The sequence below is a fragment of the Flavobacterium nitrogenifigens genome (assembly GCF_003254565.1).
Taxonomy (GTDB): domain Bacteria; phylum Bacteroidota; class Bacteroidia; order Flavobacteriales; family Flavobacteriaceae; genus Flavobacterium; species Flavobacterium nitrogenifigens.
This window is the reverse complement of sequence record NZ_QJRI01000179.1, coordinates 1-115,343: the sequence shown is the minus strand read 5'-3', so window position 1 is coordinate 115,343 and position 115,343 is coordinate 1. Positions and strand designations below refer to the sequence as shown.

113 protein-coding genes and 1 tRNA gene (1 of these 114 running past the window's edge) are annotated in these 115,343 nt (G+C 32.2%); 63 read left to right on the top strand and 51 right to left on the bottom strand.

Annotated elements, in window-relative coordinates; genetic code table 11:
• From DM397_RS17740 to DM397_RS17720, 5 genes are all read left to right on the top strand, one after another.
• On the top strand, positions 1-88 hold the final stretch of the coding sequence (locus DM397_RS17740; RefSeq protein ID WP_111378969.1) for a UxaA family hydrolase. Its footprint begins 1,568 nt before the window's first position; only the last 88 of its 1,656 coding nucleotides appear in the window; its start codon lies beyond the left edge, outside the window; it ends in the stop codon at positions 86-88.
• 40 nt (positions 89-128) lie between these two features.
• Complete coding sequence (locus tag DM397_RS17735; protein ID WP_111378815.1) at positions 129-893, top strand: SDR family NAD(P)-dependent oxidoreductase; 765 nt, start codon at positions 129-131, stop codon at positions 891-893.
• Between the two features lie 343 nt (positions 894-1,236).
• Positions 1,237-2,091: a fumarylacetoacetate hydrolase family protein gene (locus DM397_RS17730; protein WP_111378814.1), complete on the top strand. Its 855-nt coding sequence runs from the start codon at positions 1,237-1,239 to the stop codon at positions 2,089-2,091.
• Positions 2,092-2,101: 10 nt separating this feature from the next.
• On the top strand, positions 2,102-2,437 hold the full coding sequence (locus DM397_RS17725) for an L-rhamnose mutarotase (RefSeq protein WP_111378813.1): 336 nt from the start codon (positions 2,102-2,104) through the stop codon (positions 2,435-2,437).
• A gap of 163 nt (positions 2,438-2,600) precedes the next feature.
• A complete protein-coding gene (locus tag DM397_RS17720; RefSeq protein WP_111378812.1) occupies positions 2,601-3,206 on the top strand; it encodes a hypothetical protein in 606 nt (201 codons plus the stop codon).
• 217 nt (positions 3,207-3,423) lie between these two features.
• Here DM397_RS17720 and DM397_RS17715 read toward each other — a convergent pair whose 3' ends face one another.
• Positions 3,424-4,674 (bottom strand): NAD(P)/FAD-dependent oxidoreductase, encoded by a 1,251-nt coding sequence (locus DM397_RS17715; RefSeq protein ID WP_095930654.1) that lies wholly within the window; start codon positions 4,672-4,674, stop codon positions 3,424-3,426.
• Positions 4,675-4,775: 101 nt separating this feature from the next.
• On the opposite strand from DM397_RS17715, the gene DM397_RS17710 reads away from it, so the two are divergent.
• The 34 genes from DM397_RS17710 to dusB all read left to right on the top strand — a co-directional run bounded on the left by DM397_RS17710 (position 4,776) and on the right by dusB (position 38,547).
• Positions 4,776-6,296 (top strand): HAL/PAL/TAL family ammonia-lyase, encoded by a 1,521-nt coding sequence (locus DM397_RS17710; protein ID WP_111378811.1) that lies wholly within the window; start codon positions 4,776-4,778, stop codon positions 6,294-6,296.
• 72 nt (positions 6,297-6,368) lie between these two features.
• On the top strand, positions 6,369-7,595 hold the full coding sequence (locus DM397_RS17705; protein ID WP_111378810.1) for a WG repeat-containing protein: 1,227 nt from the start codon (positions 6,369-6,371) through the stop codon (positions 7,593-7,595).
• Positions 7,596-7,691: 96 nt separating this feature from the next.
• The gene (fabG, locus tag DM397_RS17700; protein WP_111378968.1) at positions 7,692-8,423 is read left to right on the top strand and encodes a 3-oxoacyl-ACP reductase FabG; all 732 of its coding nucleotides are present in this window, start codon (positions 7,692-7,694) and stop codon (positions 8,421-8,423) included.
• A 199-nt stretch (positions 8,424-8,622) separates the two neighbouring features.
• Complete coding sequence (locus DM397_RS17695) at positions 8,623-9,858, top strand: beta-ketoacyl-[acyl-carrier-protein] synthase family protein (RefSeq protein WP_111378809.1); 1,236 nt, start codon at positions 8,623-8,625, stop codon at positions 9,856-9,858.
• Positions 9,851-10,105 (top strand): acyl carrier protein, encoded by a 255-nt coding sequence (locus DM397_RS17690; protein WP_008465907.1) that lies wholly within the window; start codon positions 9,851-9,853, stop codon positions 10,103-10,105. Before DM397_RS17695 ends, DM397_RS17690 begins: the two co-directional genes overlap by 8 nt.
• Positions 10,106-10,987, top strand: a complete 882-nt coding sequence (locus tag DM397_RS17685; protein WP_111378808.1) for an LpxL/LpxP family acyltransferase — start codon at positions 10,106-10,108, stop codon at positions 10,985-10,987. It abuts the gene before it with no gap.
• 435 nt (positions 10,988-11,422) lie between these two features.
• Complete coding sequence (locus DM397_RS17680) at positions 11,423-12,325, top strand: NADPH-dependent FMN reductase family protein (protein ID WP_111378807.1); 903 nt, start codon at positions 11,423-11,425, stop codon at positions 12,323-12,325.
• A gap of 17 nt (positions 12,326-12,342) precedes the next feature.
• A complete protein-coding gene (locus DM397_RS17675; RefSeq protein WP_111378806.1) occupies positions 12,343-13,476 on the top strand; it encodes a beta-ketoacyl-ACP synthase III in 1,134 nt (377 codons plus the stop codon).
• A complete protein-coding gene (locus DM397_RS17670) occupies positions 13,476-13,907 on the top strand; it encodes a hypothetical protein (protein WP_111378805.1) in 432 nt (143 codons plus the stop codon). Before DM397_RS17675 ends, DM397_RS17670 begins: the two co-directional genes overlap by 1 nt.
• 8 nt (positions 13,908-13,915) lie before the next feature.
• Positions 13,916-14,380: an ABC transporter permease gene (locus tag DM397_RS17665; RefSeq protein ID WP_111378804.1), complete on the top strand. Its 465-nt coding sequence runs from the start codon at positions 13,916-13,918 to the stop codon at positions 14,378-14,380.
• A gap of 322 nt (positions 14,381-14,702) precedes the next feature.
• Positions 14,703-15,107: a hypothetical protein gene (locus DM397_RS17655; RefSeq protein WP_111378802.1), complete on the top strand. Its 405-nt coding sequence runs from the start codon at positions 14,703-14,705 to the stop codon at positions 15,105-15,107.
• Positions 15,108-16,106, top strand: a complete 999-nt coding sequence (locus tag DM397_RS17650) for a BtrH N-terminal domain-containing protein (protein ID WP_111378801.1) — start codon at positions 15,108-15,110, stop codon at positions 16,104-16,106.
• 63 nt (positions 16,107-16,169) lie between these two features.
• Positions 16,170-16,868 carry an ABC transporter ATP-binding protein gene (locus DM397_RS17645; RefSeq protein WP_008465897.1) on the top strand — a complete coding sequence of 233 codons (699 nt, stop codon included), beginning with the start codon at positions 16,170-16,172 and terminating at the stop codon, positions 16,866-16,868.
• A complete protein-coding gene (locus tag DM397_RS17640) occupies positions 16,858-18,141 on the top strand; it encodes an ABC transporter permease (RefSeq protein ID WP_162615498.1) in 1,284 nt (427 codons plus the stop codon). The genes DM397_RS17645 and DM397_RS17640 overlap by 11 nt, the downstream gene beginning before the upstream one ends.
• A complete protein-coding gene (locus DM397_RS17635; RefSeq protein WP_111378800.1) occupies positions 18,116-18,565 on the top strand; it encodes an acyl-CoA thioesterase in 450 nt (149 codons plus the stop codon). Before DM397_RS17640 ends, DM397_RS17635 begins: the two co-directional genes overlap by 26 nt.
• A 100-nt stretch (positions 18,566-18,665) precedes the next feature.
• Entirely contained in the window at positions 18,666-19,817 is a 1,152-nt protein-coding gene (locus DM397_RS17630) for a beta-ketoacyl-[acyl-carrier-protein] synthase family protein (protein WP_111378799.1), read from the top strand.
• 30 nt (positions 19,818-19,847) lie between these two features.
• The gene (locus tag DM397_RS17625; protein WP_111378798.1) at positions 19,848-20,459 is read left to right on the top strand and encodes a hypothetical protein; all 612 of its coding nucleotides are present in this window, start codon (positions 19,848-19,850) and stop codon (positions 20,457-20,459) included.
• Positions 20,460-20,479: 20 nt separating this feature from the next.
• Positions 20,480-21,097, top strand: a complete 618-nt coding sequence (locus DM397_RS17620) for a beta-ketoacyl-[acyl-carrier-protein] synthase family protein (protein ID WP_111378797.1) — start codon at positions 20,480-20,482, stop codon at positions 21,095-21,097.
• 2 nt (positions 21,098-21,099) lie between these two features.
• A complete protein-coding gene (locus DM397_RS17615) occupies positions 21,100-21,357 on the top strand; it encodes a phosphopantetheine-binding protein (protein ID WP_111378796.1) in 258 nt (85 codons plus the stop codon).
• A 165-nt stretch (positions 21,358-21,522) separates the two neighbouring features.
• A complete protein-coding gene (locus DM397_RS17610; protein ID WP_111378795.1) occupies positions 21,523-22,722 on the top strand; it encodes a beta-ketoacyl-[acyl-carrier-protein] synthase family protein in 1,200 nt (399 codons plus the stop codon).
• Complete coding sequence (locus tag DM397_RS17605) at positions 22,722-23,783, top strand: beta-ketoacyl synthase N-terminal-like domain-containing protein (RefSeq protein ID WP_111378794.1); 1,062 nt, start codon at positions 22,722-22,724, stop codon at positions 23,781-23,783. Before DM397_RS17610 ends, DM397_RS17605 begins: the two co-directional genes overlap by 1 nt.
• A complete protein-coding gene (locus DM397_RS17600) occupies positions 23,780-24,565 on the top strand; it encodes a polysaccharide deacetylase family protein (RefSeq protein ID WP_111378793.1) in 786 nt (261 codons plus the stop codon). Before DM397_RS17605 ends, DM397_RS17600 begins: the two co-directional genes overlap by 4 nt.
• A 73-nt stretch (positions 24,566-24,638) precedes the next feature.
• Positions 24,639-25,265, top strand: coding sequence for an outer membrane lipoprotein carrier protein LolA (locus tag DM397_RS17595; RefSeq protein WP_111378792.1), 627 nt, complete (start codon positions 24,639-24,641; stop codon positions 25,263-25,265).
• Positions 25,231-25,866: a hypothetical protein gene (locus DM397_RS17590; protein ID WP_111378791.1), complete on the top strand. Its 636-nt coding sequence runs from the start codon at positions 25,231-25,233 to the stop codon at positions 25,864-25,866. Before DM397_RS17595 ends, DM397_RS17590 begins: the two co-directional genes overlap by 35 nt.
• Positions 25,867-25,903: 37 nt before the next feature.
• Positions 25,904-26,491: a porin family protein gene (locus DM397_RS17585; protein WP_111378790.1), complete on the top strand. Its 588-nt coding sequence runs from the start codon at positions 25,904-25,906 to the stop codon at positions 26,489-26,491.
• Positions 26,492-26,497: 6 nt separating this feature from the next.
• Entirely contained in the window at positions 26,498-27,109 is a 612-nt protein-coding gene (locus tag DM397_RS17580; protein WP_111378789.1) for an outer membrane beta-barrel protein, read from the top strand.
• A gap of 4 nt (positions 27,110-27,113) precedes the next feature.
• Positions 27,114-27,485, top strand: coding sequence for a hotdog family protein (locus tag DM397_RS17575; RefSeq protein WP_111378966.1), 372 nt, complete (start codon positions 27,114-27,116; stop codon positions 27,483-27,485).
• A gap of 2 nt (positions 27,486-27,487) precedes the next feature.
• Positions 27,488-27,973, top strand: coding sequence for a hypothetical protein (locus DM397_RS17570; RefSeq protein WP_111378788.1), 486 nt, complete (start codon positions 27,488-27,490; stop codon positions 27,971-27,973).
• A gap of 16 nt (positions 27,974-27,989) precedes the next feature.
• Positions 27,990-29,159, top strand: a complete 1,170-nt coding sequence (locus DM397_RS17565; RefSeq protein ID WP_111378787.1) for a DUF2062 domain-containing protein — start codon at positions 27,990-27,992, stop codon at positions 29,157-29,159.
• Positions 29,160-29,254: 95 nt separating this feature from the next.
• The gene (locus tag DM397_RS17560; protein ID WP_111378965.1) at positions 29,255-32,932 is read left to right on the top strand and encodes a 1-acyl-sn-glycerol-3-phosphate acyltransferase; all 3,678 of its coding nucleotides are present in this window, start codon (positions 29,255-29,257) and stop codon (positions 32,930-32,932) included.
• Positions 32,929-34,446: a phytoene desaturase family protein gene (locus DM397_RS17555; protein ID WP_111378786.1), complete on the top strand. Its 1,518-nt coding sequence runs from the start codon at positions 32,929-32,931 to the stop codon at positions 34,444-34,446. Before DM397_RS17560 ends, DM397_RS17555 begins: the two co-directional genes overlap by 4 nt.
• A 7-nt stretch (positions 34,447-34,453) precedes the next feature.
• Positions 34,454-36,118: a C45 family autoproteolytic acyltransferase/hydolase gene (locus tag DM397_RS17550; RefSeq protein WP_111378785.1), complete on the top strand. Its 1,665-nt coding sequence runs from the start codon at positions 34,454-34,456 to the stop codon at positions 36,116-36,118.
• Complete coding sequence (locus DM397_RS17545) at positions 36,115-37,404, top strand: phenylacetate--CoA ligase family protein (RefSeq protein WP_111378784.1); 1,290 nt, start codon at positions 36,115-36,117, stop codon at positions 37,402-37,404. Before DM397_RS17550 ends, DM397_RS17545 begins: the two co-directional genes overlap by 4 nt.
• 150 nt (positions 37,405-37,554) lie before the next feature.
• Positions 37,555-38,547, top strand: a complete 993-nt coding sequence (gene dusB, locus DM397_RS17540; RefSeq protein ID WP_111378964.1) for a tRNA dihydrouridine synthase DusB — start codon at positions 37,555-37,557, stop codon at positions 38,545-38,547.
• Between the two features lie 102 nt (positions 38,548-38,649).
• On the opposite strand, the gene DM397_RS17535 is transcribed toward dusB, so the two are convergent.
• From DM397_RS17535 to rbfA, 5 genes are all read right to left on the bottom strand, one after another.
• Positions 38,650-38,868: a hypothetical protein gene (locus DM397_RS17535; RefSeq protein WP_111378783.1), complete on the bottom strand. Its 219-nt coding sequence runs from the start codon at positions 38,866-38,868 to the stop codon at positions 38,650-38,652.
• Positions 38,869-38,884: 16 nt separating this feature from the next.
• Positions 38,885-39,427 (bottom strand): DUF6934 family protein, encoded by a 543-nt coding sequence (locus DM397_RS17530; protein ID WP_111378782.1) that lies wholly within the window; start codon positions 39,425-39,427, stop codon positions 38,885-38,887.
• An 89-nt stretch (positions 39,428-39,516) separates the two neighbouring features.
• A complete protein-coding gene (locus tag DM397_RS17525) occupies positions 39,517-40,944 on the bottom strand; it encodes an MATE family efflux transporter (protein WP_111378781.1) in 1,428 nt (475 codons plus the stop codon).
• A 171-nt stretch (positions 40,945-41,115) separates the two neighbouring features.
• On the bottom strand, positions 41,116-42,315 hold the full coding sequence (locus DM397_RS17520) for an ABC transporter permease (RefSeq protein WP_111378780.1): 1,200 nt from the start codon (positions 42,313-42,315) through the stop codon (positions 41,116-41,118).
• Position 42,316: 1 nt separating this feature from the next.
• Complete coding sequence (rbfA, locus tag DM397_RS17515; protein WP_111378779.1) at positions 42,317-42,709, bottom strand: 30S ribosome-binding factor RbfA; 393 nt, start codon at positions 42,707-42,709, stop codon at positions 42,317-42,319.
• A 231-nt stretch (positions 42,710-42,940) separates the two neighbouring features.
• Here rbfA and DM397_RS17510 point away from each other — a divergent pair, with 231 nt between their 5' ends.
• The 3 genes from DM397_RS17510 to DM397_RS17500 all read left to right on the top strand — a co-directional run bounded on the left by DM397_RS17510 (position 42,941) and on the right by DM397_RS17500 (position 48,308).
• Entirely contained in the window at positions 42,941-43,360 is a 420-nt protein-coding gene (locus DM397_RS17510; RefSeq protein ID WP_111378778.1) for a CBS domain-containing protein, read from the top strand.
• A gap of 359 nt (positions 43,361-43,719) precedes the next feature.
• The gene (locus DM397_RS17505) at positions 43,720-46,710 is read left to right on the top strand and encodes a SusC/RagA family TonB-linked outer membrane protein (RefSeq protein WP_111378777.1); all 2,991 of its coding nucleotides are present in this window, start codon (positions 43,720-43,722) and stop codon (positions 46,708-46,710) included.
• A 17-nt stretch (positions 46,711-46,727) separates the two neighbouring features.
• Entirely contained in the window at positions 46,728-48,308 is a 1,581-nt protein-coding gene (locus tag DM397_RS17500; RefSeq protein ID WP_111378776.1) for a RagB/SusD family nutrient uptake outer membrane protein, read from the top strand.
• Positions 48,309-48,374: 66 nt separating this feature from the next.
• Here DM397_RS17500 and DM397_RS17495 read toward each other — a convergent pair whose 3' ends face one another.
• The 19 genes from DM397_RS17495 to DM397_RS17405 form a co-directional block, all read right to left on the bottom strand.
• Positions 48,375-49,628, bottom strand: coding sequence for a murein hydrolase activator EnvC family protein (locus DM397_RS17495; protein WP_111378775.1), 1,254 nt, complete (start codon positions 49,626-49,628; stop codon positions 48,375-48,377).
• Positions 49,629-49,652: 24 nt separating this feature from the next.
• Positions 49,653-50,432 carry a DUF4292 domain-containing protein gene (locus DM397_RS17490; RefSeq protein WP_111378774.1) on the bottom strand — a complete coding sequence of 260 codons (780 nt, stop codon included), beginning with the start codon at positions 50,430-50,432 and terminating at the stop codon, positions 49,653-49,655.
• A gap of 7 nt (positions 50,433-50,439) precedes the next feature.
• Complete coding sequence (locus DM397_RS17485; RefSeq protein WP_111378773.1) at positions 50,440-51,792, bottom strand: tetratricopeptide repeat protein; 1,353 nt, start codon at positions 51,790-51,792, stop codon at positions 50,440-50,442.
• A 47-nt stretch (positions 51,793-51,839) separates the two neighbouring features.
• Complete coding sequence (locus tag DM397_RS17480; RefSeq protein WP_111378772.1) at positions 51,840-52,856, bottom strand: sugar phosphate nucleotidyltransferase; 1,017 nt, start codon at positions 52,854-52,856, stop codon at positions 51,840-51,842.
• A 64-nt stretch (positions 52,857-52,920) separates the two neighbouring features.
• A complete protein-coding gene (gene dut / locus DM397_RS17475) occupies positions 52,921-53,355 on the bottom strand; it encodes a dUTP diphosphatase (RefSeq protein WP_008465845.1) in 435 nt (144 codons plus the stop codon).
• A gap of 27 nt (positions 53,356-53,382) precedes the next feature.
• Positions 53,383-54,840 (bottom strand): lipopolysaccharide biosynthesis protein, encoded by a 1,458-nt coding sequence (locus tag DM397_RS17470; protein ID WP_111378771.1) that lies wholly within the window; start codon positions 54,838-54,840, stop codon positions 53,383-53,385.
• Between the two features lie 95 nt (positions 54,841-54,935).
• Positions 54,936-55,382, bottom strand: a complete 447-nt coding sequence (locus tag DM397_RS17465; RefSeq protein ID WP_111378770.1) for a GNAT family N-acetyltransferase — start codon at positions 55,380-55,382, stop codon at positions 54,936-54,938.
• Positions 55,383-56,042: 660 nt separating this feature from the next.
• On the bottom strand, positions 56,043-56,903 hold the full coding sequence (gene atpG / locus DM397_RS17460) for an ATP synthase F1 subunit gamma (RefSeq protein ID WP_111378769.1): 861 nt from the start codon (positions 56,901-56,903) through the stop codon (positions 56,043-56,045).
• An 89-nt stretch (positions 56,904-56,992) separates the two neighbouring features.
• The gene (gene atpA / locus DM397_RS17455) at positions 56,993-58,570 is read right to left on the bottom strand and encodes a F0F1 ATP synthase subunit alpha (protein ID WP_111378768.1); all 1,578 of its coding nucleotides are present in this window, start codon (positions 58,568-58,570) and stop codon (positions 56,993-56,995) included.
• Between the two features lie 37 nt (positions 58,571-58,607).
• Entirely contained in the window at positions 58,608-59,141 is a 534-nt protein-coding gene (gene atpH / locus DM397_RS17450) for an ATP synthase F1 subunit delta (protein ID WP_111378767.1), read from the bottom strand.
• 4 nt (positions 59,142-59,145) lie between these two features.
• Positions 59,146-59,646: a F0F1 ATP synthase subunit B gene (locus tag DM397_RS17445; RefSeq protein WP_095930604.1), complete on the bottom strand. Its 501-nt coding sequence runs from the start codon at positions 59,644-59,646 to the stop codon at positions 59,146-59,148.
• Between the two features lie 90 nt (positions 59,647-59,736).
• Entirely contained in the window at positions 59,737-59,934 is a 198-nt protein-coding gene (gene atpE / locus DM397_RS17440) for an ATP synthase F0 subunit C (RefSeq protein ID WP_008465835.1), read from the bottom strand.
• A gap of 34 nt (positions 59,935-59,968) precedes the next feature.
• A complete protein-coding gene (atpB, locus tag DM397_RS17435; protein WP_111378766.1) occupies positions 59,969-61,144 on the bottom strand; it encodes a F0F1 ATP synthase subunit A in 1,176 nt (391 codons plus the stop codon).
• A gap of 118 nt (positions 61,145-61,262) precedes the next feature.
• Positions 61,263-61,655, bottom strand: a complete 393-nt coding sequence (locus DM397_RS17430) for a hypothetical protein (RefSeq protein WP_111378765.1) — start codon at positions 61,653-61,655, stop codon at positions 61,263-61,265.
• Positions 61,656-61,712: 57 nt separating this feature from the next.
• Positions 61,713-61,940: an AtpZ/AtpI family protein gene (locus tag DM397_RS17425; protein WP_111378764.1), complete on the bottom strand. Its 228-nt coding sequence runs from the start codon at positions 61,938-61,940 to the stop codon at positions 61,713-61,715.
• Positions 61,921-62,319, bottom strand: coding sequence for a bactofilin family protein (locus tag DM397_RS17420; RefSeq protein WP_111368379.1), 399 nt, complete (start codon positions 62,317-62,319; stop codon positions 61,921-61,923). The genes DM397_RS17425 and DM397_RS17420 overlap by 20 nt, the downstream gene beginning before the upstream one ends.
• A gap of 12 nt (positions 62,320-62,331) precedes the next feature.
• Positions 62,332-64,893 carry a type IX secretion system periplasmic lipoprotein PorW/SprE gene (gene porW, locus DM397_RS17415; protein ID WP_455550117.1) on the bottom strand — a complete coding sequence of 854 codons (2,562 nt, stop codon included), beginning with the start codon at positions 64,891-64,893 and terminating at the stop codon, positions 62,332-62,334.
• A 141-nt stretch (positions 64,894-65,034) separates the two neighbouring features.
• Complete coding sequence (locus DM397_RS17410) at positions 65,035-65,730, bottom strand: ABC transporter ATP-binding protein (RefSeq protein ID WP_111378762.1); 696 nt, start codon at positions 65,728-65,730, stop codon at positions 65,035-65,037.
• A gap of 82 nt (positions 65,731-65,812) precedes the next feature.
• Entirely contained in the window at positions 65,813-67,273 is a 1,461-nt protein-coding gene (locus DM397_RS17405) for a DUF5687 family protein (RefSeq protein WP_111378761.1), read from the bottom strand.
• A 127-nt stretch (positions 67,274-67,400) separates the two neighbouring features.
• On the opposite strand from DM397_RS17405, the gene DM397_RS17400 reads away from it, so the two are divergent.
• From DM397_RS17400 to DM397_RS17390, 3 genes are all read left to right on the top strand, one after another.
• Entirely contained in the window at positions 67,401-68,453 is a 1,053-nt protein-coding gene (locus DM397_RS17400; RefSeq protein ID WP_111378760.1) for a 2Fe-2S iron-sulfur cluster-binding protein, read from the top strand.
• Positions 68,454-68,635: 182 nt separating this feature from the next.
• Positions 68,636-68,944: a hypothetical protein gene (locus DM397_RS17395; RefSeq protein ID WP_111378759.1), complete on the top strand. Its 309-nt coding sequence runs from the start codon at positions 68,636-68,638 to the stop codon at positions 68,942-68,944.
• Positions 68,945-69,175: 231 nt separating this feature from the next.
• A complete protein-coding gene (locus tag DM397_RS17390) occupies positions 69,176-69,520 on the top strand; it encodes a hypothetical protein (RefSeq protein ID WP_239457875.1) in 345 nt (114 codons plus the stop codon).
• Between the two features lie 206 nt (positions 69,521-69,726).
• On the opposite strand, the gene DM397_RS17385 is transcribed toward DM397_RS17390, so the two are convergent.
• Complete coding sequence (locus DM397_RS17385; RefSeq protein WP_111378757.1) at positions 69,727-70,734, bottom strand: glycosyltransferase family 9 protein; 1,008 nt, start codon at positions 70,732-70,734, stop codon at positions 69,727-69,729.
• Positions 70,735-70,777: 43 nt separating this feature from the next.
• Positions 70,778-71,383: a DUF4254 domain-containing protein gene (locus DM397_RS17380; protein WP_095930592.1), complete on the bottom strand. Its 606-nt coding sequence runs from the start codon at positions 71,381-71,383 to the stop codon at positions 70,778-70,780.
• A 110-nt stretch (positions 71,384-71,493) separates the two neighbouring features.
• On the opposite strand from DM397_RS17380, the gene upp reads away from it, so the two are divergent.
• Positions 71,494-72,147, top strand: a complete 654-nt coding sequence (gene upp / locus DM397_RS17375; protein ID WP_111378756.1) for a uracil phosphoribosyltransferase — start codon at positions 71,494-71,496, stop codon at positions 72,145-72,147.
• Here the strand turns inward: upp and DM397_RS17370 are convergent.
• Positions 72,142-73,071, bottom strand: coding sequence for a DUF6427 family protein (locus DM397_RS17370; RefSeq protein WP_111378755.1), 930 nt, complete (start codon positions 73,069-73,071; stop codon positions 72,142-72,144). The genes upp and DM397_RS17370 overlap by 6 nt on opposite strands.
• A 141-nt stretch (positions 73,072-73,212) precedes the next feature.
• Between DM397_RS17370 and DM397_RS17365 the strand changes: the two genes are divergently transcribed.
• Positions 73,213-73,443 carry a DUF6341 family protein gene (locus DM397_RS17365; RefSeq protein ID WP_029271378.1) on the top strand — a complete coding sequence of 77 codons (231 nt, stop codon included), beginning with the start codon at positions 73,213-73,215 and terminating at the stop codon, positions 73,441-73,443.
• Positions 73,444-73,486: 43 nt separating this feature from the next.
• Here the strand turns inward: DM397_RS17365 and purD are convergent, their stop codons facing one another.
• Positions 73,487-74,761, bottom strand: a complete 1,275-nt coding sequence (gene purD, locus DM397_RS17360; RefSeq protein ID WP_111378754.1) for a phosphoribosylamine--glycine ligase — start codon at positions 74,759-74,761, stop codon at positions 73,487-73,489.
• Between the two features lie 130 nt (positions 74,762-74,891).
• Between purD and DM397_RS17355 the strand changes: the two genes are divergently transcribed.
• From DM397_RS17355 to DM397_RS17345, 3 genes are read left to right on the top strand one after another with little or no spacing between them, the layout of a single operon-like run.
• Positions 74,892-75,758 (top strand): hypothetical protein, encoded by an 867-nt coding sequence (locus DM397_RS17355; protein ID WP_111378753.1) that lies wholly within the window; start codon positions 74,892-74,894, stop codon positions 75,756-75,758.
• Positions 75,758-77,068 (top strand): phenylacetate--CoA ligase family protein, encoded by a 1,311-nt coding sequence (locus tag DM397_RS17350; RefSeq protein ID WP_111378752.1) that lies wholly within the window; start codon positions 75,758-75,760, stop codon positions 77,066-77,068. Before DM397_RS17355 ends, DM397_RS17350 begins: the two co-directional genes overlap by 1 nt.
• Before the next feature lie 44 nt (positions 77,069-77,112).
• Positions 77,113-77,634, top strand: a complete 522-nt coding sequence (locus DM397_RS17345) for an ORF6N domain-containing protein (protein ID WP_111378751.1) — start codon at positions 77,113-77,115, stop codon at positions 77,632-77,634.
• Positions 77,635-77,669: 35 nt separating this feature from the next.
• Here DM397_RS17345 and DM397_RS17340 read toward each other — a convergent pair whose 3' ends face one another.
• The 12 genes from DM397_RS17340 to DM397_RS17285 form a co-directional block, all read right to left on the bottom strand.
• Positions 77,670-78,437 carry a glycosyltransferase family 2 protein gene (locus DM397_RS17340; protein WP_111378750.1) on the bottom strand — a complete coding sequence of 256 codons (768 nt, stop codon included), beginning with the start codon at positions 78,435-78,437 and terminating at the stop codon, positions 77,670-77,672.
• A gap of 75 nt (positions 78,438-78,512) precedes the next feature.
• Positions 78,513-79,496: a UDP-glucuronic acid decarboxylase family protein gene (locus tag DM397_RS17335; RefSeq protein ID WP_066033174.1), complete on the bottom strand. Its 984-nt coding sequence runs from the start codon at positions 79,494-79,496 to the stop codon at positions 78,513-78,515.
• A gap of 1 nt (position 79,497) precedes the next feature.
• Positions 79,498-80,622, bottom strand: a complete 1,125-nt coding sequence (locus DM397_RS17330) for a glycosyltransferase (protein WP_111378749.1) — start codon at positions 80,620-80,622, stop codon at positions 79,498-79,500.
• Positions 80,609-81,805, bottom strand: coding sequence for an O-antigen ligase family protein (locus tag DM397_RS17325; protein WP_111378748.1), 1,197 nt, complete (start codon positions 81,803-81,805; stop codon positions 80,609-80,611). Before DM397_RS17325 ends, DM397_RS17330 begins: the two co-directional genes overlap by 14 nt.
• A complete protein-coding gene (locus DM397_RS17320) occupies positions 81,798-82,595 on the bottom strand; it encodes a glycosyltransferase (RefSeq protein WP_111378747.1) in 798 nt (265 codons plus the stop codon). Before DM397_RS17320 ends, DM397_RS17325 begins: the two co-directional genes overlap by 8 nt.
• Entirely contained in the window at positions 82,588-83,595 is a 1,008-nt protein-coding gene (locus tag DM397_RS17315) for an O-antigen ligase family protein (RefSeq protein WP_162615497.1), read from the bottom strand. Before DM397_RS17315 ends, DM397_RS17320 begins: the two co-directional genes overlap by 8 nt.
• Positions 83,596-83,979: 384 nt before the next feature.
• On the bottom strand, positions 83,980-85,146 hold the full coding sequence (locus DM397_RS17310) for a polysaccharide biosynthesis protein (RefSeq protein ID WP_111378745.1): 1,167 nt from the start codon (positions 85,144-85,146) through the stop codon (positions 83,980-83,982).
• Positions 85,147-85,281: 135 nt separating this feature from the next.
• Positions 85,282-85,818: a hypothetical protein gene (locus DM397_RS17305; RefSeq protein WP_111378744.1), complete on the bottom strand. Its 537-nt coding sequence runs from the start codon at positions 85,816-85,818 to the stop codon at positions 85,282-85,284.
• Positions 85,819-85,872: 54 nt separating this feature from the next.
• The gene (locus DM397_RS17300) at positions 85,873-86,856 is read right to left on the bottom strand and encodes a hypothetical protein (protein ID WP_111378743.1); all 984 of its coding nucleotides are present in this window, start codon (positions 86,854-86,856) and stop codon (positions 85,873-85,875) included.
• Positions 86,857-86,864: 8 nt separating this feature from the next.
• A complete protein-coding gene (locus tag DM397_RS17295) occupies positions 86,865-88,544 on the bottom strand; it encodes a DUF6909 family protein (RefSeq protein WP_111378742.1) in 1,680 nt (559 codons plus the stop codon).
• A gap of 137 nt (positions 88,545-88,681) precedes the next feature.
• A complete protein-coding gene (locus tag DM397_RS17290) occupies positions 88,682-90,166 on the bottom strand; it encodes a GH3 auxin-responsive promoter family protein (RefSeq protein WP_111378741.1) in 1,485 nt (494 codons plus the stop codon).
• 11 nt (positions 90,167-90,177) lie between these two features.
• A complete protein-coding gene (locus DM397_RS17285) occupies positions 90,178-90,684 on the bottom strand; it encodes a peptidase (protein ID WP_111378740.1) in 507 nt (168 codons plus the stop codon).
• A 214-nt stretch (positions 90,685-90,898) separates the two neighbouring features.
• On the opposite strand from DM397_RS17285, the gene DM397_RS17280 reads away from it, so the two are divergent.
• Positions 90,899-91,081: a Sec-independent protein translocase subunit TatA/TatB gene (locus DM397_RS17280; RefSeq protein ID WP_111378739.1), complete on the top strand. Its 183-nt coding sequence runs from the start codon at positions 90,899-90,901 to the stop codon at positions 91,079-91,081.
• Positions 91,082-91,240: 159 nt separating this feature from the next.
• Here DM397_RS17280 and DM397_RS17275 read toward each other — a convergent pair whose 3' ends face one another.
• Complete coding sequence (locus tag DM397_RS17275) at positions 91,241-93,364, bottom strand: Tex family protein (protein ID WP_111378738.1); 2,124 nt, start codon at positions 93,362-93,364, stop codon at positions 91,241-91,243.
• Between the two features lie 116 nt (positions 93,365-93,480).
• Here DM397_RS17275 and DM397_RS17270 point away from each other — a divergent pair, with 116 nt between their 5' ends.
• Complete coding sequence (locus tag DM397_RS17270; RefSeq protein ID WP_111378737.1) at positions 93,481-93,750, top strand: DUF1294 domain-containing protein; 270 nt, start codon at positions 93,481-93,483, stop codon at positions 93,748-93,750.
• Here DM397_RS17270 and DM397_RS17265 read toward each other — a convergent pair.
• The 3 genes from DM397_RS17265 to DM397_RS17255 form a co-directional block, all read right to left on the bottom strand.
• The gene (locus DM397_RS17265) at positions 93,733-94,875 is read right to left on the bottom strand and encodes an ATP-binding protein (protein ID WP_111378736.1); all 1,143 of its coding nucleotides are present in this window, start codon (positions 94,873-94,875) and stop codon (positions 93,733-93,735) included. The two genes, DM397_RS17270 and DM397_RS17265, sit on opposite strands and share 18 nt — an antisense overlap.
• 225 nt (positions 94,876-95,100) lie before the next feature.
• Positions 95,101-95,532: a ribose 5-phosphate isomerase B gene (gene rpiB, locus DM397_RS17260; protein WP_008465784.1), complete on the bottom strand. Its 432-nt coding sequence runs from the start codon at positions 95,530-95,532 to the stop codon at positions 95,101-95,103.
• A gap of 791 nt (positions 95,533-96,323) precedes the next feature.
• Entirely contained in the window at positions 96,324-96,557 is a 234-nt protein-coding gene (locus DM397_RS17255; RefSeq protein ID WP_111378735.1) for a putative signal transducing protein, read from the bottom strand.
• Positions 96,558-96,667: 110 nt separating this feature from the next.
• Between DM397_RS17255 and rnr the strand changes: the two genes are divergently transcribed.
• Genes rnr through DM397_RS17240 form a run of 3 tightly spaced genes read left to right on the top strand, consistent with a single transcriptional unit; the run spans position 96,668 to position 100,236 of the window.
• Entirely contained in the window at positions 96,668-98,851 is a 2,184-nt protein-coding gene (gene rnr / locus DM397_RS17250; RefSeq protein ID WP_111378734.1) for a ribonuclease R, read from the top strand.
• Positions 98,852-98,873: 22 nt separating this feature from the next.
• Entirely contained in the window at positions 98,874-99,542 is a 669-nt protein-coding gene (locus tag DM397_RS17245; protein ID WP_111378733.1) for a head GIN domain-containing protein, read from the top strand.
• A 13-nt stretch (positions 99,543-99,555) separates the two neighbouring features.
• Positions 99,556-100,236 carry a LysE family translocator gene (locus DM397_RS17240; protein WP_111378732.1) on the top strand — a complete coding sequence of 227 codons (681 nt, stop codon included), beginning with the start codon at positions 99,556-99,558 and terminating at the stop codon, positions 100,234-100,236.
• A gap of 416 nt (positions 100,237-100,652) precedes the next feature.
• On the opposite strand, the gene DM397_RS23825 is transcribed toward DM397_RS17240, so the two are convergent.
• The 4 genes from DM397_RS23825 to DM397_RS17225 form a co-directional block, all read right to left on the bottom strand.
• Positions 100,653-100,723, bottom strand: a tRNA-Cys gene (locus tag DM397_RS23825).
• 94 nt (positions 100,724-100,817) lie between these two features.
• Positions 100,818-101,177, bottom strand: coding sequence for a dihydroneopterin aldolase (gene folB / locus DM397_RS17235; RefSeq protein WP_111378731.1), 360 nt, complete (start codon positions 101,175-101,177; stop codon positions 100,818-100,820).
• Positions 101,178-101,179: 2 nt separating this feature from the next.
• Positions 101,180-101,491 carry a hypothetical protein gene (locus tag DM397_RS17230; protein WP_111378730.1) on the bottom strand — a complete coding sequence of 104 codons (312 nt, stop codon included), beginning with the start codon at positions 101,489-101,491 and terminating at the stop codon, positions 101,180-101,182.
• The gene (locus DM397_RS17225) at positions 101,482-101,697 is read right to left on the bottom strand and encodes a hypothetical protein (RefSeq protein ID WP_111378729.1); all 216 of its coding nucleotides are present in this window, start codon (positions 101,695-101,697) and stop codon (positions 101,482-101,484) included. The genes DM397_RS17230 and DM397_RS17225 overlap by 10 nt, the downstream gene beginning before the upstream one ends.
• 151 nt (positions 101,698-101,848) lie before the next feature.
• Between DM397_RS17225 and DM397_RS17220 the strand changes: the two genes are divergently transcribed.
• The 5 genes from DM397_RS17220 (at position 101,849) to DM397_RS17200 (ending at position 106,764) form a co-directional block, all read left to right on the top strand.
• A complete protein-coding gene (locus DM397_RS17220) occupies positions 101,849-103,966 on the top strand; it encodes a glutamine--tRNA ligase/YqeY domain fusion protein (protein ID WP_111378728.1) in 2,118 nt (705 codons plus the stop codon).
• A 1,215-nt stretch (positions 103,967-105,181) separates the two neighbouring features.
• Positions 105,182-105,661, top strand: a complete 480-nt coding sequence (locus tag DM397_RS17215) for a hypothetical protein (protein ID WP_111378727.1) — start codon at positions 105,182-105,184, stop codon at positions 105,659-105,661.
• A gap of 93 nt (positions 105,662-105,754) precedes the next feature.
• On the top strand, positions 105,755-106,081 hold the full coding sequence (locus DM397_RS17210) for a YtxH domain-containing protein (protein WP_111378726.1): 327 nt from the start codon (positions 105,755-105,757) through the stop codon (positions 106,079-106,081).
• A 75-nt stretch (positions 106,082-106,156) separates the two neighbouring features.
• Complete coding sequence (locus DM397_RS17205) at positions 106,157-106,507, top strand: competence protein (RefSeq protein WP_111378725.1); 351 nt, start codon at positions 106,157-106,159, stop codon at positions 106,505-106,507.
• Positions 106,508-106,509: 2 nt separating this feature from the next.
• Positions 106,510-106,764: a DUF6327 family protein gene (locus DM397_RS17200; RefSeq protein ID WP_111378724.1), complete on the top strand. Its 255-nt coding sequence runs from the start codon at positions 106,510-106,512 to the stop codon at positions 106,762-106,764.
• Positions 106,765-106,794: 30 nt separating this feature from the next.
• Here the strand turns inward: DM397_RS17200 and DM397_RS17195 are convergent, their stop codons facing one another.
• Positions 106,795-107,778, bottom strand: a complete 984-nt coding sequence (locus DM397_RS17195; RefSeq protein ID WP_111378723.1) for an SPFH domain-containing protein — start codon at positions 107,776-107,778, stop codon at positions 106,795-106,797.
• 140 nt (positions 107,779-107,918) lie between these two features.
• On the opposite strand from DM397_RS17195, the gene DM397_RS17190 reads away from it, so the two are divergent.
• The gene (locus DM397_RS17190; RefSeq protein WP_142479080.1) at positions 107,919-109,388 is read left to right on the top strand and encodes a hypothetical protein; all 1,470 of its coding nucleotides are present in this window, start codon (positions 107,919-107,921) and stop codon (positions 109,386-109,388) included.
• Positions 109,389-109,419: 31 nt separating this feature from the next.
• Here the strand turns inward: DM397_RS17190 and gltX are convergent, their stop codons facing one another.
• The gene (gltX, locus tag DM397_RS17185) at positions 109,420-110,925 is read right to left on the bottom strand and encodes a glutamate--tRNA ligase (RefSeq protein WP_111378721.1); all 1,506 of its coding nucleotides are present in this window, start codon (positions 110,923-110,925) and stop codon (positions 109,420-109,422) included.
• 163 nt (positions 110,926-111,088) lie between these two features.
• Between gltX and DM397_RS17180 the strand changes: the two genes are divergently transcribed.
• Both DM397_RS17180 and ybeY read left to right on the top strand, forming a co-directional pair.
• On the top strand, positions 111,089-114,466 hold the full coding sequence (locus tag DM397_RS17180) for a hypothetical protein (RefSeq protein WP_111378720.1): 3,378 nt from the start codon (positions 111,089-111,091) through the stop codon (positions 114,464-114,466).
• On the top strand, positions 114,463-114,882 hold the full coding sequence (gene ybeY, locus DM397_RS17175; RefSeq protein ID WP_111378719.1) for an rRNA maturation RNase YbeY: 420 nt from the start codon (positions 114,463-114,465) through the stop codon (positions 114,880-114,882). Before DM397_RS17180 ends, ybeY begins: the two co-directional genes overlap by 4 nt.
• Positions 114,883-115,343: the final 461 nt, after the last annotated feature.

The following is a 115,343-nucleotide window of genomic DNA, read 5'->3' as shown; positions in this document are numbered from 1 at the left end:
CAAAGCGGCAAGCGGCGAAATTATTCCGAAAGCGGTTCAATTGAATCAAGACGATTTTATTCCGTGGAAACGCGGCGTATCTTTATAATCAAATTTCAATTAAAAATAAATTATTAAACACATATAGTATGTTTTCATTACAAAATAAAAAAGCAATTATCACGGGCGGAGGAAGCGGAATTGGAAGAGCGATTTCGGTTTTATTTGCGAAACAAGGAGCTGAAGTTCACATTTTAGAATTGACAGAAGAAAGTGCAAAAGAAACAGTAGAAGAAATTAAATCAAATGGAGGAAATGTTTTTGCTCACGCTTGCGACGTTTCAAACCACGAACAAGTAAATTCAACTTTCCAAAAAATCGGAAATATCAATATTCTGGTAAACAACGCTGGTATTGCTCACGTTGGAAAAGTAGACACCACTTCAGAATCTGATTTTGACAGAATCATGAATGTAAACGTAAAAGGGGTTTACAACTGTCTTCACGCTTCTATTCCAGCGCTAAGAAACTCTGGCGGAGGTGTAATTTTGAACTTAGCTTCAATTGCTTGCTGGGTTGGAATTCCGGATCGTTTTGCTTATTCTACAGCAAAAGGAGCTGTTATGGCCATGACTTTATCGGTTGCTAAAGATTATTTGAATGATAAAATCAGATGTAATTCTATTTCTCCAGCGAGAGTTCACACGCCTTTCGTAGACGGATTTATTGCTAAAAATTATCCTGGAAAAGAAGAAGAAATTTTCGAAAAACTATCTCAATCACAACCAATTGGTCGTATGGGAAAACCAGACGAAATCGCAACTTTAGCCTTATTTTTATGCAGCGACGAATCGTCTTTCATCACAGGTTCAGATTACCCAATTGATGGTGGATTTATCAAATTGAACAACTAAAAAAAGGAAATAGCCACGAATTCACGAATTTTTTCAGTCATAATTCGTGGCTATTTTTATTTAATACAGATTTCACAGATTTTTAAAATCATTTTAATTCGTGAATTCGTGGCTAAAAAATTTAAACACATAGAAACATAGATTTTTAAATCCATAAAAAGAGTAAAAAACAAATCTAGATTTGAACACATAGAACTATGTGAATTTAGATAAATGAAATGCCTTTTTTAGATAAAGTAAAACTATGATTCTATATGTTGAAAAAAATAAAGCCACCGTATATATATAAATTCGTGAATTCGTGGCAAAAAAAAACAATACACATTACTAAAAAAATTAAAATATGAAACTTATTAGATTCGGAGAAGAAGGAAAGGAAAGACCAGGTGTTTTACTAAATGATAAAAGATACGATGTTTCGTCTATTGTAACAGATTACAACGAAGCTTTTTTTGAAAATGACGGTTTAGCGAAATTAGAAGAAGCCTTAAAAAATAATCCTGCATTACCAGAAGTTAGCGATTCAGTACGTTTAGGTTCGCCAGTGGCGCGTCCTTCAAAAATTATCTGCATCGGATTAAATTATGTAGATCACTGTGAAGAAACTGGCGCTGCAATTCCAGAAGAACCAATTATTTTCTTCAAATCTACGACTTCTTTATGCGGACCAAATGATAATTTGATTATCCCAAAAAACAGCGAAAAAACAGACTGGGAAGTAGAATTAGCATTTGTTGTAGGTAAAAAAGCAAGCTACGTTTCTGAAGAAGATGCACCAAACTACATCGCTGGATATTGCCTTTTAAATGACTACAGCGAAAGAGCCTTCCAAATCGAGCGCGGCGGACAATGGGCAAAAGGAAAAGGTTCTGACACTTTCGCTCCTCTTGGACCAATTATGGCAACTCCAGACGAAATTGGCGATGTAAACAACCTAAAAATGTGGTTGACTGTAAACGGAAAAACATTCCAAAACAGTAATACTTCAAACTTGATTTTCAAAATTCCATTTTTAGTACATTATTTAAGTCAGTTTATGACATTGCTTCCTGGTGACGTTATCAGTACAGGAACACCTCCGGGAGTAGGATTAGGAATTAAACCAGATCCAATTTACATTAAAGCTGGCGACGTAATCGAATTAGGAATTGAAGGCTTAGGTACAAGCAAACAAACTGCTGTAGCTTACCAAGGATAAATTTTAGATTATGGCAACACAAAAATTCTATCTGGCTTTAGACTTAAAAGACGACACCAATTTAATTGCAGAATATAAAGAACTGCATGAAAATGTTTGGCCAGAAATCAAGAAAAGCATTCAAGATTCTGGAATTGAAGTGCTGGATATTTATTGCACAGGAAACCGATTATTCATGATCATCGAAGCTGATGCCGATTTTACTTTCGAAAAGAAAGATCAGGCCGATGCGGCAAACGAAAAAGTTCAGGAATGGGAAACTTTAATGTGGAAGTTCCAGCAAGCTTTGCCGTGGGCAAAACCAGGACAAAAATGGATTTTAATGGATAAGATTTTTGGATTGTAAAATTTATATATTCAATAAAGTATAAAAGACTGTCAATTATGGCAGTCTTTTTTTTAGAGCAAAGTCAATAAAAAAAGAAAGAAAAATATTACTTATTAATGATTATGATTTAAATCCTTTTAATTATTTTAGCCAGCAAAAAAATAATCAATTAACTAAAAAAATGAAAAAACTAATTATCGTATTCTCCTTTATTTCAGGAGCTGTATTTGCTCAAGACATTAATATTGTTCAAGGCAATTTTAACTTTTTAAAGGATCAAAAAGAAATCAATACCGTATTTGATTATAGTAATTTTACTATGATGAAAGAAAATAAGCCTGAAGCACAATATGTTGAAGAACACAAAGCTGATTTAGACAAAAAAGCAAAAGGAAACGGAAATCTTTGGGAAAAAAGATGGATTGTGGCAAAAGACCAAATATGGACTCCAAAATTCTTAGAAATTGCAAACATTGTTTTGACTAAGGAAAAGAAAGAATTAAACTTTCAGGAAGGATTAAATACTCCTTATACTTTAATTGTACAGACAGTTTGGATTTACCCAGGCTGGGATGCTGGAATCATGAAACAGCCAGCAAAAGTAACAACCAATTTAAAGTTTGTTGAAACAGCCAACAAATCAAATGTTTTGTTAGAAATTACAAGTGAAGAGGCTCCTGGAGACCAGTGGGGAAGCAATTTTAATAATGAAACCCGAATTGGAGAAGGATTTGCAAAAACTGCAAAAACAATGTCTAAACTTATTGCAAAAAAAGCATATAAATAAAAAGGAAATAATATTCCGTTAGGAATATCTGATTGGTAGAAAAAATATTGTCGTTTTACATTATGTCCTGTAGGGACATCTGATTTATCGAAATAAAATATCAATCAAACGTTCCTACGGAACGTATATAATCATAATTACAATTTAATTCTACCAACGAAACATTCCTACGGAATGAATCTACAAAATGAATTGTTTTTTATAAAAAAAGCCCTGATTATTCAGGGCTTTGTTCTTTTTGCATATTCAATAAATACGCCATATTCGCAATTACGTGATCATGTTTCTTGACAAACGAATTTTCTTCGTTCCAAACATAACCAGCTAAAACCGCGCATATTTTTTCTTTTACTTCTGGATTTTCAGGCTGATGGAAAAACAGCGTCTGTAAATTTCCCGTATACCATTCTTGAACATAAGTCGTGAAAACGGCAATTCCGCGTTTCATGTATTGGGTGAATTCCACTTCCCAATCTACCGGAATTCCTTGTGATTCTTTCAAATATAATTTTGCTGCCAGCATTCCAGATTCGGTTGCAAAAGCGACTCCAGAAGAGAAAACTGGATCTAAGAATTCAGAACTGTTTCCTGTTAAAGCAAAACCGTCGCCATACATTCTTTTTACGGCTCTTGAATAATTTTCTAATTTAACTGGCTCAAACAAAAACTCTGTTCCAGCAAATCTTTTAATATAATAATCCGATTTCTGAATGGCATTTCGCAAAGCCTCAGCATTATCTTTATTTTCAGAAAGTGAATTAATAAAATCAGTCGGACCAACAACACCCAAACTTGTGTTTCCGTTAGAAAACGGAATTACCCAAAGCCAAACCTGAGTTTCTAAAATGTCAAACGAAATTTGAGTTCCCTCTACGCCTTCTTCTCTATTAATATCTTTAACATGCGTAAAAATCGAAGAATGCGGATCTAATTTTGAAGGCGTATCCAAATCTAAAAGTCTTGGTAAAACACGTCCGTATCCGCTGGAGTCGATGATAAATTTAGCGTGAATTTCTTTTAGATTTCCGTCTTTATCTTTTACGATAGTTTTTGAATTTTTCCCTTCAAAAGAAACTTCCAAAACTTCGGTTTCAAATTCTAAATCAATCCCTTTTCTTATGACTTCTTGAGCCATTGTATTGTCAAAATCAGCTCTCGGAACTTGCCAAGTCCAGTCCCATCCTTCTCCAAATTTTACGCTGAAATCAAAATTGCAGATTTCTTCTCCTCTGATAAAACGAGCTCCTAATTTCTTTTCGAAGTTCATCGCATCAAGGGCGTCAAACAATTCTGCTTCAGCAAAATGATCCATTACACGCGGAATAAGACTTTCGCCTACTACAAGTCTCGGGAACTTCGTTTTTTCTACAACTTTTACCTTTACATTGTTTTTAAAAAGATACGATGCTGAAACACATCCAGACGGTCCTGCACCAATCACTAAAACATCAACAAACTCCTTTGTCATATTAGAATTATTATCATTAATTAACCTACATTTGCCATCATCAAAATAACTACATTTATTTTGATAAATAAAATTAAATTAGCGCAACCAAAATCGATTTGATGAATACAATAAATGAATATCTAAGTTTAGCAGAATTTGAAGCCATAATCTTTGGAAAAAACAAAGTTTCCATAAGCGATGTGGTTCAAAATCGAGTAAACGAAAGTTTTAATTTCTTAAAAGAATTCTCAGGAAACAAAGTAATATACGGCGTAAATACAGGATTTGGTCCAATGGCTCAATATAGAATTAAGGAGTCAGACCAAATTCAATTGCAATATAATTTAATCAGAAGCCATTCTTCTGGAACTGGAAAACCTTTAAACGCTGAGTGCGTAAAAGCAGCGATTTTGGCAAGATTAAATACACTTTCTTTAGGAAATTCAGGAGTTCATTCTTCTGTTATTCATTTAATGGCAGAATTAATCAATCGAGATATTACGCCTTTAATTTTTGAACATGGTGGCGTAGGTGCCAGCGGAGACTTAGTGCAGCTATCACATTTAGCTTTAGTGTTAATTGGCGAGGGCGAAGTTTTTTATAAAGGTGTAAGACGTTCAACTGCAGAAGTTTTCGAAATTGAAGGTTTAAAACCGATTCAAGTAGAAATTAGAGAAGGTTTGGCGTTAATCAACGGAACTTCTGTAATGACAGGAATTGGAGTTGTAAATGTTCATTATGCTAAAAAATTATTAGACTGGTCATTAAAAGCTTCTTGTGCAATTAACGAATTGGTTCAAGCTTACGACGATCACTTCTCTGAAGAATTAAACCAAACAAAACGTCATAAAGGACAACAAGAGGTTGCTGAAAGAATGAGACAAAATCTTTCTGACAGTACTTTGATCCGTAAAAGAGAAGACCACTTATATTCTGGAGAAAATACAGAAGAAATCTTCAAAGAAAAAGTTCAGGAATATTATTCATTACGTTGTGTTCCTCAAATTTTGGGACCCGTTTTAGAAACTATAAATAATGTCGCTTCTATTCTAGAAGACGAATTTAACTCGGCAAACGACAACCCCATTATAGACGTAAAAAACAAACACGTTTATCACGGCGGAAATTTCCACGGAGATTATATTTCGCTTGAAATGGACAAACTGAAAATCGTTATTACCAAATTAACGATGCTGGCAGAACGTCAATTGAATTATTTATTGAATTCTAAAATCAATGAAATTCTTCCTCCATTTGTAAACTTAGGAACATTAGGATTTAATTTCGGAATGCAGGGCGTTCAGTTCGTAGCAACTTCAACAACTGCCGAAAACCAAATGTTATCTAACCCAATGTATGTGCACAGTATTCCAAACAACAATGACAATCAAGACATTGTAAGTATGGGAACAAATGCGGCGGTTATTACATCAAAAGTAATTGAGAATTCTTTTGAAGTTTTAGCGATCGAATTAATCACAATTGTTCAGGCAATTGATTATTTGAAACAAAAAGATCAAATTTCGTCTACGACTAAAAAATGGTACGACGATATTAGAAATATAATTCCGGAATTTAAGGAAGATCAAGTAATGTATCCTTTTGTTCAAAAAGTAAAAGATTATTTGATCAACAGTTAGAGATTGACATACCACATATGCCCCCCAAAGAGTTTTAGTTTTTTAATCATTAAACATTGAATTTTTAAAATCATGAAAAAGACACTTATTTTTTTGCTGCTGGCAAGTATTCAATCTGTTAATAGTCAAGAACTGGCATTAGTTAAGAAGAGCTCTAAAATTGGATATCTTTCTAAAGACGGATCCTTTAAAATCGAACCTCAATATAAATCTGCCAGAAGTTTTTCTGAAGGATTAGCTGCTGTAGAAAATGGCGGAAAATGGGGATTTATCGATGCAAAAGGAACTTGGGTAATTCCTGCTGATTTTAAAGATGCTAAAGATTTTAACAGCGGAATTGCAATTGTACAAAAAGACAAAGACTGGGTTTATATTAATACAAAAGGAGAAATTCAACAAGCTCCAGCTTCAGAAAAATTATTTGATTTTAATGATGGCGTTGCTTTTATCAGACAAAACAATAAAGTGGGTTTGATTAACAACAAAATGACTGTTGTTTTAGAACCAAAATACGATCAGATCAAACCTTTTGAAAATGGTTATGCCAGAGTGGAACTGAACAAAAACTGGGGAATTATTGACACTAACGGAAAAGAATTGGTTGAACCAGTGTATGCCGAAGTTGGTAATTATTTTAAAGGCACAACTTGGGCAAGAAAAGACAAAACTTTCGGATTGGTAAGCGGCGGAAAATTTATTCCAGTTGACGGAGCCGAAAAAATCTGGGATTTTGAAACTCAAGATTTGACTTTTGCTAAGAAAAACGGAAAAATTGGATACATCGATTTAAAAGGAAACTGGGCCATTCTTCCTATTTATGATAAAGGAAAAGCGTTCTCAAAAAACCTTGCTCCTGTTCTTGTCGGAAAAAAATGGGGATTCATTAATCCAGAGGGAAAATTTGTGATTGAACCAACTTACAGCGATGCAGAAGTTTTCAGCACAAACGGTTTAGCTCCAGTAAAAGAAAGTAACTGGGGATTCATTAATGAATCTGGAAAACTAGTAATCCCAACTCAATATGGTATCACAACAAATGCTATTATTGCGATGTTTACGCAACAAGACAAAGGATTTATTGGTGGTGTTGCTAGAGTAAAAAACGAAGGAAAATGGGGATTTCTTAAACCTGACGGAACAGTTTTAGCCAACCAATGGTTTGAAAATGCAGAACTATTCTCTAAAAGTGCAGAAAAACCTCAGCCTGCAGCAGCTTCTGCCGAAAAACCAAAAGAGGAAACTAAAGCGCCAACTGCAAAAAAACCAGCTGCGAAACCAGCACCAAAGAAAAAGAAATAATATTTATTCCCAAATAAATTAGAAATTTGCATAAATGAAATCGCAGTTTATAAAGCGGTTTCATTGATGACGAATAAAAATAAAACCTATATTTTAATGAAATGTGTATTAGTAACAGGCGGTTCAAGAGGAATTGGAAGTGCGATTTGTAAAAAACTGGCCGTAGAATCCGATTATCATATTCTGATTAATTATCATTCGAATAAAACAGCTGCCGAAGAAACATTACAAGAAGTACAAAAATTAGGCGCAACAGGCGAAATCTTAGGTTTTGATGTTTCTAATTTTGAAAATGTACAAAATGTTTTAACTGCTTGGCAGGAAGCAAATCCTGAAAAATTGGTTGAAGCAATTGTAAACAATGCCGGAATCACAAAAGATGGTCTTTTTATGTGGATGACACCAGAAGACTGGAACGGCGTTATGAATACGAGTGTAAACGGTTTCTTTAATGTTACTCAGTTTTTTATTCAAAAAATGTTGCGCAATAAATATGGTAGAATTGTAAATATGGTTTCGGTTTCTGGAGTAAAAGGAACTGCAGGACAAACCAATTATTCGGCTGCAAAAGGCGCCATTGTAGCAGCGACTAAAGCTCTCGCACAAGAAGTTGCCAAAAGAAACATTACTGTAAATGCTGTTGCTCCAGGTTTTATCAGAACCGATATGACGAGTCAATTAGATGAAAAAGAATTATTAAAGCTAATTCCGGTAAACCGTTTTGGCGAAGCAGAAGAGGTTGCAGATTTGGTAAGCTTTTTGATTTCTAAAAAAGCAAGCTATATTACAGGAGAAATTATCAATATTAACGGCGGAATATATTCTTAAAGAATACTATGTTTGCGAAGTTTATTTTTAAGTTTTTTACTTAACAAAAAATTGCTCGCAAAGTCGCAAAGTTTTATTAAAAAAGACTTTAAAAAAGAAACTTTGCGACTCTGCGACTTTGCGAGATTAAAAAATAAAAACTTTGTGCCTTTGTTTTAAAAATTACACTTTAAGGATAAAAAATTACTTTTGAAAGACGATGAATAGACGAGTTGTAATTACTGGAATGGGAATTTATTCTTGTATCGGAACTTCTTTAGACGAAGTAAAAAATTCGTTATACGAAGGAAAATCTGGTATTCAGTTTGATTCTGAACGTAAAGAATTTGGTTTCCAGTCGGCCTTGACAGGAATGGTTCCGAAAGCCGATCTTAAAAATTTATTGACTAGAAGACAACGCATGAGCATCGGTGAAGAAACCGAGTATGCTTATATGGCTACTATAGAAGCATTAAAAAATGCCAACATTGATGATGCCTTTTTTGACGAACACGAAGTTGGCATTATGTACGGAAACGACAGCGTTTCTAAAGCCATCATTGACGCAACAGATATTGTACGCGAGAAAAAAGACACCGCCCTTATTGGTTCTGGGGCTATTTTTAAGTCGATGAATTCTACAGTAACGATGAATCTTTCTACGATTTTTAAACTGCGTGGCATCAATCTTACCGTTAGTGCGGCTTGCGCCAGCGGTTCTCACTCAATTGGTTTGGCTTATTTTTTAATTAAAAGTGGTTTTCAAGACATTGTTATAACTGGCGGAGCGCAGGAAATCAACAAATATGCGATGAGCAGTTTTGATGGATTAGGAGTTTTTTCTAACCGAGAAGGAGATCCGACAAAAGCTTCAAGACCTTTTGATATTGGTCGCGACGGATTAATTCCGAGTGGCGGTGGTGCAACTTTAATTTTAGAAAGTTACGAATCTGCCATTGCTCGCGGTGCCAATATAATTGCAGAAATTGGCGGTTACGGATTTTCATCAAATGGTGGGCATATCTCAACTCCAAACGTTGAAGGGCCAGCAACTGCAATGAAACGTGCACTTGACGATGCAAAATTAGAAGCTTCAGATATTGAATATATAAATGCTCACGCGACCTCAACACCAGTTGGAGACGCTAATGAAGCCAAAGCCATTTTTGAAGTTTTTGGAGAAAAAAATCCTCCAGTAAGTTCTACAAAATCAATGACTGGCCACGAATGCTGGATGGCAGGAGCCAGTGAAATCATTTATTCGATCTTAATGATGCAGCACGATTTTATCGCGCCAAACATCAATTTGGAAAACCCAGATGAAGATGCGTCAAAATTAAATTTAGTTAAAACTACGTTAAACAAAAAATTTGACATATTTTTGTCCAATTCTTTCGGTTTCGGAGGAACCAACTCTGCGTTGGTGGTTAAAAAGTTTAAATTGAACAATGAATAAAGAAGAGATTATAGCAAAAATTAATGGTTTTTTAGTTGATGAATTTGAAGTTGATAATGACGACATTGAACCAAATGCTAATTTAAAAGATACACTTGGGTTAGACAGTCTGGATTATGTTGACTTAGTCGTTTCAATAGAGGCAAACTTTGGTGTAAAACTAGTTGAGGCAGATTTTGTTGGAATTTCTGATTTTCAAAGTTTTTATGACTTAATCGAAACTAAAATCAAAGCCAAATCAGCTTAAATGAGTCAATGGGATGGTAAATCCAAAGGAACTGTATTAGGTTATAAAATATTCGTTTTTTTAATTCAAAAAGCGGGTGTCAAAGCTGCTTATGCCTTACTTTATTTTGTTGCGTCTTATTATTTTTTATTTCTAAGAAAAAGCAACAGAGCCATTTTCTATTATTTTAAAGAAAGACTTCAATACTCCTATTTCAAATCCAAAAAAATGGTTTTCAAAAGCTATTATACTTTTGGACAGACCATTATTGATAAAGTTTCTATTTCGGCAGGAATGCGAAACAAATTTACTTATGAATTTGACGGAATAGAAACGCTTAAAAAATTACTTGCCGAGAAAAAAGGTGGTGTCCTTATTAGTGCGCACGTTGGTAATTTTGAAATTGCAGAACATTTTTTAGGAGATATTGATCTTAATTTCCAAATCAATCTTGTTACGACAGATTTAGAACATTCTGCCATTAAGAATTATCTAGAAAGTGTTTCTCAAAAACCAACCGTAAAATTTATCATCATCAAAGAAGATCTCTCTCATATTTTTGAGATCAATGCTGCTTTGGCCAATAACGAATTAATCTGCTTTACAGGTGATCGTTATTTTGAAGGAACCAAATCGCTTTCTGAAACACTTTTGGGCAAAGAAGCCAATTTCCCTGCTGGTCCATTTTTAATTGCTTCACGATTAAAAGTTCCTGTAGTTTTTGTTTATGTAATGAAAGAGCCAAACTTGCATTACCATTTATACGCAAGAGAAGCCGAAGTAAAACACCGAGACGAAAAAGCACTTTTGAAAGAATATGTAAAAAGCGTAGAAAGCATTCTTCATCAATACCCTTTACAATGGTTCAATTATTTTGATTTTTGGAACGATATAAAATCTTAGTTTTTTTGCCACGAATTCACGAATTTTCTCTAATTATTTTAGCTCGAATACTTTTGTCGCTAATTTCACTAATTTTTTCTTAAAATAGTATCCTTTACTTAAGCCATAATTCGTGAAATTAAGTACCGTTATAATTTCAGCAGAATCATCTTCAATACAGTATTTTAAATAATTCGTGAATTCGTGGCTAATAAAAAATTACAATAGTTAGTTTTCCAAAAATCATATCCTTTACACGAATAATAATTCGTATAACGAATTGTGGTTAATTTAAATAAAATCATTAATATCAGCAGTATTTAAACAATTCGTGAATTGCTTCGCCAGTTCGCTATTGCTCGGGTCGTGGCTAATAAAAAAACCTTGGTCAAAATAAGAAAATTCGTTTAAATAAATTTACTTATTTTTGCTGACCACCAAAGCCAAAAAACCTAAATGAAAAATGTTCTCGTAATTTATTACACGCAATCTGGACAGCTGGAATCTATTGCAAAAAATATTGCAAAACCATTTCTAAATTCAGACGAAATAAATCTCACATTTCACGAAATACAATTAGAAAAACCGTTTCCGTTTCCTTGGAACAAAGAATCATTTTTTGATGCGTTTCCAGAATCATTTTTACAGATTCCGACCGCATTAAATCCTGTTCCCGAAGAAATTTTAAACACAAAATTTGATCTAGTTTTATTTCATTATCAGGTTTGGTATTTATCGCCTTCTATTCCGATTAACTCGTTCTTGAAAAGCGAAGATGCCAAGAAAATTTTGAACAACACACCTGTTATCACCATAAGCGGCTCAAGAAATATGTGGATTATGGCTCAGGAAAAAATCAAAGTTCTGCTGAGAAAAACCAATGCCAATTTGGTTGGAAATGTAGCTTTGGTAGACCGCGTTGGAAATTTAATCAGTGTAATTACAATTGTAGAATGGATGTTTTCTGGGGTTAAGAAAAAATATTTAGGTATTTTTCCGCTTCCGGGAGTTTCAGAAAAAGATATAGAAGAATCGAGTCAGTTTGGAGAAATCATGCTGGATTCTTTACAGCAAAATAATTTAGCACAATTACAACCAAAATTGGTCGATGCCGGCGCTGTAAAAATAAGTTCGTATTTGGTGACTGTTGACAAAACGGCCAACAAAATTTTCAACAAATGGTCAAATATCATTTATAAAAATCAAAAAAAACGAAAACAGCTGCTTAAAGTATTTAATGTTTATTTATTCCTTGCGATATGGTTAATCTCACCAATAGTGTATATATTGCACCTTATTACCTATCCGCTTAAGTTAAAATCTATAAAAAAGGAAACTCAATATTATCAGGGAGTTTAGAAGACGAAATTTAAATTATGTTTGAAGTATATATTACAAAAGCTGCAAAATATTTGCCAAACGAAGCCGTTTCAAATGACGAAATGGAAGCCTATTTAGGCCTTATCAATGATACTGCTTCTAAAGCAAGACGCATTATTTTGCGCAACAATAAAATTACAAGCCGATATTACGCAGTTGATAAAGAAGGAAAAAGCACTCACAGTAATGCCGAATTAACCAAAAATGCCATTTTACCATTATTCGACGAAAATTTTACGCCTCAAGATGTAGAAGTGCTTTCATGCGGAACTTCGACTCCAGACATATTTCTACCTTCGCATGCTGCGATGGTTCACGGTCTTTTAAAAAATAAATCGGTAGAATTAAACTCTTCAACAGGAGTTTGCTGTGCCGGAATGAACTCACTTAAATTTGGTTTTCTTTCTATAAAATCTGGAAATTCAAAAAATGCAATCTGCACAGGATCAGAAAAAGTTTCTACTTGGCTGAATGCTCAAAAATACAATCACGAGGCCGATAATTTAAAAAGCCTTGAAGAACAACCAATTATTGCTTTCAAAAAAGATTTCTTACGTTGGATGTTATCTGATGGTGCTGGAGCTTTTCTTTTGGAAAACAAACCAAGAGGACCGATTTCGCTAAAAATCGAATGGATGGAAGCTTTTTCGTATGCATACGAATTAGAAACCTGCATGTATGCTGGAGGTGATAAATTGGAAAACGGAGAAATTAAAGGCTGGAGCGATTATTCACCAGAACAATGGCTAAACGAATCTGTTTTCTCAATAAAACAAGACGTTAAATTATTAGATGAATTTATCCTGTCAAAAGGTGCTCAGAGCATGAAAGACGCCATGGATAAAAACAATATTAAATCGGAAGATATTACGTATTTCATTCCTCACGTTTCTTCTAACTTTTTTGTTGAAGGACTGAAAAAAGGATTAAATGAAAAAGGTATCGGAATGAGCGATGACAAATGGTTCATGAATCTTTCTCGAGTTGGAAATGTTGGCTCTGCTTCTATTTACCTAGCTCTTGAAGAATTATTGAATTCAGGGAATTTGAAAAAAGGAGATAAAATTTTATTATCTGTTCCAGAAAGCGGAAGGTTTTCTTTCGCATATGCGTATTTAACAGTTTGCTAATGGAAACAATGGCACTTCTAGAAAAAGAAATGGTAGAAAATTTATTACCGCAAAAGTTTCCTTTTGTGATGGTAGATGCTATGCATTCTTATTCTGAAACTTCTTTGGTTGCTAGTTTAGAAATTCAAAGTAATAATATTTTTGTTGCTGAAAATACTTTTCTGGAAGCGGGATTAATAGAACATATGGCACAATCTGTGGCATTACATACAGGATATCAATATTTTTTAAGAAACGAAATTGCACCAACTGGCTACATTGGTTCTATTAAAGAAATTGAGATTAAAAAGCTTCCGAACGTAAACGACAACATTCAGTCTGAAGTTACTATTCTGCAGGAATTTGCTGGAATTACTTTAGTAGATATTGTGACGACTTTAAACAATGAAGAAATTGCCAGAGGACAAATGAAAACGGTTTTGGCAAAATAAAAGCAATAATGAAAGCTACTGCTGTTGACATACAAAATTACTTACCGCACCGAGCACCAATGCTTATGGTGGATTTGATTTTGAATATTGATTCAAGTTCAGTAGAAACTGTTTTTCTTGTTGAAGAAGACAATATTTTCGTTCAAAACAATATTTTTATTGAAGCAGGTTTAATCGAAAACACTGCTCAAACTTGTTCAGCAATTGTTGGAAAAAAATACTTTTTTGATGACAACGGACTGGAAAATGAAAACGTTAATGTAATCGGATTTATCAGTGCTTTGAAAAATGTAAAAATTCATGCACTACCCAAAGTCGGTGATAGCATTATAACCAAAGCCGATTTGGTTTCTAAATTCACTGGAGACGATTATACTTTATGTACGATGAGCTGTAAAAGCTTACTTGGAGAGCAGATACTCTTAGAATGCGAAATTAATTTGTTTATTCAGAAAACAGTTTCGGTTGAATAATACAAAGAAAATTATTTTACATCTAGTAATTCGAATCGGAATTCTGATTCTTTTACTTGCTTTGGTTTTCGCATTTTGGTCTTTTACTTACGACCCACATAAATATTGCGACGAAACTGAACATAGGCATGTTGACGGAGGATTGGGATTATTCGTTATGGCATTTCTAATAACACAAATGTTTTATCTAGGATTATTAATAGAAATGATTTATTTATTCGTGAAGAAAAACCGAATTTTAGCTTTCGCAAATCTTGGATTTTTAATAATTAGTTTATGTATAGTTTCAATCTGTATGTTTCTAATAAATTAATTTAGCAAAATGGAAAAAGATAAAGTCCCTCAGGATCAAAGCAACTTAACAAAAAACAACGTAAAAGAGCTTTTGTACGCAACAGATGAAAACGGCAATTATACCACAACATTAAGTACAGGCTGGGAACCTAAAACAATTGCCCTTTCAAATTCTATTGATGAAATAAACGAACGAATTGCCGATGCCAAACAGCAGGTCTTAAATGGCGAAGCAAGTCCGATTGTGTATTTTATGGAGGCCAATAAAATGGATCTTAACATCTTATGCAGCTACGTAGGGTTTTGGAAATGGCGTGTAAAAAGACATTTTAAGCCAAGTGTTTTCGCCAAACTAAACGATAAAATCCTGAAAAAATATGCTGATACTTTTGGAGTATCAATCGAAGAATTAAAAAACAGCATTACCAAATAAATGGAATTAACTTTCACACATCATCAATCTGCTCATTGCGAGAATGGAGTAGCGTCAAATCTGCTAAAAAATAGCGGACTAAACATTAGCGAACCGATGGTTTTTGGGATTGGCTCAGGATTATTTTTTGTATATCTGCCTTTTATAAAAGTAAATCATGCACCAGCAATCAGCTATAGAACTTTGCCTGGACAGATTTTCAATAAAGTAGCCAACCGATTAAATTTAAAAATAAAAAGACAAAAATTTTCTTCTATAGCAAATGCCAATAAAGCATTAGACGAAAATTTAAAAAATAATATCCCAACCGGATTACAAGTTGGCGTATACAATTTAAGTTATTTTCCAGACGAATATCGTTTTCATTTCAACGCGCACAATTTAGTCGTTTACGGAAAAACCGAAACCGAGTATTTAGTGAGCGATCCTGTAATGGAAACCGTTACAACTTTAACATACGAAGACATGAATAAAGTACGTTTTGCTAAAGGAGCTTTTGCGCCTCGCGGACAAATGTACTATCCAATTCAGATTCCAAAAGATGTCGATTTAAAAAGCGCCATCATAAAAGGAATCAAAAATACGTGTCGAGATATGCTCGCGCCAATGCCAATTGTTGGTGTTCGCGGCATTAAAATGGTTTCTCGCCAGATTCGTAAATGGCCTGCAAAACATGGCGTTAGAAAAGCCAATCATTACTTGGCGCAAATGGTTCGCATGCAGGAAGAAATTGGAACTGGAGGAGGCGGTTTCCGTTTTATTTATGCGGCATTTTTACAGGAAGCTTCAGTTATTTTGGCTAATGAAGAATTAAAAACACTTTCTAAAGAAATGACACAAATTGGAGATTCATGGCGTGATTTTGCTGTTGAAGCTTCACGTATTTACAAAAACAGAAGTGCCAAAGAAGACGCCTACAACACTATTGCCGATGAACTTTTGGACATTGCCAATAGAGAAGAAATCTTTTTCAAAAAATTAAAAAAAGCGATCAGCTAAAACACTATTTTGCAATCTATCATTCAAATAGAATCCCTTTCGAAAAAGTACAAAAATGCAGAAATGTATTCTTTGAACAATGTTTCGCTAAATATAAATGAAGGCCAAATTTTTGGTTTGCTTGGCCCAAACGGCGCTGGAAAAACCACTTTGATTTCCATGCTCTGCGGATTGGTAAAACCAACTTCTGGACATTTTACGATTGATGGTTTAGACTATCAGCATCATGCTTCAAAAATTAAAAAAATCATAGGCGTTGTTCCTCAAGAATATGCTTTGTATCCGACTTTGACCGCCAGAGAAAATCTGCTTTATTTTGGAAGTATGTACGGTTTAAAAGGATCTGATTTAAAAGATAAAGTAATCGAAACTCTCGATCTTTTGGGTTTATTGAAATTTGCCGATAAACAAGTTCAGACTTTCTCGGGCGGAATGAAACGCCGTGTAAACCTGATCGCGGGAATTCTCCATAATCCGAAAGTTTTGTTTTTGGATGAACCAACAGTTGGTGTCGATGTGCATTCTAAAACTGCCATTATCGATTATTTGAAAGTGCTGAACCAAAACGGAACGACCATCATTTATACGTCTCATCATTTGGCTGAAGCCGAAGATTTCTGTTCTCAAATTGCGATTTTAGATCAAGGACAGATTTACGCACAAGCTACTCCGTCAGCATTAATTGAATCTACAAAAGATGCTCGAAATCTCGAAGATGTTTTTATTTCATTAACTGGTAAAGCATTGAGAGATGATATATAAAATTTGGATGTCGGTAGTAAAAGAATTCCTTTTGCTAAAAAGAGATTTAGGCGGATTGATTATTTTATTTATCATGCCTTTGGTTTTGGTAATTGCCGTAACCTTAATTCAAGACAGCACTTTTAAAGCCGTAACCGATTCTAAACTTCAGATTCTTTTGGTCGATAAAGACCACGGATCTGTTTCTAAAACCGTTTTTGAAAATTTAGAAAAAAGCAAATATTTTACCGTTGTAACCCAACTTGACCATAAACCGATTACCGAAGAAATTGCCAAAGAAAATGTGTACAAAGGAAAATTTCAATTGGCGATTGTAATTCCAGAAAACCTAAGTTCAGATTTGCAGGAAAAAGTAAATCAGAATGTAGAGAAAATTGTGAGCAATTTAGGATTGACCGACAGTACAACGGCGGCCGAACCTCAGCGCGTTATTAAAGAAAAAGAAGTAAAACTGTATTTTGATCCAGCGGTTCAGATGAGTTTCAAAAATGCGGTTATGAGTTCGATTGATAAAATGATTTCACAGATTGAAACCAAATCAATTTACAGCACTTTTCAAAAACAATTAGGCGAAGAAACAATCGATTTTGAGCAAAAGAATTTTATCACTTTCAAAGAAATAATTCCGAGAATCAACAACAAAGAAGTTCGTCCAAATTCCGTTCAGCATAATGTTCCCGCTTGGACACTTTTTGCAATCTTTTTTATTGTCATTCCATTATCTATCAATATTGTAAAAGAAAAATCACAAGGAACTTTTGTCCGATTAAGAACCAATCCTGTTTCTAATTTAGTGGTGATTATTGGGAAAACCATCACCTACTCGATCATTTGCATGATTCAGTTTTACATGATGGTTGCCGTGGCGGTATTCTTATTTCCATCCATCGGATTGCCTTCATTAAATATTGAAGGTCATTTCTTGCTGACAAGCATTGTAGCATTATTTTCAGGTTTTGCAGCCATCGGGTTCGGAATTTTATTAGGAACTGTGGCAAGTACGCAAGAACAATCGGCTCCTTTTGGCGCTACAAGTGTTATCATTTTAGCGGCAATTGGCGGTGTTTGGGTTCCTGTTTTTGCCATGCCGAAAATCATGCAATATATCGCAAAATCATCTCCAATGAACTGGGGATTAGAGGCTTTTTACGATGTATTGCTTAGAAACGTTTCTTTCGTCGAAATCATACCAAGAATAAGTTTATTATTTTTGTTTTTCATTATTACCACTTCCATCGCATTATTTTATGATAAAAAGAAAAGAGCAGTTTAAAGAGGCTACAGATCTAACCGTTACACATGAAATTAGGATTCGTTTTAACGAAACAGATCCGCTTGGAATTGTTTGGCACGGCAATTATATCACGTATTTCGAAGATGGGCGCGAAGCGTTTGGACGTCAGCACGGACTTACGTATCTGGATATTGCCAAAACGGGTTATACCACGCCAATTGTAAAATCGACTTGCGAACATAAACTGTCTTTGCGTTATGGAGATGTGGTAACAATTGAAACCACGGTTGTAGATACTCCTGCAGCTAAAATGATTTACCGTTTTAAAATTATTGATGACAAAGGAGAAGTGGCCTGCACCGGAGAAACTACTCAGGTTTTTTTAGATGCAGCAGGAAATTTAATGCTGACAAATCCGCCTTTTTATGAAGAATGGAAACGAAAAGTGGGATTATTGAAATAAAGTTTTAGCCACGAATTCACGAATTAGAAAAAATTAAAATCGGAATCTGCTTAATCTGCCAAATCTGCGAGCAAAAATTTCACGAAATTAAAATCATAAAATGTTAAGAGAAATATACATTACAGAAACAAATTGCATCACGCCTTTAGGTTTTGATGTTGAATCTAATATCAGCGCCATTCTTCGTGGCGATTCTGGAATTCAGCTTCATAGCGATGTTTCTTTGATGCCGAATCCGTTTTATGCTTCGATTATTTCTAATGAAAAAATAAATAATGCTTTTGCAAAAATAAGTACTGAAACCAAATATTCCCGTTTAGAGAAAATGATGATCTTGGCTTTAGAGCCAATTATCAAAAATTCAAACGTAGAATTAAACTCAAAAACGGCTTTTATACTTTCTACCACAAAAGGAAATGTAACCGCTTTAAAAGACAATTCTGAAGAAAGTTTCAACAGCGCACATTTAGATGTTTTAGCACAAAACGTTGCCGATTTCTTTAAGTTTCAAACACAGCCTATCGTAGTTTCAAATGCCTGCGTTTCAGGAATTTTAGCCGTTTCTGTTGCTAAAAGAATGATTCAATCTGAACTTTACGACAACATTTTTGTGGTGGCTGGCGACGAAGTTTCAGAATTTGTTTTATCTGGTTTTAATGCTTTCCAAGCGATGAGTGAACTGCCTTGCAAACCCTATTCTAAAAACAGAACTGGAATAAGTTTAGGAGAAGCGACAGCAGCAATTTTAATTTCGGCGAAAGCCAAAAACGCCAAAATAAAAGTTATTGGAGACAGTTCGATAAACGATGCCAATCATATTTCGGGGCCATCAAGAACTGGTGAAGGTTTGTTTAGAAGTATTCAAAATGCTTTGAAAGAAGCGCAAATTGAAGCGAACCAATTAGATTATATTTCAGCCCACGGAACTGCAACTCCTTACAACGACGAAATGGAAGCGATTGCTCTAACTCGTTTAGATTTACAAAATGTTCCTGTTAATAGTTTAAAAGGATTTTACGGTCATACACTTGGCGCTTCGGGACTATTGGAAACGGTAATTGCAATAGAATCTGCCAACCAAAATAAACTTTTTGAATCGAAAGGTTTTGATGAAATTGGGGTTAGTGAAGTTGTTAATGTTATTGAGAAAAATGAAGAAAAGAATATTGAATATTTCCTGAAAACAGCTTCTGGTTTTGGAGGCTGTAATACGGCTGTGGTTTTTGAAAAGGTAAAACACGAATTGCACTAATTTTCACGAATTAAAATCGGCATTAAACAAATGAAACTATCAAAATTTATATTTATAACTCTTGTTCTTTTCTCCTCTTTTGGATGTAAAAAGAAAGAAGTATCTGAATCTGATTTTGAAAAAGATGTTTTAAACAGCGTATTTCTTGAAATTGTAGATTCTATTTATATGGATCGAAGAATTATGTATCCGCCACCAATGCCAAAGATCGATTTCAAAACGAATAAAAAAGATACTATTGGCTATCATGATAAATTAAAAAGATATCAAATTGAACAAGATTCTATTAAAAATGACAAAAACAAAATTTTAATTGGTGTTCACGATTTTATAATAAGTAATAGAGTCAATGATGAAAAATTTGATTTGACACCATTCAAAAAAAACAAAAAATTTGATTTTCAACATACCTCTAAATTTCCTGAGGAAATATATTGGGACATAAACGATAAAAAAAGCAAAATGCCAGTTGGCACTATTAAAATTCATAAAATTCATTTCAATAAAACTAAAACATCAGGAATTTTAGAAGCAAGTGCTTCATGTGGAGGTGGAAAATGTGGCAGAGGATTTGAAATTACAATTGAAAACAAATCTGGAAAATGGCATATTTCAAAAATTATTGACACTTGGATTTCGTAATAGAATTTTCATAATAAACAATGACTCAAAACAAAACCTACATAAAATCCTACATCACCATTCAAAACAACGAAATTGTTTTGAATGGAAATTCTGTATTCAAAATTGAACCAACCGATTTTGCTGATTTCTCGAAACAAGCATATCGTAATTTTGAAATGCAATATCCAAAGTTTTTCAAAATGGATGCTTTGAGCAAACTGGCTTTTTTAGGATCAGAATTGCTTTTGAGTCCAATAACCTCAACAGAGCAGGAAAATAATATTGCTTTGGTTTTGGCCAATAAATCGTCGAGTTTGGATACCGATGTAAAATATCAGGAATCTATTTCCGACAAAGAAAACTATTATCCGAGTCCGGCGGTCTTTGTTTATACGCTGCCAAATATTTGTTTGGGCGAAATAAGTATCCGTCATCAGCTGAAAAGTGAAAATTCTTTCTTTATATTTGATGCCTTTAACACCGAATTTATGTCGAATTATTCGAATATTCTTCTGAATACGAATAAAGCAGATGTAGTTTTATGCGGTTGGGTAGAATATTTTAACGACAATTATAAAGCTTTTTTATGTACAATTAGTACAGAGGAAAATGCAAAATATACAAACGAGACTATCAATACATTATACAATAAATAATCATGGAAGCATTAAAAGAAGAATTAAAAAATAAAATCATAACGACTTTAAACCTTGAAGATATTGCAGTAGAAGATATTGCTGATAATGATCCTTTGTTTGGAGACGGTTTAGGTTTAGACTCGATTGATGCACTTGAATTGATCGTGATTTTAGATAAAGATTACGGAATTAAATTAGTAGATCCGAAAGAAGGAAAATCTATTTTTCAGTCTATCGAAACTATGGCAGCATATATCAGCGCAAATAGAACGAAATAATCGAAATAAATTTTGTCAAAGATTGCTAAAACTTAGCGACTCTGCGACTTTGCGAGATTAAATTTATAAGCTTTGTTTCTTAGCTGAGAAATATGCTCGCAATCCCGATAGCTATCGGGAGCGAAGACGCAAAGTTAATCTACAATCATAAATCTAAAATCTAAAATGGCAAGAGGTGTTGCAATAACGGGAATGGGAATTATCTCTGCGATTGGTAATTCGGTTGAGGAAAACTACCTTTCTTTGATTGAAAACAAAATCGGTATTTCTCGTATTCAAAATATTTCGACTGTTCATGCAGATGTTATCAAAGTTGGTGAAATCAAAAAAACCAACGAAGATCTTGTTAATGAACTGAAATTAAATGAGGATAATAATTTCTCTAGAACCGCTATGATTGGCACTTTGGCAGCAAAACAAGCTGTTGAAAATGCTGGCATTACCAATATAAATGAATTTAGAACGGGACTTATTTCGGCTACAAGCGTGGGCGGAATGGACATGACGGAAAGACATTATTACGATTATTTCGAAAAACCAGAATTGACCAAATACATCACTTGCCACGATGGCGGCGATGTTGCCGAAAAAATTGCTGAAGAATTAGGGTTAAAAGGAATGGTTACGACTATTTCTACGGCTTGTTCGTCTGCAGCCAATTCGATTATGTTAGGCGCTAGATTAATCAAAACGGGAAAATTAGATCGCGTAATTGTGGGCGGAGCCGATGCTTTGGCAAAATTCACCATCAACGGATTTAAGACTTTGATGATTTTATCTGACGATTACAACAAACCTTTTGACAATACCAGAAAAGGATTAAATCTTGGAGAGGCTGCCGCATTTTTAGTTTTAGAATCGGATGAAATTGTAGCAAAACAAAACAAAAAAGTATTGGCAAGAGTTTCGGGTTACGGAAATGCCAACGACGCTTATCACCAAACTGCTTCTTCAGAAAACGGAGAAGGCGCGTATTTGGCCATGAAAAAAGCGTTTGATGTTTCGGGTTTAAAACCTTCTGAAATTGATTACATCAATGTTCATGGAACTGCAACGCCAAACAACGATTTGTCTGAGGGAAGAGCTTTACTTCGCATCTATGAAAACGAAAAAGTTCCAGATTTCAGTTCTACAAAACCTTTTACAGGACATACATTAGCGGCTGCAGCTGCGATTGAAGCCGTCTACAGTGTTTTGGCAATTCAGAATAATGTGGTTTATCCAAATTTGAATTTTGAAGTTCCGATGGAAGAATTTGATTTGAAACCGCAGACATCTTTAAAAAATAAAACTATCGAGCACGTTTTATCCAACTCTTTTGGTTTTGGTGGAAACTGTTCAACTCTTATATTTTCAAAAAGCTAATGACGAAGACATATATAAATGGAGTAGGCTGTATTTCGACTCAAAAAACATTTGATACTGTTTTTTTGGAAGAAGCTGTTGTAAATCATGAAGAAAATGTACTGGCAATTGTTCCGCCAGTATACAAAGAATATATTTCGCCTGCTGCTAGCCGAAGAATGGCAAAAGGTGTAAAAAACGGAATCGTAGCTTCGGCTCTGGCTATGAAAGATGCCAATATTGAAAAAGTTGATGCCATTATCACGGGAACTGGTTTAGGCTGTATTGAAGATTCTGAAAAATTCCTGAAAAGCATTTTAGACAATAACGAAGAGTTTTTGACTCCGACTTCTTTCATTCAGTCTACTCACAATACCGTTGGAGCACAAATTGCACTTTTACAGCAATGCAAAGGTTATAATTTCACCTATGTTAATGGTGCGGTTTCTTTTGAATCGGCTCTTATTGATGCTAAAATGCAGATTGAAGAAGGCGAAGCCAATTCGATTTTAGTTGGCGGTGTTGATGAAAACGGCGAATATACCACTTCGCTTTTTAAACTAAACGGTCGCATTAAGGCAGATAATACTGCTCCGTACGATGTTTTGACTTCTAATACAAACGGAGCTGTTTACGGTGAAGGTGCTAGCTTTTTTGTTTTAGAAAACGAAAGAAAAGAAAACACTTATGCAGAACTTCTAGATGTTTCAATTGTAAACACTTTGGAAGAAAATGAAATTGAAGCGGCAATTCGATCATTTTTAAAATCTAATAGTTTAGAAATTTCAGCTATTGATGCTCTTGTTTTAGGTTTTGACGGAAATGCCGATTTTGAAAATTATTATAGAAATCTTGCTAAAAATGCATTTGCCGAAACTCCTGTTTTATATTACAAACATTTGAGTGGCGAATATGACACAGCTTCTGCTTTTGCTTTTTGGATGGCTGCTAAAATTTTGAAAACTCAGGAAATTCCTGAAATCGTAAAAGTAAATTCGGTTGCAAAACCAGCTTACAAAACCATTTTATTATACAATCAATTAAGCGGAAAAAACCATAGTTTTACGTTGCTGTCAAAATGATAACGCATAAAAACATATCGCTGTTTTTTATCTTTTTATTGCTTTTATTGTTTCTTCTGAAAATAAGTCTAGCAATTAATGAATTATGGTTTCTTATAATTGCTTTACTATGGATTGGAATAAATGCTTTTGGTTCTTCCAGAATTTCATCCAATTATCATGTAAAAGCTTTTTGCAGCAATCCGTTAGAAACAGAAAAAAAAATCGCGCTTACTTTTGACGACGGCCCAAGCATTTATACTTTAGAAGTTTTGGAACTTTTAAAAAAATACAATGCCAAAGCGACCTTTTTCTGTATTGGAAAAAATATCGAAACACATCCAGAAATTCTCCAAAAAGTGATTGATGAAGGTCATTTAGTTGGAAATCATTCTTACTCTCATTCTAAGTTTTTTGATTTTTATAATTCTGATAAAATAAGAGAGGAGCTTCAAAAAACAGATGCGTTACTGGAAAAATTCACTTCAAAAAAAATCAACTTCTTTCGTCCGCCTTATGGAGTTACGACACCTTCGATTAGAAGGGCTTTAAAAGTAACTGGACATAAAACAATTGGCTGGAATATTCGTTCTCTTGATGGAGGAACTACAGATGTCGAATTAATTTTGAATCGAATTAAAAAACGTGTTTCTCCGGGCGGAATTGTACTTTTGCACGACACGGGCGAGCATTCTGTTTTGGTCTTGGAACAGTTTTTGCAATTTTTACAGCAAAACAATTATAAGGTTGTTTCGATTGAAGAACTTTTGAATCTTAATGCTTATGAAATTGGACGCGGATGAAACGGATTTTATTAAATAAAATTCGTGAAAATTGGTGTAATTCGTGGCAAAACATTAAGCACAATTTTAAAATATGAAAACTAAATTATCTATACTTATTCTTTTTATTTCAGTCGGTTTGTTCGCACAGGAACAAAAAATGACCGATGCCGAAATTGCTTCTTTTAAACAAGATGTAAATGTTGTAGCCAAAAAAATCAAAACCTTAAGTACCGATTTTGTTCAGTACAAGCATTTAGACTTTTTATCGAAAGATATTGAGACTTCAGGCAAAATGATTTTTAAAGAACCTGCTTTGCTTCAGTGGCAATATAAAAAACCATATAATTACAGCATTACTTTCAAAAACGGAAAAATCCTGATTAACGATGAAGGAAAGAAAAGTGCTGTTGATATTGGAAACAGTAAGATCTTTGCCCGAATCAATAAATTGATTGTGGGTAGCGTAAGCGGAAATATGTTTGATGATAAAGAATTTACCATTTCATATTTTAAATTGAAAGGTCTGAATCTGGCTAAATTTGTTCCGAAAGATGCGACGCTTAAAAAATACATCAAACAAATTGAACTGACTTTTGACAAAGAAGAAGCAACAGTTGTTCAGGTAAAATTGTTAGAATCATCTGAAGATTATACCCGAATTGTACTTAAAAATAAAGTGATCAATGCAAAAATTGACGATTCAGTTTTTACTAATTAATTGCTTCCTGGCAATTGTTTTAATTTCTTGTGGCTCGGTCACAAAACATTATACGCCTAAAAAATTAGATAAAACGTCTTATACCGTTCCGTATTTCACAGATTCAAAAACCGATTATGTTTACAAAACCAATATCAGTGTTTACGGAAATGAATTGTCTGGAATTTTCATTGCCAAGAAAATAAACGACACTACGCACCGAATAGTTTTTACAACGGAATTCGGAAATAAATTAATGGATTTTGAAATCTCAGAAACCGATTTTAAAGTCAATTCTATTGTGTCTGAATTAGATCGAAAAATTTTGATCAATACTTTAAAAGAAGATTTTCGATTGCTTTTAAAGAAAGAATATTTGATTCAGGAGCAATTCGAAAACTCTTCAAATGACATTTATAAATCGGCAGATGGCAAGCGCGACAATTATATTTTCATCTCCAAAAAAGATCAGAAATTAGAAAAGATCGTTCACGCTTCCAAAACAAAAGAAAAATTTACACTGCTTTTCAGCTCAGAAAACAATATTTTTGCTGAAAAGATTCAGATAATTCATCAGAATATTAAATTGAAAATTGAGCTGAATTATTTCAAATCAGAATAAAAGCTTAATCTAACCCTAAACTTTAAATCAATTAGAAATGAAAAAATTTGTTGTACTTGCATTTGTTTTATTAATCGGAATCCAAGCAGAAGCGCAGGTAAAAGTTAGTCCTGGACTTAGAGGAGGTTTGAATATATCAACATTGACCAATATTGATGATAACAGTTCTAAAACGGATTTTTATCTTGGTGGATTGGTAAATATTAAATTCAATAAATTTTTCTCTGTTCAGCCAGAAATAAATTATTCAAGACAAGGTGATGAAGGAAGATATTTTGAAAACGGTCGTTATTATACCGAAAAGTATGAGTTGAATTATGTAACACTGGGAGCGGTTGCAAAATTTAATTTTGGTGGCGGAGGTTTTCATCTATTGGCAGGTCCTTCTTTAGATTTAAAAGTTAGTGATAATTATGTAAATACGAATCCCGAAGATTTTGATCTTTCATTTGTTGGAGGTCTTGGTTATACTTTACCAAATGGTTTAACTTTTGAAGCTCGACTTAAACAAGGATTAATTGATATTTATGGCTATGATGGAATTGACGATGGTTATTATTATGATCAAGTAATTTTAAACCAAGTTTTCCAACTTGGCATTAGCTATACATTCAAAACAAAATAAAAAAGCATGAGCAAAAAAGTAGTATTATTAATTGCTGTCTTTTTTACAGTATTCAACATACAAGCCCAAGTAACCGTTAAGCCAGGTTTAAGAGCTGGATTTAGTTTTTCGACGATTTCTGAAATGCATGCCGATTATAAAACTGATTTTTATGCCGGTGGTTTTACAGAAATTAAAATTACAAAAGTTTACGCCCTTCAGCCAGAGATTAATTACAGCAGACAAGGTTCTAATAATGTAGCGCGAAATTATTTTGATGAAAATACACAGACAAATAAAGTAGAACATTTAGATCTTGATATAAATTATCTGTCTCTTTCTGTAATAAATAAGTTTACTCTGCCACAAGGAATTCAGTTTCAAGCTGGACCAACATTAGATATATTATTGAATGATAATCTTGCTGTTAGAAAAGCGCAAAATGATCTTGGTTTCGTTTTAGGAGTTGCCTATGCCCTACCTTATGGTTTGACATTTGAAGCACGATTTAAAAAAGGTCTGCTTGATGTTTTAAGCAGCGATTATTATCAAAACGACTCCAATAATTATTATTTATTTGGAGACTATAACACAAATATTAATTTTCAGTTAGGGGTTTCCTATTCATTTGGAAAATAAAAATATGATTTTACAAGATTTTTATAAAATACTATCAGAAGAAAAAATATCTGATTCAAAATATACTATTACAATTTTAGTCAACGAAAAACATGAGGTTTTTAAAGGGCATTTCCCTGGAAATCCTATTATGCCTGGTGTTTGTATGATTCAGATTATCAAAGAACTGACTGAATCTATTACCAAAAGTTCGCTGATGATTCAGTCTTTGGCAAATGTGAAATTTATGGCATTAATCAACCCTGAGGTTACTCCAAAATTGCGATTGGAACTTGACATTACGACTACTGAAGACGGTTTGGTAAAAGTGAAAAACACGACTTACTTTAACGACACAACTGCTCTTAAATTGAGCAATGTGTACAAAAAAATATAATTATGAAACTGTTACTGACATTACTTTTATGGGTAAGTTTTGCTGGAACGCCAGATTTGGCTTCGATCCGGAAAATGTATTCTGACGTAGCAAAATCAGAAAACAATGCCAAAGAGTTTGTAGCCAAACTTTCTGGAGTTTCAAGTAATGATGATAAAATTTTAGTAGCATATAAAGCGGCTTCTATTTTATTGGATTCTAAATTTGAAAAGAAATTGAGCCAGAAAATGGATCGTTTTAAAGAAGGCGCAAAATTGCTCGAGGCAACCATAAAAAGTGATCCAAGTAATATAGAAATGCGAATGATCCGATTGAGTGTTCAGGAAGATGTTCCTAGTATTACAGGCTACAAGAAAAACATTAAAGACGATAAGAAATTCATAACGGCGTATTATGCTTCGCAAGGCGCGGCTTTGAAAGATTATCTTAAAGACTTTGTTTTACAATCTAAAAGTTTCTCTGAAAAAGAGAAGCAATTCGTGAAGTAAGCTCAAAAAACACCTCATGAAATCACAGCAAGAATTACTTAGTTCGACCAACTTTTGCGTTATTGTACCTACGTACAATAATCAAAAAACGCTGAAAAAAGTATTGGATTCTATTTTAGATTTCACCACAAATGTTATTATTGTCAATGACGGTTCGACTGATTCTACGAGCGAAATTCTAAAATCATATTCGCAGCTGACTCAAATTCATCATCCTAAAAATTTAGGAAAAGGAAGAGCGCTGAGAAACGGATTTAGAAAAGCATTGGAATTGGATTTTGAATATGCCATTACAATCGATTCTGATGGTCAGCATTTTGCTGCAGATATTCCTGTTTTTTTAGAAGCAATTCAAGATGAGCCGAACGCTCTTTTGATTGGAAGCCGAAATATGACTCAGGAAAATGTTCCGAAGAAAAGTAGTTTTGGCAACAAGTTTTCTAATTTCTGGTTCAAGTTTGAAACCGGAATTAAACTAGACGACACACAATCTGGATTTAGATTGTATCCGCTTCGTTTGCTTCCAAAACGTTTTTATACCAATAAATTTGAATTTGAAATTGAAGTTATCGTGCGTGCCGCTTGGAAAGGAATTGTGGTAAAAAATATTCCGATTCAGGTTTTATACGATCCTGCTGAAAGGGTTTCGCATTTTCGACCGTTTCAAGATTTTACCCGAATCAGTATTTTAAATACGGTTTTGGTGACCAATGCTTTGCTGTATATAAAGCCAAGAGATTTTTTTAGAAGAGCAAAAAAAAAAGGTTTTAAAAAATTCTTTCTAGAAGATATTTTAGAAAGCAACGATTCTAATTTTAAAAAATCGGCTGCAATTGCTCTAGGTATTTTTATCGGACTTTCGCCTTTTTGGGGATTTCAAACCATATTGCTTTTTACTTTTGCTGCCTTGTTCAGACTCAACAAAGTCATTGCTTATCTTACTTCAAACGTAAGTTTTCCGCCTTTTATTCCGTTTATTGTTTACGCTTCGCTACAAGTTGGGAGTATTTTTGTGACCAGCGACACGCCACTGGTTTTAGACAGTTCAATTACCCTCGACGATATTCAAAAAAATGCTACACAATATATCGTAGGAAGTCTTATTTTAGCAACCGTTTCAGCGCTATCAGTTGGTCTTATAAGTTATTTGCTTTTAACGGCTTTTACCAAGAAACGCATCGAATAAAAATCTATTTATTTTCGCCACGAATTTCACCAATTAACACAAATTAATTCGTGGAAATTTGTGAAATTCGTGGCAAAAAACTTTATAAAACAATCATGCATCAATACTTCTACGCCATTCATTTATTTGTAAACCGAAGAAAATCTCTTTCGGTTGTATTGGCTGTTTTGATGCTTCTAGTTTTTGGATTTTTTGCTTCAAGATTGAAGTTTGAAGAAGATATCACCAAACTTATTCCAACAAATGATAAAACAGATGTTACTGCCAAAGTCTTAAAACAGTTAAACTTTGCCGATAAAACCACCGTTATTTTCAGTTTGGATAAAAATGGTTCTGCCGATGATTTGAAAGAAATGGCAACTGTTTTTTCAGACAGCGTTTCTAAATCTTGCAAACCATACATAACAGGAATTCAAGGGAAAATTGACGAAGAAAACATTCAAGAAACTATTGATTTTGTTTACAATAATCTGCCGCTTTTTCTAGATGATAAAGATTATGTCGCTATAGAAAAGAAATTGCAGAAAGACAGTATTGCAGCAACCGTTCAAGGAAATTACAAATCAATCATCTCTCCTTCAGGATTTATAACCAAAGATTTTATTCTACAAGATCCGTTTGGGATTTCTTTTATTGCTCTAAAAAAATTACAGCAGTTAAATATTGGAGACGATTTTACTCTAGAAAATGGTTTTGTAATGACGAAGGATAAAAAGAAATTACTGCTTTTTATCACTTCGAATATTCCGTCAAGCGAAACCGAAAAGAATACCATTTTTGCTGAAAAACTAAAATCAATTCAAGAAAATCTCAATACACAATTTAAAGGAAAAACTTCTATCAGTTATTTTGGTTCTGCTTTAATCGCCGTTGCCAATGCCAATCAGATTAAAGGAGATATTATTTTGACAACATCAATCGCGATGTTCACTTTAATGCTGATTCTGATTTTATTTTATCGAAAAGTCTTAATTCCGCTTATTATTTTTCTGCCGACCGTTTTTGGCGGTCTGTCTGCGGTTGCCTTTTTATACTTTGTGAGAGAACAGATTTCGGCAATTTCATTAGGAATTGGTTCTATTTTATTAGGAATTACAATTGATTATTCTATTCATATTCTCACGCATTACAAACATAATAGCGATGTAAAAACATTGTACAAAGACATTACAATGCCAGTTATTATGAGCAGTTCTACAACTGCCGTTGCTTTTTTATGTCTGCTTTTTGTGAAATCTGATGCTTTAAATGACCTCGGAATTTTTGCTGCTGTTATCGTTATGGCAACTGGAGTTTTCTCTCTTTTGATTGTTCCACATTTGTACAAACCAACAGAAAACCCAGCTGAGCACAAGAAAAATGTGATCGATAAAATGGCTCATTTTTCTTTTCACAATAATAAAATCTTAATCGGACTTTGCGTTATCATTACTATTATTTGCTGTTTTACTTATAATGATGTTGGTTTCAATAACGATTTATCGCAACTAAATTTTATTCCGAAAGAAATTAAAGCTGCCGAAAAACAATTGGAAGAAAGCACGAGTTTAACTTCCAAAACGATTTATGTCGCTTCTTACGGAAAAACCATGGAAGAAGCTTTACAGCATAACAGTAAACTTTTTGATGATTTATCTACAGAAAAACAGCAGAACAAAATTCTAAACTTTAGTTCAGTTGGCGGAATTGTTCTTTCGCAACAAGCTCAAATTGAAAAAATTAAAAAATGGAATTCGTTTTGGACTTCTCAGAAAAAAGAATTCATAAAATCAGAATTAATTGCCGAAGGTTCTAAGCTTGGCTTTAAACCCACAACATACAATCTGTTTTTTGATCATTTAGATTTTGACTTTAAGCCTGTTTCGTCAAATGAGTTTTTAAAAATCAAAGCGCTTCAATTACAAGAATTCATCACAGAGAAAAATGGTTTTTACACCGTTTCAACTTTAGTAAAAGTATCACCAGAACAAAGAGATACTTTTGTAAAATCGGCTTCGGCAAAAGAAAACATAATTGCCATTGACCGTCAGCAGATGAACGAAACGTTTTTTAGCACTTTAAAAACCGATTTTAATTCTCTCGTAAACTATTCTTTTGTAGCCGTAATTCTAATTCTGTTTTTCTTTTTCCGAAGAATCGAATTGGTAATTATAAGCTGTATTCCGATTGCCTTGACTGGAATTGTAACGGCTGGAATTATGGGCATTTTTGGCATTCAGATGAACATTTTCAGTATGATTGTCTGCACCTTGATTTTTGGTCACGGAGTCGATTTTAGTATTTTCATGACCAGTGCCTTGCAAAAAGAATACACCAATGGTGTTAACGAAATTGCCATTTACAGAACGTCAATTATTCTGGCGGTTATCACAACTATCTTAGGAATTGGCGCAATGATTTTTGCCAAACATCCTGCGCTTACTTCCATTTCGCTGGTTTCATTAATTGGAGTTTTTGCCGCGCTGATTATTACGTTTATCTTCTATCCGATTTTATTTAAGCTGTTTTTATCGAATCGTCCCAAAAAAGGAAATCCGCCTTTTCAATTACGAACATTTATTCATGGTGTAATTTCATTTGCTTATTATGGTTTGGGCGGCATCGTAATGTCGATTTTCAGTTTTACCATTATGCCGATTTTGCCTTTCAGCAAAAAATCAAAAATGAAAGCTTTCCGATATGTGATTTCAAAATTCATGAAATCGGTATTGTATTCAAATCCTTTTATTCGCAAAAAAGTCATTAATAATTTCAATGAAACTTTCGAGAAACCAGCCATAATTATTGCCAATCATTCTTCATTTCTAGATATTCTTTCAATCGGAATGTTAAGCCCGAAAATCATTTTCTTGGTAAGCGACTGGGTTTACAACTCTCCTATTTTTGGCGGTGTTGTAAGAAAAGCAGGTTTTTATCCTGTTTCTGAAGGTCTTGAAGGTGGTGTTGAACATTTACGCAAAAAAGTAGAACAAGGTTATTCTTTAATGGTTTTTCCAGAAGGAACACGATCAGAAAGTAATGTTATAAAAAGATTCCACAAAGGTGCTTTTTTCCTTGCCGAAGAATTTAAAATTGACATTATTCCTGTGGTAATTCATGGAGCTTCAGAATTGATTCCGAAAGGCGATTTTGTAATTCATCACGGAAAATTGACGGTTACTATTTTAGAAAGAATTGCTCCTGATGATCTTTCGTTTGGAACTAATTATGCCGAAAAAACCAAACAAATCAGTTCGTTCTTTAAAGCAGAATATCGCAAAATTAGACAAGAACTTGAAGGACCAGATTATTTCAAAACAATGCTAATTAACAGTTACGATTATAAAGAAATCGAAGTTGGAAATAGCGTGAAAAAGGATTTGAAACAGAATCTGGAAATCTATTATAATTTAAACAAACACATTCCGCCGAAAGCAAAAATCCTTCATTTAGGAAATGATTACGGACAACTGGATGTTTTGCTTACTCTACAAGAACCACAGCGAAAAATTGCTTCTTTTATAAATGATGAAGAAAAACTGCTGGTTGCCAAAACGAATTATATCGTTACAAAAAGAAAAATATTTTATCTCGAGAATCTAGAGTCAGCGACTAAAAATCATTACGATATACTTTTAATTTCTGACGAAAGTTATCACGATGAAATCGAAAAAACAATTCCGAATGTTGCTTCTATAATTTTAGTGAATTGTTCCCGTTTAAGAAATCAATTTGAAGATTTTGAAATTGTTTCTGAAGAAAATGCTTTACTTGTTTTAAAGAAAAAAGGATGAAAAAACAGTACGATGTAGTTGTAATTGGCTCCGGTTTAGGCGGATTGGTTTCTGCTGTTATTCTGGCAAAAGAAGGCTACAGCGTTTGTGTACTCGAAAAAAACAATCAATATGGCGGAAATCTACAGACTTTCGTAAGAGACAAAACCATTTTTGATACAGGAATTCATTATATCGGAGGCTTAGGCGAAGGCCAAAATCTTCACCAGTATTTCAAATATATCGGAATAATGGATCATTTGAATCTAAAGAAAATGGACGAAAATGGTTTTGATATTATTTCTTTTGATGATGATAAAACCGAATATCCGCATGCGCAAGGTTTCGAAAATTTCATTCAGCAACTGACAAAATGCTTTCCTGAGGAAAAAGAAAATCTCAAACAATACTGCCAGAAAATAAAAACGGTCTGCAAAACATTCCCGCTTTACAATCTAGAATCTGAAGGAAAATATGATGATGAAATTTTAGCGCTTAACGCGAAAGAAACCATCGATTCTTTTACTGAAAATGAAAAACTAAAAGCAGTTCTGGCGGGATCCAATTTTCTATATGCTGGAATTCCGGATAAATCGCCTTTTTACGTTCATGCGCTTGTCGTAAATTCGTATATCGAAAGTTCATGGCGTTGCGTAAATGGCGGAAGTCAGATTACCAAACAATTGCTGAAACAGCTTAAAAAATATGGTGGAGAGTTTTTCAAACACAAAGAAGTCACAAAAATCGAAGTCGAAAACCAAAAGGTACATTCGGTACAAATAAAAGACGGAACCGAAGTTTCTGGAACGTATTTTATTTCGAACATCGAACCAAAAACGACTTTGAAAATGGCGGGTCAGGAAAATTTCAGAAAACCATTTTTCAATAGAATTCAAAATCTGGAAAGTGTACTTTCTGCTTTCAGCTTGTATATCGTCTTTAAGCCTAAAACTTTTAAATACATCAATCACAATTATTATCATTTTAAAAATGCTGATGATGTTTGGACCGCTTATGAATATGATGAAAATTCATGGCCAAAAACTTTTATGGCTTCTATGAGTCCCTCAAAAAAAGATGAAGAATGGGCAGACGGAATGACGTTTTTGACTTATATGAAATATGATGATGTTAAAGCTTGGGAAAATACTTTCAACACCACTTTTGAAGAAAATGACCGTGGAGAAAGTTATGAGGATTTCAAAGCGAAAAAAGCAACAAAATTCTTAGCAGAAATCGAAAAAAAATTCCCTGGAATAAAAGAATGTATTAAATCGGTTCATAGTTCTACTCCGCTTTCATATCGCGATTACATTGGTGGAGACGGCGGAAATATGTACGGATATGTTAAAGATTCAAATAATCCGATGAAAACTATGATTCCTACTAAAACTAAGGTAGAAAATCTTTATCTTACAGGCCAAAGTATCAACATGCACGGTGTCTTGGGAGTTACGGTTGGAGCGGTTATAACCTGTTCTGAAATTGTAGGAAAAGAATATCTGCTCGAAAAAATTAAAAAAGCATCTGAATAGTCTCATTATGAAAAACCGAATTCTTTATATTTTCCTCATCGGTTTTTTAAGTTTGATGGTTTCTTGCGGTACTTCAAAATCAAAAAAACACACGCCAGACCTTACAGGTTTAAATAATGCAAAACCTGCAGTTACCAAATTATCTGATAGTATTTTTATTTCTGGAAAAAATTCGCTTTTAAAAAATAAACAAGGCCTTTGGGAATTGTATGTTGAAGGCGATCCTCTCGAAATAGGTCTTTCGACTGGTGCTTTGACCGATTCACTTTTACACCAACAGCAACGCATTTTTTTCTCAAAAATTACCGATTTAATTCCGTCAAAATTCCAGCAGAAAATGCTTCGTCAGTTTCTGAAATGGTACAATCGAAAATTGTATCTAAATGTTCCCGACGAGTATCAAACCGAAATTTATGGCGTTTCGCAATATACTTCGAACGACTTTGATAATATCGCGCCGCAATATCAGCGTGGTCTATATCTACATGCTGCACATGATATTGGACACGCTTTACAGGATTTAGCTTTGGTTGGCTGTTCTTCTTTTGCGGCTTGGAATGAAAAGTCAGAAGATGGGAATTTAATTCTAGCTCGAAATTTTGATTTTTATGTAAATGATGCTTTCGCGGAAAATAAAATCGTAGCCTTTATCAAACCAAAAGAAGGATATCCGTTTATGATGCTAACTTGGCCCGGAATGATCGGAGCCGTTTCTGGAATGAATTATGAAGGATTGACTGTAACGATAAATGCATCAAAATCTAAAATTCCGCTTAGCGCGAAAACTCCAATTTCGATTTTGACTCGCGAAATTTTACAGCACGCCAAAAATTTAGAAGAAGCTGTTGCCATTGCAAAAAAAAGAAAAGTCTTTGTTTCTGAATCGATTATGGTTGGAAGTGCAAATGATAATAAAGCCATTTTAATTGAAGTTTCGCCAAATAAAATGGATGTTTATGATGTTTCAAACAGTAATCAATTAATTTGCTCCAATCATTTTCAAGGTGAAGCATTTGCAACCGATAAAAGAAATCTAGAACAAATTGCCAACAGCCATTCAGAATACCGTTACGAAAGAATGCAAGAATTGCTATCTGAAAATCCAAAAGTAAATCCTGAAATTGCTTCGGAAATTCTTCGAAACAAAGAAGGTTTAAAAGATATTTCTCTAGGATATGGAAACGAGAAAGCGCTCAATCAATTGCTGGCGCATCATGGAATTATCTTTAAACCAAAAGAAAAATTAGTTTGGGTTTCGGCAAATCCGTTTCAATTGGGTGAATTTGTCTGTTATGATTTAAATGCCATTTTTGGTAAAAATCACAATGCAACAAAATCTTTTCAAAAAGAAAATCTGAATATTGCCAAAGATCCCTTCTTAGAAACTGCCACTTTTCAGAATTTTAAAAATTTCAAAATTGAAGATCATAAGATAGATTCTATTTTAAAAAAGAAAGAAACTGTTTCTTCAGAATTTCTTCAACATTATCAAGCGCTAAACCCTGATTATTGGGTTGTGTATTATAAGACAGGATTGTACTTTTACCAAAAAAAAGAATTTCTTCAGGCAAAGCTTAATTTTGAAAAAGCTTTAACTCACGAAATCACTACAGTTCCTCAAAAAGAAGAGATTGAAAAATATTTAAAAAAAGTCAAAAGAAAATTACAATGATTCCAGCAATAGAGAAAGATTCTTTAGAAGAGATTAAAATTTTTCAAGAAAAAAAATTAGCCGAGCTTTTAGCTTATATCAGTGAGAATTCTCCTTTTTATAAAAGACTTTTTGCAGGACAGAATATTGATATTTCTAAAGTAAAAACGCTGGAAGATTTACAACATTTACCTGTTACAACCAAAGAAGATTTACAGCAATATAACGATGATTTTTTATGTGTTCCGCAACATAAAATTATTGATTATGCTTCTACTTCAGGGACTTTAGGCGATCCTGTAACTTTTGGTTTAACCGATTCTGACTTAGATCGTTTAGCTTATAATGAAGCGATTTCATTTGCTTGCGCAGGAATTGCAGAAGGAGACGTTGTACAATTGATGACCACAATCGATAGAAAATTTATGGCAGGTCTTGCCTATTTTCTTGGTCTTCGAAAATTGAAAGTTGGTGTAATTCGTGTTGGTGCAGGAATTCCAGAAATGCAATGGGATTCTATTTTAAAATACAATCCGAGTTATTTAATTACGGTTCCTTCTTTCCTTTTGAAATTAATTGAATATGCCGAAATACACGGAATCGATTACAATAATTCGAGTATAAAAGGTGCCATTTGTATTGGAGAATCTTTGAGAGAACAGGATTTCTCCATGAATATTCTATCGAAAAAAATTACGGATAAATGGAATATTAAGTTGTTTTCGACTTATGCTTCTACCGAAATGAGCACCGCATTTACAGAATGTGAACACGGAAAAGGTGGACATCATCATCCAGAATTGATCATTGTAGAAGTTTTAGACGAAAATAATCAGCCTGTAAAAAATGGTGAAACTGGAGAACTTACTTTTACCACTTTAGGAATTGAGGCGATGCCTTTGCTTCGTTTCAAAACTGGAGATATGGTTCAGTTTCACGACGAGCCTTGCGCTTGCGGAAGAAACACCCTGCGTGTTGGCCCAGTTGTTGGCCGTAAAAAACAAATGATCAAATATAAAGGCACAACGCTTTATCCGCCAGCGATGAACGATGTTTTGAGCAGTTTTGATAATATCGAAAATCATTTGATCGAAATTTCTACAAACGATTTAGGGACAGATGAAATCTTGATTAAAATTGCCGTAAAAAATCAAACTCCAGAATTTTTACAAGAAATAAAAGATCACTTTAGAGCCAAATTAAGAGTGACTCCAAAAATAGAATTTGCTTCAAAAGAAGTTTTGAATCCGTTGGTTTTTAATCCAATGAGCCGAAAACCAATTCGATTTTTTGATTATAGATCTTAGTATTAGGTACAAAGTGGCAAAGGTACAAAGGCACAAAGGTTTCTGTAATTGCCTGATAAAAAGCCTTTGAACCTTTGCTCCTCTGAACCTTTGAACCTCAATTTGGTGCAAATTGAACTAAATGTTGTAATTTTGCAAAAAATTACGAAGATGGTCAAGATTGGCAACATAGAATTACCCGAATTTCCTTTATTACTAGCACCGATGGAAGATGTTAGCGATCCGCCGTTTCGCAGATTATGCAAAACGCACGGAGCTGACTTAATGTATTCTGAATTTATTTCATCGGAAGGATTAATTCGTGACGCTATAAAAAGCCGCATGAAGCTGGATATTTTTGATTACGAACGTCCTGTTGGAATTCAGATTTTTGGTGGTGATGAAGAAGCGATGGAAATGTCGTCTAAAATTGTTTCTACTGTAAAACCTGATTTAGTGGATATCAATTTTGGATGTCCGGTAAAAAAAGTCGTTTGCCGTGGTGCTGGAGCAGGAGTTTTAAAAGACGTTGATTTGATGGTACGTTTAACGAAAGCGGTTATCAAAGGAACTGATTTACCTGTTACGGTAAAAACACGTTTAGGCTGGGATGATAACTCAATTAATATTGATGAAGTCGCAGAAAGACTGCAGGATATTGGAGTTCAAGCTTTAACAATCCACGCTAGAACTCGTGCTCAAATGTACAAAGGCCATTCTGACTGGTCGCATATTGCGCGTGTAAAAAATAACCCAAGAATTACAATGCCTATTTTCGGAAATGGCGATATCGACAGTCCAGAAAAAGCATTAAAATATAAAAACGAATACGGAATTGACGGTATCATGATTGGCCGTGCCGCTATTGGTTATCCATGGATTTTTAACGAAATCAAGCACTATTTCAAAACAGGCGAGCACTTACCTGCTCCAACGGTTATTGATCGTGTTGAAGCGGCTAGAAATCATTTGCAATGGTCAATGGATTGGAAAGGTGAACGTTTAGGAATTGTAGAAATGCGTCGTCATTACACTAACTATTTTAAAGGAATTCATTCGTTTAAAGAATTCAAACAAAAATTAGTTACAACTGATGCTCCTGAAGATTTATTTGCTATCATGAAAGAAATCGAAGAGGTTTATGCTGGATATGAGTTTGTTTAAAATATAATCTTTGTCAAGGTTTTGAAACTTCACAAAGGAATTGAAAAAGCCCTTCAAATTTTTGAAGGGCTCTTTTTTTATATATTGTAGTCTAAAATTATTTTAAACATTTGTTGCAGCATTTTTTTTAGCCAAATCTATAGCTGATTTTAACTCTGAAAAAAATAATTCTGCTTCTTTTTTATTTCGAATTGATTTAGTCAAATTATCAATATTAGTTGATTCTTTAGAATCTCTGCTTACTTTAATATTCTTCTCAGAAGCAGAAGCTAAAGCAATTTCCTGAATTTTATTAATCTTATTTTGAATAGAATCTTTCATAAAACAAATTTAAACATTATTGATTTAAATTAAACATATAATATCTATAAAGATCATTCGTTTTTCTTTGAAAATCAAAAGGTTCTGGTTTTGGCTTAAAAAATGCCAATCCATTATTATCTAATTCAATTGTTCCATTACGAAGCAATCGAACATACCAATCTACTCCGATAATTACCAAAAAGTCTTTCAAATTTTTATAATTATATCTAAACATTCTGTGATATAGATTTGCTCGTAAATCATCTGAACCATCTATCCCAATTGAGATATGAGGATTGTTTTTTAAAAAAGTAATAGAAAACAAAATGATTGTTGAAAACACTTTATTACTATCCTTATGTTTTAGATTTACAGAATCATTTATTTTTCCATTTGAATCAAATGGACCAAAAGCCAAATTGTAAACATTCGGCAGTAAGGATTCTGCAATATTTGTAAACTTAACTTTAAGTTGAGTTATTGTGCTATCCTTTAATACAGATTCAAAAATATATTGGTCAAAATTGGGACTTACATAAATAGCTTCAAAGGTATCTTCTAAGTTAATTTTAATCATAAAAAAATATCTAATTTGATCAAATACAAAAGAACAAATTTAATGCAATTTTCTTACAAATAAAATTTAATATTATTGTTCAAATTATTTTAAACCTGAACTCTCTTCCACTTTCCTCTTTTATAAAAAAAGATCCCCGTTAAAGTGATTGCAGTTTCAGCAACAGGAATCGCAATAAAAACTCCGGTTGGTCCCAGATTAAAATGCTTGGCCAAAACAAAGGCAAGCGGAATTTGAAACAACCAAAATCCGAAGAAGTTAATTCCTGTTGGTGTCCAAGTATCTCCTGCTCCATTGAAAGTATTGATTAAAACCATTCCGATTCCGTAGAAAATAAATCCGATACTCATAATTTGCAATGCCTCAATTGCAATGGTTTTAACCTGCAGATCATTCGTGAAAAACGAAATAATGTATTGTCCAAAAACTAATGTAATAACCATAATCGAAGCCATGAAAATCACATTATATCTGGCTGTCGTATAAACCGATTTTTCGGCACGCTCAATTTGTTTGGCTCCTAAATTCTGACCAACCAAAGTCGCGGCGGCATTACTTAATCCCCAAGCTGGAAGTATGAAAAACATCATAATTCTCAATGCCGTTTGATAACCTGCAGAACCGTGATCACCGCCTGTTGTAGCTACTAATTGTGCCAAGAAAATCCAACTGCATGAAGCAATTACAAATTGCAAAATTCCTGGCGCTGCGATTTTTACTAAAGCTTTTATTTGAGTAAAATCTGGAACGAAATAGGGTATTTTAATTTTTAGAACTCCGTTTCCAAAGAATAAATGATATACTTGATAAATAACTCCAATACTTCTTCCGATAGTCGTTGCCAAAGCAGCTCCGACTAATCCAAAAGCGGGAATTGGTCCAAAACCATTAATTAGAACAGGACATAAAATAATGTTACAAATGTTTGCAATCCAAAGACTTTTCATAGCGATGGCTGCATTTCCTGCTCCGCGGAAAATTCCGTTTATTAAGAACAAAAGCATAATGCATAAACTAGAGCCAATCATAATTTGAGTAAATCGGAAACCATGTTCGGCTGATTCTACAGAAGAACCCATTAAAATCAAAATATCTTTTGCATAAATAATTCCGAAAATGCTCAATACACTATTAACTGCAAATGCAATTATAATGGCTTGCATTCCAGCTTTGGCTGCAGCCACTGGATCTTTTTCTCCAATTCTTCGTGCCACAACCGCGGTTGCCGCCATACTCATTCCGATGGCGAGAGAATAAATTACAGTCAATACCGATTCGGTTAAACCAACGGTCTGAATGGCAAAACTGCTGTGTTCTAAATGTCCAACGAAATACAAATCGACTAATGCAAAAACCGATTCCATCATCATTTCTAAAACCATCGGAATGGCCAATAGAATTACAGCTTTTTTGATACTTCCAGAAGTATAGTCAAAAGATTCGTCGCCTTTTAAAGCTTGTTTCAAAGTGGTAAAAATTTTAGAAAAGAAGCTTTTCTTTATAGATGTTTCTGTCATGATATTTTAGGATAAATGATAAAATTGGTCCAGATGTATCTTAATCTGAACTAAAAAAGTAAACGTAAGTATCCTAATTATTCTAAAAAAATAAAATAGGATTAAGCAGAAACAATCATATGCTGTAGATTTTCAAGGGAGTAAATATAAGTAATATTTCTAAAGAAGAAATTAATCCAGCAATTTTTTGCTAACTCGGCTACTTGCAATTAACGACGCAACAAATCCTAAAGAAATAATTGTCGTCATGACAATTAGAACATTTTCTACTGTAAAAACAACTGGATAGGCCAAAGTTGGCGTGATCATGATAAGTTCAAATTTCTGCTGTAATATCACGAGAATGATACCTAAAGCAAGTCCGATCAAGCCACCAAAAACACTTAGTAAAGTTCCTTGCAACAAAAATATTTTTCGAAGATCTCCAATGTCAGAGCCTAAATTGAAAAGGGTTTTAAGATTGCCCTTTTTTTCTAAAATCATCATAATCAATGCGCCAATCAAATTAAAAAGTGCTACAATGATAACTAATGTGAAAATCAGATAAACCGCAATGTTTTCGGTATTGAGCATTTTATACAAAGATTCATTCAGCTGCGCTCTATTTTTTAAAGTAATTTTATTTTTAAAAATAGTATTAAGCTGAGTCTTTATTGCTGTTTCGTCTGCGTTTTCTTTTAATTTAAATTCTAGTCCTGAGATTTGATTGTGCTTGTACATTAACAATTCCTGCACTAACCCTAAATCTGCAAATACATATTTTGAATCTAAATCTTCGCTAATTGAATATATTCCAACAGGCAATACATCTGTTTTATTGAAAGCTTCCTCTGGATTTTCGATTCCGCCTTTTCCTGGTTTCGGAGCAAAAATCTGAAGAGGGTTTTCAAAATCCAGAATTCCCATGGAGAAATTTTGAGCTAACCCATAACCAATTACAACCTGATAACTATCTGGTTTCAACCATTGACCATTAAAAAGTTTTTTCTTGATATCGTTGACAACTGGATATAAACTGTCAACACCTTTTAAATACGTGACTTGCTGTTTGTCTTTGAATAAAAACAGCACACGCTCTTCTATAATTTTGGTGTAAGAAGCAACCCCATTGATTTTCTTAATCTGATTTTCTTGATCTGGAGTAAATAAAAAAGATTTTCCGTAGGTACTTGTCAATTTTAAATCTGGATCAATTTCGTTTGTAAACGAAAGGCTGAAAACCTTTAATCCGCTAAAAACAGATAAAACCACAAACAAAGCCATCGTTCCAACAATGATTCCCATGCTGGCAATACGATTGATGATATTAATAGCATTGTTTTTACTGCTGCTAAAAATATAACGTTTGGCTATGTATAAAGGGAAATTCAAATTATGACTTTCTTCTTTTTTCTAAAAGATCTCTGTTTTCTATCGGGTTCTCTTTTCCTGCAAGTGCATTGTCGATTTTCTCGATATAATCTAATGAATCGTCTATGAAAAATACTAAATTCGGAACACGACGTAATTGCAAACGAACACGTTGCGCTAGATCATGTTTGATTAATGTTGTATTAGTTTTAATTGCCTCTAATGTTTCTTTGGCTTTTTCTTGCGGAAAAATACTTAAATATACTGTTGCCACAGACAAATCTGTAGTGACACTAACTTTGGATACAGAAATTACCAAGTTTGTAATTCCGTTTTTTCTCACTTCACCTTGCAAAATGTCAACCAGATCTTTCTGAAGAACACCGCCTATTTTTTTCTGTCTATTTGTTTCCATACTGCAAAAATACTACTTTTTAAATTCAATCCTCACAATTTGCACTCAACTAAAAAGAATGAATTTAGTATTGTTTTTGCATAAAGCAAAATTTAAATAAAATTACATACCTATTTTACCATTTTTCCCACTCAAAATTTATTCTAATCCGTGGTTCCAGAACTGATAAAAGTCATTATTTTTCTCAGAAATAAGCTTCATATTTGATATAAATCTAACACTAATCAAATTATGAAAAAGAGAGAACCACTAAGTCACATAATGACTAAAAGCGTAATTACAGTAAATCAAAATGACGATCTAAAAAAGGTTGTTGAAAAACTAAAAGCCAACTCAATTCGCCATATTCCGGTTGTGAATGGTAAAGAGGTTGTGGGAATTATTAGTCGCACAGATATTAACCGTCTTACTTTTGGTGCATTATTTGACGGACAAGACGGAGCAGATGAAGCTATTTTAGAAATGCTTACTATTTCGCAAGTTATGACTTCTAAACCCAAAACGGTTTCATCTGATACCATAATAAGAGATTTGGCTGAAATTTTTGTGAAAGAAGAGTTTCACGCTCTTCCAGTTGTTGACAACGGAGAACTAAAAGGAATTGTTACTACAACCGACGTTTTAAAATACTTCTTAGAACAGTATGTCTAAACAAAATCATACATAATTTTATTTTTAAAAGTGGCAGAAAGAATACTCTGCCACTTTTTCTTTTTATACGATATATAATAATAAATTGTATATTTTTTTAGATATAATATCAAAAAATCAATCAAGTTTTAATTATTAAATAATTTTATTATTGTTAAAATTTTACATTTTTTCTGATAAAAACAAAATTAGCACTACTTAACTTAAAAACCAGTAAATCAGCATTTCAAAGCAAAAAAGATTCGAGTATTCTTTAAAAAAAAACTTATTCTATTCAAAACTAACAGGATAGAACAGGATACAAAGGGTTTTGGTTATAAATAAGTTTAAACAACTTTAACTAACCGAAATCTATATTTATGAAAAACAAAATTAGCCATTTGTTAATTTTGATCTTTTCCATTTTTGTGCACCTGACCACACTAGCACAAACCAAAATGGTAACTGGATCAATCACGGATTCCAACGGAGTTCCAATTCCCGGAGCAAATATTGCCGTAAAGGGCTCACAAACCAATACTATTTCCGACTTTGATGGAAAATATTCCATAAACGCAAGTACAGGAAGCGTTTTAATTTTTAGTTCTACAGGTTCTAAAACAATTGAAAAAACGGTTGAGCAATCTTCTATTATCGATATTACGTTAAGCGATGAAGTTGCTGAACTCAAAGAAGTAGTTGTCGTGGGTTATGGAACCATGAAAAAAAGCGATTTAACAGGTTCGATCGCTCAAATAAAAGGCGATGTTCTTAATACTGTAACCAGTTCAAATCCGTTAGAAGCGGTTCAGGGACGTGCTGCTGGTGTTGCCGTTCTAAACAACGATTCTTCTCCCGGTTCTTCTCCTAAAATAAGAATTCGCGGAAACGGCTCTGTCAGTGCAGGAAACGATCCTTTAATTGTAGTTGATGGTTTTCCACTGGTCAACAGCAACTTAAACGACATTAGTTCTAACGACATCGAATCTATGGAGATTCTTAAAGATGCTTCTTCGGCCGCAATTTACGGTTCAAGAGGTGCAAATGGCGTTATCTTGATCACTACAAAAAGAGGTAAAAAAGGACAAAATAATCTGGAGATTGTGGGCACTCAAGGAATCTCTACTCCTACCCGACTTCCTAAGACATTAAGTAGAGATAGCTTCGTCAATTTTATAAATGATGCTTATACCTATTCTACTGGAAAACCTGTTTATTCTGCCACCAATCCTGCCCCAAACATTAACACAGATTGGCAAGACGAAATTATCCAGAATATGGCGCTTATGCAAAACTACTCGTTGTCTTTTAGCGGAGGAAAAGAAAACACAACTTATCTGCTTTCTGGAAATATTTTTTCGCAAGACGGAATTGTAGAAGCATCTGGTTTTAAAAAACTAACTCTTAGAACCAATTTAAATCACGAATACAAACCTTGGCTTACTGTTGGAACGCATCTGCAAGTAGGACGTTCGCAAAGAGATATTCGAAACAATCCTACTGGAGACATTTTCAGATATGGTTGGCCAACAATACCTGTAAAAAATCCCGATGGAAGCTGGTATTATGCTACAGAAGATCCTGCTGTAAGTTCTTATTTTGAAGGTACTTGGAATCCTGTTTCGGAAGCATCAGAAATGACAAACGAAATTTCAACAGATCGTATTCTTGGCGATGTGTATGCGCATTTCAAAATTGCCAAAAACTTAACTTTTAAAACCAATTATGGCGTAGATATTTCTAATGAAAAACAATATGAATACTACACCTCAAAATCTACTGCCGGAATTGGATCTGGAAACACAGGAACTGGAGGACAATATTACAGAAGACAAAGCTCTCAGCTAACCGATAATATTTTAAGTTATGCCAATACTTGGAAAGATAAACATAGTCTTACTGCCACTGCCGTTTATTCATGGCAAGAATATGTTTATGAAGATTTGGGAGTTAAGGGCTCTGGTTTTCAAAATGATGCTACAGGAGCAAATGATATTACATATGCCGATAGAGCAAGTATTACCAACTCTTCTAACAAATATTCTAGCAAATTAATTTCATGGACTGCAAGAACTTCTTATACCTACAACGAAAAATATCTGATAACCTTAACTGGGCGTTATGATGGATCATCTCGTTTTGGAAGTAACAACAAATGGGGATTTTTCCCTTCTTTGGGACTTGGCTGGAATGTTGACAAAGAAAACTTTCTTAAGAACAATAGCGTAATTTCTACTTTAAAATTAAGAGCGAGTTATGGTGTTACGGGTAATCAGGAAATTGGCAATTATCAATCTTTGTCTAAACTTGTTAAAGCAAATTATGTATACGAAAACAATCCAATTTTTGGATTTGTCGAGACAATCGGAAATCCAGACCTAAAATGGGAACGCAATATTCAGTACAACGCAGGTATCGATTTAAGCTTATGGAAAAGATTTGATTTGAATTTAGATTTTTATCAGAGACAAACCTCAGATCTTTTATACAACGTTCCTATTCCTACGACTTCTGGTTATTCTAGTATGCTTCAAAATATTGGCGAAGTCAAAAATATTGGTTTCGAAGTTACGGCAAGAGTAAAAGTTATAGACTCGAATTTTAAATGGGATATAAGCGGTAATTTCTCTAAAAATAAAAACGAAATCGTAAGTCTTTACGGAGATGTAAGCCGCATAAATGTTGGAAGTTCTTCTGCTGGAATTGCTAAATATCTAATTGTTGGCCAGCCTGTAAATAGTGTTTGGGCAAGAGAATCTGCAGGTATCATTAAAACTCAGGAACAGTTAACGGCTTATCGACAAATACGTCCTACCGCACAACTTGGAGAAGAAATGTATGTTGACAAAAACAACGACAAAATCATTAATAATGATGATTACGTAAATATCGGAACAACTTCTCCAGATTTCTTTTATGGAATATCGACTAATCTAAGTTATAAGAATTTAACATTAGATATTTACGGACAAGGAGCAACGGGTTTGGCTTCTGACGAAGACAACAATTATATGATTTTTGGTGAAAATCAGATTCAAAACAGAAATTATATTCCGACACAATATGCTTATGATAGAATGTGGAGTCCGACAAATCCTTCTGGAAATTTCCCAAGAGCAGGTGCAAAAGATGTGTATTTGTCAAATCGTACAAACGGAGACTGGAATTATTTTGTAGTCAAAAACATTAAACTGGCTTATAATTTATCTAACGTAATCAAAAGTGTTGATTGGGTAAAACAATTAAATGTATATGTGAATGCGCAGAACTTTATCAATATTGCAAATCACAGAGGGTATAATCCTGAAAGCGGAAATGTAACTTCTCCTTATGTTAAAACAATGCTGATTGGTTTTACTGCGAAATTTTAATTTAAAAATCTATACAAATGAAAATTCTACAATATATATTTTCGGGTTGTGCATTACTGTTTTTTTCACAGTGTACCGATTTGGCTGAAGAACCTTATACTTTCCTATCGCCAAGTAATTACTATAAAAATGCAGACGAATTGAATACTGCACTAATTGGTGTTTATGATGGTTACCAAAATGGTTTTAATGGTAATTACAAATATATCATGTATTTGGAGGTGTTAACTGAATTTGGTTCTCCAGCCTATGCAAAAGACGATGCACAACTTTGGAATGTTTGGTCAGACATGAATAATGCTGATAAAATGGTTATTACAAACTGGGATGACGCATACAACATTATCAACCGAGCAAATTTAGTTATTGGCAGAGGAGCAGATGTTGAAATGGATGAAGCTGTTAAAAAGAGATATTTTGCTGAAGCTCGTTTTTTAAGAGCAGCAACATATTATAATTTAGTGCGCATGTACGGAGGTGTTCCAATTCCCGAAACTTTTACCGAGGGCTTAAAGAATTTAGCAATACCTAGAAAAACAACCGAGGAGACTTATGCTTACATTATTGCTGATCTTGAATATGCTGAAGAAAATTTACCACAAAAATCTGGTTATCAAAGCGACAATATTTGGAGAGCTTCAAAAGGAGCAGCACAGGCTTTATTGGGAGATTTGTATCTTACCCGAGGAAGTATGACTGGCGATAAAACCTTTTTTCAAAAGTCTAAAGAGTACACCACAAAAGTAATCCAGTCTGGTCAATATGATTTACAGTCTAACTTTAAAGATCTTTGGTACTGGTGGAATATCAATAATAAAAATGGAATTGAATCTGTTTTTGAAATGCAGTATGGTGGTGTCGAAAACGAATATAACAATAACCATGTTATGTTTGGCGTCAATATAACCGAGACAACATTGGGCTGTTATATGTATCACAGATTTGGGCCTTCAATTCAGCATTATCTTTCTTATAGCAATGACGATACAAGAAAAGAAGGCAGTTTTTTAACGACGGTTAATGTTACTGAAAAAGGAAATCCGAGTCATATTTTACAAACCATCGAATTTGTTCCAGCCGATAAAGGTTTCTTTCCAGGATCTAAAGGTTGGAAAACAGCTTCGCCAGGAAATCTGAAATTTTATGACAGAACAGAAAGTTCTGCCACATTAAAAAAACCTCAGGCAAACTCTTATGTTATTCGTTATGCCGATGTATTGCTAGATTATGCCGAAGCAGAAAATGAAATTAATGGTCCTGCAGCAGCCTATGCATACGTAAACAGAATAAGAAATAGAGCAAAACTGCCAGATCTAACTCCCGGATTAAATAAAGAACAATTTGCAGATGCCATTTACAAAGAAAGAGGATGGGAATTTGTTGGAGAAGGATTATTGTACTTTGATGAATTAAGAACCAATAGAATTGGAAAAAATGTTTCAGATCATGTGAAATACGGAAATGACAACGGAATCAATATGTACGTAAACAATCCTTTACAGTTTGTACCTTCTAAAAATTTCTTATTCAAAATTCCGCGATATGATTTAGATTCTAATCCTGCGCTAATTCAAAATCCTGATAACGTAAGTAATTAAAATCAAAAAACCTTTCCATTGAACTTATGGAAAGGTTTTTTTATGGCATAATCTTTAGGATAAATTTTATCTACTTTGTAGCCATCCTTCTGGATTATTATTTGATGTATTTTGAAGGATCAGGAATTTAATAATGGTTTTTCCTGTATCACCACTTGTTCTCACTTTTCCGATGTTTTGCTTAATTGTCACTTTATCACCTTGACTTACAGAAACAGAACTTAAGTTTTGATAGACGGTAAAAAAGTCTCCATGCTGAATTACAACTGCTTTGTTTACAGGAGATAAAACGATAACCTTAGAAACCTCTCCAGCAAATACTGCTCTAGCACTTGCGCCATCTTCTGTAGTAATTTCGACTCCAGAATTATGAACTGTAATTGACGGATGCAATGGGTGTGGCTGATCTCCATAACCAAGAGAAATAAATCCTTTTTCTACTGGCCAAGGTAATCTTCCTCTATTAGCTTTAAAATCGGCAGCTAAAATTTTATCTTCTGGTGTCAATGCAATTTTCGAAGAAGAAACGGGTGCTTTTGCTTCGCTAGAACCAGGATTTGCTTTTGCTCTTTCTGCTGCCGCTTTTCTATTAGCTTCGGCAATAGCTTCACGAATTAAACGATCAATTTGTCTGTCAATTCTTTTAGCCTCGCTTTGTTTTGATCTAATATCTGCTGCAATTTTATTTTTATCTTTTTTAAGCGAATTAACTAATTTCTGCTGTTCTTTTTTCTCCGCTTCAAGCGTAACTTTTTCTTTCTGATTTTCGGCAATAATCTTCTTTTTTACTTGTCTTTGCCCGTCTAGTTTAGCATTAAAATCTACTAATTGAGCCGTTTTTGACTGAATTTCAAGACCTTGATTTTTTCTGAAAGCAGTATATTGCTTCAAGTATTGTGCTCTTTTGTAAGCTTGTAAAAAACTTTCGGAAGATAAAATGAACATAGCACGGCTCTGTTCAGATCGGCTTTTATACGATTTCAAAATCATCTCGGCATAATCTTCTTTTAGAACTTTTAGCTCTTTTTTAAGTTTATTTACCTGTACCTGATTAATATACATATCGTTACCAATCAGCCTTTCCTGTTTTGCTGTAGTATTAATTAATTTCTCTTTTAGCTTAATTTTGTTTGCCTGAATTAAATATTCATTCACAGCAGATTTCTCTTTTTTTCGAACAGACTGCAACATCTTTTCGTTATCTCTGATTTCCTGCTGAATTTGAGCTTTACGTTGTTCCAGTTTTTCTTGCTGAGAATCCTGCGCCCATACAAATGTAGTGGCACAAACTAAAACTAGACTTAGGAGAAATTTTGGCATGTTTCTGTTTTTATTTTTGCAAATTTACTTAATTGTAACTTTTTTATAACCGCTTGGAACACTATACGGAAAAGAAAGTTCTTCATTAAATGAAATATTGTTGTAATTTAAATTAATACTTGTTTTACCTTTTGGCTGAACGGCATTGATTTCTATACTTGTCGGCAGTATTCCTTGATCAAAAGTTTTAGTGTCTGAATAAGCAATTTGCAATGTTCTATTTTCAGACGGCTGCGAAATCTCTTCTTTCTGAATTAAATATTTTTCTCCATCTAAGAAAAAGGTCTTTTTTAAATTGGCATCTTTCTCTTCGTCAAGTCTAAATAAATTATCTACAATAGTCTGCGTATATTTCCCTTTTCTTAAATCGTCAAAAGCTTCTCCAACCAATAGATTTTGAACCTTAGAATAATCTAAATCTGTTCCAAGCCATTTACTTAAACTTGTAAAATCTCCTTCGTAATAAGTCCCATTCATTTTTTCATAATAACTTACTGCAGAAGGTGTTATTAAAGCTTTAGCCATTGTAATTCCTAAGAAACGAACGCTTATTAAAATCTGTTTATCTTTTTCGATTCTAATTTCGGCAGTAACATTTTGGCTTTGTTTTTCATCAGCATATCTTGCGCTCGCTTTTATGTACAAAGTCGAAAAATCTAACTTATTATTGTAATGTTTTTCGATTATTTTTTTGTCTTCTTTCTCTACAATTGTCTGGCCTGTATTTCCTTGCACTGCTACTGCTTTTGATTTGCACGAAATTACGGCAATAGACAATACTAGTATTGATATATATTTTTTCATCTAAATTCTATTTTTTCTTTTTTAATACTTCATTTGCCTTCAAAAAGTATTCCTCTTTTTTCTTTGCATCTCCCAATCCATTGTATGCCTCTCCTAACTGAATATTAAAATTTGATTCTAATTTTACGTCATCCACTACATAATCAAGACCCATTTCTAAGACGGTTTTTGCGTTTTTAAATTGTTTCTGCTGATTGCTTCCTAAACCCGCATAATAGTAAAATTGAGCCTGACTCGGATAAACTTCAATCAGCATCATGGCTCTTTTGGTCATTGGCTCATATTGTTTTGCCTGCGCATAGGCTTCAAGCAATAACATATTGGTTTCAAGATCTGTATCTGAATTCGATTTTAAATCTTTTTCATAATATTTAATCGCATTTTCGAACTGTCCTTTACTATGATAAAATTTTCCAATTTCTTTGGCAACATCAACATCTTTGTCATTATCAAAGTAAGAAATAGCTTTTTCTAAATCAGCAGAATACTGTGGATTTTTATTTACATATATCAAAAATTCATTCAAAGTTCTGTGTTTGATTTTTGAATCGATTTTTGAACTTGCTAAAATCACATTCATCGATTTTATAGCTTTATCTGCCTGATTGGCATCTAAGTAGGTTTTGAATAAACTCACCTGTCCCCATTCTGAATTTGGAATTTCTTTAGCCAACTGTTTTGCTACTTCAAGCGATTTCTCATTTTCATTGTTTTTTGAATACAATAAAATAAGATTCAAATAATTGGATTCTTCTTTCGGATCTTTTTTAATTTGCTGAACTAAATTGTCAATTTCAGCATTTTGATATTTTCCCTGAGATAAAATCTGAGCTTTATAAATTTCGCGATCCGAAGATTTTCCGAACTTATCGTTCATTTCATTAATCGCTGTCAATGCCTTGTCATACTGATTGGTAATCATGTATAGCGAAATCAAATCGTCTTTATATTCTTCGTCAAAAACAATTATTTTTTGAATAATGTCAATTGCCAAAGGATAATTTTTTGTCTCGTAACTTACATCATAAATTCCGAGCCAGAACCATTTGTTTTTAGGGTCAAGCTGTGTGGCTTTTTCAAAAGCAGTCTGCGCATTTTGATATTCTTTTAGCGCAAAATAGTTTTTCCCTAATTCAAAATAAGCAACTGCATCATTGGGTTTAAGCTTAATGCATTTCTCCAATGATACAATAGCTTTATCATAATTTTCAATTCCTTTTTGTTTCAATGATTCATAAAATGCGTCTTGATATTCGTCTGTTGCCATAGCAATATCTTCGGGTTCTGTCTGCGCAAAAACCGAAAATGATGTGCTGAATAAAGCAAAAACCAATATTGTAAAAACTCCTTTTTTTATCATTTCTAAAATTACATTTTAAACAAAACGAAACTTTCTTAATTTTTATTTTATTCCAAAACAGCGTAATCTCCAATACTGATGCTTGTAAATTTGCCATCGTAACTTACATGGTTTCCGATCATTGCATTATCTAAAGCAGCATTTTTAATTTGAGAATACGTCTGGATCAAACTGTTTTTGATTGTACTGTCTGTTACATGACAACCATTTCCAAGAGAAACATTTGGACCAATCGTAGTGTTTTTCAAAACCACATTTTGTCCAATATAACAAGGAGGAATAATAGTTGAATTTTCTAACGTCACACCATAATCTACTAAATGCTCTCCGTCATTGTGAAGAAAACCTAGCATTCTTGTATTGGTTTCAACCGTAACATCTTTGTTACCGCAGTCCATCCATTCGTCTACACTTCCAGTTTTGAAAACTTTTCCGTTTGCCATCATAGCTTTGATACCATCATTAATCTGGTATTCTCCACCATTCTGAATATTGTTATCCAGAACATTTTGAAGTTCATTTTTCAGAATTCCAACTTCTTTAAAATAATAAATTCCAATAACAGCTAAATCGCTTACAAACTCTTTTGGTTTTTCGACCAACTCTATAATTTCATTATTCTGGTTCAATTTTACTACACCAAAAGCTTCTGGCTGCTCAACTTGTTTTACCCAGATTACAGCATCTGCTTCTGGATCTAATTCGAAATCAGCTCTAATTAAAGTATCTGCATAAGCAATTACAGCAGGTCCTGAAAGAGAATCCTTCGCACACATAATCGCGTGTCCAGTTCCTAAAGGCTGATCTTGACGATAGATTGACGCTTTAGCTCCTAATCCTTTAGCCAAATCTTCTAAACTCGCTACAACATCATCTCCAAAAAACGCTTCATCTCCCAAAATAAAGGCAACTTCTTCAATTGGTTCTTTTAATATTTTAGCAATATCTTCAACTAAACGGTGTACGATAGATTTTCCTGCAACTGGAATTAACGGTTTTGGAACCGTCAATGTATGTGGCCTCAATCTTGATCCTCGGCCTGCCATTGGCACAATTATTTTCATTCTTTATTTGATTTTATGCGAAGATCTATCAAAATCTTCATTGGGTTTGGTCTTCGTTTTTCTATTATTTTACTCCAGTGCTTCCAAAGCCTCCTTCACCTCTTGATGTTTCAGAAAGTGTTTCAACTTCTATCCATTCAGCTCTTTCGTGTTTTGCAATAATCAGCTGTGCAATTCGCTCTCCATTTTCGATTACAAAATCGTCATTAGATAAATTTACTAAAATTACTCCGATTTCTCCTCTGTAATCTGCATCAACAGTACCTGGCGAATTTAAAACAGTCACTCCTTTTTTTGCTGCCAGACCACTTCTCGGTCTTACCTGCGCTTCATAACCAATTGGCAATTCAATAAAAAGTCCTGTTTTTACAATTGTTCTTTCTAAAGGTTTTAACGTAATTGGTTCTATAATATTGGCACGCAAATCCATTCCTGCAGAAGCAATCGTTTCATAATTTGGTAAATCGTGCTGTGATTTATTGATAATTTGAATTTTCATTTTTGAATATAATTTTCTTAAAACGTCTTATTTTTTCATTATTCCTTTAATGGTATCTTTTTCAAAATGATAGACCATATATATAAAGATTAAAAGAAGCGGAATTCCAACATAATATTTTTCTCTAAATCCGTAAAAAGAAATAATTGAAAATACTATTGAAACGCCTAAATAAGCACCAATCTTGTTCATGTCATAAGGAATCGGATAATATTTATTTCCTAAAACATAAGAAATAAGCATCATACTTCCGTAAGCTGATATGGTTGCAATTGCAGAACCATAATAGCTGTATTTTGGAATTAAAAGATAATTTAAAATCAAAGTAACAATAGCACCTACAATAGAAATGTATGCTCCAATTTTAGTTTTATCGGTTAGTTTGTACCAAACCGATAAATTGTTGTAGATACCCAAAAAGAAATTTGCCAAAATAATTAATGGCACAACTTTCATGGCTTCCCAATACGATTTGTTATCTAATAATAAGTATTTTAAAACGTCTGCAAAAACAATTACACCCAATAAAATCAACGAGCCTAAAATCACGAAATATTTGGTAATAACAGCATAGGTTTGTGGTGCGTTTTCGTTTTTGGCATGACTAAAAAAGAACGGCTCGATTCCTAATCTAAAAGCTGTTGCAAAAAGAACCATAAACAATCCTAATTTATAACATGCAGAATAAGCTCCAACTTCAGATTTTGCTAAGTTTTCTGGAAGCAAATAGCCAAGTAGAATTTTATCGAAGTGCTCGTTGACAGCAAAAGCCAATCCAGCCACCAAAATTGGAAGTCCATATTTCATCATTTTTTTCCAAAGCACAGGATCAAACTTTCGTCCAAGCGAAAGATAATTTGGAGAAAGCACAATAAATGTTGCCAAACTTGCCAAAAGGTTTGCAATAAAAATATAAGCAATCTGGAAGTTTTGTACATATAAATTATCCCAAACAGAATTTGGATTTGCTTCTGCTAATTTTGGAAGATACATTAGGAAAAAGATATTCAACAATAAATTTATCACAACATTTCCAATCTTAATAGCCGCATAAACCATCGGTCTCTGATTGGCTCTAAGTTTAGAAAATGGGATTAAGACTAATGCGTCTAAAACTAAAATCCAAATAGTATAGGTAATATACTGAACATCTACTTCGGCTAAGTTTGCCAAAGTATTTCTAAAAATTAAGCCCGCGAAAAGAAAAATTATAGAAGTCCAAAATATTGAAATGGTAGATGTTGCAATTACATTTTTCTTATCCTCTTCGGCGCTGTAAAATCTAAAAAACGCAGTTTCCATTCCGTATGAAAGAACCACATTAAAGAAAACCATCCAAGACAATACAATTGAAACTTCACCATACTCTGCTGTAGGCAAAATTCCTGTATACAATCTCACTAATAAAAAACTCAGCATTCTTGGTAAAACTGTTGCCAGTCCGTAAATTGCCGTTTGCTTGAATAGATTTTTATATAATCCCAAAATATAATTCTAATAATGTTTGTAAGACAAAAATAACCATTTCTTTTGTTTAATGATGTTTTTGTTGGTGCAATAAAGAAAACTTCTAATTGTTTTTAAACAGTCAATTTCTTTTCGTCCAAAATTTTCACAAAATGAAATCCTCTTGGAGCGTATCCTTGATTATAATAAAATCTATGTGCTCCAAAATTTCCTGTAAATGCATCCAAAACGATACTGCTGCAATTTAACTCAGTAGCTTTTTTATCTATATAATCGGTAAGCATTTTACCAATTCCTTTGGATCTGTATTCCGGATTAACAACAAAATTGTCAATCTCAAGATATTTTCCTGTCCAAAGTTTTGTAGCCGACCAACAGCCTGTTAAGCCAAGACAAATATCATCTTCAAAAACTGCAATCTGAATATAATTATGCGGAAGCATTTCAGAAAGAAATGATTTATATTTTTCAAGAGATATATTTGGATATAAAAATCGAATCGTACTTATTTGAGCCACCATATCATCTATGGTAGTAAGCTCTTTTATTTGTAAGGCCATTGTTTAAAAGAATAGAAATTCAAAAATACTTAAAATATAAGATAAGCCGAGAGGAATTAAACTTTGAAAAAAAATTTTAACAAAAAAAGAAGAATTATTGTACAAAGTAATCTTAAAATACTTATCTTTAACTTATTATAACACATTTTTTTAACAGAACATGTGAAATATATAAAATTTAGTTAAAAATTATGTAACATTTTTTTTACAGTCTTTGATTAAATTTGTTTCAAAGGGAATGAGAAAGCTAGATACAACCCTTTAAAAAAAAGAAGCACTGGGACTAATAAAGCTTGTTTGTTCCCATAAAAGACAAAGCATAAGGGATTGATTCAGCTGTATTGTAACCCTAATAAAAACAGAGCACTGGGACTGATAAAGCTTGTTTGTTCCCATAAAAGACAAAGCACAAGGGATTGATTCTGCTGTATTGTAACCCTTAAAAAAACAGAGCACTGGGATTAATAAAGCTAGTTTGTTCCCATGAAAGACAAAGCACACAGAGTTATCTGTCTATTTTTATAAAATGGTAGTGATTCTCAACTTAACTATAATTTGAGAATCACCATTTTATAAAAGTATTTTTAAAAAAGAATAAAACTTCCAATAAAAAGAAAAGCCAGCTAACGCTGGCTTTTCTTTTATATATTATGGAATAGATTATCCGTTTAAAGCTTCTGCTCCACCAACAATTTCCAAAATCTCACTTGTAATTGCAGCTTGACGAGCTTTGTTATAAGTTAATTTCAATTGGTTTCTTAAAGCTGTTGCGTTATCTGTTGCTTTGTGCATTGCAGTCATACGTGCTCCGTGCTCAGAAGCGAATGAATCGCGGATACCTTTGTATAATTGTGTTTTTAAAGACTTTGGAATCAAAGCCAATACAATCTCTTCTTTCCCTGGTTCAAAAATATAATCTCCAGAAGCTGCAGCAGTATCAGTATTAATAGGTGCTAACGGTAAAAACTGCTCTACTTGAACAATCTGAGTCGCAGCATTTTTAAACTGATTGTAAACTAACTCAATTCTGTCGTATTCTCCAGTTAAAAACTTTTGTGTTAAATCATCTGCAATTCCAGCAACATTTTCAAATGTCAAATTATCAAAAATTGCATTATGATGACCGTGGATTTTATGCGTTTTGATTAAAGCATCCCCCCCTTTTTTACCAATGGCAAAAACGTCAACTTGCTTTCCTGCGTAAAACTCAGTACGGTTTTTAATCTCTTTAATAATATTCGAATTGAAAGCACCACATAAACCTCTGTTTGAAGTTACAGCAACTAACAATACTTTTTTTACTTCACGTTGTGTAGTGTAATCTCCTCCTATTTCACCTTCTAGTGTAGCAGAAAGATCTTGCAATAACTCCGTTAATTTCTCGGCATAAGGACGCATTGCAGTGATTGCATCTTGTGCTTTCTTCAGCTTTGCAGCAGAAACCATTTTCATAGCCGATGTAATCTGCATCGTCGATGAAACGGAAGTAATTCTATTACGGATTTCCTTTAAATTTGCCATCTATTAATTAGAAAATGTGACAATTTTGAAATTAGATAATTAGAATAATGATTAACATTTTCTAATTATCTAATTTACCAATTATCTTATTAGTTATATTTTGCTGAAACTTCTTTTGCTGCTTTTTCGATAACATCTGTAATAGCGTCATCTAATTTTCCAGCTTTCAAAGCGTTAAGTGTATCTTTATGTTTGCTGTTTAAGTACGCTAAGAAATCAGCTTCGAATTCTTTTACTTTATTAACAGGAACATTTCTTAATAAGTTTTTAGAACCAGCGTAGATAATTGCTACTTGGTTTTCAACTGTATAAGGATCATTTAAACCTTGTTTCAAGATCTCAACGTTTCTTTTTCCTTTTTCAATTACGTTTAAAGTAACTGAATCTAAGTCAGAACCAAATTTAGCAAAAGCTTCTAATTCACGGAATTGAGCTTGATCTAATTTTAAAGTTCCAGAAACTTTTTTCATTGATTTAATTTGAGCATTACCTCCAACACGAGATACAGAGATACCTACGTTAATTGCAGGACGAACCCCAGAGTTGAACAAATCTCCATCAAGGAAAATCTGACCATCTGTAATAGAGATTACGTTTGTTGGGATATATGCAGAAACGTCACCAGCTTGAGTTTCGATAATTGGTAGCGCCGTTAATGAACCACCACCTTTTACGATAGACTTAATAGAATCCGGTAAATCGTTCATGTTTTTAGCGATACCATCATCAGCGATTACTTTACAAGCACGCTCTAATAAACGAGAGTGTAAGTAGAAAACGTCTCCAGGATAAGCTTCACGTCCCGGTGGTCTTCTTAATAAAAGAGAAACCTCACGGTAAGCAACAGCTTGTTTAGACAAATCATCATAAACGATAAGAGCTGGACGACCAGAATCTCTGAAGTACTCTCCAATTGCAGCACCAGCGAATGGAGCATAAACTTGCATTGGAGCTGGGTCAGAAGCATTAGCAGCAACGATAACTGTATAAGCCATTGCTCCTTTTTCTTCTAACATTTTAGCGATTCCTGCTACAGTTGAAGCTTTTTGTCCAATTGCAACATATATACAGAATACAGGTTTTCCTGCATCGTAGAATTCTTTTTGATTTAAGATTGTATCGATACAAACAGTAGATTTTCCTGTTTGACGGTCACCGATTACAAGCTCACGTTGTCCACGACCAACTGGAATCATAGCATCAACTGCTTTTACTCCTGTTTGTAATGGCTCAGTTACTGGTTGACGGAAAATAACTCCAGGAGCTTTTCTTTCTAAAGGCATTTCGTATAAGTCACCACCGATTGGTCCTTTTCCATCAATTGGAAAACCAAGAGTGTTAACCACACGTCCTACCATTTGCTCACCAACTTTAAGAGAAGCAATACGTTGAGTTCTTTTTGCTGTAGATCCTTCTTTAATACCAGTTGATGGTCCTAATAATACAACCCCAACATTATCCTCCTCAAGATTTAATACGATACCTTCCATACCGTTATCAAATTCCACTAACTCTCCATATTGTACATTAGACAGCCCGTAAACACGAGCAATACCGTCTCCAACTTGAAGTACTGATCCTACTTCCTCTAGTGTAGCACCAGATTCAAAACCTTCTACTTGCTTTCTTAATATTGCTGAAATTTCAGCAGGTTTGATTTCCGCCATCTTAATTTATAATTTAGACACTTTTTGTGTTATAAAACTAATTACTTAACTCTCTTTTTAATACTTGTAATCTGTTAGCAACTGAAGCGTTGTACTGATTATCTCCTATTCTCAAAATAAATCCACCAATAATTGAAGGATCTACTACATTTTCTATTGTAATTTTTTTATCTGATAAAGTTGCAACTTTTGCCAAAACTTTAGCTTCTAAAGCAGCATCCATTGGGATAGCTGTAGTAACTTTTGCTACTTCAACTCCATTGTTTTCATCAAATAATTTATTGTATTCTAATGCAATTGCATCTAGAATTTCAAATCTTTTGTTTTCGAATAATAAACGGAACAAACCTTTAGTTACTCCATTTACATTTGCAAAAACTTCTAAAAGAGCACTTTCTTTAACTTCAACAGTAGTTGTTGGATTTTGAATAAATGTACTCAATTCTTGATTTGTCTCAATTGCACTTGCAATTGATTTCATATCGTTATTGACAGCTTCGGCAACACCTTTAGAGTTTGCTAAGTCTAGAATTGCTTTTGCATAACGAATTGCTGCTCTTGTACTTGCCATAATCTTAGTTTAACTTTACGTCACCTAATAATTTCTCAACTAATTTAGTTTGAGATTCTTTATTAGATAATTCTTCTTTCAATAATTTCTCAGCAATACTCAAAGATAGAGTTGAAACTTGAGATTTCAATTCTGCCATTGCAGCATTCTTTTCGCTTTCGATAGCCGCTTTAGCTTGATCAATCATTTTTTGACCAGCTTCTTGAGCTTCGTTTTTAGAATCAGCAATCATTTTCTCTTTCATCTCGCGAGCTTCTTTCAACATCGCGTCACGTTCTGCACGAGCTTCATTCAAAATTCTTTGATTATCAGCTTGTAAATTTTCCATTTCTCTCTTTGCGTTTTCAGCAGAAAGCAATGCATTTTTAATACCTTCTTCTCTTGCAGTAATAGATTCCATAATTGGTTTCCAAGCAAATTTTACTAAAAGCAAAATTAATATTACCAAGATTAAAGCCTGCCAGAAGAATAATCCGAATGAAAAATCGTTAATTAACTTATCCATTTTATATAACTATATTAAATATTTAATTTCTTTTTTAAAAGTAACAACATCTTTAACCAACCGTTAAAGATGCTGTTATTTCTCTCTTTATTATTTTCCTAAGATTAAAGCAGCGAATGCTAAACCTTCTAATAAAGCCGCGATAATAATCATCGCAGTTTGAATTTTACCAGCAGCTTCTGGCTGACGAGCAATAGCGTCCATAGCAGATCCACCGATTTTACCTAAACCTAAACCTGCACCGATTACTACTAAACCAGCACCTACTAAAGTTGGAATTGTTCCCATAACTATTTATATATATAAAATTAAACTTCTAAAATTAAATAATCGCAGTTTCGTCTTCATGGTGGTGAGCGTGATCATGATCTTGAACAGCCATACCAATAAACAATGATGATAACATTGTGAAGATAAACGCTTGTAAAAATGCAACCAAAATTTCAATAACAGAGATAAACAAAGTTAATCCTAATGAGATTGGTAAATCTGCTGCTAAATTTTTTCCAACAAAAATCATTGCAATTAAACTCATAATTACTACGTGACCCGCAGTAATGTTTGCGTACAAACGAATTAATAATGCGAATGGTTTTGTTAGTGTTCCTAAAATCTCAATTGGAGCTAAAATAATTTTCATCGGAACTGGTACTCCTGGCATCCAGAAGATGTGTCCCCAATAATCTTTGTTTGCACTAAATTGAGTAATGATAAATGTAAAGGCTGCTAAACAAACTGTAATAGCAATATTTCCTGTTACGTTGATACCTAGCGGAGTCATTCCTAATAAGTTTAAAATCCAAACAAAGAAAAATACAGTTAATAGGTAACCCATATATTTACGGTATTTTTTCTCTCCAATATTAGGAACTGCAATTTCATCTCTGATGAAAATTACTAATGGTTCTAAAACTCTACCAAATCCTGTTGGGATCGGTCCTTTTTTATATGATTTTGCTAAACCAGTAAACATAAAGAATAATAGTACTGATACGAAAAGCATTGAAACAACATTTTTAGTAATAGAAAAATCTAATGGTTTTTCGTTTGATGGATGACCGTGCTCATCAAAGTTGATTGTTCCGGCAGCATCTGTTTTGTAAATTTTACCGTGAACTAATTTGTAGTAGCTACCGTCAACTTCTGCAACTTCTTCTCCGTGGTGTAATTTTGAAGAAGAGAAAACTTTTAAACCTCCATCAATCAAAATAACTGGTAATGGAAAACCGTAGTGTTTGTTTTCTTTTTCATCTGAAAAGAAAACAAAGTCATGAGAATCTTGTAAGTGGTGATCAATAAATGCATCAACTTTTGCCTTTGGATCAAGAGCAACATGCTCTCCTTCTTCGTGAGCATTATGTGAAACTACTTTCTCTTCGTGAGTCGTTTCAGTTTGAACATGCGTCGAATCATTCTCTTGATTTGCAAAACCCATAATAGGTAGAGAAGCTACAAAAGCTGCAAGAATAAAGCTGAGTGGTTTGTTTGAAATCACCATATCGTGGAAAATCTTATTTTTTTACGTTTCTAAAATTTGGTGCAAAGGTACATTTTTTATTAATATTCAAAAGGATATGAAAAATTATTTTTAAACCTTGTTTTAAAGAATTGTTATTTTAACGCTTTTCATTTAATAATCGGACAGTTAAAAGCGTCTGAAATAACAAAAACAGCACAAATGTTATAAAAAAACTGACTTTTTCAACATTGGTTTCCCCAGTTTTATTTTTTAAGATCGGCTGAAGGGCTAAATAGGCTAATAGCATTTGTGTAAAAGTTCCGAATAAAAATGCCATTCCGACAATTTCAAAATTCTTCTTTTTTACTACTAATAATATAAGGTATAATAAAGACGAAATTGCGAAGAAAGAAAAATACAGTAATTCTAAACTGTAATGAAAGTTCTCCGTATTAATTTCACTAAAGAAAAAAACTGCTTTATGAATAATATATGTTCCTAAAGCAAGACATAACAAATAAAAAATCGGTTTGTAATTTTTTGAAAGCATTTGAAATATTTTTTGTGCAAAGATGCAACTTTTATCTCAAGGCATTTTATATACAAACTACTTTGTTTTATTGATATCATTTACTTGTCGGATTACATTATATAATGCAACTCCAACACCTACCAATACAAAAATGGTATTATAATAAACTTTCGGGCTCGGATGTTTTTCGTCAAGCCAAGTCCCGAAATAAGAGAATACAAAAATAATGACTCCCATTTGAAAGGGAATATTAATAAATGCTAACCATTTATTTCTTCTATCATTATTCGGTTCCTTTTCCATCTTCTAGCATAATTACAGGATTTGAATGGGCAAGCATGGTACAGGTTGCTGTGAAGTCAGCTCCTGGTTCTATTGAAAGTTTTCCTACTGCCACTTCTCCGTGTATTTGGGCGGTCGATTTAATATTAAGGGTTTCCAGAACTTTTATCTTTCCGTGAAATTCTCCTTCAATATCAGCATTGTTACAAATTATTTCTCCTTTTACGGCTCCTTTGGCCCCAATCACTATTTTGCCTTGCGAAGTAAAGTTTCCAATCAATTCGCCGTCTAATCTAAAATCGGCTTTTGAGACTATGTCTCCTACTATTGATGTTCCTTCTACAATTCTATTTGTTCTTCCTAATTGTTCAGTTCCGTTTTTCTTTACTTTTTCAAACATGGCGGTTAAGATTTAAGGGGTTTTGGGGGCCAAGTACGCGTCCAAATTCTTTTTGATCTGAACGATCTTGTAATTATCATTTGATATTATTATTGCTTGATCTGGGATTTTATATTTTTTATCGTCTCTGAAAACTCCTGCAATATCATTTGCATAAGCCTCAGATTTTAAACCATGAATAACTACAAAACTTTCTGTTTTATTGTATTTATCCAGAGATGTTGTCAATCTTTCGTAATTTTCAACTAATAAAAATACTCGGATTGCTTCTTCAATTCTTTTGACTGCTTTTGTATCGTTATTAGAAATACGATATAATATTTTCCAGTTTTTAGTATCGGTAGTTGTAAAACTAAGTTTCTCCAAAACAGGAACTTGTTTCTCTAGAATTTCTCTGGCATTTTTACCCTCTTCGCTGTTAGGATAATTATCTGCCACATTCTCAAGTCCTTTTTTGTAGGCATCTAGGCCATTTACTTTTCCTAAAGTATTGGCTTTTAGCAATTCATATTTCGATACAATATCATCTCCTGAATACTGATTAATCAAGTTGTCAATATTGGCTAGGACTTCGTCGAATTTTTCTTCTTCAAAAAGTTTATACCATTTTTGATATTCTTTATCGGGACTAGAATTTGGATCGTCTTCTTTATTATTTAAAATGTGAGCGTATCTCGAATCTGGATATTTCGTAGAAATTTCTGCTTTTATAGCTTCTGCTTTTGCCGGATTTGTAATCTGATAAATTTTGTACAAATTGTACATTGATGGCAATACCAGTTTTTCTTCAGGATTATTTTTAAGCAACTGCTCTAGTTTGTCACTAGCCAAATTGTATTCTTTAAACTTCTCCTTATATATAAGCCCTAATTGATAGTATGAAAAATTACGTTCTTTACCAATACTATCCATAGCAGCTTGCGAAGTTGGAAGCTGTTCTACATAATATGCTACAGTATATTTTTCTGGAACAATAGTGTCCTTAAGTGCATTGGCAACTTCTTTCGTATTAATGGTGTCGTTCATTGCTGCATCGTTTGCAGATTTTACTCCTGCCAATCTCCAATTTCCGCCCAATGTTCTGCTTCCCCACATTTTTTTAAATTGTAGTTTTCCGTAAGCAACAGTTGTCGGATTGTAAAAATAAAATGTACTTGCATTATCATTCCCGCCAGGAGGCATACCAATTCCTTCTGGTTCTACTGGTTTACCTAAAGAATTAGGATTTACAGCTCCATTTCCTGAAAACTCTCCTTGGGAATTTCGATCAATATTGGCCAATCGCTCTTTTTCTTTTTCCTCTAAAAGTCTTTTCGCTTCGTCTTTCTTTTTAAGTTCTGCTATATAATTTTCGAAATAATCTTTCTTTTCGTTTGGTGGCAGATTGTATACCTTAATAATACTGTCATTACGTTTCGCAATGGCTTCATATTTAATTACATTATCAAGATTTTTTCTGTTTTTTTCTATAAAGGCAAATTCTCGAGTTTTAGGATCTAGCTTTACCAAAGTACTATCATAATACTTTGCTGCCATTGTATAGTCTGTATTTTTAAAATACATGTTTCCAATGTTTCTGTAAGCAGAAGCCATCAAGTATGGGTCTTTTGACTTTCTTCCTAAAGACTTATTGTAGAACAATAATGCATTTTCTTGGTCTTTATTTTTCTCGAAGAAAACTCCCATTTCATAAAACAAAAGGTCATAGTATGGACGGTTCTCTCTATTTTCTACCAGTTTATTGTAAGCTTCAATAAACATATTCTTATCACCATTTTCATAATCGAACATCTGTGCTTTTTTCGCGTAAGCGTGCATCATATACTTACGATCTGCTTTTCTGTTTAAATCAATTACAGCATTATAAAAATAAATGGCGCTGTCACGCTGCCCTTCTGCCTGATACATCTGGCCAAGAATAAAACGATATCTTGCACGTTCTTCGTTACTCTTAGTAAATTGCTCCGCAACTTTAAGTTTAGAAACGGCGCTATCTTTTTGTTCTAAATTCAGATAAGCTTCTGCCAAAAGCGCATTGGCATCAGCATAAGTCTGTTTATCTAAATCTGTTTTTTTAAGTAAGATTTTAATGTTTTTAAGCGCAATTGCGTCATTGCCTAAACGCATATTGGTTTTTTCACGCCAGATTTTTGCGGTATAAATGTTATTGCTTTCTGGATATTTGTATAAAATATAATTGAATGCTTCAATTGCCGGAATAAAACGCTGATCATAATATCTTGCTTTTCCAAGCATAAGATACGCCTCATCAATCTGCCAGTTTCTTTCTCTTCCGCCTATATTCATGGAGTGCTTCTGAATGGCTTTTGTAGCTTTTGTCTCTGCCTTTTCAAAGTCAGGATTTTTAGCTTTTTCACCTTCAGAAAAATTTTCATCAAACTGCATTTTTTCAATAGGCAGCAGTTTCCAAAAATTATCTTCGTTATTGGCCTGAATAGACTTTAAACCTTTATCAAGGCCAATTCCTCCGTTATAAAGAATATTATATTTTGTCCCAATCGAGTGAGAACTTCGAGCCAAAAAGGTATTTTTTTTGGTAGAACAAGCTATCAAAAAGAATAAAAAAATCGGAATAAAACTATATTTAAGAGTATTCTTTTTCAATAGAAAAGAGTTTAAAACACATAACTACTAAAAACCAATTTTAGTATAATCACTTGTAAAAATACGCTTCTTTTTGAAATATAGAAATTCTTACACCGCAAAAAATAATTCTAATTCTTGTAAGGTCTCTTTTGAGGTCTGAATATCTTTTACAATTTCTCCCTTGTTAAGCGCAACAATTCTATCGCAAACCTCCACTGTATGCTGTAAATCATGGCTTGAAACCAAAACAGTTACATTTGGATTATCGGCCAATTCTCTAATAATTTTTTTTAATCGGCTAACTGTAGTTGGGTCGAGATTTGCAAAAGGCTCATCCAAAATTACAACTTCTGGGTTTCCAATTAAGGTCGCAATAATTCCAACTTTTTTCTGGTTTCCTTTAGACAAGTCACGAAGGTATTTTTTATTCTTTAAAATTTCACCATTAAAAAACTCTTCATATTTTGCTAACAGTGCATCAATATCTGCTTTGTTTTGATTGCGTAAATCGCCAATAAAATAAAAATATTCTTCTGGAGTCAAATATCCGATAAGGAAATTTTCATCTAAAAATGATCCTGTAAAAGATTTCCAATTCTCACTTGCATTTACCTGAATATCATTACTTTTTATATGTCCTGTTGATGGTTGGATAAGGTCTAAAAGCAAACTGAAGAAAGTTGTTTTTCCTGCTCCGTTATTTCCTACCAAGCCAAAACTTTGCCCCTTTGGAATTTCTAGATCATTAATATTTAAAACTGTGGTTCCGTTATATGTTTTTGAAAGCTGATTTACTTGTATCATAATAATTTTTAAATTGTTGATTTCAGATTTTAAATTTAAAATAGAGATAATTATCTCATTTTCAAATTGGCAAATTATCTAATTAACTCTTTTGCTTATAAGCACTTATTGTACTGTATTTCTCAATTTTGTATCTTCTTTCTATTAATGAAAACACTTTTTCTTTAAAAATAAAACCCAAGATACCAGCTCCCGCAACCAAGCTTAAAGCCACTGTTTTATCTGCAAAGCGTAATCCTAACCAATACAACAATAATGGCAAAAATATTTTTGGGAGAGATAAAAGCATTGCGCTTACATTGAATGCTTTTTTATCTCCAAAAGCCCCACCTGCATTGCTTAAATCAATTGGCGTTTTGGTAAATGCTCCTCCCAAAAGAACCAAATGAGAATTGACCCCTATATTATAAATTGCACCTACTACAATTGTTAGATATACTTCCCATCCATAAAGCAGATAAAAAGAGGCCAGTATAGTCGAAATGAAAGTTGCAATAACGATGAGCCACCATTTTGAGGTAATATAACCTCTATACGGAATATTCTGAGTCATCATTAATTGATAATACGAACTGTCCCAACTTGGTACAAACTGTCCAAAGACAAATAGAAATCCTCCTGAAACAAATATTCCAGCAAAAATTTGCATAGCTGGCGGCTGATGCGTATTTCCGAAAAAAATCAATCCGTAGAATAAAAAGATCACACTCATTACTATAGTAGTTTTTGACCTTTTGTTTCTTTTGATGAGTTTGATATCATTTTTTAAGAAAGTTCCTAAAGTCCCAAACTGGTTTAACCAAGAAAGATTTTCTGTAGAGGCTTCATCATGTTTTACAGAAAGTCCGGCGTCGAGATATAAATTATTTTTAAAATACTTGAAAGTGAAAGCATATAAACCAATTAAGATAATGACAGGAATTAAAAATACTCCTTCAATATCATAAAAACTCTGAAAGAATGGAGTCGTAAATGTTGTAATGTCAAATAATTGATAGTATTGCGCTCCCGCCAAAGCCACAATTAATGCAACAAACACAACAAATAATTTGTCTATATTGCTTAAAATAATATTTAAAAAGTTGTTGATATAAATAAAAGACATCGCCCCCACATACCAAAAAAAGATTCCCACAACATCATATCCTTCCAAAATTAAAACAACTGAAAAAGGAACAAAAAACAATGCGTGAACCCAATTAAAAAAAGACAGAACTGTTTTTCCAAGTGAAAAGTGAACAATTACTGGCTTTTTAAAAGGCAAAACTAATAATGGTTTGATGTTTAAAACTGGTATTGATTGAAGTAACAGTCTAATTACTAAATCAAACAAGAAATAATAAATCAAAAATTTGTTTATCGTAACCAAAGGTTCCAAATTCATGTCTTTAAGAACATAAAATGCTCCAACGCCCATTGCGACAAAAATTAATGAAAAATAGATCATCAGAAAACCTATTATTATTTTCATTGCCAGATTTTTACCGAACGAAGCTGATCTTATAAAGGCTTTCCATTCGAGATAAATAAACTTCTTAATCATGGTTTATAGTTTAGTTTTTTTGTAGTAAGAGACCAAATGTAGGAAAACGTTACAAAAAAAGTTAAAAAAAATAATTTCGTGCTAAAATTTTAATAGTGGTTTGCTACTTTTGCATAAAAATTCTATCATGCCTTCATTCTTAAAACTTATAATTAAAGAGGTTAAACGCGAGACTGCAGATGCTGTTTCTATTCTTTTTAATGTTCCTGAAGAACTAAAATCTGACTATAAATTTATAGCTGGTCAATATATAAATTTAAAATTAACTCTTGACAACCAAGAAATTAGACGTGCTTATTCTATTTGCTCTGCACCTGACAGCGGCGAATTAAGAATTGCTGTAAAAGCAGTAAAAAATGGTCTTTTTTCTCAGTTTGCTAATACGAAACTCAAAGCAGGAGATGTTCTTGAAGTAGGTCAGCCAGAAGGTAAATTTACTTTTGAACCAGATGCAGAAAGACAAAAAAATTACGCAGCATTTGCTGCAGGAAGCGGAATCACTCCAGTTCTTTCTATTATAAAATCGGTTCTTAAAAATGAGCCAAAAAGCTCATTTGTATTGGTTTATGGAAACAAAACTCCTGAAAGTACAATCTTTCACCAAGAACTTCATGATCTGCAATTGCAATATGTAGGCAGATTTTTTGTACATAATGTGTATAGCCAGGCAAAAGCTGAAAATGCTTTATTTGGACGAATTGAAAAATCGGCTGTGAATTTTGTATTAAACAACAAACACAAAGAACTTCAATTTGATAAGTTTTTCCTTTGCGGACCAGAAGACATGATTAACACTGTTTCTAATGTTTTGAAAGAGAAAAATGTAAAAGAATCTGCTATTAAATTTGAATTGTTTACCTCTTCTTCTGAAGAGCATGCAATTCAGGGTTCTCAAGAAGGGCACACAAAAATTACTGTTTTGGTAGACGATGAAGAAACTACTTTTGAAATGTCTAAAAAACAAACTATTCTTGATGCTGCACTAAAACAAGGCGTTGATGCTCCATATTCTTGCCAAGGCGGAATCTGCAGCAGCTGTTTAGGGCGCGTTACAAAAGGAACCGCGGAAATGACTAAAAATTCTATTTTAACAGACAGCGAAATTGCTGAAGGCTTAATTTTAACATGTCAAGCGCATCCAACATCAGAAACTATTTATGTTGATTACGACGACGTTTAGTCTATAAAATTCCAATATCAAAAAATTCCAAATTCCAACTTTACAATTGGGGTTTGGATTTTTTTTTTCTCCGATTCTTATTTTTAATCTTTGTTAAAGTTTAAATCCTTGATAAAGATAAAACTACATTTACATCCCTTTAAATTGGAATTTGGAATTTAAAAATTGAAAATTAATTGTTTATGAAATCGGTACGAGAAATTTTTAGAAACAAAGAATATCTTCTGGACGAACCTGAAGTTATGAAACTGGTTGATTACTGTGAAGAACTTCAGGATGATATTGTTGAACTTAAATTTCAAAAAACGGACAATAAAGAACTTGCTTTACTTGATATGATCAAAGAAGTTATAAAAGGATGTGATGCCATTGAAAGAGAACAAATGGAACATGAACGATATGGTTATGACGCACCCAATTACCAAGAAACCATCGCAAATCTAAAAAGCTATATTTATCGTCGCTGCCGTGATGAGAAGATTTGGCTGTAATTGAAATAAAAGCAAAAATTTATCGAAATATTGCCGATTTTTCATTAAATTAGAGGTAAAATTATGGCAATCTCAATCTCATAGTTTTGAGATTTTACAGAGCTAAATAAAATTTGTCAAACATTTAAAACATTAAATATCATGACAGCTCACGTACAACACTTTCATCTCTATCTATTTATTATGCTGGCTGTAACTGCTTCACTATGTGTTCTGGCAGTTATTATAAAAATGAAAAACAAAAAGGCCCCAAAGTTGCTTGAAAGAGAGAAATACAATTCAACTTTGACCGAAAAAATGGTGGAAATAAAAAAGACCGATTCGAATGTTTTTAATATTTGGCCATATGTAAGTAAACTTAAATCGGCTAAAGTTTTATCTAAAAAAATTAAAGATCATGACTTAATTTATAAAGTTTACAGAGATTCATCCAATAAATTTGAACACATTCTATTGTCAACCGAAGACAAAAATAACTTTGTCTCCATTATAGTAAACAAAAAAAGAAAAAAAACAATAGGATATTCTTTCCTTGATTCTAATGAAAGATACGATCTAAACAAAAATATTGCTTAAAATATTGTTTTGTAGCAAATGCCCCAGCGGGGTAAAATATTTATAGGATCACAATAAAGCAAAAGAAAAGCTCCGGCGGAGCGACATTATTATAAAAAACATGTCGCTCCGCCGGAGCTTTTCTTTTGTGGGCGCATTCTTTTCTATAAATATTTCGCTTATCCGAAGCTTGCAAAAGAAGATGTTCTTAAATTTTTTTTCTTTTATCAAAGCTGTTCCACAACTTTGTCAACAACCTGTTGTGGCAAAATTGTCCTCATAGCATCCTCATAACCTTCAACAATTTTATTTCCATAAACTGATGTTGGCAACTTTGGATATTGATTTCGGTCTGAAGTTAAAGCATTTTCTAAACTTTGATTGAACGGTAAAAATCCTGCATAAGGATGCGTTGCGCCCCAAAGCGTAATGACTTTTACGCCTAGCATTGCTGCGATATGCGCATTCCCAGAATCCATAGAAAGCATGACATCAAGATTGCTGATCAATTGTAATTCTTGCTGAAATTTGATTTTTCCAGCCATATTTATTACATTTTCAAAAGGCTCAGAAATTGAATCCAAAATTTCGATTTCTTTCTTTCCTCCACCAAAAAGCAAAATTTTGTAGGATGAATTTTCAGCCAATTTTACAATTACTTCTTTCATTAAATCTAAAGGGTAAACCTTAGAATCGTATTGAGCAAAAGGTGCAATTCCTATAAGTTTTTGATTTTCATTTCCGATAATTTGTACAATATCAGAACTTAAAACTGCTTTTTCAGGAAATGTTGGCTTTGATAAATCTAAAGGAAAACCAAGTTCTTCAAACACTTTTACATGTCTTTCAAACATCGTAGGCAATTGTTTGAAAATCTTGTTTTCATCACGCGTTAATTCTTTTTTCCCTTCTCTTCCTTTATCAACAGTTGCTCTTTTTTTTCCGCTTAAAGCGAAAAGTAAACTCACCACCTTTGATCGTAAAACGTTATGAAGATCGGCAAAAGCATCAATCTTCAGTTTTTTTACATCTTTAAACAAGCGCAAAAGCCCAGGAAATCCTTTATGTCTTTCTTTTTCATCAAAAGCAAAAAATTCCAAATTCGGAATTCCATCAAAAAAGGGTTTGAAAAATGGACGAGAAATCACGGTTAGTTTTACCGTTGGATATTGTTTTACAAAAGCGCGTAAAACAGGAACCGTCATGGCGACATCTCCCATTGCGGATAGTCTCATGACGGCTATATGCTTAATTTTGCTAGACAAGTCTGCCAAATTATTATTTTTTATTTTGATATAACACTGGGTTCAAATCATCGTCGTTGTACATTTTCATTTGCTTGTACACTTTCATGAATTTATCTCCGTTTTCGATATCTGTCAATAATTCTTCAATTGCTGTAGATAAGTCTGTTCTTTGCTCTAAAAGGATATTTAATTTTTCCTGACATTTATCTCTGTGTTCTTGAGAAGCTTCTGCACGATTAGCTTCTTCATGCATATGATAAATTTTTAAAGCCAAAATAGACAATCTGTCAAAAGCCCAAGCTGGACTTTCAGAATTGATTTTTGCTCCGTCTTTTACTTTTACGTTACTGTATTTTTGTAAAAAGTAACTATCTATATATTCCACCATATCAGTACGCTCCTGATTTGAGGCATCAATTCTTCTTTTTAATGTTAAAGCCGCTACAGGATCAATCTGCGGGTCACGAATAATATCTTCAAAATGCCATTGAACCGTGTCAATCCAATTTTTTAGATATAACAAATGCTCGAACTTATCTTTTGGATAAGGATTATTGATCGGCTGATCTACATTATCAAATTGGTGATAATCTTTAATGCTTTGTTCGAAAACAGAATATGCTAATTTTGAAAACATGTTTTTATTTTTTTTATAAAACAAAGATACTTTTTATACTTTTATACTTTGAAAAAAAAGGTTAATTTTTCAACTATTCATAAAAAACAATCGCTCTTATAAAAAATATTATGAAAATCCATTATATCTCTGAGAACAACAGTGTATTAAATCATTTTTTAGGCCAGCTCCGAAATGTAAATGTTCAAAACGACAGTATGCGTTTTCGTAGAAATATTGAGCGTATTGGTGAGATTATGGCTTATGAACTGAGCAAAATTTTGCCTTATAAAAAAGTCGAAATCCAAACCCCTCTTGGAATTAAGAAGACTACAGAAATTGACACTGATTTAGTTTTATGTCCTATTTTACGGGCTGGATTACCACTTCATAATGGTTTTCTAAATTATTTTGATCATGCCGAAAACAGCTTTGTTTCTGCCTGCAGATTTCACCCAAATAATGATGACGAATTTGAAATTCGAGTTGAATATCAGGCAATTTCAGACTTAAATAATAAAACTGTTCTACTTCTTGACCCGATGTTGGCTACAGGACAATCAATTGTTGCTGTTCATAAAAAATTAGTTGAAAACGCAACTCCAGCAGAAATACATATTGTAGTTGTTATTGCTGCTCCCGAAGGAATAGCGCATCTAGAGGAAAATCTTCCTGAAAACTGTCATTTATGGGTAGCGTCTCTAGACGAAAAACTAAATGAGAAAAATTACATTGTTCCTGGTCTTGGCGACGCTGGTGATCTTGCTTACGGAAGTAAATTATAACTGAGAGAAAAAAGTAAATAAACTACACACAATCAGAGTGTAATAAACTATTTCGTTATTCAGTTTCTGCTGCATATACTCTACATGACTCGTTGCCATAATACTTAATGGTGCAATGCTAAACAATAATAAGTCATTGCTTTTGTTTGGCGAAATGATGAAAACAAAGACTGCTATAAAAAAACAAGCTACTATTTTCTTGTATGAAGAATGTACAATTTGCGGTCTGTTTGACAATGTCATTAACATTGAAGTAACAAAAAACAAAGCTACAGCAGTATATATTGAAAGTGCGGCATTTTCGTAATTATTCTTAAAGTAATCAATTCTAAAATCGAATACAGCTCTTTCTTGAATGAAAGCTACAGCATCAAAGTTTAAAATTAATGATGTCATGTAAAACAAAATCGTTACTGCCAAAAGTGCGATAAATGGCAAAACCCAGTTTCTATAATCTCTCGAAACGTGAAAAACAATAGATATATAAACCAATATTAAGAAGAGAATACTCCAAAATTGAAATAAAGAAGCTATAAAAATCCAAAATGCAGCATCAAATATTTTTTCTTTTGATGCTTTTAGAGATTGAAGAGAAATCAATCTTCGAAGCGCCAATAAAATAAAAAAATTGGCATAGATAATATTTGAGTTATTAAATATGGTCGGAAAAAATAAAATAAACAACAAGTAAAAAAGTATCGCGTAACCATTGTCTTTACTGAGTCCGTTCTTTTTTACAATGAAATTAATCATAAAAAAAGAAGCCAAAATAAAGCATAACAAACTCACTTTTTGAAAAGCCAAAAAATAAGAAGTAACCCAAGAAGGGTCTTTAATTTGGAACATAAAAAAGAAAACCAGTATTAAAATTACGACCAATGAATAATTTAATGGTGTAGATTTTTTAAAAACACTTGTTATCATAAGGATATTTTATACTTTTGTGATTGTAAAGATAATACTTGTTTAAAAGGAAAAACCTAACAAGTTGAAAAAAGATTTGGTTTACCGAATTTTATCTTCAAGGCATTACACAACAATAAATAACATATAATTTTTAAAATTATGACAGCTTTTTTTGAAGGAATTCAATACCTATTTGTTAACATTTTGTTTGCTCCTCTTGACTTTTTACGTCGTTTAGAATTAATTACATGGTTTGGTGCAAACACTATTAACTGGATTTTTATGATCATCTGTGCATGCGCAATCGTTTATTGGATTAAACAATTACGTATTTTTGATGATGCTGGAACAGAAAACCAAGATACAACGGCTCATTCATTTTTAAAATAAAAAAACCAAACCCTTTAATTAAAAAGGGCTTGTGAATTTATTTTTAGATTAAATCGAAACCGATATCTTTTCTAAAATACATCTTATCAAAGCTTAGTTTATCTATGTTTTGGTAAGATTTTTTTATGGCCTCTTGAAAATTATCTCCATAAGAAGTCACAGCAATTACACGTCCTCCATTAGTAACGACATTTTCGCCATCTAATTTTGTACCCGCGTGAAAAACAATTGAATCTGTAATATTTTCTAAACCAGAAATTACTTTTCCTTTTTCAAAATCTTCAGGATATCCGCCAGAAACAACCATTACAGTTGTAGCGCTTCTTGGATCTACTTCTAAATTGAAATCTCCTAATTTTTGATCTGCAACAGACAAGAACAATTCAACTAAATCTGATTTCAATCTAGGAACTACCACTTCTGTTTCAGGATCACCCATTCTAACGTTGTATTCAATAACAATTGGTTCTCCTTTTACATTAATTAAACCGATAAATACGAAACCTTTGTATTCGATTCCGTCTTTTTGGAAACCTTCGATTGTTGGTTTTACAATACGTGTTTCAATTTTTTCCATTAAAACAGCATCTACATAAGGAACTGGAGAAACTGCTCCCATTCCACCTGTGTTTAAACCTGTATCACCTTCTCCAATTCTTTTGTAATCTTTCGCGGTTGGAAGAATTTTATAGCTTTTCCCGTCTGTTAGAACAAAGCAGCTTAATTCGATTCCGTCCAAGAATTCTTCGATAACCACTTTTGCACTTGCGGTACCAAATTTAGCGTGAACTAACATGTTCCTCAATTCAGTTTTTGCTTCTTCAAGATCCTGAATAATCAAAACACCTTTTCCAGCTGCTAAACCGTCTGCTTTTAAAACGTACGGAGGCTGCAAAGTTTCAAGAAACTTACATCCTTCTTCAACTGTTTCGGCAGTAAAACTGTCATAAGCCGCAGTTGGAATATTATGTTTCATCAAGAATTCTTTTGCAAATTCTTTACTTCCTTCCAATTGCGCACCCAATTGAGATGGTCCAATAACCGGAATATCTTTTAAACTTTCGTCATTTTTGAAATAATCGTAAATACCTTTTACCAATGGATCTTCGGGTCCTACGACTACTAAACTTATATTTTCTTTAAGTACTAATGCTTTTACCGCTTCAAAATCTGTCGCAGATATTGCAACATTTTCAGCAATTGCTGCAGTTCCCGCGTTTCCAGGCACTACAAAAAGTTTTTCGCAAAGCGGACTCTGTGTCATTTTCCACGCAAATGCATGCTCTCTTCCGCCTGATCCCAATAGTAAAATTGTCATGGTGTTGTTGTATTTTAGTTGTGGTGCAAAAATAATTGCTTTTGAACGTAAAAAATAATTAAATCTTAAAAACTTCGTGATTCTTGATTGTTAGTAATTGGTAAATATTATTTTTGACGAAAATCTAATCATGAAACATTACGTAAAAACATATATTTTCAAGACTCTTAGTGTCCTTCCCTATTCTTTTGGCTCAAAAATCTACCATCAATTACAAAATATATCTGAAAATAAAAATGTAGAAGGAAAATTGAAAAGTACTGAAAATACACTTAATATTTTAGGTTCAATTTTTTCAGGTTTAAAAATTGATCTTCAAAATAAATCTGCAATTGAAATTGGATCAGGATGGTTACCCATATCACCCTATATTCTAATTCATAAATATAAATTAAAAGATGTTTATACGTATGATATTAATAAACATTATCAAACAAAAAATATACTCACCTTTAATTCTTTGTTTTCAAAAATATACGGTTGTAATATAATTGCAAACAATACTCAATATCCTTTACCTGAAAATGTTCATTATTTTCCATTACAAAATATAATAGATGCTGAAATTCCTAAAGCAGATATTGTTTTTTCAAGATTTGTTCTAGAACATGTAACTCCTGAAGATATAAAAGAAATGCATAAAAAATTTAAGAGCTCTTTACCAAAGGGATCTTACATCGTACATTTTATTTCTCCGAGTGATCATCGGGCATACTCTGATAAATCTTTGTCTCTTCAAGAATTTTTAAAATATAGTTCTAAAGAATGGAATAGCATACAAACAAGATTTGATTATCATAATAGATTACGACTTCCGCAATATTTGGATATTTTCAATTCTTTAGACTTAGAAATTGTTTATATTTCTCATGACAATCCAATGCCAAACTCTCCTCAAGAACAAAAGTTTAGAAGTTTAAAATTACATGAAGATTTTCTAAAATATTCAGAAAAAGAGTTGACGGCCGGAAGTATAAATATTGTTTTAAAAATATAATGATTCGCCTTTTTGATCTTTCGCTCAAACTAAATGGCTTTTCTATCAAGGAAGCCAAAGCAGAATTGGATAAAATTGTTCATTTTTCTGACGAAGAATATAATTTTTTTCTCGAACACAAAAAGAAAGAAATTGTTGATTTTCATTTGAATAATAACATTTTTTATAAAGATTTGATAGGAAATAAAAAGATCAAAAACTGGAATGATCTTCCTGTTTTAAACAAGCAAAATCTCCAAAAGCCTCTCGAAGAAAGACTTTCAAAAGGTTATTCTAAAAAAAACATTTACCTCAACAAAACATCGGGATCTAGCGGAACTCCTTTTGTTTTTGCAAAAGACAAATATTCTCATGCTTTGACTTGGGCTTCCAATATGATGCGTTTTGGTTGGTTCGGAATTGACTTTAATCATTCGTATCAAGCACGTTTTTACGGGATTCCGATGGATTTTATTGGCTATCAAAAAGAACGCTTCAAAGATTTTTTGACACATCGTTTTCGCTTTCCTGTTTTTGATTTGTCTGATGATGTTTTAGAAAAATTTCTGAAAAAATTTAGAACCAAAAAATTTGATTATATCAACGGTTATACGAGTTCGATTGTGTTATTCGCTAAATTTTTAGAACAGAAAAATATCATTTTAAAAGAAATTTGTCCGACTTTAAAAGCTTGTTTTGTTACTTCAGAAATGCTATTTGAAACGGATAAAAAACTGTTGGAAAAACAATTTGGAATTTCAATTATCAGCGAATATGGTGCATCTGAATTAGATTTGATTGCTTTTGAAAATCCAAAAGGAGAATGGCAAATCAATGCAGAAACTCTTTTTGTAGAAATTTTAGATGAAAACAACAATCCTGTTCCACATGGAACAGAAGGTAAAATTGTGATTACTTCTCTTTTCAACAAAGCAAATCCTTTTATCCGATATGAAATTGGAGACATTGGAATTCTGGACGAAAAAAGTACACCACAAAAACCAATTCTAAAAAAATTAATTGGAAGAACCAACGACGTTGCAATTCTTCCAAGCGGGAAAAAATCGCCAGGTTTGACCTTTTATTATGTAACCAAAAGCATAATTGAAGATGATGGAAATGTAAAAGAATTTATCATCAAACAAACTAAAATAAATACTTTTGAAATTGAATATATTGCTGAAAAAGAACTGGTTTCGGAACAAATTCAAAAAATAAAAGAAGCTATTGATTTGTATTTAGAACCCAATTTAAACTTCACTTTTACTCGAAAAACAGTTTTAGAAAGAACCAATCGCGGGAAACTAAAACAGTTTAAATCTTATTTGTAAATATAAATAAAATCTTACATTTGTTTTTTTTCAATTAAAAACTTATGGAAGATCAATCTCTACTTTCTGAAGAAACAATTTCTAATAAAATATATTTTATCCGCGGTCAAAAAGTGATGCTTGATCGTGATTTGGCTTCGCTTTATGAAATAGAAACCAAAGTTCTTAAACAATCTGTGAAAAGGAATATTTCAAGATTTCCTGATGATTTTATGTTTGAGTTGTCTCAAAATGAATTTGAAAACTTGAGGTCACAAATTGTGACCTCAAGTTGGGGAGGAACTCGAATATTTCCTTTTGCATTCACTGAACATGGAATTTTAATGCTTTCAAGTATCCTAAAAAGCGACAAAGCGATTCAAACTAATATTCAAATCATGAGAATTTTTACGAAAGTGAGACAAATGCTTTTGGATACAACAGAAATTAAAGTCGATATTCTACAGATTCAGAAGAAGTTAGAAAATCATGATAAAAATATTGAGTTGGTATTTTCTTATTTAGATGAATTGACGGAGAAAAAAGAAAATGAAGAAGAAAGAGTTAAGATTGGCTATAAAAAATAATTTTTTGAGGTCGCAAATACGGCCTTAATAAAAATTTAAACTTTCTTTATATATTTCGGTTTTATAACTAACTGATTAAATAAAAACCTCATCATCAACAAAATAGAAAAAAAGAGATTATATCCATGAAATTTTCTATAAACACCAAAGTTATGTTTGATCAATTTAAATTTTGATGAAGAAATAGAATCTTTTCTAATTCTGTAAAATGCTAAAGATTCTGGAACCGCTTCCGCAGATTTTATTTGTTTTAAAATCGTCAGCCATATTCTCCAGTCTTGCCTTTTTTCTGAAGACTCTAATTTGATTTTTCCGAAATGTTCAACATCGTAAATAGCCGTAAGATTACCAACATAATTGCAGAAAAATAATTCTTTATAAGTTAATGGATTTGGTGATTCAACCCTTCTGTTTAAATTATTTCCTTCTTCATCGATAGAATCGTAAAAACTAAAAGTAAAGTGTAAATTATTTGTTTTTAGAAACTGAATTTGTTTTTCTAATTTTTCAGGAAACCATAAATCATCGGCATCTAAATAGGCAATATATTTTCCTATGGCTTTTTCTAAAGCAGTATTTCGGGCAAAACCATTTCCGCGATTTTCTGGTAATTCGAAGAGTTTTATTCGATTGTCATTTTTCGCAAATTCTTCAATTATTGCAACTGTTTTATCTGTTGAAGCATCATCAGCCAAAATCATTTCCCAATTGCTATAACTTTGATTTTGAACAGATTCAATTGTTTGTCTAATGAACTTTTCAGTATTATATGTTGGTACAATAATAGAAACTAATTCGTTCATCTACAACAGATTTATTTGGAGTTTAATTAAAAAACAGCCCGAATTCAATTGGAAATTCGAGCTGATATAAAGTTTTTATTTGATATAACTAGAAAAATCTTTGTGTTCTTCTTTAGCAAGCTCTTCAGGAGATAATGATTTGAAATATTCGTATGTGATTTTCATTCCTTCAGCACGGCTAACTTTGGCTTCCCAACCCAATAATTCTTTAGCTTTTGTTGTATCGGGCTGACGCTGTAACGGATCATTTATCGGCAACGGATGATAAACCACTTTTTGGTTTGTACCTGTCAGTTTTATAATTTCTTCTGCAAAATCTTTAATCGTGATTTCGTCTGGATTTCCAATATTTACTGGATACACATAATCTGAATGCAGTAATCTATAAATACCTTCCACTTGGTCATCGACATAACAGAAAGAACGTGTCTGCATTCCGTCTCCAAAAATGGTTAGATCTTCTCCACGTAAAGCTTGTCCGATAAAAGCAGGAATTACACGCCCGTCGTTTAATCGCATTCTTGGTCCATAAGTATTAAAAATACGCACAATTCTGGTTTCTACACCGTGAAAAGTATGGTACGCCATTGTAATTGATTCCTGAAAACGTTTTGCTTCATCATAAACTCCACGTGGGCCTATCGTATTTACGTTTCCGTAGTATTCTTCAGTTTGTGGATGCACTAAAGGATCCCCATAAACTTCAGAAGTTGATGCAATTAAAATTCTGGCCTTTTTAACTCTTGCCAGACCTAATAAATTATGTGTTCCTAGAGATCCCACTTTAAGGGTTTGAATCGGAATTTTTAAATAATCAATAGGACTTGCTGGCGAAGCGAAGTGTAATATATAATCTAAATCGCCTGGAACATGTACAAACTTGGTAATATCATGATGATAAAACTCGAAGTTTTCTAACTTGAATAAATGTTCAATATTTTTAAGATCTCCCGTGATCAGGTTATCCATCCCAATAACAAAATATCCTTCTTTAATAAATCTATCACACAAATGTGATCCTAAAAACCCTGCTGCTCCAGTTATAAGTATTCTTTTCATGTTAATTTAATTGTGCTTTGTAAATACTTTCGAGATCATTTATTTTTTGATAAATATTATGATTCTTTTCAAAAGTCTCCTTGGCATTTTTTGAGAATTCTAGATATTTATTTTCATTTTGAAGTAATTCAATTATTTTTTGACTGAATTCTTCCGTATTGTTTTCTTTAATACAGTAACCATTAAATCCATTTATAATTAGATCGCGGTTGCCGTCACAATCAGAAACTACGCCAGGGATTGATAATGCTAAACTTTCAATCACAGAATAAGGCAATCCCTCATAACGTGCAGTAGAAAGATATAGTTTTGATTTACTTATAATATTTAAAACATCTTCTCTTGAAGTCCAACTCAATAATGTTACTTTATTTTTTAAATCTAGTTTCGCTATTAAATCCTCAACTTGTTTAATATGATCTGCATGATGTCCTAAACCTAAAATTACCAAATGTACATCTACTGATTTATTGAGTTCATATAAAACTTCAATTAATTCTTCTATGTTTTTTTGATAACAAGGTCTTCCTACCGTACAAAGATATTGGTCTGGCCATGTTTTAGGTATTGATAAATCAAAAATCTTTTCAATTGGTTCTATAGCATTATTAAAAAGATTAGTTTTTGATTTTGGAAAACCAACTTCATTTATCGCTCTATTTAGCTCAGATTGAGAAGAGGCTAATAAAATTGTTTTCCCTTTTGAAAGCAATTTTTCAATTACTAAAAAAAATACTATTTTAATTTTACTCTCCGCACTCAAAAAAGAAAACGCTTGTGGTGTGTGCAAAACTTTTGTTCCTGTTAAAAAACCAACTATTCTCCCTGTAACACCACCCTTTGTACTATGTGAATGTATCAAGTCTGGTTTTTCTTTACGAATGATTTTCCAGGTCTTTAAAATTGCCTGAAAATCACTTTTAAAAGATATTTCTCTGTAAATTGGAAGCTTATAATCGACAATTGGTTTAGCATCTTTATCTACAAACCCATTTATAGTGTCCGAATCCCCATGAATTACAATATTCTCAAAAGTCTTAGTATCCAAATTGTGAAGTATCTGCCTCAAAGAGACATCAACTCCTCCAACCGAATGTAGAATATGAGCAATTTTAATTTTCTTCATTTATTTTATTATGGGCCAAAATTAGTATAAATATACCAAACAAATAACATCCAAATTGTCTATAAAATATATTTTCTACTATAAAAAAAAGTAAGAACGAAACTACTGTCGCCACTTTGAAAAAATCAAATTTAGATTCAGATATTAATTTTACAAAGAAAGCAACAAACAATAAAAAAGTTGTAATTCCTCCAATTAAATAGAAATCGATAAACTGGTTATGCGAATTAAATTTCTCTGATAAAAAATATTCTCGTTTTGATTCATTTTCAATCTTTGAGGAATAACAATTCAAAAAAAGTTCTCCTATTCTTTGATAACCTTCAAATCCAATTAAAATTTTAAAATCACTTTCTTTTGTCATTTGATAGGCACAATCCCAAATCACGATTCTTGGTTCATAATCTGATGCTGTCTTCAAAGACTCTGAAAAATTGCTTTTTATAAAAAAACGCTCAGATATATTTTTATTAGTAAAAATTAAAAGCACAAATCCAATGGTTAAACTTATTAAAATGAGAGCCTTTCTCAATTTACTAATTTTAAAATAAAACATTAGATAAACTGCTGCTAATATGAATATTGTTATAATGGAAATTCTTGCTGAAATTAAAACTATAAACAGAAATAATATTAATCCATTAATAATCCATATCTTTTTTAAAGGTTGATCTGAAATTGCTTTTTCAATAGCCAGAAAAATTCCCAAAACAGCAATAAATCCAATATAGGGACGCTCCAATAACAACAATTGATTAACCTCAGCTGTATTTGAAAAAGGAAGATTTTTGTTTTTAAAATAATACAAAGCAATTAAAAAAAGTGAGCTTACAACGACAAGAGTTATTGCACATAAAATAACTGTCTTTAACTTATCTGTAGATTTAATTCTCTGAAAAACGATTGAAAACCAAAAGATTAATAATAATCCTTTATAAACTTTCAAATCATAAATTATTGTTCCGAAGAGAAGCGACTTAAAACTTAAAAAAATTAATATTGCTAATAAAAAATTGCTAGAAGAAAAACTGAATTTTGGTTTTTGAATTGATCTAAAATCAATGATTGTCCATAAAGATAAAACCGCTAAAATAATATTTGGAATCGCTTTTGAAAAAAAAAGCGACAATATTAAACCATAAGCAAGGTATTCAAAACCGTTCTTTTTTAATGTATTAAGCATTTTTCTTCATTTTTTTAATCGCTAAAATTATATTATATGGCAAAATAAGGAGTATATAATTTCTAAAAAGACCATAGATTGGATACCATCCGAAATAAAAATTGTCTTTTATGATTTGAATTCTGCTTTTTACCTGCTGCTGTCTTTTTTGCAAAGAAATCCCTTTTTCATTAATTTCAATTTGGGTCAAGTACTCTTTTATATTTGCCATCTTATGCTTTTTTAGAATAGCAAAAAAGAAAGCATAATCTTCAGCAGATTTATAATGAGTAGGATAATATCCAATTGTTTCAATTATTGACGTGCAAAACATTACAGCAGGATGTATGAGCATCGAATTGAAGTACATTTTTTTTTCTATTTCTTCATGATGTAATGGAAGGTTAATTGCATATAAAAATTTGTCATCGCAATCTACAGCCAATACATTTGAACCAACAATTTTAATTTCGAGATTTTCTTTTAAAAATTGGTGCTGAATCTGAAATCTTTTTCCTAAACAAATATCACCACAATCTAATCTTGCAATATATTCATATTTTTTAGCTTGAGCTATTTCTAACCCTTGGTTTAATGCTGATTCTATTCCTCCATTTTTTTCTAAAATCTTAAAAAAAACTTTTCCCTTTGCTTTAAAACTTTCATAAACTAAATCTTCATTTAGCTTAATTGCACTTCCATCATCAACAATTAGCACATCTGATTCTTCATCAGGATCTATTGACCTTAAAGACTTTAATAATCCTTCTATATTATTATAATATGGAATTAAAACAAGAATTTTATTCATCTTTAAATTTTAATGGTTTGTATCTCATTCTTATCAAAATAGCCAAACTTAACCAAACACCATACATTCTAAAAGTATCTATTTGCAACCAGTTTACATATAGCCCTGAAAGAGATATCAAAATGATTATTAATAGAATTTTATCTTCATCTTTGGCAGTTTTCATTAGTTTTCTAACCTCAACCAAAGAGAAAAAAATAAGCATTAAAAATAAACTAAAGCCAATTAATCCTGTCTCTGCGAGCAATCTGGTGTAAATATTATAACCTGGCGGAAATGATTTTTCGTTTTTATTTTTATACAGTAATTCAAATTCATAATTATTTCTTGTTGCCCAGCTCGGATAATGTGTTCGAACATGGTACCCTTGCTGTCCAAACCCAACACCAATAATCGGATTTTCACTAAAAACTTGTAAAGCAGCATACTGCATTCCAAACCGAGATTGATTGGATACGTTTTTAGTTAGATTTTTTCTAAAATCCAGCGAATCTATTTTATCTCCTATGGCGTTAACAATTTTAGTTCCATTCAAAAGAAGCAAAAAACAAAATACAATAGTAAACGCAAGGAATGTTTTTAAAAGATAAGATTTAAAACGCTGATCTCGATATAAGAAAACACAAAATATACATACTTGAAAAAGAACAACTATAAGTCCTGTTCGTGATCCTGAAAAATAAGTAAGAAATAAAACAGCAAAAGCTGGCAAAAATTTTACTAGGCCTTTTTCTGTAAGTATATAACTAAACATCCAACCAGAAATAGTGATAAGGTAAATAGCTAAAAATGGCGGTTCATAAGCTATGGACGAAATCCTTCCTCCTGTTTGAAGAGACACTTCTAGAAAGGGGAAAAAATCGAATAGTTTTAAAACTGAATATAGTTTTCCGAAACCAAAAACTACAACTAAGACTTCAAGAAATCCGTATGTAAAAGCTATAATTAATGAAAGTAGAAATACCTTCCTTATTTTTAAAAGAATATCAATGGTCTTCATTTTATAGATTATATTCCAATAAAATAAAAAGAAAACAATGCAGGACAATATCATTGAAAAATATTGTCTCACAAAACGGTTAATTCCACTAGTATGTTTAAAATAATTTGAGACAACGGTATTTGCATTTAAAACAGTAGTTATAAAACACCATATTATAAAAAAGACAAGTATTTGGAAAATAGTGCTTTTATAAGGAATTGAAATTTTACCTTTTGCAATAGATTCAATACCTAATAGTAAAAAACCTAAAAGAAAAAAAAGTGCTCCAGATTCTGTTTTAAATTCTCCCAAAAAAGAAAGCCCTTGATATTCATTAAATGAAAAAAAGAAAAGCCCGAGAAAGAAAAAAAACAGATATATTTTTGATAATGGTATTTTCATTTACTCATCATTTTTTATTTGATTAAGTAATAGCTTTTTACAAATAATACTTCTTAGTAACCAAATGAGTGTCATGTTAAGAATTATTATTTCTATAGAATTAACGAAAATAAAAGTAAACAATAAAATGACTATTGTTATCAAAACTATTATCAAGTTTGATTTTCTTAAAGTTTCTATTGATGTTTTTGCCTCAAAAGCAGAACTTATCGACGAAGAATATAATCTTGTTATACCCGAAATTAAAAACATCGCAATTACGCTTAAATATTGGTCAAAAGGAAAACTTAGCCATTTGAAATAGCTCAGAAAAAAAGTAACACAACACAATGCGAAAGCCATTAAAAATCCCAATAAAATGACTTTCTTTCTAAATTTTAAAAAATAAGATATCGTGAAATTGTTTTTGAAAAAAATTAATTGTTTAAAGCCAATATAATTCTGTAAAATAGAAAAAGGTGACAAAAAAAAGCTTGTTAAATAAAAGAAATTACCAAACTGCTCAAAACTATATTTATGTTCTACAATAAAGCGATCTGCAAAAACAATAAGAGAAAAAGATGAAATTGAAACAAAAAAATGAAAAGAAGATTCTAAAATTCTATTGTTTGATATTATCGAATTAAACTCGAATTTTATTTTTTTTAAAATATAAAAAAGAAAGAAAAAAAAGCAGGATATAGTAATAAGAGAAACTAAAAGTAAAAATAAAGAAAGATCTGAGTATTTGTATATCAAAAAAAAGATTGCCAGCAAAAACATTGCAATCTTCCAAACATTTGATAATAACTGTGATAACACAAAATTTGAATTTAATCGAAATGTTGATACCAAAAAAGTAGAACCAATTATACTTAAACTTACTAAAATTAAAACAAAGAAATTAAGCTGTATTTCTGGATATAAATGTCTAAATAAAATTGTCCCCGTTACCGAAGAAAAAAGAGCAAAAAATAGAATTAAATAAAGTATTGATTTTTGAGTCAAAATCTCATTTTTGTTTTCAACTCTTGAAAAACGAATAAAAACTTGCTCGGTTCCAAAAATTCCGAAAACATATATAAATGAAAAATAAGTAACAAAAACAGATAGGTATCCGTACGTTTCAGCGCTCAGAATTTCCTTCATAATAATATTTGAAGCAAAAAAACTTAAAGCTCCAAACATTAGCACTATTAAAGAGGCATGCTGAAAAAAATATTTTCGTAAAATAAATATCAATACTTTCTTTATATTAAAAAGGTTAATTCATAAAAAATGAATTAACCTTTATATTTTAATTTATAATTATCTATCTAGAACTTATAACTGTTTCCCTTCAAGTTTTTCAAGCTCAACATATATTGCTGGCTTTGTATTAAAAATTGGATCATAATTACCTTCTTTTTCTGTAAAAGAAGCTGTTCCAGTTGCAGCCTCAAAATTTATAAATTCATTTGGAGTAAAATATTTTAATAAATCTTGCTGTTCTACTTTAAAAATTTTACCATTATAACTTAAAGCAATTGAATTAATTTTGATTGGCTGTTGTTCTTTTTTTGAACTAATATCAAAACGAATATCATTTGGCAAAATTCCTTCGGGTATACTAAACGTAATTGTTTGCGCTTCTGCTTTTCCTTTTACACCATTATACACTGTGTTTTTCTCATCAAAATAAGCAATTGACGCATCTTTGTAAAAAAGAATCAATTCGTCATCTTTTTGAATATTCAAATCAACAATAACATCAAAAGTATTTGCTTTAACTTCCTCAACAGGCTCCTGCACGTCCTTATTTTTGCAAGAAATAAAACATACAATTGCAAGTAAATTTATTAAAATGTTTTTCTTGTTCATTATTTTAAAATTTTGACAAATGTAATTTTTTTTGATTTAAATAATGGTAAAAAATTAATTACCCAAAAGACTGTTTTGCCTTCTATAAAATTTAATAAAAGATCTATAGAATATAAAAAGTAAAACAAATAAAACGGGTAAGATAAATTTCAAATACTTCTCTGTAATTTTTTCATACTCTATATTAGTTGTAATACTGCTTTCTTTAATTATTTTGTCATAAGCAATCAATTCTATTTTATGAATTGCCTGCTCATTAATTAATGTTTCTTTTGTTTTAATAATATCATTTAATTGGGTATTTTCATTGTAATACACCAATTTATCATTTTTAGCACCGCTATTTGTTGATTTCGAAAAGTTATCTAAAAGACCATCAATTTGTTTAATGATCGTATCATTTTTTCTCATTTTTAGCTGAATATTTTCATACGACTCTTTTTGAATTTTACTGTAATAATCAGATGCATTAAAATATTTCAAAAATGGTTTAACCAGCTTTTCTTCAGATGTTTTGTTTTTTGTTGTTAAAACTATAGTCTGATACGTATAATTTTTACTTGTTATATTTTCCTGAAGCACTTTTTTAATGTCTCCGTCTTCGGCCATTAATTTTATCAATTCAAAATTTTCTGGTTTATTGTTGATAAAATTGTACACATCTGCAATTGGTTCAATTTCGATCTTTTTCAGGTTATCAGGATTTTGGATTCCTACTATATTTTTTAAAAATAAAGTATCTCCTTCCTTAATCTTAGCATCAATTAACTCGATTTTAGAATACAGATAATCTGTACTCCCAAAATTTGGTGCCACAATAATTTGATGCTGATAGCTTTTTTTATAGCTTTCTAATAAAAATCCTGTCCCAAAACCTACAACAATTAAAATAACGACAGTAACCCAATTCTTTACAAAAAATTGAATACTTTTAAAAATAGAAGTACTAACTCGGTCAAAAAAATTGCCGATTTTTTTTGAAATCTGAGCCAAATCAATCTCTTGATCTTCTGTATTCTGAGGTACTTTTGTACTCATTTAAAGTGTTATTTTATATTGAAAATCTGCTCTAAAATTTTAATAGTAATCAAATACGTTGGTTTTACACCCGTTGTTCCTAATCCGCCTGAAGCTAGTGTACTTCCTGTTTCTAAAGGATTATCTGAAGCATAATATGCATAACGAACTTTAATATCATGCGGAACGCTTTTTCTAATTTTAGATGCTGACTGAATCGCTTTTTGATAATAAGATCCTTCCATTTCAAGACCAATTACACCCCAAGTCGATTCGTGGAAGAATTTCAATAAATCTCTATTTTGCAATGAAGTTCCTAAAACGGTAACCATCGCACCTTCATAAATATCAATATCATTTCCTTCGAACATTGCGCCAGTTAGTTCGTTTTCGAAGAAATAATTATCTGCCGTTCCTTCGTTGATATGTGCCGTCGGAATCATGATATCTCCTTTTCCTCCTTCCAGAATTCCAGCTTTACCCATAATAGAAACCGATTTTACATTCAATAAAGTTTCTTTTTTAAATGGTTTCAAAAGCTCGTCGATAGTCTCGTAAGCCTGCTCACCAAAAGCATAATCCATTACGATTATAACTGGTTTATCTTCACCAACATTTGCATGCGAAAAAGCTGTTTTTGACCAGTCAATTTTAGCCGTATCAAAAATCTGAACATCGATATTAGTTCCTGAACAATCTGGCAATGAAATCATTCCGTTTTTTAAAGCTAGTTCTTCAACCTGTCCTCTTATTTCTTTTGATCCCGAACCGCTTAATTCCTCATAAATAAAGAAATCTGTTTTTCCTTTATATTTTGTTTTCAACAAAGGTGTTGCAAAAATCGAATTCATCACACTGTGCATATTGGCACTGATAACGTGAATTGGTCTTTTCAGCAAATCGTTTGCTTTAAGAACTTCTTTAATGTTTGTTGCCCATATTTCTCCGTGAATGTGATGTCCTAATCTTTCACGTAAAACCGGACTAAAAGTGATCGTACGTTTGTTGTTTTCAACAATTTCTTCAATCGCTAATTTTCCTAACCAATAAATAACATGTAAGAAACGGTCTGGCGCATTTTCTGAACCAAAAGCATCATAAATATCTAAAACTTCCTCAAAAGTTCTCGCTAAAATATTGGCAACATGCGAAATTGCTTTTTCTTTTTCAACTTGAGAAAGCTTTTTAGTCTGCATAACAGCTTGCTCTAATTTCTGCCAATCGCGCGAAACCTCTCCTCCATCGTCTATTAAAACTCTATTTTTAATTTTATGAGATTCGATGAAAATGAAAGTCAAATGCGTAAGAATATCATAAATGTCTGAACGCCCGCGAGTGATTTCGACATTCATCTGTTCTTCGTCGATTCTGTAGCAGTTTCTTCTTCTTTTTGGAGGAACAATTGGCTGAAAATGCGATTTAGAATATCCTTCGTCTGATGTTAAATTGATAAAACGGCACTGCTCAATTCCAATTGGAAGACGTTCAATAACGTATAGAAGTCCGTTTAGTTCTACTTTTTCTTCGGCAATATTTCCATAAATTTCTGGACGTAAAGCCAATAATGATTCGCGTAAGCTGTCACCAGAAACTCCCATTGGTTTATAAAAACCACGGTTGAATAAATGGCGCATTGTAATGTACATTTTTTCTATAGCCGCAGAAGATTCCTGCGCTCTTGATCTTGATATATGTTTAGTTTCTTTCATGTCTTTTTATTTTAAAAATCTTCTTTGTTTGTAAAGAAGATACGAATATTTCGATAAACGAAAGTAGGAATTATATATATAACTTTAATGAATTCCCATTTAACAAATTGTTAGATGGCCTTATAAAAAGCTAAATTCTACTTCAAATTATCCGCAATATTCCTGTCATTCGATAATCTCGGAATTTTATTCTGTCCGCCCAATTTTCCTTGCGATTTCATGTAATCTTGAAATCCGTTTTTAGAAACTTTCGTTATAACTACTTTTCTTAAAACATTTCCAGTAATTAAATCATCGTAATAAATGTTTTGCTTTCGCATTGAGTTATCGATCATTTCCGCAAAAGCTTCCATATTTTCAGGCTCTTTTTCAAACTCAATCAGCCATTCATGATACGGAAGTCCGTTTTCTGGATTAATCTGAGGCGCCACGGTAAATTCATTGATTACTATATTAGTTGAATTCACGGCTTCTTTCATCGCATTTTCAACCTCATTGGCAATAACGTGTTCTCCAAAAGCCGAAATATAATGTTTGATACGTCCAGAAACTATAACGCGATACGGCGCCAAAGATGTAAACTGAATTGTATCCCCAATATTATAGCGCCAAAGCCCCGCATTGGTAGAAATGATCAAAACATAGTTCACTCCTACCTGAACTTCACCAATTGTATATACTTTCGGGTTTTCGCTAAAAAATTCGTCTGCTTTTATAAACTCATAGAAAATTCCGGAATTCAAAAGTAGCAACATTCCTTTTTCTTTCTGCGAATCTTGGTATGCAAAAAAGCCTTCAGAAGCAGGAAACAATTCTATGCTGTCTACTTTTTTGCCTATCATCTGCTCAAATTTTGCTCGATAAGGCTCGTAATTAACTCCGCCGTAGATAAACAGATTGAAATTTTTGAATATTTCGCTAATCTTTTTGCCACCGCTTTTTTGCTGTAAACGCTCAAAATACATCTGAACCCAAGACGGAATCCCAGAAATAACCGACATATCTTCTTTTATCGTTTCATCTACAATGGCATCTACTTTGGTTTCCCAATCATCAATGCAATTGGTTTCCCAAGATGGCATTCGGTTTTTCTGTAGATATTTAGGAACAAAATGCGCCACAATTCCAGAAAGTCTTCCAAATTTAATTCCGTATTTTTCAGTTAGAATGGGACTTCCCTGCAGAAATATCATTTTTCCGTCAACAAAATCAGCTTTACCTGTTTCGTTAATATAATGAAGAATTGCATTTCGAGCTGCTTCTATATGATACGGCATCGATTCTTTGGTCAGCGGAATAAATTTCGCTCCCGAAGTTGTTCCCGAAGTTTTAGCAAAATATAATGGTTTTCCTTTCCATAAAATATCTGCTTCGCCTTTTACAACCTTTTCAACGTATGGTTTTAAGTCTTCGTAATCTCTGACAGGAATTTGTTTCTGAAAATCTTTAAAAGTTTTTATTTGATTAAAATGATGATCTTTTCCAAATTCGGTGTCTTGAGCATTTTCAATCAGGCTTTCAAAAACCTTATATTGTGTTTCAACAGGCTTTTCGGTCCATCTAAGCGTTTGTTTATATATTTTTCGGGCAAAAATTTTTGCCGCAATTGACTTAATTGACATTTTCAGTGGTATTATTTTTTATCACTTTTCTTTTTGTCTTGATATTTGGCCTTCAGCTCTTTTTCTGTTTCGGCTACATCTTCTCTTAATTTTATTTCCGCATCTGAGGCTTTCATATTTAAGTCTGAAGCATCTTCAACAGACTCTGCTAATATAGAATCTTTATTAAATTTTGAATATTCCAATTCTCCCTTCAAAACTTTCTGAATTCCTTTTATGTAAATTTCATTCTGTCTTAAAGCCGTTTCTAAAGAATCTGATTTAATTGCTAGTCTTGTAGCGTTTCGTTTCAATTCTGTAGAAGAATATCCAGGAATAAATTCGCGAAGGGGCGTAAAAGCAATAATGAAAGTAGTAACCAAAATTAGAAATATTCCGCCTAAAGTAAACGTTACAAAGACATTCATTAAAGTAAGCCTAAAAGAAAATATCTCTTCAAAAGTGTCTTCATTTAAAATTACTAATCGGTTTTTAATGAACAGTTTTTTTCTAAAATTCTTTTTCTTTTTTTGAGTCATTATCCTTCTTTATGCTAGCAAATATAATAATTAATCATCATGATATTTAGTCAAAAAATTTCATGAAGAGCTATAATTTACGATTTTATAAAATATTTAACGCGGTTTGATCGAAATATTTTAAACTAAAAATACTTCTATTTCGTATATTTCTATATACCTTTGCGGAATAATTAAGAAAAAACAATTTGCTTCGGCATTAAATATATTAGTCATGGGAAGATTAGGTCTTACAGAAATCCTTGTTATCGTAGGTATTGTGATATTACTTTTTGGAGGTAAAAAAATTCCAGAATTAATGAAAGGTTTAGGAAGTGGAATTAAGGAATTTAAAAACGCTGCTAAAGACGATCAACCTGCTGCTTCTAAAAAACAAGAAGAAGAAGAAACAAAATAAGAAATTCGAAAAAATTAAAATCCCAGATTACAATGTAGTCTGGGATTTTTTTATGGATTATAATGAAACTACTCTCAATAGTTTTGTAATTTCTCCCTTCGGTCGAAATGAAAAGATTACGAGAGTTTTTGGAATTTGGTATTTAAAAATTTGGAATTTTTACAAAACCATTGTCAGCTGAATTCTCTTTCTATCCTCATCAACCTCAGTTACTTTCACATCAACATGCTGATGTAGTTTTACTACTTCGTTTACATCGCTTACAAAACCAGCTTTTAACTGCGAAATATGCACTAAACCGCTTTCTTTGATTCCGATGTCAACAAAACAGCCAAAGTTGGTGATGTTATTAACAATTCCTGGAAGAATCATTCCCGTTTTCAAATCTTTGATTGATTTTACGTTTGCATCAAATTCAAAAACCTTGGCCGACTTTCTCGGATCTAATCCAGGCTTTTCAAGCTCTTTTATGATGTCTTTCAGCGTTAATAAACCAATTTCTGGTGTAATATACTTTTCAGGCTTAATAAGCGCTGTTTTCTCTTTATTTGCAATTAATTCGTTTAAAGAAATATTCAAGTCCTTCGCCATCTTTTCAACAACCGGATAAGCCTCTGGATGCACCGCTGAATTATCCAGCGGATTTTTAGCATTTGTAATTCTAATAAATGCCGCTCCCTGCTGATAGGCTTTATCTCCTAAACGAGGCACTTTTTTCAGTTGTTTTCTATCTTCAAAAGGTCCGTTTTCAGAACGGTATTGTACAATGTTTTCAGCCAGCTTCTCCCCGATTCCACTCACATAACTTAATAAATGTTTACTTGCTGTATTGATGTTAATTCCAACCGAGTTCACACAACGAATTACGGTGCTATCCAATTCTTCTTTCAATTTAGTCTGGTCAACATCGTGCTGATACTGCCCTACTCCAATCGCTTTCGGATCGATTTTTACCAATTCGGCTAACGGATCTGAAAGTCGTCTTCCGATAGAAACCGAACCACGAACAGTTACATCATAATTCGGAAATTCTTCCCTCGCAATTTTTGAAGCCGAATATACCGAAGCGCCTGCCTCAGAAACCACAAATACTTGAATTGGTTTGTCAAACGCGATTTTTTTGATGAAAAATTCCGTTTCGCGCGAAGCTGTTCCGTTTCCGATAGAAATCGCATCAATTTGGTACGCATTTACCATCGAACGGATTTTCTTTATCGCCATAGTTTCCTCGTTTTGAGGTGCGTGCGGATAAATGGTTTCGTTGTATAATAAATCTCCTTTTTCGTCCAAGCAAACTACTTTACAACCACTTCTAAATCCAGGATCGATTGCTAAAATACGTTTTTCTCCTAACGGCGGAGCCAATAACAACTGACCTAAATTATTAGCAAAAACCTGAATCGAGTTAGCATCAGCTTTGGCTTTGGCTTCTTGTAAAGTCTCGTTTCCAATTGCTGGATTCAATAAACGTTTATAACTGTCTTCAATTGCTAATTGCAAATGAGCTGTTGAATTATTTTGTTTCTTAATGATGATTTCGTCAATAACATCGTAAGCATCGTCGATATCAACATCAATTTTCATTTTGATAAAACCTTCGTTTTCTGCACGAAGCATTGCCAATAAACGGTGCGCTGGCGCTTTTGTCAAAGGCTCTTCCCAATCAAAATACTGATCGAATTTTTTTGCGCCTTCTTCTTCGGCTTTCTTTTTAACCACTTTTGTAGCAATGGTTGCTTTTCTCTGAAACAATCTACGCAACTGTTTACGAACATAGATATTTTCGTTGATCCATTCGGCTACAATATCTCTTGCGCCTTGAATAGCCGCTTCTTCATTAATAACATTTTCATTTAAATACTGCGTCGAAACGAAATCAAAATCAACATCGCTTTCAGACATTATTAATTTTGCTAATGGCTCTAGTCCGAATTCGCGCGCCACATCGGCTTTTGTTTTTTTCTTCTTTTTATATGGAAGATAAAAATCTTCAATTTCTTGCAAATCAAAACTGTCTTCAATTTTTTTCTTCAAATCTGGCGTAAGCGCTTTTTGCTCTTCAATAGATTTTAAAACTGCTTCTTTACGTTTTATAAGCGTATCATAATCTTTTTGAAGCTTTGCAATCTGCTCAATTACAGTTTCATCAAGATTTCCGGTTGCGTCTTTTCTATATCGCGAAATAAACGGAATCGTACAGTCTTCCTCTAATAATTTTACTGTGTTTTGAATACTGACTGCGGGCGCCTGAACAGACTTGGCAATAAATTGAATATTAGTCATACTTTTAATAAAATGATTTTCTTACTTAAAAATGATATAATTTACTTATTAAAATGTTTCTTCAAAATAGTAAATCATTCGGCTAAAATAATATCTTTGTTTCTAATTTTAAGCCTATGGAAATTTTATTACTATATTTTTTATTTATAAATATCATCGTTTTTATTTTCGCGGGATATGACAAATCTCAAGCCCGAAAAAACAAAAGACGAATCCCTGAAAACACGCTCTTCTTTATGGAATTAATCGGAGGAACTCCAGGTTTATTAATAGCAATGTTAATCTTCAGACATAAAACGAGTAAAACTTCATTTATTGTCAAATTCACGGTAATTTTTTTGATCCAAGCTGTTTTAGTTTACCTTAAATTAACTGATAAAATCTAAATAATTTGATTTGTTAACAACTGTAAAATCTGCTTCTGGATAAGCTTTTGCAAACGCGGTTGGAATTTTTGCTTTCTTATTTTCATTCCATTTAAATTCAAATCCTTCCAACTTATCTCCTATTTCTTCCAACCAGTCTAATTCCTGCTGATCATAAGTACGCCAGAAATAATTATTGGTTTTTATTTTCAGATAATGCTGTTTTTTTATTCTTTCATATGACAGATAATTTTCCCATAAATCACCAATATCATTTCTTGAATCTAACCTATTAAAATTGTTAATAATGGCATTTCGTATTCCGTTATCATAAAAATACCAACGGCTCGATTTGACAATTTCTTTTCGCAAATTTCTGCTGAATCCCTCAATTTTAAAGAGAATAAATACCTTAGAAAGTAAATCCAAATAATTTGCAACCGTGTTTTTAGACAATTGCAATTGGTTGGCCAATTCCTGAATAGAAACTTCTTTTCCAACCTGATATGCAATTAAACGAAGTAAATCGTAAATTTTATCTGCATGCTTAATGCCTTCAAAAACTAAAATATCTTTTAACAAATACGAATTGATAATTTCAAAAAGATAATCCTTTTTATCTTCCCAATTATCATATTGAATTAATTCGGGATAACCTCCAAAAAGCAGTTTTTCTTCTAAATTTTCAAGTGTTTGTTTATAGTTTTCCTTTTGTAAAAATTCAATTTGCGCCAGAGGAAATAAATAAAGTGTATTTTTTCGTCCTACAAGTGGTTCTCCTAATTTATTACTTAAATCAAACATAGAAGATCCCGTGGCAATAACTTTGATTCCGTCAATTGAATCCACAATTAATTTAAGAATCAGTCCAATATCTGGTACATTTTGCGCTTCGTCAATTACCAGTAAATCAATACCTGACAATAATCTTTTATAGTTATTAACAGAACGTTCTTTTAATAAATTTATATCATTGATATCTTCTCCATTGAGCTGAAGATAATTTTCAGAAGGAATTTCTTTTAAATAGCTTTTAATTAGTTCTGTTTTACCAACACGACGAGCTCCAAGCAAAATTAATACTTTATTAGGCACTACTTTCTTCCTAAACTCAGCAATTATAGCTCTTTCTAAATGTTTTTTCATTCTAACTAGCTTAAAATTAGAATACAAAGATAATTAAAAAATGTAAATTCAGTCAGTATGTTGACTAAATTAATGTAAATTCAGTCAGTACATCAATCGAATTAACGTTAATTCATTCACTAAAATGGCCTAATTTCCATTCTACAAAATAAAAAACCGAGCAAATTAAAAATTGGCCCGGTGTGATTATAAGTAGGTGCGAAGCACCGAATTTTTTTTTACTTTTTATGCGCAAGCAATTTTATTCACTCTATTTTGGTGTCTTCCGCCTTCAAAAGCTGTATCCAAGAAAGTTTCAACAATTTCAACAGCTTGATGAATTGATGTAAATCTCGCTGGAATACTTACAATATTGGCATCGTTGTGTAAACGCGTCAAATACGCGATTTCTTTTGTCCAGCATAAACCAGCTCTTACTTTCGGATGTTTATTAACAGTCATTGCAATTCCGTTACCGCTTCCGCAGATTACGATTCCAAAATCAGCTTTTCCTTCAGATACATCATTGGCAACTGGGTGCCCAAAATCTGGATAATCTACAGAAGCATCAGTATCTGTACCGTAGTTAGTTACTTCATATCCTCTAGCTTTAAGCATTTCAACAATTGCTTTTTTATATTCTGGACCTGCGTGATCGTTTCCTATCGAAATTTTCATTTTTCTATTCTATTAAGTTGTGTTGTGCAAATTTACTCAATTAATAAATGGATGCCACGAATTACACCAATTTTCACAAATTATTTTCTTTTTGAGTACTATATCAACAAAACAATTATAATTAGTATACATTCGCAATATAACATAGCAAAAACGTTTGTTTTACAACTATCTTACTGTCAAAACCTTATCAGTTATTAACAATTTTAATAAGTATATAACTATCTCACAATCAATGAAGAAAAAACATAATATTTGTTAAAATTTTGAGGTGTTAATAGGAGTTTGTAATTGCTTGATATTCAATTAACTTTAAGTTAACAGAAAATGTTAATAAGTTCGAAAAGAAAATTAGAAGTTTTTTTTGGTTGTTTCGAAAAAATGCTTAATCCAAAACTGGAATGAAATATGCAAGAAAAGTTTCGTGAATTTTTGGAAAAGTTATCAATATCAAAAATACCATTTTCAACAGAAATCAACATATCAACTTATCTACAAAATCAATTCAAATTTGGTTGTCAACCGTTGTTAATTAAAATACAAAAAGTCTTATAAATTAATCATTTAACTAAAAATAACTATGTTGATAACTCAGAATAAATAAGTAAAACGAGATTTCAATGGCTTCAAAAAAAAAATTATTCGACATATTAACAAGCTATAATAACAACCAAATTTTTTTAAATTTTTAAAAATCTTTTTTGTTGTATTTAATATATGTTGAAAACTAAAAAAGTTGAAATTGAAAAAATTTTATTTGAGTTTGAATTTTATTCTGTTTTGAATTTGTTTCAGACGATTTTGAGAGGATTGTTGAGATTGTCCAGAATTTGCTGAACTTCCTCGAAATCGTTTGGATGGACTTTGAGTTTGATTCCGCCCAGCGCATTTGAGTAAAGAGGTATAACAGAGAGCGTCATTTCGTTTTCGAAAAAATAAGGGATTCCTTCTTGCTCCAGTAAGTGTTTGAGAACTACGGTTTCGTGCAGATAATTGAATACGGCAATCGTTTTAAAGCTTTCCATTTTAGGTCTTTTTGTAAATGTACGAAAAGTTATATTTTTAATAATTCTATTTGTTAAAAAGTATTATCTGATATCTTATTTGTAATTTTAAGCCTTATTAGAAAAGATATATGAGTAAGAAAATTAGAAAGCCGATAAAAAAAGAGAAAGATTTCTCTGGGAAGATCCTAAAGATTTTATCGCAAAATGCTAATAAGCCATTCAATTACAAACAGATAGGAGCAAAGCTAGAACTTGATGATACAAAAAGCAGAAATCAGATTATAAAAGATCTGAAGATTCTGGCAGCTCAGAAGAAAATTATAGAAACAGAACCAGGAAAATATTTAGTAAAAGCCATTAGCCAGGATTACTACGAAGGAACAATAGATATGACGAGTAGAAAAACGGCATATTTTATTTGTGACGAATTTGAAGAAGATGTTTTTATTCCGACCAATAATTTGAATCGTGCTTTAGACAAAGACAAAGTAAAAGTTTACGTTTATAACAGAAGAAAAGGAAAAAGACCTGAAGGTGAAGTAATTGAAGTTATAGAAAGAGATAAAACAGAGTTTGTAGGTGTAATTGATATGCAGCCAAATTTTGCTTTTGTTTCTACTGCAAATCCTAAAATGTATACCGATATTTTTATACCTAAAGATAAAATTGGTGAGGCAGAAAACGGTGACGTTGTTTTAGTTAAGATTGAAGACTGGCCAAAAAGAGCCGATAGTCCGTTTGGATCTGTAATTCGAGTTTTAGGAAAACCTGGAGAACATAATACTGAGATTCATGCTATTTTGGCTGAATACGGATTGCCAGCAGATTTTCCTGTTGAAGTAGAGGTGTTTGCACAAAAACTAGATACTTCGATTCAGGAATCTGAGATTGCAAAACGTCGTGATATGCGTGATACGCTAACGTTTACGATAGATCCAAAAGATGCAAAAGATTTTGATGATGCCTTGTCTTTCAAAAAGTTAGAAAATGGAAACTTCGAAATCGGAATTCATATTGCAGACGTTTCGTATTATCTTGAAGAAGGAACAATCCTTGATGATGAAGCGTATCAAAGAGCCACTTCGGTTTATTTGGTAGATAGGGTAGTGCCGATGCTTCCAGAAGTGTTGTCTAACTTTGCCTGTTCGCTTCGTCCAAATGAGGAAAAATATACATTCTCTGCAGTATTTGAAGTTTCTCCAACGGCACAGGTTATTAACCAATGGTTTGGAAGAACTGTAATTTATTCAGATCAGCGTTTTGCATACGAAGAGGCTCAGCATATTATTGAAACAAAAGGAAATAATACAATTCCAGTTGATATTTCTATTACGGGAGAATCGTATGTAGTTTCAGATGAAATTGTTGAAGCTACTTTGAAGTTAGATGAATTAGCTAAGATTTTGAGAAAGAAAAGAATGCAGCAAGGCGCTATTTCTTTTGATAAAGTGGAAGTGAAGTTCAATCTTAATGAAGAAGGAGAACCAGAAGGAGTATATTTTAAAATATCAAAAGATGCCAATCATTTGATTGAAGAATTCATGCTTTTGGCTAACAGAAAAGTGGCAGAATACATTGGTAAACAAAAGAAAACCTTTGTTTACCGTATTCACGACGAACCAAATGAAGATAAGTTAATTGCAATGCAAACTGTAATTGCTAAGTTTGGTTATAAGATTGATTTTAGAACAAAAGGCGATATAGCAAAATCTATAAACGCTTTGATGGAAGAAGTAAACGGTAAGAAAGAGCAAAATCTTATTGATACTCTTGCTATTAGAAGTATGAGCAAAGCCAAATATTCGACAGATAATATTGGACATTACGGTTTAGCTTTTGATTATTACAGTCACTTTACATCGCCAATTCGTCGTTATCCAGACGTAATGGTACACCGTTTGCTGCAGTATTATCTAGATGGAGGAGCTTCTGTAGACGAAGAAACTTATGAAACGAAATGTTTGCATTGTTCAAACATGGAAAACTTAGCAACAAATGCTGAGCGTGACAGTATCAAATACATGCAGGTTAAATACATGCAGGATCATCAAGACGAAGAATTCCTTGGCGTTATTTCTGGTGTTACCGAATGGGGAATTTATGTTGAAATCGTTTCTAATAAATGCGAAGGAATGGTAAGAATCAGAGAAATAAAAGAAGATTACTATACTTTTGATGAAAGACAATATGCATTGGTTGGAGCTAATTCTAACCGTTTATTGCAATTGGGAGATGAAATTTATGTGAAAGTGAAAAATGCCGACTTAGTGAAAAAACAACTGGATTTTCATTTTTTAAGACGAGCAGAATAAATATCAATTTAAAAATAAAAGTATGAGAAAGCTAATTATAGGAGCAGCAATTTTATTTGTACAAATGTCTTTTGGTCAGGTTACCAAAGAGTTGGGTGATTTTGATACCGTAAAAGTATTTGATAAATTAAGTGTAAAAGTAGTTCAGGCAGGTGAAAATAAAATTGTTATAAAAGGAGCTAGAGAAGCGGAAGTTGAAGTTGTTAACAAAAATGGCATTTTAAAACTGAGAATGCCTTTTCCAAAACTTTTATCAGGAAATGATCTTAGTATTACATTGTATTACAAACATATAGAATTGATTGATGCTAATGAAGGAGCAACTGTAACAAGCAATGAAGCTATTAAAGCTACTTCGTTTAAAGTAAGCGCACAGGAAGGTGCAATTATTAATGTTGATTTAGATGTTGATAAGCTTAAAGTAAGTTCAGTATCAGGAGGTTCTATTACTTTAACTGGTAAAGCTGCAAATCAAGATGCAAGTTTGGGAGCTGGTGGTTATTTACTAGCAAGTAAATTAGAGACTTCTCAGACTACTGTGAGCGTTTCTGCGGGCGGAAAAGCCGATGTTAATGCTTCGACCCTTGTCGATGCAAAAGTGAGCGCAGGAGGCTCTATTTACATTTATGGAAAACCAAAACAAATAAACCAGAAAACTGTTTTTGGTGGTAAAATAGAAGAAGTAAAATAACAAGTAGTAATTGATGATTAATGATATTCTAGCGGGACTTCCCTGGGGACTTGTTCTTAGTTTTATGGTTGGCCCAGTATTTTTTGTTTTATTAGAAACCAGTATTACAAAAGGATTTAGAGCTGCAATTGTTTTTGATTTAGGCGTAGTATTGGGAGATATTTTCTTTATTGCTATTGCTTATCTTGGAAGTTATAGACTCATTTCCAGTTTGAAAGACGATCCAGCACTTTTTATTTTTGGAGGGATAATTATGCTTTCTTATGGTATTATTTCTTTTGTAAAGCTAAAAAAAGAAGAAAAAATAAACGATGAAGAAATTGACCGTGACATTCTAAAAAGAAATTATGGAAGTTTGTTTGTAAAAGGCTTTTTATTGAACGTTATTAACATTGGTGTTCTTGGTTTTTGGCTCGCTGTTATTATTTCAGTTGGACCAAAATTAGATATGCAGACTCCAAGAATGATGACATTTTTTACTGCTGTAATTATCACTTATTTATTAATTGATTGTGCCAAGATTTTATTAGCCAAACAGTTAAAATCAAAAATGACTCCAACTAATATTCTCAAAATTAAAAAAGGAATTAGCGTAGTTTTAATGGTTTTCGGATTTGCATTAGTAATTCAAGGATGGTTTCCTAAAGAAAAAGAAATGGTTAAAAATGCCTTTGAAAGAATAGAGAAGAAGTAGTTGTTAATAACTCAAAATTATAAAATTAGACCTCTGAAATTCAGAGGTTTTTTTGTGTTTATAATTGTTAGTTTAAAACTTTGACAAAGTTGATTGGCACCAGTTTGTTATTTCGACGAAGGAGAAATCTCCACAAGTAACTCCGCAACAATTATCCAATCTTTGTAGAGCTTCTCGTGGAGATTTCTCCTTACGTTGAAATGACAAGATTGTGGATAATCTTCATAAAGTAACAAACCCGACAGGTTTTTAAAACCTGTCGGGTTTATTTGTAAAATTTAAAAATTAAACATAAAAAAAAACTTCAAATTGCTTTGAAGGTTTTGAAGCATCGTCCGGATTCGAACATAAATCTTTATCTAATTTTTTCTAAAAATTAAGCATAAAAAAACCTCTAAATTACTTTAGAGGTTTTGAGGCATCGTCCGGATTCGAACCGGAGTAGGAGCTTTTGCAGAGCCCAGCCTAGCCGCTCGGCCACGACGCCATTACTTGAACGGTTGGCAAAAGTAACTAAAATCTTTAAATTTCAAAAGTTTCGAATGAACTATTTTAAAAAAATACAGATTTAATTGCAGTGATTACTTTCTAATTTCCGTCATTTTTATAGTAACTGACTCAACATCACCACCAATAGGAGGATTTATTTTAGAAACCCAAACTGTGGTTTTTTCTATCATTTCTATCTCTGCCAGTACACGAATATTGATTCTTTTGGCTACATGTTCCAATAAATGCGAACGAATTGCCATTTCTTCCGTCACAATTTTGTTCAAATGCACATAGTCAACAGTGTCTAAAAGGTGATCTGTTTCCGCTGATTTCTGTAAATTGGTTTTAATTTTTAGATCTACTTTGTAATCAGATCCAATTTTTCCTTCTTCAATTAAACATCCGTGGTAAGAAAAAGTTCGGATATTTTTCAGTTTAATAACTCCCATTTTTATAATTTTATTCTTGTAGTATTTGGATCTTGGTAATTGGATGTTACAGCTTGGATAGAAACAATTTTTTCTATTTCATCAACTGTAAAGTGAATGGTATAAGGAAATTTCTTTAAAGGTAATGTACGGACAATATTGTATTTTTCCTCGAAAAAAGGTATAGTTTTTAACGTTAAAGCATAGTTTTTAAACTCTTTATAAAATAATTTGCCCAAGCCTTTTCTTATAGATTCATAATAAAAAGCTGTTTCATCTACTTCTAGTTTTGCTCTTTGAAGAATTATGGTTTTATAATTTTCTTCTAAAGCCATTTTTTATCTAACTCTTTTAAGGCATCTTCTATAGGAATATAATCCTCTGGCTTAGCATTCTTCATACGTTCTAAAACCATTTCTTGCTGCCAAAGTGGAATTTCATTCTCAACATTTTCATTTATAGAAACATCTGGAATATGTTTAAAAAAACTAATAAAAGTTTCGTAAAAATCGTCTGGAATTGTAACAGTTAATTGTCTCATAATTCTGAATATTTGTACAAAAGTACTAAATAAATTAATCTTAGGTTTTAGCTTTAACGTTTCATGTTTTCAGTAAGTTTCCAAAGAAAACCATAAACCATAAACTATAAACTATAAACTTTTTTATCTTTGCTAAAATTACTATAAAATAATGGCATCAGAAGAGAAATCACTCAATTTTATTGAACAAATCATAGAAGAAGACGTAAAATCAGGTCTTTCAAATACTAAACTTCGCTTTCGTTTTCCACCAGAACCTAATGGTTATTTACACATTGGGCACGCGAGTTCTATTGCGTTAAATTTTGGTTTAGGAATTGATTATCAATCTCCTGTGAATTTACGTTTTGATGATACAAATCCTGAAAAAGAAGAACAGGAATTTGTTGATGCTATTAAAAAAGATGTGGAATGGTTAGGATATACTTGGGCTGAAGAATGTTATGCATCAGATTATTTCCAGCAATTATACGATTGGGCAGTTTTCTTAATTAAGAAAGATAAAGCTTATGTTGACAGTCAGACTTCTGAAGAAATGGCAATTCAGAAAGGAACTCCAACAACTCCAGGAACTGATAGTCCGTACAGAAATCGTTCTGTTGAAGAAAACTTAGATTTATTCGAGAGAATGAAAAACGGTGAATTTGAGGCTGGTACACATATTCTTCGTGCAAAAATTGACATGAAATCAACAAACATGTTAATGCGTGATCCTATCATGTACAGAATTTTACACAAACATCACCATAGAACTGGAGATGCTTGGAAAATCTATCCAATGTACGATTGGGCACACGGACAAAGTGATTATTTAGAGCAAATTTCACACTCATTTTGTACATTAGAATTCTTGCCTCACCGTGAATTATACGATTGGTTTTTAGATCAAATTTTAGATGAAAATAAACTGCGTCCAAAACAAAGAGAATTTGCTAGACGTAACTTATCACATACTGTTGTTAGTAAAAGAAAATTACAGCAACTAGTTAAAGAAAAGCATGTTAACGGTTGGGACGATCCTAGAATGTCAACCATTTCTGGATTAAGAAGACGCGGTTATACAGCTGCTTCATTACGTAATTTTGCTAACACAATTGGTATTGCAAAACGTGATAATTTGATCAATGTATCGGTTTTAGAATTTTGTATTCGTGAAGATTTGAACAAAATTGCACCTCGTGTAATGGCTGTTTTAGATCCTGTAAAATTGGTAATTACCAATTATCCAGAAGGAAAAGAGGAGTGGTTGGAAGCTGAAAACAATCAAGAAGATGAAAATGCAGGTTTCAGAAAAGTACCTTTTTCTCGTGAATTATACATTGAAAGAGAAGACTTTTTAGAAGAAGCTCCAGCTAAATATTTCCGTTTGACTTTAGGAAAAGAAGTGCGTCTTAAAAATGCATATATCATTAAAGGAGAGTCAGTTATAAAAGATGCTGAAGGGAATATTACAGAAATTCATGTAACGTATGATACCGATTCTTTAAGCGGAAGCGGCACTGAAGCAAGCCAAAGAAAAGTATCTGGAACCTTACATTGGGTTTCTATCAAACATGCATTGGAAGCTGAAGTTCGTTTGTACGATCGTTTGTTTACAGATGAAGCTCCTGACAGTTATAAAGAGAAAAACTTCTTAGATTTTGTGAATCCAAATTCGTTAGAAATTGTAACTGGATATGTTGAACCAAGTTTATCAACAGCTCAAAATGAAGATAAATTTCAGTTTCAACGTTTAGGATATTTTACTGTTGATAAAGACTCAACTCCTTCAAAATTAGTGTTTAACAAAACTGTTGGATTGAAAGATGCTTGGGAAGAAAAAGGTAAAAAAGAAGAAAACAGCATCAATAATTCTTTGAAAGATATCAACAAATATTTTAAAGTTGAGACTAAAGCTGAAAGAATTGCAATTGAAAGTGCGATAGGAGAGAACATTAAAAACATCTCTACTTTTTCGCTTTTGCAGAATTCTTTAAAGAAGAATATCAACAATAATAAGGCTTCGCTGTTGTTTTCTCAGTTTATTTTGAAATATTCAAATTGGAAATCAACAGATTTTGAAGAAGAAGATATTAAGAAATTATATTCAATGTCTCTAAAAAGTGAATCGACTTATGTAAGATCAAAAGCACTTTTGAATTTAAGAGATATTGAAAGTGAAGATTTGAGAAATCAATTTTCAGACGAAATTTTGAAATTATATTCAAATCCACCAAAAAATGCTTCTGAAAGAGAAATTGAAATTCTTTCTGAAATGGTGAAGAAGTAATATCAACTTAATTTATGAAAAGCGCTTTTATAAGCGCTTTTTTTTATTATATATATTAACTATTGATTTTAAAAATTTGATAATTTTTATAAATTAAAAGTGACTTTCATAAATTGATTTTAATAGAAAATAAAAATATGTTGGATAAGGAATTCATTTTTTTAGTTTTCGTCCATTTAAAAGCTTTATTTTAATTTTAGCCTTTTATTATTCCCAATTTTTCCTATTAGGTTTTTAAATATAGTTTTAATTGATTTAGTTTTTATTTTTAATTAAGTGTATTTATTATTTATAAAATCTATTATTTTTGTAATTTTAATTTATTTTATAGATTAAAATTGACATTCATAAATTATCTTTAAGCTAATATAAAAAATAGTCGAGTAGAGAAGACCTTTTTTTGTTTTTCGTTCCTTAAAATTCTTTATTTTAATTTTTTGCTTTTTTTAGTTCCAATTTTCTTCTAAAAAACTAAAATTAAAGTTTTTTCTTATTTTTTAATTTTTGACTTCAATTTTTATTATTATAAGTTTTGGTTATTATTATATTTTAAAATTAAGTTTGTATTTATTATTTATAAAATTTACTGTAATATTTAAAATTATAGATTTTTATTATTTTTTAAGTCTTTAACTTCAATTTTGTATTTATAAATTTTAATGATTAATATTTTAAAATTTAAGTTTTTAATTATTATTTATAAAAATGATTAAAAATATAAAAATAATAGTTTTTATAGATTAATTTTAACCTTCATAAATTGATTTTAAGACGTTTTTTAAGTTGAATTGATAGATAACTCGTTTTTTGAATTATTGTTTATTTACGGTCTTTATTTTAGTTTTTACTGTTATTTTAGTCAGTTTAACGGGTTGTTAACACACAATTGTTTATAAAACTGCTATTTTTAACTCAATACCAAAAGTCAGAGATGATTTTTGTAAAAAATTAAAATTTGCCGAAAAGAATCTAAGTTGAAATTTATTGTTTTTAGAAACTCGTAATTTTTATAATAATAGATTTTCAAAACTGATTTCCTAAGAAGACAATTTTATGTTCTCATTTTTATTATGATGTAGATTTGATAATATTTCCCGTAAAAGATATTTTTTCAAATGGTGTCATAATGTACAAAATACCATAATGTTGAATTTGAGTGAAAGTTTAGTTTTTAAATTTCAGGTCTGACAATTTTTAATTTAAATCTAATTTATCATGAAAATTTTATATTTCGCAGTAGCATTATTATTTGCAAACGTAGCAATTTCACAAACACATCAAATTACAAAACACAACGGAGAACAGCTTGATGTAAATTTTATTAAAAACGAAAATGGTTTTGTTTATTATTCTTTAAACGGAAGTTCTGAAGAAATCAAAATCAGTAAGTATGCAGTGTCATCTATTACAAATAAAGAAACAAAACAAACTCAAAAAGTTTCTGATAAAATAATAGTTGATTCAAAAGACGATTACAAAATGGTAACTGTTCTTCCGCAAGACAAAACAATAGGACTGAAACAGGCAGCTAGTTTTACAGGAGTCTCAACAAGGACAAAAGGTGAACCGCCAATTGCAAATCAGAACCAAACTGCTATGAGAATTAAATCTAAATCGGCTTCAAATGGTTATCCTTTTGTTAGCATTGTTGAAAAAGCAGATGGTAAGTACGAAGCTGTTGCTTATGTGTATTAATTAGATTGTTAATTTTTTGTAAATTACAATTAATCAAAGTTTTATCATTTTAAAAAAGAGTATCTTTATTAATAATTTTAAATTGTAACTATCATGTCTAAGAATTTAAATACAGCAGCAGCAATTTTGGCTGCAGCGGCTGCAGGGGCGGCAATCGGAATTTTATTTGCTCCAGATAAAGGATCAAAAACAAGAGCAAAAATTAAAGAAGGTATCGATGATGCAAAACATAATCTGAAAGATTCTTTTGATGCTAGCTCTGAAGTTCTTCGTGAAAAATTTACGAGTGCTACTCATAATCTTGACGGAACTTTGAATGAGTTACTTTCTAATGTCAGCCATAAAACAGAAGAGGTAATTACTTTTTTAGAAACTAAATTGGCTGAGTTAAAAGCACAAAACGCTAAACTTCAGAAATAATATTTTTATAAAGCACATTACTTGCTTATTTTTATAAGAAAGTTTTGTGCTTTTTTTTTATCTAAAATTTTAAATATGGCTTTTGAAGAATTAAAAGAAAACACTGAAAAAGTTCAGGATCAAGCTAAAGAATACATTGAAAGTCATTTAGCTTATTACAAACTTTGGGGTTTTAAGGTTGCAATGAAATCAACAACTTTAATCTTTAAGTTTACTTTGATTTTATTATGTTTCAGTATGGTAATGATTTTTGGATCTTTTGCCGCAGCGTATGCTTTTGGTTCTTTGTTTGAAAGTAACGCTCTCGGATTTTTGATGGTAGGAGGTATCTATTTGGTAGTAACTATTTTGCTTTTCTTTATAAAAGACAAATTTGTTGAAGGACCAATCTTGGAGAAATTTTCAGAAATCTTTTTTAATGATTAATTATGGAAAGAAAAAAATACTCTTCGTATGCTGAGATTGAAAGAGATCTAGAAATTTTGAAATTGGAAAAAGAAATCAATTATCAGAAATTGGTTTTGAGTTTTCAGAAAACAAAGGAAAGTATCACACCGCAAAATATTGTAAATGGTTTCATTTCATCTTACACTGATTACTTTTCAAATTCTTATGTAAAAATTATCCAGACCATTTTACCGTATGTAATTGGTTGGTTTATAAATAGAAAAAGAGGCGATTAAGCCTCTTTTTTATTTTAGAATTACTGTAAATTACTGTTGAACATCTGGTTGAACATCATCTTCATAACCAGATTGTCTGTGAGTTGGTTTTGGTTTTTCAATTTTCTTATTTCCCTTTTTCATCATTTCGCCAACTTGGTTTGAAGCTGTAAAAGAAGCAACCATGTTATTCAACATATCACTTCCAGCTTGTGGAGAATTTGGAAGAAGAATTAAGTTTGAGTTTGTATCAGATCCAATAGATTGTAAAGTATCATAATGCTGAGTAACTACAATTAGAGCAGAAGCTTCTTGCGAATTGATTCCAACTTGGTTCAAAACTTCAACACTTTCTACAAGACCTCTTGCAATTTCACGACGTTGGTCTGCAATACCTTGACCTTGTAAGCGTTTGCTTTCTGCTTCAGCTTTTGCTTTTGCAACAATTCTAATTCTTGAACTTTCAGCTTCAAATTCAGCAGCAGTTTTTTCTCTATCAGCAGCATTGATTCTGTTCATTGCATTTTTTACCTGAATGTCTGGATCAATATCGGTAACCAAAGTATTGATGATATCATATCCGTAAGTTGACATTGCTTCGTTCAATTCACGTTTTACTGCAACTGCAATATCATCTTTTCTTTCAAAAACGTCATCCAATTTTAGTTTAGGAACTTCAGCACGAACTACGTCAAATACATAAGAAGTAATCTGATCATGCGGATATTCTAATTTGTAAAATGCTTCATACACTTTATCTTGAATCACTTTGAACTGAACTGAAACTTTCATTTTAATGAAAACGTTGTCTCTAGTTTTAGTTTCGATGATAACATCTAATTGCTGAATTTTGAGATTCACTCTTCCGGCCAATCTATCTACCATCGGAATTTTAAGTTGCAATCCTGAATTTCTTACACTTTGGAATTTTCCAAATCGTTCGATAATTACGGAAGATTGTTGTTTCACAGTAAAGAACGACGACATAAAAATGAAGAATGCCAATACTAAAAAGATAATGAATGCTGTACTCATGGTTATATAATTTATGTTGTATAATTTTCTAAAAATACGAATTATATAAAGATATGTACTTTAATAATATTTTATTTAGGTGATTTTATTTGTTAAATTTTATTTTAAATTTGGCTTTAACTTAACCAAAAATATAATTTATGAAGAGAATACTATTAGGTATTGCGATGATTTCTAGTGCTTATTTGTCAGCACAAACTGTAATTGTGAATGAAAAATATGAGAAGAAAAATGAACCTGTTGATTTTGTATATCTTCCAGTTTCAAAAAAGATGGTCATTTTCACGGGAAAACAGTTACCGCAGAATCGTAATGAGATATACAATGCTTATAGCTATACAAGTAATGGAAGTAAAGAAACTCTTTTTGAGAAAGAAAAAATTATTGATCCTGTTTTTTCTCCTGATGGAAATGCTTTCAAAGCAAAAGATATTTCATCTGAAGGACGTGGAAGTTTAAAGTATGTTAATAATAAAAATAATAGCTTCAGAGTAAAATTATCACATTTGAATAATACAAACAATTCGTACTTTGGTATTACAGATGAAGATACGCGTATTTTTAATGTGGTAAATGATAATCCTGCTTATTACTATAGTTACAGATCCTATAACAATGTTTATGATTTGGGATTTACCAACGAAAAAGGCAGCGCGAAGATAAATTTTGAAGAAGATGACATTTATCTAGAAGTATATAACGTTGAAAGTAATAGCAGTAACAGAGCAAAGATTGAAAAACCTAATCTCGCTTTATTGATGGGTGATTCGTATACTGATTTTAAAGGAAAAACATCATTTAATTGTAGAATAAAAGGAAATGATACTTTTGATTTGATAACTAAATCTTTATCAAAAGAGAGAAATCAGACCATTTTATATAAAGCGACTTATGACTTTTCTGGAAAAAAATTAAGTGAAGTATCTTTTAAATTAGATTTGAAAGAAGGAATTTTTAGTCTTTCTAATAATTTAGGTGGAGGTTTAAAGACGATTGGTTCTGGTATTAATCATACTCCAATAAGAACTTACTTAGATGTTTTATCAATTAATAATTACTATGAGGATAGTTCAAATGGCGATATTTATATTTATGGAGCCTTTTCTTTAAGTAATGAATCTAGTCCTTGTGGTAATTATGTTTTTAAGTTTGATAAAAATGGAGTTAAAATATGGGAATCGATTAATAAAATTGACTGCGGTTATAAATTAGATGATTATTCATATTTTAATGTAAGTTTGCTTGAATATAATAATAACTTATTGCTGTGTTTTGATAAAAATTATCATATTGTTGATAAGGTTACAGGTTCTTTTTTAAAATCTGATAATGTAAGTTATGATTATGATGCAGGGTATACGAGATATATTTCTTTTATTAATAATACATATGTAACAGAAGAAAAAAAAGATAAATCGTTGAAAAGGAAAACTTTTTCTAGTTCATGTTTTATTGCGATGAATCTTGATAATAAATTTCTTGATTATATTAAATCTGTATCGAGTGAGGAGAAAGCTATTTATTTTCAAACTATTTTCTCAAATGAAGGAATATGGTTATTAGAGACAGATAACAAAAATTATTACAAAGTTCTTTTTTTTAAAGAATAAAAAAAGCTCCCAATTTGGGAGCTTTTTGTTTTTATAAAGTTTCAATTGCCTTTTGAATTCTAGAAATAGTTTCTTCTTTTCCTATGATTTCAACAATGTCAAATAGGTGAGGACCTTTAAGTGCTCCAACCAAACTTAGACGGAAAGGTTGCATTACTTTACCCATGCCTATTTCGTTTTTGGTTAACCAATCTTTTATGATTGCTTCAATATTTGCAGAAGTAAAATCTTCAATATTTTCTAAAACAGAAATCAATTCCTGCATTAATGTTGGAGTTTCTTCTTTCCAGTTTTTACTTGCTTTTTCATCGTATGATGTTGGAGCTTGGAAAAAGAAATCTGTCAGATCCCAAAATTCAGAAACAAAGTTTGCTCTTTCTTTAATCAACGAAACAATTCTAGTTAGATCATATTTAGAAACATCAATGCCTTTTTCTTCTAAAATAGGAGAGAAGGTTTTTGCTAAATCAGCATCATTTTGTTTTACTAAATATTGGTGATTGAACCATTTGTTTTTCTCAGGATCAAATTTTGCTCCAGCTTTGTGAACTCGGTTTAAGTCAAAAGATTGAGCTAATTCTTCTAAAGAAAATAATTCTTTGTCTGTTCCATCATTCCATCCCAATAAAGCAAGGAAGTTTACAACCGCTTCTGGGAAAAATCCTTTTTCTCTATAACCAGATGAAACACCTTCTTCAGTTTTCCATTCTAATGGAAATACTGGGAATCCCATTTTGTCTCCGTCTCTTTTTGATAATTTACCATTTCCAATTGGTTTTAGAATCAAAGGTAAATGAGCAAATTCTGGAGCTTCCCAACCAAATGCTTTGTATAATAAAACGTGAAGTGGCATAGAAGGCAACCATTCTTCTCCACGTATTACATGTGAAGTTTCCATCAAATGATCATCGACAATATTAGCTAAATGGTAAGTTGGCATTCCGTCACTTTTGAAAAGAACTTTATCGTCCAAAAGATTAGTTTCAAACTTCACATCTCCACGAATAATATCTTTCAAATGTAAAGTTTCATCAACCGGAGTTTTAAAACGAATTACATAATGTTCTCCATTTGCAATTCTTTTAGAAGTTTCTTCTGCAGAAATTACCAATGATGTATCTAGTTTTTCACGATTGTGGTGATTGTAAATAAATGTTTTTCCTTCCGCTTCGTGTTGTTTTCTATGTGCATCCAAAGCTTCAGGAGTATCAAAAGCATAATATGCCCAACCAGAATTTATCAGCTGATCTGCATATTGTTGGTATAAATTTTTGCGTTCGCTTTGTCTGTATGGACCAAATTTTTCATTTTTTCCAACCGTTTCTTCAGGAGCAATTCCTAACCATTCTAGAGCTTCCATAATGTAAGCCTCTGCACCTGGAACAAAACGAGTCTGATCTGTATCTTCAATTCTCAGATAAAAAACACCGTTATGTTTTTTTGCAAATAGATAATTAAATAGGGCAGTACGAACTCCGCCAATATGTAACGGTCCAGTCGGACTTGGTGCAAAACGCACACGAACTTGCTTTGACATTTGTTTAAAATTTTGTTGCAAAGATACGACTCTGAATTAGAAAATTAGGTAATGAGAAAATTAGATAATTACTCGTGTTAAGCTTAATTGACTAATTTTCTAATTGATCATTATCTAATTAATAATTATTACTTTTATAGGTTATAATTAAAACAGATTTATTTTGAAAACATCATCTGCAATATATCAAAAGTTAGAGGCTTTCATTAAGAAATATTATACCAACGAATTGATAAAAGGGATATTACTTTTTACCGGTTTCGGTTTATTATATTTTTTGTTTACGCTTTTTGTAGAGTACTTTCTTTGGTTAAAACCATTAGGAAGAACTTTTCTATTTTGGTTATTCGTCGGAGTTGAAGTTTTCCTTTTAGTCCGTTTAATTCTTTTTCCTTTGTTCAAGTTGTTCAAACTTCAAAAGGGAATTGATTATAGTCAGGCTTCTAAAATTATTGGAAATCATTTTACAGAAGTGAGTGATAAGCTTACTAACTTTTTACAATTGTCTTCTGAGAATAATTCCGAAAGTTCAGAATTAGTTTTAGCTTCAATTGAGCAAAAAGCAAATTCACTGCAGCCAATTCCTTTTGGAAATGCCATCAATTTTAAAGCTAATAAAAAATATTTGCCATTAGCTTTAGTTCCAATTTTGCTTTTTGCTGTTTTTTATATTTCTGGAAATAGTAATGTAATTTCTCAAAGTTTGAATAGAGTAGTGCATTTCAATTCTGCATTTTTACCACCAGCTCCATTTAAGTTTGTGGTTTTGAATTCGAATTTACAAGCTGAACAGAATAAAGATTTCGTTATCAAAATGGAATCTGTTGGAAATGTAGTTCCAGAAAATGTTACGATTCATATTGGAAATGAAAGCTATTTTATGGAATCTTCTCAACCTGGAAAGTTTGAATTTAAAGTAGAGAAACCAGCAGCGAATATTCAATTTTCTTTTGAAGGAAATTCGGTAGTTTCAGAAGAATACGAATTGAAGGTTATCACAGTTCCATCTATTGCAAACTTCGAAATGGTTTTAAATTTTCCATCTTATCTAAAGAAAAAATCAGAGACAATTCAAGGAACTGGAAATGCAATTGTACCTGAAGGAACGACTGTAACTTGGAAAATGAATACCAAATCTACACAAGAAGTAGCATGGAAAAAAGATAATGAAGTATTTAAGTTCAATAAGGTTGAAAATGACTTTAAATTGAGTAAAAATATTAGTCAAAATACAGAATATCAAATTCTTACGTCTAATGATAAGGTTAAAAACTACGAAAAACTAGATTACCAGCTCTCTGTAATCAAAGATCAGTTTCCAACTATCAATGTTGGTCCTGCGCCTGATAGTTTGAAGCTAGATAAGAACTATATTTTAGGAAGATTAGGTGATGATTATGGACTTTCGAAATTACAAATTGTATACTACGAACGTAACAAACCTCAATCTGCTAAACGTGGAAACATTCCTGTTAAGGCTGGAGTATTTGATCAGTTTGTTTTTAATTTTCCAAGTAACCTTCCAGTAGAAGAAGGTGTTTCATACGAATACTATTTTGAAGTTTTTGATAACGATGCACCACACGGATTTAAGTCTACCAAGTCTTCTACATTTTCAGATCGCGTAGCTACAACAGATGAAATTCAGGATCAAGAATTACAACAGCAAAATAATAATATCAATAGTTTATCTAAATCTTTAAAGAACCAAACAAAGCAGATTTCAGAAATGGATAAGCTTCAGAATACAGGAAAAGAAAAAGATAATTTAGAGTTTAAAGATCAGCAGAAGATTAATGATTTTATCAAACGTCAGAAACAACAGGACGAAATGATGAAACAGTTTTCTGAAAAAATGAATCAGAATCTAGATAAGTTTAAAGACGATAAGAAAGATAAAACAGCTGAAGATTTACAAAAGCGTTTAGATAATGCGCAGAAAGATTTAGAAAAGAATCAGAAATTATTAGATGAGTTGAAGAACTTGAATGATAAATTAAACAGTGAAGAACTGTTTGATAAGATGGAAAAGTTCAAACAAATCAGTAAAAACCAATCTCGTAATTTAGAGCAATTAGTTGAGTTAACCAAGCGTTTTTATGTTTCAAAGAAAGCAGAACAAGTTGCAGAGAAACTAAACAAACTGTCAGAACAACAGGAACAGTTATCTAATAAAGAGAAAGAAAATACGAAAGATAAGCAAGATGAAATCAATAAATCTTTTGATAAGATTCAGGAAGATTTAAAAGATTTGAAAGAGGAAAATAAGACTTTGAAGAAACCTTTGGATATTCCGTCTGATGCTTCTAAAGAGAAAGATGTAGATAATGATTTGAATAAAGCTTCTGAAGAATTGAGTAAAAAGAATACTTCTGGAGCTAAACCAAAACAGAAAAGTGCAGCAAAGAAAATGAAGTCTATGGCTCAAGAAATGCAGAGCGAAATGGAAGGTGGGGAGCAAGAACAATTAGAAGAAGATGTAGCAATGCTTCGTCAGATTCTGGATAATCTTTTAGCGTATTCTTTGTCACAAGAAGATGTGATGAAACAGTTTAAAGCAATGAAATTAGGTTCTTCTACATTTACAAAAAGCATCAAGATTCAGCAAAATTTGAAACAACAGTTCAGACATGTTGATGATAGTTTGTTTGCACTTTCATTACGTAATCCAAAGGTAGCAGAAGACGTTACTAAAGAAATTGGAAACGTGCAATACAATATGGATAAGGCTATAGAAACCTTAACCGATGTTCAGATTCCTAGAGGTGTTTCACACCAGCAATATGCAGTTTCATCTGCCAATAAGTTAGCTGATTTCTTAAGTGATTTATTGAACAACATGCAGATGTCTATGCCTAAACCCGGAGCTGGAAAACCTAAACCTGGAGATGGACAAGGTATGCAATTACCAGATATTATTCAGAAGCAAAAAGGTCTTGCTGATAAGATGAAAGAAGGAATGCAATCTGGACAGAAACCTGGTGATAAACCTGGACAGGGAGAAAATGGTCAGGGAAAAGATGGACAAAGTAAAGAAGGTCAAGGAAACAAAAGTGGTGGTAAAGACGCTTCTGGTAAAGATGGAAAGAATGGAAAAGGTGAGAAGAATGGTGATGAAGGAGAAGATGGAGAAGGAGATGCAGAAGCTATAATGGAGATTTACAAAGAGCAAGTTAAACTTCGTGAAGCTCTTCAAAAAGAATTAGCAAAGAAAGGTTTAGACTCTCAAGGTAAATCTATAATAGACCAAATGAAACAATCTGAAAAGCAGATTTTGAATAAGGGTTTTAAGAATGAGAACTTGCAACGTATATTAAATATTCAGCAAGAATTATGGAAATTAAATAATGCAGTTCAGCAACAAGGTCAAGATACGCAAAGACAATCTGAAACTAATAAGGCTGAATTTACTAATCGTTCCAATGCTTTGCCAAGTTCGCTATTGGAATATTTAAACAGTGTAGAGATATTAAACAGACAATCACTACCTTTGCGCTCGAATTTTAATCAAAAAGTTCAAGAATACTTTAATACAAAATGATAAATTTTAATTACGAAACAGATTTTACTTTAGGAGACGAGCAGGCTTTTAGTGACTGGCTTAGTGCTGTAATTGTTTCTGAAGGAAAGAATGAAGGTGAGATAAATTACATATTTTGTGACGATGAATATCTTCATAAAATCAATGTTGAATATCTAGATCATGATACGCTTACTGATATTATCAGTTTTGATTATACAGTTGGCAACGAGTTAAATGGAGATATTTTTGTTTCTGTAGAGCGTGTTGCAGACAATGCAAAAGACTTCAATGTTTCATTTGCTGAAGAACTTAAGAGAGTGCTATCTCATGGTATACTACATTACTGTGGATACAAAGATAAGTCAGAAGAAGAAGCTCAATTAATGAGACAGAAGGAAGACGAGAAAATGAAGATGTTTCACGTGGAACAGTAATTAAACATCTTTTTAATATTTATGTTCCACGTGAAACGTTTCGGTTTTTTAAATTTTTATAACGTTCCACGTGAAACATATTTAAAGAGATAAAGAAAATTTACAGCGTTCCACGTGGAACGTTAATGTAAAGGATTTGAATGAAAGATTAAATCGTTCCACGTGGAACGATTTTTTAAGTTTGAGTTTGAAATAAAAGAATAGGGTGTTTCACGTGAAACATGATTTTAAGATGTTCTTTAGAAGTATGGAATAGAAGCTTAGAAATGTTTCACGTGAAACATTTTGATTCGAAAGTTCTATTTGGAAGTTCTATTTGAAAGTTCTATTTGAAAGTTCTATTTGAAAGTTCTATTTGAAAGTTCTATTTGAAAGTTCTATTTGAAAGTTCTAGTTTGGAAGTTCTAGTTTGGAAGTTCTAGTTTGGAAGTTCTAGTTTGGAAGTTTTAGTTTGGAAGTTT

Coding starts and splice junctions, on each gene's coding strand:
- DM397_RS17735 (WP_111378815.1), top strand. CDS start 129: ATGTTTTCATTACAAAATAAAAAAGCAATTATCACGGGCGGAGGAAGC.
- DM397_RS17730 (WP_111378814.1), top strand. CDS start 1,237: ATGAAACTTATTAGATTCGGAGAAGAAGGAAAGGAAAGACCAGGTGTT.
- DM397_RS17725 (WP_111378813.1), top strand. CDS start 2,102: ATGGCAACACAAAAATTCTATCTGGCTTTAGACTTAAAAGACGACACC.
- DM397_RS17720 (WP_111378812.1), top strand. CDS start 2,601: ATGAAAAAACTAATTATCGTATTCTCCTTTATTTCAGGAGCTGTATTT.
- DM397_RS17715 (WP_095930654.1), bottom strand. CDS start 4,674: ATGACAAAGGAGTTTGTTGATGTTTTAGTGATTGGTGCAGGACCGTCT.
- DM397_RS17710 (WP_111378811.1), top strand. CDS start 4,776: ATGAATACAATAAATGAATATCTAAGTTTAGCAGAATTTGAAGCCATA.
- DM397_RS17705 (WP_111378810.1), top strand. CDS start 6,369: ATGAAAAAGACACTTATTTTTTTGCTGCTGGCAAGTATTCAATCTGTT.
- fabG (WP_111378968.1), top strand. CDS start 7,692: ATGAAATGTGTATTAGTAACAGGCGGTTCAAGAGGAATTGGAAGTGCG.
- DM397_RS17695 (WP_111378809.1), top strand. CDS start 8,623: ATGAATAGACGAGTTGTAATTACTGGAATGGGAATTTATTCTTGTATC.
- DM397_RS17690 (WP_008465907.1), top strand. CDS start 9,851: ATGAATAAAGAAGAGATTATAGCAAAAATTAATGGTTTTTTAGTTGAT.
- DM397_RS17685 (WP_111378808.1), top strand. CDS start 10,106: ATGAGTCAATGGGATGGTAAATCCAAAGGAACTGTATTAGGTTATAAA.
- DM397_RS17680 (WP_111378807.1), top strand. CDS start 11,423: ATGAAAAATGTTCTCGTAATTTATTACACGCAATCTGGACAGCTGGAA.
- DM397_RS17675 (WP_111378806.1), top strand. CDS start 12,343: ATGTTTGAAGTATATATTACAAAAGCTGCAAAATATTTGCCAAACGAA.
- DM397_RS17670 (WP_111378805.1), top strand. CDS start 13,476: ATGGAAACAATGGCACTTCTAGAAAAAGAAATGGTAGAAAATTTATTA.
- DM397_RS17665 (WP_111378804.1), top strand. CDS start 13,916: ATGAAAGCTACTGCTGTTGACATACAAAATTACTTACCGCACCGAGCA.
- DM397_RS17655 (WP_111378802.1), top strand. CDS start 14,703: ATGGAAAAAGATAAAGTCCCTCAGGATCAAAGCAACTTAACAAAAAAC.
- DM397_RS17650 (WP_111378801.1), top strand. CDS start 15,108: ATGGAATTAACTTTCACACATCATCAATCTGCTCATTGCGAGAATGGA.
- DM397_RS17645 (WP_008465897.1), top strand. CDS start 16,170: ATGTATTCTTTGAACAATGTTTCGCTAAATATAAATGAAGGCCAAATT.
- DM397_RS17640 (WP_162615498.1), top strand. CDS start 16,858: ATGATATATAAAATTTGGATGTCGGTAGTAAAAGAATTCCTTTTGCTA.
- DM397_RS17635 (WP_111378800.1), top strand. CDS start 18,116: ATGATAAAAAGAAAAGAGCAGTTTAAAGAGGCTACAGATCTAACCGTT.
- DM397_RS17630 (WP_111378799.1), top strand. CDS start 18,666: ATGTTAAGAGAAATATACATTACAGAAACAAATTGCATCACGCCTTTA.
- DM397_RS17625 (WP_111378798.1), top strand. CDS start 19,848: ATGAAACTATCAAAATTTATATTTATAACTCTTGTTCTTTTCTCCTCT.
- DM397_RS17620 (WP_111378797.1), top strand. CDS start 20,480: ATGACTCAAAACAAAACCTACATAAAATCCTACATCACCATTCAAAAC.
- DM397_RS17615 (WP_111378796.1), top strand. CDS start 21,100: ATGGAAGCATTAAAAGAAGAATTAAAAAATAAAATCATAACGACTTTA.
- DM397_RS17610 (WP_111378795.1), top strand. CDS start 21,523: ATGGCAAGAGGTGTTGCAATAACGGGAATGGGAATTATCTCTGCGATT.
- DM397_RS17605 (WP_111378794.1), top strand. CDS start 22,722: ATGACGAAGACATATATAAATGGAGTAGGCTGTATTTCGACTCAAAAA.
- DM397_RS17600 (WP_111378793.1), top strand. CDS start 23,780: ATGATAACGCATAAAAACATATCGCTGTTTTTTATCTTTTTATTGCTT.
- DM397_RS17595 (WP_111378792.1), top strand. CDS start 24,639: ATGAAAACTAAATTATCTATACTTATTCTTTTTATTTCAGTCGGTTTG.
- DM397_RS17590 (WP_111378791.1), top strand. CDS start 25,231: ATGCAAAAATTGACGATTCAGTTTTTACTAATTAATTGCTTCCTGGCA.
- DM397_RS17585 (WP_111378790.1), top strand. CDS start 25,904: ATGAAAAAATTTGTTGTACTTGCATTTGTTTTATTAATCGGAATCCAA.
- DM397_RS17580 (WP_111378789.1), top strand. CDS start 26,498: ATGAGCAAAAAAGTAGTATTATTAATTGCTGTCTTTTTTACAGTATTC.
- DM397_RS17575 (WP_111378966.1), top strand. CDS start 27,114: ATGATTTTACAAGATTTTTATAAAATACTATCAGAAGAAAAAATATCT.
- DM397_RS17570 (WP_111378788.1), top strand. CDS start 27,488: ATGAAACTGTTACTGACATTACTTTTATGGGTAAGTTTTGCTGGAACG.
- DM397_RS17565 (WP_111378787.1), top strand. CDS start 27,990: ATGAAATCACAGCAAGAATTACTTAGTTCGACCAACTTTTGCGTTATT.
- DM397_RS17560 (WP_111378965.1), top strand. CDS start 29,255: ATGCATCAATACTTCTACGCCATTCATTTATTTGTAAACCGAAGAAAA.
- DM397_RS17555 (WP_111378786.1), top strand. CDS start 32,929: ATGAAAAAACAGTACGATGTAGTTGTAATTGGCTCCGGTTTAGGCGGA.
- DM397_RS17550 (WP_111378785.1), top strand. CDS start 34,454: ATGAAAAACCGAATTCTTTATATTTTCCTCATCGGTTTTTTAAGTTTG.
- DM397_RS17545 (WP_111378784.1), top strand. CDS start 36,115: ATGATTCCAGCAATAGAGAAAGATTCTTTAGAAGAGATTAAAATTTTT.
- dusB (WP_111378964.1), top strand. CDS start 37,555: ATGGTCAAGATTGGCAACATAGAATTACCCGAATTTCCTTTATTACTA.
- DM397_RS17535 (WP_111378783.1), bottom strand. CDS start 38,868: ATGAAAGATTCTATTCAAAATAAGATTAATAAAATTCAGGAAATTGCT.
- DM397_RS17530 (WP_111378782.1), bottom strand. CDS start 39,427: ATGATTAAAATTAACTTAGAAGATACCTTTGAAGCTATTTATGTAAGT.
- DM397_RS17525 (WP_111378781.1), bottom strand. CDS start 40,944: ATGACAGAAACATCTATAAAGAAAAGCTTCTTTTCTAAAATTTTTACC.
- rbfA (WP_111378779.1), bottom strand. CDS start 42,709: ATGGAAACAAATAGACAGAAAAAAATAGGCGGTGTTCTTCAGAAAGAT.
- DM397_RS17510 (WP_111378778.1), top strand. CDS start 42,941: ATGAAAAAGAGAGAACCACTAAGTCACATAATGACTAAAAGCGTAATT.
- DM397_RS17505 (WP_111378777.1), top strand. CDS start 43,720: ATGAAAAACAAAATTAGCCATTTGTTAATTTTGATCTTTTCCATTTTT.
- DM397_RS17500 (WP_111378776.1), top strand. CDS start 46,728: ATGAAAATTCTACAATATATATTTTCGGGTTGTGCATTACTGTTTTTT.
- DM397_RS17495 (WP_111378775.1), bottom strand. CDS start 49,628: ATGCCAAAATTTCTCCTAAGTCTAGTTTTAGTTTGTGCCACTACATTT.
- DM397_RS17490 (WP_111378774.1), bottom strand. CDS start 50,432: ATGAAAAAATATATATCAATACTAGTATTGTCTATTGCCGTAATTTCG.
- DM397_RS17485 (WP_111378773.1), bottom strand. CDS start 51,792: ATGATAAAAAAAGGAGTTTTTACAATATTGGTTTTTGCTTTATTCAGC.
- DM397_RS17480 (WP_111378772.1), bottom strand. CDS start 52,856: ATGAAAATAATTGTGCCAATGGCAGGCCGAGGATCAAGATTGAGGCCA.
- dut (WP_008465845.1), bottom strand. CDS start 53,355: ATGAAAATTCAAATTATCAATAAATCACAGCACGATTTACCAAATTAT.
- DM397_RS17465 (WP_111378770.1), bottom strand. CDS start 55,382: ATGGCCTTACAAATAAAAGAGCTTACTACCATAGATGATATGGTGGCT.
- atpG (WP_111378769.1), bottom strand. CDS start 56,903: ATGGCAAATTTAAAGGAAATCCGTAATAGAATTACTTCCGTTTCATCG.
- atpA (WP_111378768.1), bottom strand. CDS start 58,570: ATGGCGGAAATCAAACCTGCTGAAATTTCAGCAATATTAAGAAAGCAA.
- atpH (WP_111378767.1), bottom strand. CDS start 59,141: ATGGCAAGTACAAGAGCAGCAATTCGTTATGCAAAAGCAATTCTAGAC.
- DM397_RS17445 (WP_095930604.1), bottom strand. CDS start 59,646: ATGGATAAGTTAATTAACGATTTTTCATTCGGATTATTCTTCTGGCAG.
- atpE (WP_008465835.1), bottom strand. CDS start 59,934: ATGGGAACAATTCCAACTTTAGTAGGTGCTGGTTTAGTAGTAATCGGT.
- atpB (WP_111378766.1), bottom strand. CDS start 61,144: ATGGTGATTTCAAACAAACCACTCAGCTTTATTCTTGCAGCTTTTGTA.
- DM397_RS17430 (WP_111378765.1), bottom strand. CDS start 61,655: ATGCTTTCAAAAAATTACAAACCGATTTTTTATTTGTTATGTCTTGCT.
- DM397_RS17425 (WP_111378764.1), bottom strand. CDS start 61,940: ATGGAAAAGGAACCGAATAATGATAGAAGAAATAAATGGTTAGCATTT.
- DM397_RS17420 (WP_111368379.1), bottom strand. CDS start 62,319: ATGTTTGAAAAAGTAAAGAAAAACGGAACTGAACAATTAGGAAGAACA.
- DM397_RS17410 (WP_111378762.1), bottom strand. CDS start 65,730: ATGATACAAGTAAATCAGCTTTCAAAAACATATAACGGAACCACAGTT.
- DM397_RS17405 (WP_111378761.1), bottom strand. CDS start 67,273: ATGATTAAGAAGTTTATTTATCTCGAATGGAAAGCCTTTATAAGATCA.
- DM397_RS17400 (WP_111378760.1), top strand. CDS start 67,401: ATGCCTTCATTCTTAAAACTTATAATTAAAGAGGTTAAACGCGAGACT.
- DM397_RS17395 (WP_111378759.1), top strand. CDS start 68,636: ATGAAATCGGTACGAGAAATTTTTAGAAACAAAGAATATCTTCTGGAC.
- DM397_RS17390 (WP_239457875.1), top strand. CDS start 69,176: ATGAAAAACAAAAAGGCCCCAAAGTTGCTTGAAAGAGAGAAATACAAT.
- DM397_RS17385 (WP_111378757.1), bottom strand. CDS start 70,734: ATGAGACTATCCGCAATGGGAGATGTCGCCATGACGGTTCCTGTTTTA.
- DM397_RS17380 (WP_095930592.1), bottom strand. CDS start 71,383: ATGTTTTCAAAATTAGCATATTCTGTTTTCGAACAAAGCATTAAAGAT.
- upp (WP_111378756.1), top strand. CDS start 71,494: ATGAAAATCCATTATATCTCTGAGAACAACAGTGTATTAAATCATTTT.
- DM397_RS17370 (WP_111378755.1), bottom strand. CDS start 73,071: ATGATAACAAGTGTTTTTAAAAAATCTACACCATTAAATTATTCATTG.
- DM397_RS17365 (WP_029271378.1), top strand. CDS start 73,213: ATGACAGCTTTTTTTGAAGGAATTCAATACCTATTTGTTAACATTTTG.
- purD (WP_111378754.1), bottom strand. CDS start 74,761: ATGACAATTTTACTATTGGGATCAGGCGGAAGAGAGCATGCATTTGCG.
- DM397_RS17355 (WP_111378753.1), top strand. CDS start 74,892: ATGAAACATTACGTAAAAACATATATTTTCAAGACTCTTAGTGTCCTT.
- DM397_RS17350 (WP_111378752.1), top strand. CDS start 75,758: ATGATTCGCCTTTTTGATCTTTCGCTCAAACTAAATGGCTTTTCTATC.
- DM397_RS17345 (WP_111378751.1), top strand. CDS start 77,113: ATGGAAGATCAATCTCTACTTTCTGAAGAAACAATTTCTAATAAAATA.
- DM397_RS17340 (WP_111378750.1), bottom strand. CDS start 78,437: ATGAACGAATTAGTTTCTATTATTGTACCAACATATAATACTGAAAAG.
- DM397_RS17335 (WP_066033174.1), bottom strand. CDS start 79,496: ATGAAAAGAATACTTATAACTGGAGCAGCAGGGTTTTTAGGATCACAT.
- DM397_RS17330 (WP_111378749.1), bottom strand. CDS start 80,622: ATGAAGAAAATTAAAATTGCTCATATTCTACATTCGGTTGGAGGAGTT.
- DM397_RS17325 (WP_111378748.1), bottom strand. CDS start 81,805: ATGCTTAATACATTAAAAAAGAACGGTTTTGAATACCTTGCTTATGGT.
- DM397_RS17320 (WP_111378747.1), bottom strand. CDS start 82,595: ATGAATAAAATTCTTGTTTTAATTCCATATTATAATAATATAGAAGGA.
- DM397_RS17315 (WP_162615497.1), bottom strand. CDS start 83,595: ATGAAGACCATTGATATTCTTTTAAAAATAAGGAAGGTATTTCTACTT.
- DM397_RS17310 (WP_111378745.1), bottom strand. CDS start 85,146: ATGTTTGGAGCTTTAAGTTTTTTTGCTTCAAATATTATTATGAAGGAA.
- DM397_RS17305 (WP_111378744.1), bottom strand. CDS start 85,818: ATGAACAAGAAAAACATTTTAATAAATTTACTTGCAATTGTATGTTTT.
- DM397_RS17300 (WP_111378743.1), bottom strand. CDS start 86,856: ATGAGTACAAAAGTACCTCAGAATACAGAAGATCAAGAGATTGATTTG.
- DM397_RS17295 (WP_111378742.1), bottom strand. CDS start 88,544: ATGAAAGAAACTAAACATATATCAAGATCAAGAGCGCAGGAATCTTCT.
- DM397_RS17290 (WP_111378741.1), bottom strand. CDS start 90,166: ATGTCAATTAAGTCAATTGCGGCAAAAATTTTTGCCCGAAAAATATAT.
- DM397_RS17285 (WP_111378740.1), bottom strand. CDS start 90,684: ATGACTCAAAAAAAGAAAAAGAATTTTAGAAAAAAACTGTTCATTAAA.
- DM397_RS17280 (WP_111378739.1), top strand. CDS start 90,899: ATGGGAAGATTAGGTCTTACAGAAATCCTTGTTATCGTAGGTATTGTG.
- DM397_RS17275 (WP_111378738.1), bottom strand. CDS start 93,364: ATGACTAATATTCAATTTATTGCCAAGTCTGTTCAGGCGCCCGCAGTC.
- DM397_RS17270 (WP_111378737.1), top strand. CDS start 93,481: ATGGAAATTTTATTACTATATTTTTTATTTATAAATATCATCGTTTTT.
- DM397_RS17265 (WP_111378736.1), bottom strand. CDS start 94,875: ATGAAAAAACATTTAGAAAGAGCTATAATTGCTGAGTTTAGGAAGAAA.
- rpiB (WP_008465784.1), bottom strand. CDS start 95,532: ATGAAAATTTCGATAGGAAACGATCACGCAGGTCCAGAATATAAAAAA.
- DM397_RS17255 (WP_111378735.1), bottom strand. CDS start 96,557: ATGGAAAGCTTTAAAACGATTGCCGTATTCAATTATCTGCACGAAACC.
- rnr (WP_111378734.1), top strand. CDS start 96,668: ATGAGTAAGAAAATTAGAAAGCCGATAAAAAAAGAGAAAGATTTCTCT.
- DM397_RS17245 (WP_111378733.1), top strand. CDS start 98,874: ATGAGAAAGCTAATTATAGGAGCAGCAATTTTATTTGTACAAATGTCT.
- DM397_RS17240 (WP_111378732.1), top strand. CDS start 99,556: ATGATTAATGATATTCTAGCGGGACTTCCCTGGGGACTTGTTCTTAGT.
- folB (WP_111378731.1), bottom strand. CDS start 101,177: ATGGGAGTTATTAAACTGAAAAATATCCGAACTTTTTCTTACCACGGA.
- DM397_RS17230 (WP_111378730.1), bottom strand. CDS start 101,491: ATGGCTTTAGAAGAAAATTATAAAACCATAATTCTTCAAAGAGCAAAA.
- DM397_RS17225 (WP_111378729.1), bottom strand. CDS start 101,697: ATGAGACAATTAACTGTTACAATTCCAGACGATTTTTACGAAACTTTT.
- DM397_RS17220 (WP_111378728.1), top strand. CDS start 101,849: ATGGCATCAGAAGAGAAATCACTCAATTTTATTGAACAAATCATAGAA.
- DM397_RS17215 (WP_111378727.1), top strand. CDS start 105,182: ATGAAAATTTTATATTTCGCAGTAGCATTATTATTTGCAAACGTAGCA.
- DM397_RS17210 (WP_111378726.1), top strand. CDS start 105,755: ATGTCTAAGAATTTAAATACAGCAGCAGCAATTTTGGCTGCAGCGGCT.
- DM397_RS17205 (WP_111378725.1), top strand. CDS start 106,157: ATGGCTTTTGAAGAATTAAAAGAAAACACTGAAAAAGTTCAGGATCAA.
- DM397_RS17200 (WP_111378724.1), top strand. CDS start 106,510: ATGGAAAGAAAAAAATACTCTTCGTATGCTGAGATTGAAAGAGATCTA.
- DM397_RS17195 (WP_111378723.1), bottom strand. CDS start 107,778: ATGAGTACAGCATTCATTATCTTTTTAGTATTGGCATTCTTCATTTTT.
- DM397_RS17190 (WP_142479080.1), top strand. CDS start 107,919: ATGAAGAGAATACTATTAGGTATTGCGATGATTTCTAGTGCTTATTTG.
- gltX (WP_111378721.1), bottom strand. CDS start 110,925: ATGTCAAAGCAAGTTCGTGTGCGTTTTGCACCAAGTCCGACTGGACCG.
- ybeY (WP_111378719.1), top strand. CDS start 114,463: ATGATAAATTTTAATTACGAAACAGATTTTACTTTAGGAGACGAGCAG.